The sequence below is a fragment of the Geomicrobium sp. JCM 19055 genome (genome assembly GCF_000698185.1).
GTDB lineage: Bacteria > Bacillota > Bacilli > Bacillales > Marinococcaceae > Geomicrobium_A > Geomicrobium_A sediminis.
Window position 1 is genome coordinate 54,632 of record NZ_BAXL01000003.1, and the last position, 115,343, is coordinate 169,974.

Below are 115,343 nucleotides of genomic sequence, written 5' to 3' on the forward strand. Positions count from 1 at the left end.
GACGGCACCTAGATTATACGCCGCCATTGAAGGTGTTAACGAACTTGGATGTAGAACGATTAGATTATGGCAATGTTCCTGTCTATGTGTTGCGTCCAAAGGGCGAGACCCCGAAACGTCATCTATTTTATTTGCATGGCGGAGCGTATGTTCACCATATTACGGTCACTCATTGGTATTTCTTACAACGCATCATTGAACATTTCCCTTGTACAATCACTGTTCCTTTGTATCCGTTAGCACCTGAACATACGTACGAAGAAACGATCGCTACTACTGAAGAGATTCTTCACGATCGCTTTCCAGATGTCATTATGGGGGATTCAGCAGGGGCAGGGCTTGCTTTATCGCTCGTCCAAAAGTTAAAAGAAAACGATCAAGAGCAACCTGACAAAACCATACTAATTTCACCGTGGTTAGACGTGTCCATGACGAATACTGCCATAAAAAAAATAGAAAGCAAAGATGTATTTTTAGCGACACCTGGTGTTAAAGAGGCGGGACGCTGGTACGCTGGTGATTTGGAACTGGATAACCCATTGATCAGCCCAGCATATGGTACATCTGATTTTGATTCGGAGCTTACGATTTTCATGGGAACGCATGATATTTTACAGCCAGATGTGAAGAAGTTCGTAGAGAAGGCAGAAGGCGAAGGAAAGAAAGTTACATACATCGAAGCGAAAAGCATGATGCATATGTATCCGATGTTCACGTTTAAAGAAGCTAAAAAAAGGGTTTCAGCAGTTGATCGACGTGTTAGAAGAACAGTAAAAAGGAACGCTGCATGCAGCGTTCCTTTTTACAACTTTCGAACGTGAATCCGTTCGACTTTGTGGCCCTCACCTTTTTGTAAGATTAGGTCGGCACGGTTTCTTGTCGGAAGAATATTTTCAACGAGGTTTACTCGATTGGTTTCTTTCCAAATACGGTCTGAAACAGCTCGTGCTTCGTCTTCAGTTAAGTCTTTGAATTTCTGGAAGTAGGATTCCGGCTGTTGGAACGATGTTTTTCTAAGTAAGTTGAAGCGGTTTTTGTACCATTGTTCAATCATCGGTTCCTCGGCGTCGATGTACATTGAAACGTCAAAGAAATCTGACACGAACGTTCTCGCTTGGTGTTTTTCAAGCTTTGGTGGTTGCAAAACGTTAATCCCTTCCACGATAACGACGTCTGGTCGCATTAACACTTGCTCTTCATCTTGTAGAACGTTGTATTTCATATGAGAATAAAGAGGAGCGGTGACGCGTTCTTCTCCGGACTTCAATTCAGATAAAAACCTAAAGAGACGCGATACATCGAAGCTCTCCGGGAAGCCTTTTTTCTTCATAAGACCAAGTTCTTCGAGTTGTTCATTGGAGTATAAGAAACCATCAGTTGTGACAAGTTCAACTCGTGGTTTTCCAGGCCATTGGGATACTAAATGTTCGATGATCCGAGCCGTCGTGCTTTTTCCAACTGCGACACTTCCTGCGATCCCGATTATAAAAGGAACTGTAAGCGTATCCAATTGCAAGAATCGGTTTGTATCCTGATGTAATTCTTTTGCTTTGGTATAATGTAAATGTAAAAGACGAGATAGTGGGACGTAAATGTCAGCCACTTCCGTCATCGACAATCGCTCATTTAATCCTTGTAATTCGCGTAAATCGACATCGGTTAGTGACCAGTCGCTCATTTGTCTAAAATCTGCCCACTGGGTTCTTTCGAACGTGATATACGGTGAAAATTGCTGTGAATTCACGTGCAAGACCTCACTTTACCTATGTATAAAAAGCTATAAAATAAATGCCTCCACTAAGACTTAAACATATTTTTGCGAGAATTGGAAGGAGCAAGTGTGATGAACATACAACTTAAATCCATTGATTCGTCGGATTATGACAGCATTTTTTTAAGTATGAGTGATTCAGAAAGTTTAGATTTAACGGGTACGAGACACACATTTACAAAGAAGCAGATTAAAGAGGCATATGAAAGGTTCGCTCAAGATTCTACAAGGGTTGATTTTGCAATTTATCACCAAGGTCAGAACGGAACGATCGGCGATGCGGCAATTATAGATATTGACGAACATCATTCAGTTTGTGGATTTCGAATTGCCCTTCACCAACGCAAAGATCGGAACAAAGGATACGGGAGTGAAGCGGTACGTTTGTTGCAAGCGTATGTATTTGAAACGTTGCAATTGAATCGATTTGAACTTGAGGTGTTGTCCCACAATGTGAGGGCAATCCGGGCATATGAAAAACCGGTTTGTTCGCGAAGGCGCTCGGCGGCAAGCTATTCATGTGAACGGCATTAGACGTGATGAAATACTGATGAGTATGTTAAAGGAAGAGTATGAACGTAATAAGCAGGACGAGTTGGCATGAACATGGATGTTACGTACAAAACGTTTACGTGCGGTGAGAAAAGCGAGCAAGCAACTATCGTGGCATTTGAAAATCAGGATATGCAAACGTGGTTAACGATCGTTGTGCAAACGGAGCATCCAATTGTTATCATCGATCAGCACGACCAACCGATCGGTACATTGACACTTGAATTCATTGCAAAGCGTCTAGAGGAAAGTTCGAGTGAATACATTCTTCCAAAACACGAGTTGTTGCCGGTTCAATGTGTGAAGAAAAGTGATCCATTCCCTGTTGAACAGCGAATGTTATCGGTTGTGATTGATGGTGACCGAATCGTTGGTGTCATCACCCAACGTACGCTCCAAACGGTCCGAGATCAAGACGGTGCCACATTATCGTTAATCTTTGACTCTGCGTATGAAGGGATCGTCATCATTGATCGTAATCAAACGATTACGTCGATGAATCAATCGTATCGAGATTTTCTCGGTGGACTGAAAGAACGTGATGTGATCGGGCGTGACGTGACGTCTGTTATTGATAACACAGAACTTCATCAAGTTGTAAAGACGGGCATTCCAGAGCGGGGCAAAGTCCAAACAATTCAAGGTCAGAAGATGGTCGTTCATCGATTGCCAATCTGGCAAGAAGGCGAAATCGTTGGAGCGGTTGGAATGTTAATCTTTGAAGGGATGACCGAGTTGCATCGCATTTTGCAATATGAAGCCACGTCAAAGGCGAAGGCTGTAAAGACGGAGAAACAAGGTGCAGTGCAAACGTTTGAAACGATGATCGGCAAAAGTCCGAGCATTCAACGAGTGAAAAGTCTCGCAAGAAAAGCGTCGCGCACGAAAGCTTCCGTTGTCATCCAAGGGGAAAGTGGAACAGGTAAAGAGTTGTTTGCACAAGGCATTCATCATATGAGTTCACGCTCAGAAGGACCCTTTGTAGCAATTAATTGTTCAGCATTTCCAGAGAACTTGCTCGAGTCTGAGCTGTTTGGCTATGAAGGTGGGGCGTTTACTGATGCTCGTAAAGGAGGAAGACGTGGGAAATTTGAACAAGCACACGGTGGAACCCTTTTTCTCGACGAAGTATCAGAAATGTCATCATCAATGCAAGCGAAGATTCTCCGCATACTTGAAACGAAAGAAATTGTAAGAATCGGTAGTGAACAAGTCATTCATAGCGACTTCCGAATTGTCGCTGCGACGAACAAAGATTTAAAAGCACTCGTTCAAGAAGGTCAATTCCGACAAGATTTATTTTATCGTCTCCATGTTATTCGTTTAACAGTACCGCCTTTGCGAGAGCGAAAAGAAGACATTCCTAAATTGCTCGGCTTTCATATGGAGCGACTTGCTCAAGAGTATGAAGTTGAGAAAAAAAGCAATTAGTGAAGAAGCAATGCAGTTATTATTGCAGTATCACTGGCCAGGTAACGTTCGAGAGCTCGTAAATGTGGTAGATTATGTTGTTACGATGACAGATGGACAACACGTATTTGTTGACCACCTACCCGAGCCGTTTACTAGTCAAGATCTTGAGAATGATGATGATTGTTCAGAACTTGAGCGTGTACTTCAAGAAGTAGGAGGGAATAAAACGAAGGCAGCTGAGAAATTAGGCATTCATCGTGCGACATTGTATCGGAAGTTGCAACAGTAAGTGTCGCTTTTTGCGACAGTGCAAAAACATACGTCTTAGAACAACAACGGTTTCACTCTGGCATCGCTTTTGCAATAAAGCGTAGTAAGGAGGGATTCCATTGGTAAAACGTATTGTACATCTTCCTCAAATCATTCATTACGGTAAGGACAGCTTTTTAGGCGTCGGTGAAGAAGCGAACAAGCTCGGATCCAAAGCTTTAATCGTAAGTGATCGAATAATGGAACAGCTCGGAAATGTTCAGCAACTTCATGATCATTTACATTCGGCAGACGTTTCTTATGTGGATTACTTAGCGTGGAGACTGAGCCGAAAGATACATACGTCGACGAGGCGTTACAGTTGTTGAGAGCTGAACAATGTGATCATGTTATTGCTTTAGGAGGTGGTAGCTGCATTGATACAGCTAAAGCCGTTGCGGTGCTTGCGACCAACACGGGGCGAATCCATGACTATATGAATCAAAAACAATTAGCAACAGTAAAGCCGCTGCCGCTCATTACAGTGCCAACGACTGGTGGTACAGGGTCTGAAGCGACGGATGTTACGGTCATTACAGATACGAAAGAAGACATTAAAATGATGATCAAACAACAAGCCTTTATGCCGCTTGTTGCGATCGTTGATCCGGTATTAACTGTCTCAACCCCGAAGTCGGTAACTGCCGCGACCGGTGTTGACGCACTCACACATGCCATTGAATCACTCATAAGTCGAAAAGCACAACCATTCACACGCACGTTAAGCTTACAAGCAATTGAGTTGCTTTATGCGAACATTCGCGAAGCTTATCATAACGGCGATAATTTGGAAGCTCGGGACCAAATGATTTACGGTTCAATGCTTGCAGGGATGGCATTTTCTAACGCATCGACATGTCTTGTACACGGAATGTCGCGACCATTAGGAGCTGTTTTCCACGTTCCCCACGGAGTGTCGAATGCAATGTTACTTCCGATCGTATTGGAATATACGAAAGTAGACTGCCAAAAAGATTTGGCAACGATTGCTAGAATGATCAATACAGACGTTAAAGATGAATCCGATGAAGAGCTAAGCAACTGGCTCGTTGAAGAGATTGAGCACTTATGTGAAGAACTTGAGATTCCAACGCTGTCAGAATGGGGAATTGACCGAAACGCATTTGATCTAGTGAAAGAAAAAAATGGCGGAAGATGCGCTCATTAGTGGAAGCCCTGCAACAAATCCGAAAGTGCCGACAAAAGATGAAATTATAGAACTTTACGATCAACTCATGAACTACTCATACACAAAAAGGAGCGAGACACATGCTAACTAATTATATTAACGGTGAATGGGTCAAAGCGAAAACGTCAGAATATGAATCTGTTCCAAATCCAGCAACGGGTGAAGAAATTGCTAGAACGCCATTATCAACGAAAGAAGATGTGGATGATGCTGTACAAGCTGCAAAAGTAGCCTTTAAATCATGGAAGAAAGTTCCTGTGCCAAAGCGTGCGCGCTACTTATTTAATTATCAACAACTCCTCATTGGAAAGCATGATGAGCTTGCTGAATTGATTACGAAAGAGAACGGTAAAACGTTTGATGATGCCTATGGAGAAGTACAGCGTGGAATTGAGTGCGTGGAGTTTGCAGCTGGCGCTCCAACATTAATGATGGGTGAGAGCTTGCCAGAGATTGCAACAGGGATTGAATCGGGCATGTATCGTTATCCAGTTGGGGTCGTTGGTGGAATTACACCGTTTAACTTCCCAATGATGGTGCCATGTTGGATGTTCCCACTTGCGATTGCAACAGGAAATACGTTCGTTCTTAAACCTTCAGAACGTACACCTCTTCTTGCAGAAAGACTCGTAGATTGGCAACCGAAGCAGGCATTCCAAAAGGGGTGTTGAACCTTGTACACGGTGCGCATGACGTTGTGAACGGTTTGTTGGAACACGAAGATGTACCAGCGATTAGTTTCGTTGGCTCACAACCAGTCGCTGAATACGTATATAAAACAGGTGCTAGCTATGGAAAAAGAGTACAAGCACTAGCTGGAGCAAAAAACCATTCGATCGTATTGGCAGATGCCGATCTTGATAAAACAATTGAAGGGATTACGAGCGGGGCCTTCGGTAGCGCAGGTCAACGTTGTATGGCGACAGCAGTTGTCGTTGCCGTTGAGGAAATTGCTGATGAACTCGTTGAACGTTTGAAGAAGTCAGCCGATGAATTGTTAATGGGTGATGGCAGTGATCGCTCGATTACATTAGGACCGGTTATTCGCCAAAGTCATTTAGACAAAGTAAAAGGACAAATGGAAGAAGCAATCGGTGAAGGCGCGAAGCTCGTAAGGGATGGACGAGATGTGCCAACTGAAGCTGGTAATGGTTATTTCTTAGGGGCAAGTATTTTTGATCACGTCACGCCAGAAATGAAAATCTGGCAAGAAGAAATCTTTGCACCAGTCCTTTCAATTGTTCGCGTGAAAGACCTCACAGAAGCGATTGAACTGACGAACAAATCCAAGTTCGGTAACGGTTCCGTTCTTTATACGAACAGTGGAAAAGCAGTGCGAGAATACCGTGAAGACATTGAAGTAGGGATGCTCGGTGTAAACGTAAACGTTCCCGCACCGATGGCATTCTTCCCATTCTCAGGTTGGAAAGACTCGTTCTACGGTGACCTTCATGCAAACGGAAAAGACGGCATTAACTTCTATACGAAACGCAAAATGCTTACGCAACGTTGGCACTAAACGAACGTACTCCCCACATGCTGGGGAGTTTTTTTTGTGGCGAGTTCTGGCTTACACTAGTAAAAAAGCAAGTAACCTGAACAGGAGTTGACGGTAGATGGCAGAAGCGATTAAAAACATGTTTAACCAAGAATATTTACGAACGATTGGTCTGAAAGTTCAAAGTGTGCATCAAGATTTTCACATTGATGCTTTTGCCGAAGACGTCCAGCGTGAACCGTGGGCAGACCTCGAGATGATGAATCGAATCGACAAAATTACGGAAACCCTCCGAATGCATTTACCGGCTGATTACGAAGAGGCGGTAACTATTTTAGCGGACGCAGCAGATGCAAAAGGTGCCTCGGGCTACATGTTCTTTCCTCATTTTGTTGCAAAATATGGAATTGATCATTGGGAGACGTCGATGATAATGCTCCGGCGCTTCACACCACATGCTAGTTCAGAATTTGCCGTGCGCCCTTTTATTGAAAAAGACCAAGCTGAAATGGTAAACGTTATGAAAAAATGGGCGACGAGTGAGGATGAACACGTGAGAAGACTCGCAAGTGAAGGATCTAGACCGAGATTGCCTTGGGGCAAGACGCTGTCAGGATTCATTAAAGATCCAACGAAAACGACAGCGATTTTGGAAATACTAAAGGAAGATCCGTCCAAATACGTGCGAAAAAGCGTCGCCAATCATCTTAACGATTTTTCGAAAGACCACCCAAACTACGTCCTAAAACTGGCAAAATTATGGCAAGGGCAATCTGAACGAACGGATTGGATCATTCGTCACGGATGCCGAACGTTAATTCGAAAAAGCCTCCCTGAAGCCTACGAGCTGTTCGGATACAGTGGACAAGTCCGAGACGGGGCGTTGAACATCGAACCACCCTCGATTGTGATCGGTGAAAGCATTACGATGCATTACGGTTTTACGGTAGAACAGGCAGGATTAATGCGGATCGAGTACGGCATTCAATTCGTCAAAGCGAACGGGAAGCAGTCAGAGAAGAAGTTCCTTCTTGTGGACCGAACGTATCGCACTGGTGAAATCGTTAAACGAGAACGAACGCATTCATTCGCTGATTTATCAACTAGAAAGCACTATCCTGGTACACACATCGTGACGATTTATGTGAATGGAATCGCAGTGTCTGAAGCATCAATGACCGTAATGAGAAAGTAGTGAGAATTATTTTCAATTAGTTATTGACACTCATGTGAAAACCATCTAATATAGTAAGTGACATTGATATTCATTATCAATTACTTATTTGAGAAGACGTTGTCGAGGTTCTCGCCACGTTTTGCTCTCAAACATCCCCCTTTATGTAATACCTATTGGCAATATGCCCTCCCAAGGCATATTGCGCTTTTTTTTGGGTAAATTACAGTGGGTGATATTGATGAGTCACAAAGAAAGCAATGGAGATCGAATCGAACGAATCATAAATGATACGATTGAGAACATAAATGAAGCGGAAAATTTTCAACAAGCCCATCTAGGTGAAATGAGCGAAAAAGACCAGCACGATATAGATGAGAAAAACCGTCGAAGAAGAGACAGTGTTGATGCATTGCGTCACGAAATTGAAGATGAGCGTTAGACTTGCGATCCATTTGCAAGTCTTTTTTATTGCATAGAAAAAGGGTCTAGAACAGAAGCTAGCTATGCTAGGGGGAATGAGTATGGCTCTTTATGATTGTGTCATTATTGGAGGAGGAATTGCTGGAATTCAAGCCTCTATCCAGCTAGGACGTTATAAGCGAAATGTGCTCGTCCTCGATAAAGGCAAAGGAAGATCTACACTCTGTCGAAAGTATCGAAACATCCTCGGCTGGCCAGACGGAGTAAGTGGTGAGGAACTCAGAAAGATTGGCAAACAGCAAGGGAAAATGCTCGGGGTGCTCTATCAAACAGAAGAAGTCGTAGCTATTGAACGGACAGATCATTTTCAATTATTAACACGATCCGGTCAATCGTATGAAGCGAAGCGACTTTTATTTGCTACCGGTGTGACGGACCCCAACCCGTTCCCGCAATTAGAATCGTGTCTCGGAAGTACCGTATACATTTGTCCAGATTGTGATGGATATGAAGTCCAAGGAAAAAAAAGCCCTCATTCTTGGTTCAGGGAAATCGGGCGTTCATATGGCAAAACGATTGCATCATTGGGCAAGCGAACTCATTTATATTAATCATACGAGAGAAGCAATACGTGAGAAAGATAAAGCACTACTACGTGACATGAATGTTCAATACATTGAAGAGCGCATCCAATCCCCACTCGTCACCGACCGGCAATTTAACGGAGTAACATTGCATTCGGGCGAAGTAATTGAAGCAAAACACGCATTTATCGCTTTCGGGCAAATAACGCCGCAATCAGATCTTGCACGCAAACTAGGCTGCGAACGAATGGAAAACGGTCACCTCATTACTGAAGCAAGAACGAAGAAAACGAACGTCGAGCACATCTACGCCGCCGGTGATGTCGGCGTACACGCCGAACAAGTGACGATCGCAATGGGAGAAGGAACACTCGCCGCCGTCTGGATCGAGAAGTCTTTGGCGGAGGGCATGGTATAGGAAGCGCCGGTCATGGTGTAGGAAGCGCGGGGCATGGTGTAGCGAGAGCGGGTCGTGGCGTAGCAAGCGCGGGGTATGGTGTAGCAAGGGCCGGTCGTGGTGTAGCAAGCGCGTGGTGCGGTGTAGCAAGAGCGAGTCATGGTGAAGCAAGAGCGGGGTATGGTGTAGCAAGCGTGGTGCATGGTGAAGCAAGGCAGCCTCTACTGCATCCAGCCACGACCGTGCCTTATTGTCTAAGTAACAAAAAAACCGCCCAGTAACTGGGCGGGATCCTCGAACTATGACCGGAAGCGGTTTTTGAACTCTTCAAACGTGGGAGCATTGTCTTCGTTGAATGTTTGGATGATTTCTGTGAGCTTCAAGTATAGAACTTGTCTTAAATCGTCGCGTTCTTCAGGGGTTGTTTCCAGCAAACACTTGCGGATTTTCGGTTCGAATTGTTGGATGATTTCTTCAATTTTTTTTGGATGATTCATCGTCATTTCTCTCACTTACCTTCTCTATAAAAAGTCGTTCAAGGCGCTCTAACCTTCGCTCAAATCGGAACAATAAATAAAGACTAATGGCAATCGGGAACCCGTACTTGGACATGATCTCAATAAGTGACGATATCTCAATCATTGCCAGTTCCTTCTTTCATAACGTTTTGTAAAAAAACGAATGGTTGCTAGGCGCATACGTGAGACCGCTTGTTGACTAACATTCAATTGATCCGCGATCTCTTGATTCGTTAGTTCGAACTTGTAATAACCGATGAGTATTTTCTTTTGTTGTGGTGTTAACTTTGTTAGGGCGTGACTGAGTCTTGGATTGGAAGACCATGATTGAACGTCGAGTGTTTCGCATACGATTGAGTAGTCAGGTTCAACAGCGATCGTATAATCTGTGACCAATGGGTTGTCCACGATGAGTGGATTCCTAGTTCGTTGTTTTCGGCGTTTTTGATCGTATTGAATGGCAGTCCAGTAAAGTGTCTTGGAAACATAATGGGTAAATTGTGCATTAAGATAAAACGATTTGAATGATCATCTAAGCGCTGTTGATTGGCGTCAGTTGGCTCGCGAATACTCTGAAGGAACACATTCCTAGCTTGTGGACTAGATAAAAAATGCTGCATGATGGGCTGTTCAAACAGTTTACTATGATTCTGAATAAATGATTCTAGTTCGGGGCACTCGTCCAATAGTTGCTTAACGATCCACTGCATTTTATATCACCCCTCTTTAACGGTATATGCCAAAAAGAACATTTGTGTGTGGGTTGTACAACAAAAAGGGGAACATTCGTTCTTTAATCATAAAGGTTGGGACTAGATCTGTAAATATTTTAAAGTAACACTTGACATTTCATTTGCCGTTAAGTATAGTATTAAGAATAACATTAAAAGCGCGAAAGTCTTTAGCATAATTGAGAGAATTTGCAATTTGGAGTAAAGATTGAATATTCTGACGAATATATACGTTTAGCATACTAGAAAGTAGGGTATATACAATATGTTAATAAGAGGGTGCGCGCAGATAAGTTAAATAGAGAGATAAGAGGTGAGAGATGATGAGGTTAAATGTACTATTATTTATTGTTTTCGGCATGGTACTATCCATAACAGCACTAGTATTTGGAATTATTGCACCTACCGCAATTGCAAGTACATTGGCACAAATCATTGGTTTTTCCGGACTTGTATTTACATTTCTTTACGGATTGCTAATGAATCGTTCAACAGCGAAAGTATAATGAAATCCCGCACCGTTTGCGGGATTTGTTCATGTTAAGAGTAACAATAAATGTCTACGAGTTTCCCCCATTTTTCCACTTGTTGTTCGTACGTCATCCCAATTCGTTTTGCAACCCGCACAGAAGGTTCATTTGCAGGGTCAATTATTGAGATGAGACGCGTAATTCCGAGTTGCTCATTGGCATACTCACAACAAGCGGAAGCGGCTTCAGTCGCATAACCATTTCCCCAAGCTTCTCGTTTGAATAAATAACCGACTTCCATTTCAATCTTTTTGTTCACTTTCTGAGGGACAATTCCACATTGACCTAGGAATATTCCGGTTTCTAAATCTTCAACAATCCAAAGCCCTAAATTAAATTTACGATAATTTTCAAGCGTCCATTCAATCCATTCTTTCGTTTCGGATTTTGATTTTGTCGCTGGATAGTATTTCATAGCAACAGGATCACTAAAGATTGTGAGCAGTTGCATCACATCTTCATGATTCATTTCCCGGAGGCGTAAGCGTTCGGTTTCTTGTATGATGTTCATAAGTTGATCCTCCTTGCTCCCTTAAGTATACAAGTTAATCCATTACTAGAAAATAGAGAAAAAAATCTAAGACTTATGTCATAATCAGAAGAAAGTGTGTAGCGAGGAGACAGAATATGAAGAAGCTAACGAGCGTAATGGTTGCTATGGCAGCTATGGCATTAGTCCCAAGCGTCATCCAAGCGAATGAAGATCCATCATTCTTCGATGTTGATGCAACGAATACTCATTTTGAAGCGATTGAGCGTATGACAGATCGAGGGATTATTCAAGGGTATCAAGATGGTACATATCGTCCGAGTGCTAACATTAGTCGGGGTCAAGTCGCAACATTGATTGCTCGTGCTCTTGAACTACATTTACCAGGTGAAGGAGAATTGCCAGCGTCAATTTACCGTGATGTGCGCCGTGATCATACACAAGCAGCTGCAATTTATGCAGTGCAAGAAGCGGGTGTTATGACGGGTAGTAATGAATACTTTAATCCAAGCGCACAGATTAGTCGTGAACAAATGGCAACCGTACTCGTTCGAGCATTTGATCTTGAACGAGTTGTTGAAGGTGGGAATCAAGACCCGGTGACGGATTTAACGAATGCGAGTGCAACACACCGTGCGAATATTAGCATTCTTTCTCAACATGAAATAACGAGAACGTCTGACGGTTCGTTTCGCCCACGTAATCAAGTGACCCGAGGCCAGTTTGCGTCGTTTATGGATCGTGCGTTAAGTGTCGTCTATACGAAGGAGCTTGGAATTACTCGCGTACAACAAGTTGATGATTATACATTTGACGTTCATTTTACAGAGGAGATCGAAAGGTTATCGCCAGAGAATTTCTCATTTGATGGTGATGTGGACATTCTTGACGCGTATCGTTTAGAAGGGTTAGAAACAATTCGTCTGATCACTACAGAAGCAACGTTTGGCGTACGTTCAACGTTATTATACCAAGAAGGGCGCACGAGTTATTCATTTGTAGGTACGGGTGGAAGTGACATTGAAGGCATGTTACCGATGGGAACCTTGCTAGATGAAGTCATAAAAACAAAGGGAACGCCTAAGCTTGAAGGCTTTTTCTTAGGTGGACCTTACATTTTGTATGACATGAATGGATATTTTTATGATTGGTATGATGACGCACATCCAGTGACAGGATATTGGATTAGTAACCCGACGACGAACATATTTGGAGCAAGAGTTGGAATGACGTTAGAAGAGCTAAACAGTCATTTTGGAACGAATGTAAAAGCATCTTTTTCGGAAGGCGAAGGGATGTATACGTTTGATTTTAACGTAAATGGCTACGACCTTTGGTTTTCTGCCAATCGCCCGATGGCAGATCGACAGATGTTATTATACAGAAACGCTCTTAATGATAGAGACCGCTACGACGATATGCGTTGTAGCGGTTTTTTTATTGAATGAATATCGTCACTATATAATTATTTGAATTGTTTGGGTTGTTGGTATCTTATTTTGGTATATAATGAGATCAATAGTCATAAAACATAATGACGATAGTCATTTTTATAGGAATTGTGTCTATATAACATGACAAGTATTGTGATTAAAGTTTTTATATGTAAAACAAAAACTTTACTTTCGTAATTGATGTATCTTTGCTTGTAGTTAGAAAGTAATTGCGAAATGAGGTATACGAGATGGAGCACGATCGCGTATTGATTATAGAGGATGACAAAGATGTATCGTACCTGATCCAACAATATCTACTTAGAGAATCATTTGAGGTTGAGATGACGAAAAGCGGTTATGTTGGTCTAAATAAATTAAAGACGTTTCAGCCTCATTTATTACTTTTGGATATCGGTCTTCCTGATATCGATGGTCTCTCATTATGTAAAGAAATTCGTAGGAGTTCCACGATCCCGATTTTGTTTTTGACAAGTCGTAGGGAGATGAAAGATGTGATCTTAGGGTTAGATGTAGGCGGAGATGACTACATTACGAAACCGTTCGAACCAGAGATTCTAGTTGCTCGAGTTATAGCGAACATACGGCGCTATCGTTTGGTGTCTGAATATACGAATAATTCTAGTCAGTTGTTTGAGTCTTTAACAAATCGTGAAATTGAAACGTTACTGTTGCTAAATCGAGGATACACAAATAAAGAAATTGCCAATCGTTTGTATCTCTCTGAAGGAACAATTAAAGGGTACAATCACGTGATCTTCAAGAAGTTAAACGTAAAAAAATCGAACACAAGCCATTACGAAAGCAAGAGAAGTTGGCATCCTTTAAGCAAAACGAGTGGATCATTTGAACCGATTAGAGGAGAATGTGAATGAATACTCGGAGGCGCTCAATACTTGTTGTTTTTCTATGTTCGTTGGTTAGCTTCAGCTTTTTTTCTACGATCATTCAAGCAAATGAACGTAGTCATTTCATCTATGATGGAGAAGGGGTTCTCTCATTAGATGGGGTGTGGAAAGTAGCAAATGAAGACTTCGCGAGTTGGAATGAGCACGTTGAGCACGTTGAGCACGATGATTGGGAATTTCTCGAAGTACCACATCGTCTGTTTTCGCTCGATCGTTATGATTATAATGGCTCTATTGCTTATCAGACAAGCATTGATGTTCAGCAAACTTCAGAGCAACAGTTAGCGCTTTATATTCCGAATAGAATCGGAAATTTTCGTTTATGGATTAACGGAGAACAGCATCCTGCTGAGTCGCAAGTGATTATTCCTTTTGAAAGTGACCAAGATGACGTTCAGATTGTAATAATCGTAAAAGATTACTTAGTTAAAAGTGGTGGCTTGTATAAAGAAATAAAGTTCGGTGCGCACAGTGACATTGTAAAAAGGTACAGTATAAATGAAGCGATGGCAGCTATTCCGTTAAGTGGACTAGCTTTATTTGGCATTTGCTATTTAGCTTTTTATCGTGTTTATCGTAATATGAAACAAGTCTTATATTACGGATTGTTTATGCTCACAGTCGTCTTTCTTATGATTGTTCAATCAGGTTATCTTGCAAATTTAGCCTGGATTGTTGAATACAAACTGATTGTAATGAGTTTATTTATGGTAATGCTGTTTTTATATCTTTATGCAAAAGTGGATTTTACTAGTTACTCAAATCCCTTCATTGAACGCATGATCACTTGGCTTTCAATTGTGAGTCTAATCGTAGTTCCTTTCATTCCCATTAGTTCTTTTCAGTTATGGGGCATTGTGGTCATTCATGTAGGGGTTGCGAGTTATATTATGTACTTACTTGTTCGGGCAGTGATTGAAAAGCATCCGAATGGTATTTTTAATTTTATTGGCGTTTGTTTATTAGGCTTTCTTGTAATTTTAGAATGGGTCTTTATACAAAATATCTACTACGTTGGGACGATTTTTGCATATGGAATTACTTTCCATATTCTTCTTCAATTTATTAATTATGTAATTTCTTCATTGGCTACCTACATCAAAATGGAAGAAATGAAAAGAGAACTACAAGGGTTTAATGCGTCTTTGGAATTGAAGATTAGAGAGCGGACGTTGCGTTTGCAGGAGCGCACAGAGCAGCTTCAACACGTAAACAATGAATTATCGAAACTAGAATCGATGCGAAGGCAACTGCTAGCTGATGTAACACACGAACTTGGAGGGCCATTGACGACAATTCGAGGGTATGTTCGAGGGATGCTAGATGGCGTTCTGCCTAATCCATCGAAGAATCTTCTTGTCGTTTATGAAAAATCTCAACTCATGGAGCGGTTTTTGGATGACTTACACGCATTGAGTTCTTTAGAAGTCCAACAACTTTCATTTGAGTATGAGCGAGTTGAATTCGTAGCTTTTACACGTACGTTAGTACGCCAATTTGAACAAAATGTAAATGAGTCCGAGGTAAAGATAGTTTTTCAAAGCGAAGATACATCACTGTTTGTGACGATGGATCCTTTGAGAATTGAACAAGTCTTTATAAATCTCATAGGTAATGCACAAAAGTTCTCACAACCATCTGCTTCAATTACAGTTAGTGTCCACAGTGATGAACACTTCGCCCATGTAAGCATTAAAGATGAAGGGAGAGGTATCCCGGATACCGCACTCCCGTACGTATTTGATCGATCGTTTCAAGTGAATCATGAAAAACGATTTGCTAACCGTCAAGGCGGATCAGGTCTAGGATTGGCAATTTGTAGAGAAATTATCACTCGACATCATGGAAGAATCAGTGTCGAAAGTGAACTTGAAGTCGGGAGTGTCTTTTATTTTTCATTGCCTTTAGACAGAGATATAAAATAAGCCGTAGCCGTTTTTGTTACTCTGTTCGCCGTCTATTTGTATAGAGTGAGACTTTTCGACAATTTATGAAACTACTAACTTTCGTTAGTAGTTTCTTTTATTTCGTAAGCTTATTCTAAAGTTAGTACACAGTGAATACCATGAATCAGATGAGTTATCTCGAAATCATATTAAATGAAATGAGGTGTGATTTTGGTCGGCATTAAAGGATTAGTTAGTGTCATTATGCCTGTATATAACGGGGAGTTGTCCATCGATAAAGCCATTTCTTCTGTACTTAAGCAATCCTACCGACATGTAGAATTGATAATTGTGGATGATTGCTCAACTGACGGTACACTGGGCATTATTCAGAGCTATGCATTAGATGATGATCGAATTACTTTGTTGACGAACAAAGATAATGTGGGTGTGTCGCTCTCTAGAAATCGTGCTGTTCGTGAGGCAAAAGGAGAATGGATCGCTTTTTTTAGATAGTGATGATTGTTGGCAGTTAGATAAGTTAGACAAGCAGTTGTGTGTCGCTCAAACAGAAGGTGCAGCGTTCATCTTTACAGGTGTATCGTATATGAATGAGGACGGAGTGCCTTTTGATTACAAGCATTCCGTTCCGAGTAAAGTCGGTTATCATCAACTGCTTCGTAACAATGTGATTGCTTGTTCATCCGTTTTGTTAAAACATGCGTTCTTAATTGAGGACAAGATGGCACGGGATGATATGAGTGAAGATTATGCGCTGTGGTTAACCATTTTGAAGAAAAAAAGCGATTGTAGCGTATTCGGTCAATGAGCCACTTTTAGTGTATCGAATATCGCGAAATTCTAAATCAGGACGAAAACTTAAAGCGGTCTCAATGACTTATCGAGCGTATCGATTTACTGGTTTGAGTGCGCTCATTTCATTGTATTACACGTCCAGTCATATTATTTACTCCGTTCAAAAGTATAGAAGACTAAAAATTAATATATTTTGAATGTTTGAACTTTGAAAAGGAGGTAACGAATCGTTGTGAGTATATACAGTCCTAAATCACTAAAAATGTCAAAAGAGCTCTCCTATCGAATTGCAAAACGTACGATGGATGTTGGGTTATCGCTATTGATTGGTTTCCTCTTGATCCCGCTCTTTTTACTTCTTGTTTGTCTCGTTTTCATCATTGATGGCAAGCCTGTTTTTTTTCGTCAGAAGCGAGTCGGTCAACACAACCGCACATTTACGATGATCAAGTTCAGAACCATGTCGAACGACAATCGTACAATTCGTACTGCGTATAACTGGGAAAAGCGTGTCCCTGACGATTTTGTTTTTAAAAGTGGTAGCGGTGTTTATGTAACAAAAATTGGAAAGTGGCTTCGGAAATGGAGTGTAGATGAATTCCCCCAATTGTACAATGTTCTTCGAGGTGATATGAGTTTAATTGGTCCTCGTCCTGAAGTCCCTGCGATTGCTAAGTATTACGATAAGAATCAACAAAAACGCTTAAAGGTTAAGCCGGGTATTACAGGATATGCTCAGGTTCATGGTCGCTCAGATCTAACTCATGGACAAAAGATTGCTTATGATGTGTATTACATCGAAAATTGTTCCCTCAAGCTAGATCTCATCATTCTTATTAAAACGATTGGCACGGTCTTGGCAAGGCGAGGTGCCTATTAATGGAGTGGGTTGAAAACTAATGGATTACGTAGGTGAAAAAATTAAACAGTTGCGTCTACAAAACGGCTTATCAATTACCGCTTTATCAGAACGCTCAGGAATTGCCAAATCATATATTAGTAGTATTGAGCGTAATATTCAGAGTAACCCTTCGATCAATTGTTTAACAAAAATAGCAGATGCATTGTCAGTCCCTGTTAATGAATTGATCAAAGAACTTCACGATTACGACCGAACGTAAGACGTAGCGTTCTTAATTGAGAAAGTTAAACGAGAGTGGTTCGGAACTCTAAAAGAACCGTAAAGCCTCGCTCAATTATGGTATGAACATGGTAGATATTCCTTTATACGATAAAACTTGGAATGAATGTTAGACACTCAAATAATCATAGACGGGGGATTAACATGAAGGTATTAGTAACCGGAGGAGCCGGATTTATAGGCTCAGAGATCGTACGAGAATTGGATGCTAGAGGGGCTGATGTTGTTGTATTGGATTATGCTCCTCATGCGATGGAGTATCAACAGTACGCAACGGTATATGCTGTTGATGTGAGTACGAATTTACATGATATCTTCGAACGGGAACAGCCAGAGTATGTCATCCATCACGCCGCGCAAGTGTCTGTGTCAACGTCAATGAAGCAACCAGATCTGGATGGTAAGTTAAACATTTTGGCAACCATTAATGTGTTAAAAATGTGTGTAACGTACGGTGTGAAACAATTCGTTTTCGCATCATCCGCAGCGGTCTATGGTTATCCCCATACAGCCAACATTGATGAAGATACGTTGTGCCAACCGCTTTCCTTTTATGGGTTATCGAAGTTGCAAGCAGAGGCATATATTCGATTTTTTGCAAAGCAGTATCGGCTAGATTGTACGATTTTAAGGTATTCAAACGTGTATGGCCCAGGCAATCTACAGAAGGTGAGGCAGGTGTCGTCGCCTTGTTTATTCACCAATTAGAAAGAGGACAGGCCTTGAATATCTATGGTGATGGTCATCAGACGCGAGATTTTGTCTACGTTAAAGACGTTGTTATGGCAAACCTTCTTGCAATTGAACACAATTCAGTCGGAACGTTTAATATTGGGAGCGGAAAAGAAACGTCAGTCAATGAGCTAATCAAGAAGTTAGCTGACTTAAAATATAAACACGTGACGTTGAATTATTGTCCAATGCGCTCAGGAGACATTGTTAGAAGTTCATTAAACGCCTCCCGTGCACATGAACGATTAAAGTGGCGTCCCGTCTACACAATTGATGAAGGGCTTCATAGAACCATTCAACAATATAATGCTGCCAAACCGATCGTTAATTTCGTTTAGTTAGGAGTGCGAGATGTACGAAAGAAAAATGGATATGAAACAGATCCTGAATGCTCTGAAACGAAGATGGATGTTGTTTGTGATCGCAACAACGGTGCTCTTTACCAGTATGAGTTATGTAGTATTCACGGTGCTGGATCCAACATACGAGGCGAGCGAATCAATTTTAATCGGACAATTAAGAGAAGATCGAGAAAATGTTGTGATTGAGAATACGAATATGCTACTTGCATCCACGATGGATTTTCTAAGAAGCCCGATAGTGAAGTCGCAAGTTTCTGAGGATTTAGGAATTCCATATCAAATACTTGATGAAAATACGACAGTAAGTCATCAAGAACGCTCCCAACTCATACATGTGACAGTTCATTATCCGAATCCAACAGAGGCAAGGGATATTGTTCAAGAAATGACAGCGACAACGGTGAATTTAATGGAACAATCCTTTGGTGTGACTGAACTTCAAGTTCTAGGTAATGCATCTGAGAATGTAACGGTTAAGCGGATTGATCGTCCTGTTGTAAACGTAGCGATTGCTTTTCTCGTTAGTGTCTTATTTGGCCTTGCGCTTGTGTTGATGAGTGTTCACTTTCGCGATGTCATTGAAGAGGCACGTGATGTAGAACTGGATCCAGACCTTGATCTTCTTGGCTCAATCAAACCGAATGATCGAAGGCGAAAGCTACGTCATGTAAAAGAGTCACAGAAATTTGATCTAGAAAGGGAGGGTGAACGTGTTCGAGCGTACAAGTAGAAAATTCAAAAAGTGGAATTCTCAACTGCTTGAACAACAGTTGTTGTATGTGACCAAAAATATCGAACGGCGAATGAATGAGCACCACCATGTCTTATTTTGTACGAATACGAAAGAGAATACAAAACAGGCGTTCTTTTCTGGAAAAATTGCACAGTTACTCGCTCGAAAAGGGAAGCGAGTCCTTTACTTTCAGCTTTATGAACATAAAGCACGGCGTACAGGTTTAAGCCGAATGACGACAGTTCAGGAAGGAGATCATTATAAAATTTCAAGAACGGTTGTTGGAAATGTGGATGATTTGCAAGTTTATGATCTTGAATTAGTGAGTTCAGTATTTGAAGAACGGTTAGAGGTGTGGAAAGAAAGCTATGAGTATATCGTTGTTGAGGCGCCTGAGATGATGAAGAATATGTATTCACAATGGATTCTGTCTAGTAGCGATGCGGTCGTTTTATTCGTGAAGCGGAAGAGAACGAAAAGAAACGACATGCAACAAAGTAAAGAGTATTTAGTCCGGCAGCAGAAGGTATTACTTGGGGTTGTATATGAACATTAGACTTGCGTGGGTTATGAAATGAAACGACGTAATAAACAAAAACTATCGATTTTTTCAAATGTCTTACACTTGCTATACGGAACGGCAGCATCCGCTATACTCCAAGCCATTGCACTCTTTTTGCTCGCTTCTTATTTGCAAGCACATGATTTCGGTGTGTTTAGTGTTGCACTAGCAATGGCAATGATTATGGGCTACTTCACCGATGCAGGGCTTGGAGACCTTGTTCTTCGAGAAGGGTCAAAAAAAAGCAGTCGTCATTCAAACGCTGATCGTCTCCTACGTAAAAATAAGGTTGCTGTTCCTTGTGCTCACCTTTAGCGTTGGTTTGTCGGTCGTTTGGCTACTGTACAGCGTTCAACAAGAGGTCTTCCACTTCTCTGTTGCTTTAATTCTTCCGATTGTAATCGGATTGATGTTTCAAAGTATTGCCTCTATTTATTTTCAATTAATAGAACGGATGCAATACATGAGTGTAATTAAGATCGTCTCAGCAACAGCGCTCGTCTTGATTGTCATTCTTGGTGTCCTCATGCAAGTGTCACCGATGGTCATTGCTTTTTTGTATGGGTGTGCCTATTTAATTGCAGGAATGGTCGGGATGGTTTTACTATTCCTTCACTTAGGACGTGTCGATTGGAAAGCGCCTTTCCATGTTGGTTTATTAAACCAGATGTGGACCTATACGATCGGTGGTTTGTTATTTGTTATCTTGCCACATTTAGGACCACTCGTCTTGGAACGCACGTTATCGCTAGTAGAAGTCGGTTTGTTCGCCTTAGCGTATCGAATTCCACAAGCGTTACAACAACTTCCATCGGTTGTTGCGAGTGCTTTTTATCCAAGACTGTTTTCTGCTCATCAACAAGGTCAACATATTGAGCATTTGCGATTAAATATCATTGAAATGAAGTGGATGGCGATCATCAGTAGTTTAATTGCACTTCCTTTTTTTACATCTTGCTGAACCGTTATTATACCTTGTGTTTGGAGCAGAATGGTCACTTGCTGCACCTGCTCTTATCATTTTATCAATGATGCTAGTTGTACAAGCATTAAACATCGCTGTAGGCGATGGTCTCACCACTTCCGGCAAGCAAAAAACGAGAACGATGATGCAGCTGGTCGCTGTCGTAATTGGAATTGGATTGTACGTAACACTTAGTCTTCAATTTGGTGTGATCGGTGCTGCAATTGCAGGAGTGATGATTGAAGCAATTGCATTGGTTTTGTTTTGGTTGTTCTATCCTTTCGGAAAAAAAGAAATCATCACACGCGTTCTTCTTCCTTATCCATTGGTGTTTTTTTGGTAGTGGAATTGTTTTGCAGCAACTACACGTTCAACCCGTTGTTGCCTGTATATCCCATGCGATCCTTCTTCTTTTGTTTTTCATTTGGGATGAAGATGTTCGGGGACCGATTACAAGAAAAGTTGTACGTGTTGCAGCCTGATGCCAAGAGGTGAGGGGGAATATAATGGAACATACACATCGTAGACCACACAATCAGTTAAAGCATCCTTGGTTGACGTACCTTCTCATTTTATTTGTTCCTCTTGCAGGGTTTAGTATCCAAGTTGGATTCTCGTTGAAACCATATATGATTTTTTTAATCGTAGTATTTTTCTTATATGCTTCTTCGTTTATCTTCGATCGTTTGCAGCCTTTTGAGTGGACCATGCTGATGTTTTACTTTTTGTATTGTTTTTCAGGAATTTTTTTCAATCTACTCAACGGCAAGTTTACGAATTATCATTGGCGTCATTTTGTATTTGGGATTTTACCTTTTAATGAAGGCCGTTCTAATGCGGAGCACGAATCGTGTGATTGAAGCCGGCATTTTATGGGCTGGAATTGTCTTTAATGGGATGAGTCTCTTGTTGTATGCCATGGGGTTATCGATGATGGATGCGAATGTTGGGGAGAGAGTGTCCGCATACGGTGTTTTGTTCGACAGGAGTTATCCTAGATTAATCGGTGTGCTTGATGATCCGAATTTTTATGTTTTTTTATAACACGCTCTTTTTCTCATTTTATTTGACTCAGCTACACGATCGCAAAGGAAAAGTAGGCTTGTTCCTTTGCATCCTTGCCTCAATACTGACGTTTTCAAGAGGCGGCTTACTCGTGTTGTTCGGTCTATTTATTCTCTATTTCATTTTTCGTCGTGGTTTAAATCGGTTAAAGACGATCATGGTTACCGCATTAGGAGGCGTGATCATCTATACGGTTGCGTTTTATGTCTTGCATATTAATATTTATGATTTGTTCGTCGCACGTATGGGAGACCTCACGTATGACGGTGGAAGCAATCGAATTGACTTATGGGCACGAGCGATTGGATTCATGACTGACAACCCTTGGATAGGTCTTGGTCCATACAATTATGCACAGTATAACGAGTATTACTATGGTGTAGATTTATCCGCTCATAACACGTATCTAGATATTTTAACGGATGCTGGGGTCTTATCTTTGCTTTTTTTATCTGTTGTTTCTCTTCGTCGTCGTGTATCAACTCGTTCAGTCAAAGTTGTATCGTTTAAAACCGTATATGATGTATGCACTAATTGGATTTGTTGCACAGTCATTGCTACTGTCAGTCATTATTAACGATATGTTTTTTCTCTACTGTGCCATCTTAGCAGTGTTTTTAAGTCGGGACATGACAACCTAAAAGGAGAGTTTTGATGACAGACGTTCTGTTTTTAACGGATGAATTACGATTTGGTGGGGCAGAAACGTACTATTGCTTAATTTCTAATCAATTATCTAAACAAGGAATACAATTTCACCTCATGCACCAAAAGGGCGCAATGTCAAAACAGTTACATCCTGACCATCAGATCACTCATCTGACGAAGAGTCATGTACGAAATTTACAACTAATACGTGGCGTTATTCAAGGTGAACAGATCACGATCGTGCATGCCAATAGTTTACGGATGCTACTCTATTGCCTTGTTGTACAACGAAGTATAAGAAGGAAACTTGTCGTGTTGTATACGAAGCATAACATCACGTTGCTCGAAAAATATGCTCCGAGAATTTACACGTACATATTAAATCACCATGTGTTCACAACGATCGCCCTTTCTCTTTCAGAACAAGAACGATTACTACTCCAAGGGATCTCTGCTTCAAAGTTAGCAGTCGTTTATAACGGTGTAGATCTAGAACAATTTTCTGTGAAACAAAAGCGGGTCAATGCGAGTACTTATCGAATTGGAATGCTTGCACGACTTTCAAAAGAAAAGAACCCTCTCTTTTTTTTAGAAGTGATGGAAGCGTTTAAAGAAGACGATTCATTCCACTTTTATATGGGGGGAGATGGTCCAGAGCGTGCACGAGTTGAAGATGAAATTGTGGCTCGCGGTTTGGAAGATAACGTAACGCTCATGGGACATATCGAACGACCTAAAGAATTTCTCGAAGAGATGGATGTGCTCGTTTTGCCTTCTCATCGAGAAGTGTTGCCAATGGTTCTACTGGAATCGCTTGCTGTTGGGACGAATGTTGTTGTGATTGATCGCGGTGGCATTCGGGAGGTCATTTCAGACGAGCAAGTAGGTTTTATCATCAAAGAACACGACAAAGAAGCATTTGCTCAGTGCATTCGCACACTTTGTTCTGATCGAGACTTACGACATTCTATGTCAAAACGAGGCCGACAACGTGTAGAGCAGAATTTTTCCATCGAGAAGATGCTAGAGAGTACGTATGGACAGTACGCTAAGTCAAAAACGAGCAGTGGAGGTCTGGATTGATGAAGGACGAGCTCAATTCTTGTAATCGTTTTGCAATCGTGATTGGCAAAAAGGTGGAACATTGGCAGCATCAAATCGTACAAAACATGAAAGATACAGGGGCTTCATTACAACTTGTCATTACGATCGATAATCATAAACCGGCGCGTGAATTCTGGGAAGGGCGTGACGATCATGTGGAAGTTGTTGGAGTTGAAGACATAACCAAAGATCTTTGTGAACGGTATCAACTTTCGTTTGTTTTGCAATTTGAAGCTTGTCAATTAGATCACGTCGTAAGAGCCTTGCCGTTTGGAATCTGGACATTCCGAGGTCATGACGGTTGTGTACTGAATTCACATTTAGCATTTAAAGAAACATTAGAAAGCCAACGCACGACAAGCATCTACCTCACGATGAATCAAGGAACTGGCGAAGAGGTTGTCTTAAAGGAAGGACACGTGACCACGGTGTTGCATTCATTACAAGCAACGAAAAAAAGAAGTCTACGCAACCATCACGTCATGGCCAGCATTACTCGTAAACGTGCTTCAAAAGAAACCAGAGCGAACGTTCAAAGGCTATTCAATACGACCAGTACGGGGTTCCAGTCCTAATCCTTCCGTTCAAGAGCGTGCACAAATGGTCTTAAAGCTAGGGGTGCGAAATGTAGGTCGCACCTTTCAAAGACTATTTCGCGAAGAGTATTGGAACGTCGGAATTGTGAATGTACCGATTGAGACCATGTTGAGCGAACCCGTACCTTCTTCAGTATCTTGGATTCCATCTTCAACAACAAGTTATTATGCTGACCCATTTGGCCTTTATGAAGACGAGAAGGTGACGGTTTATATGGAGGAAATGAAGCCATACCGCGTGAATGGCGTCGTTTCGAGAGCATCTTATACGAGAGAAGATCAAGGTGTTCAATACGAGGAAGAAGCTGTATTGCAACAAAGAAATCACCTATCTTATCCGTATTTATTTCGAGAGTATGGAGACGTGTACTGTGTGCCAGAAACGGCTGGGCGTAATGAAGTTTCATTGTATCGCTGGTGTGCGGAAAGTCAATGTTTTGCTCACGAAGAGACGTTAATCAACAACATGAAAGCCATCGACTCGACCTTATTTTATGACGGGGAATGCTGGTGGCTATTTTGTACAGTCCTAAAAGAGAACAGAGAAAGCCATAACTCAGAGCTGCATCTTTTTTATTCGGATCAATTGAAGTCAGGATGGAAACCACATCCGTTAAATCCGGTGAAAATCGATAGTCGCTCTAGTCGTTCAGCGGGGACCCCATTTCATGTTGATGGTACTTGGTATCGACCAGCTCAAGATTGTTCAGTCACGTATGGAGGAGCCGTAGTGTTCAACAAGATTATCACGTTAACCATCGAACAGTATGAAGAACAAGTCGTTACGACGATTACGCCTTGCAAAGAAAGTGACTTCCCTGATGGTATTCACACGTTATCATCTGTTGGGCCGTATACACTTCTTGATGGAAAATGCTTTCGTTATCATCTGTTTACACCGTTTAGAAAATGGATCCAAAAAACAATGGCGATCTATGAATAATATGGCGTGAGGAGATCATTGGAATGCGTAATGGACAAAGCTCCCTGTTGCATTATATGGAGATAAGGGAACGAGAGAACAACTTAGGTCTTGTGAGGTTTATCGTTGCCTGTCTAGTCATGTATTTTCACGCGTATTACTTAACTGGCAATGCCCATAATTATGAGCTGCTTAGAGTGATGACTTTCTTTATTATTAGTGGCTTTTTCGTTTATGGTAGTTTTTCTCGAAATCTAAACGCCTTTCGCTTCATCTTCGCCCGTGCAATACGGATCTTCCCAGGTTTGATTGGCGTTGTTTTGTTTACGACCTTCATCATAGGGCCGTGGATGACCTCTTTATCTTTGAATGACTATTTGCATTCGGGCGAGACATGGCAGTATCTTCGAACCATTATGATCTATCCGTTGCCACCGGGACTTCCAGGAGTATTTGAAAGCAATCCTTATTCACATGAGGTAAATGGTTCGTTATGGACGTTGCAGCTAGAGATGGTTTATTATGCTTCCATACTTATTCTATTTTTTTGTAGGTGGATTAAAGCGTACACGATTGCTCGTGCTTTTTCTGATTGTAAATCTCATTCACTTCTTTCCAATGTCATTTGGAACGACGTATATCGAATTGTATCGTTACTTTTTAATAGGAATGTTACTGTATGCTTGGCGCCACGTTATTCCAATACGCCACCGATACGCTCTCATTTTCATCGTGATTTTGTGGGTATTCAAAGAGAGCGCCATGTTTTATCATCTATTTTTACTAGTAGGCGCATACCTCGTTTTGTATGCCGTTTATAAATGGAAATTACCAACATCGTTTCAAGTCATACTTGGCAACCTTTCGTACGGCATGTTTTTATACGGTTATCCGCTTCAACAAGTGGTCGCGTATTATAGCCCGAGTGCGCATGCTTTTCTTAATTTCATTTACGCTTTACCATTCACTCTCCTGTGTGCATGGTTATCTTGGTGCTTAATTGAACGCCCTTCATTGCAATGGATGGAAAGGAGGATGGCTCGGACGAATCACCAACAAGCGTATAAAGAAAATCAAACACCAACCACCACGTAACCGACTCATGCTGAGGAAGGTTTGTGGTGGTTGTTTAGTTGAAATGAAGTGAGATTTATTATTCACTTTACTCGTTTCTCTCATGTGATGGAAAAAAAAGAGTTACTGCGATGAGACTATTCATGTTACCATGTGTACCATTACATCTGATGCTTAGAACTATCTAATTCATAGATGCTAACAGACGATTCGATATTGAGAGTTTTCTAGACTGACGGAAACGACATGCACGGAGATGATGAACAAAATTAAGTAACCTTTACTAGATTAAATCGAGGTGAGTCACATGATTAACCGAACACGTTTACAACGAAAAATTGAAGAATTAGGAAAAATTGGGCAAGACCCTGCTGGAGGCTTAACGCGCACGACGTTCACGCCACAAGAACTAGAAGCTCGAAACTGGTTAATCCAGGAACTAGAAGCGATCCATGTTGACGTTTCAATTGACCCAGCTGCGAATATTTGGGGGAAGAGTCAAGGCACACAATCGGATGCGCCAAGTATTGTGTGTGGTTCACATATTGATACAGTACCGAATGGTGGAAAGTATGACGGAGCACTTGGTGTGTTAATTGCGCTAGAGATCTTAACGTCACTACGTGAACGAGGCGTACAGACGGTGCACCCTCTCGAGCTCGTTTCGTTCAGTGGTGAGGAACCAAACCCGTTTCGCTTATCAACATTTGGTAGTCGGGCGCTTACAGGAAAATTAACAAAAGAGCACATAGAAACTGTTACGGATGCTTCAGGTAACGTCTTAACCGAACGCCTTGAAGCAGCGGGTGGCAGATATGAGCAGTTTAATGAAACACAAAGAGAACCTTTAGATTTTGCACATTATTTAGAAGTACATATCGAGCAAGGAAAACGATTATTGAATCACGGGATTACAGTTGGCGTCGTACGAGGAATTACAGGGATTTATCGAGAGCGAATTACTGTTCAAGGACAAGCCAACCACGCAGGAACAACGATGATGGGAAGCGATCGTCAAGATGCACTGACAGCGGCATCACAACTCGTATTAAAGCTTGAAAAACTCACAACAGAATCGCCAATTGCTGAACTAGTCGCTACAGTTGGTGAGTTACATGTCTATCCAAATGCAGCAAACATTGTACCAGGAAAAGTATACTTTACGATGGAGATTCGCGGAGAAACTGAAGAACAAATTGCAAGTATTCGGACACTAATGGAGACGGAATTTGCTCTTATTGAGAAAGCGCGCAACGTGGCGATTTCACGTGATGTCATTTTAGACCAAGCAGGCGTACCGATGGATGAGATGGTTATGAAGACGATGGAAACGGTCGCAACAAAGCTTGGTCACAAAACGCTTACACTTGGAAGTATGGCAGGTCACGATGCAGCTCACATGGCGGGTATAACGTCTGCTGGAATGTTGTTCGTACCAAGTCTTGAAGCAAAAGCCATTGCCCAGAAGAAGAAAGTCGAATGGACGACATTGAAAGTGTTGCAAACGTTCTCTATGAAACGATCCTCACGTTGGATCGAATAAACAGGTGAGATGTCAGTATAAATGGTCACGGTTTAATGGAAAGGCTTCTTTCCAGAAGTCAAGGTTGGATTACATCTATAAAATATTCTAATGACCATTCAAGAACGCATAGCCAATAACATCGGCTATGCGTTTTTATGTGCCTTCCAATAAAGCTAATTCATATCTGATTCAGTAATTCATACATGGTTGCACAACAAAATGTAAGCGCATACATAAATGCCGGTTTAACGCCGTTTATTAATTTTTCAGAATTGGCATGATAATTGCTTGTTTAGTTGAGTACAACAAGGACGAGGAGAGTGACCGTATGAGTTGGCACACAGAAATTGAAGAATTACAGCGTTTAAAAAAAGTTAGCCGAGAACATGGGGGAGAGGCGAGCGTTCAGAAACAAAAGTCGAGAGGGAAGTTAACGGTTCGAGAACGCATTCAACACATTCTTGATGACAATACTTTTCATGAATCAGGGGCTTTAGCAGGCAAAGCAACGTATGACGAAGAAGGCAACGTAAAAACATTTATGCCAGCGAACTTTCTACTCGGAACAGGGAAGATCGACGGTCGCAAAGTTGTCGTTGGTGCGGATGATTTTACCGTTCGTGGCGGTGCATCCGACGGTGGAATTAAAGCTAAGCAAGAATATGCCGAATTAATGGCATATGAGCTACAATTACCGATGGTCCGCCTCGTTGATGGAACGGGTGGAGGGGGCAGTGTGAAGAGCCTAGACTCTAGCGGTTCAACGTATGTTCCAGTTAACCCTGCATGGGACCATGTTGTCAAAAACATGGGCAGAGTTCCAGTCGTAGCAGCAGCACTAGGGGCGACTGCTGGACTTGGGGCAGCACGGGTAGCTGCGTCTCACTTTTCAGTAATGGTTGAAGAACTTTCACAAATTTTCGTTGCAGGACCGCAAGTCGTGAAGTTCGGCATGGGGCAAGATTTAACGAAAGAAGAACTCGGTGGAGCGGCGGTTCACCGTGCAAGCGGTGCTGTGGATAACATTGCTTCCTCTGAAGAAGATGCATTTATGCAAATGCGAACGTTCCTTTCTTATATGCCGAGCAACATCTTTGAATTACCTCCTGTTGAGGAGTCAGAGGATGCCCGAGACCGTCGCGAAGAATCACTCATTGAAGCAATTCCGAGAAATCGTCGTCGTCCATACAAAGTACGTGAATTACTCGAGAAAGTGCTAGATGAAAATAGCATCTTTGAGATCGGCAAACACTTTGGTTCGAGCACAGTTACCGGTCTTGCGCGATTGAATGGTCACCCAGTCGGTTACTTAGCGAATGATCCGTATGTGCTTGGTGGCGGAATGACGAGGGAAAGTAGTGAAAAAATTGAACGGTTCGTTGATTTATGCCAAACGTTCCACCTTCCAATTGTAACTTCGTTGACCAACCAGGACTTGTGATCGGTGTTGATGCGGAGAGAAAAGGAACGATTCGTAAAGGCGTTCGTGCCATTTCAGCGATTTATCAAGCGCAAGTACCGATGATTGAAATTATCTTACGTAAAGTGTTCGGAGTTGGTGGCGCAGGGATGATTAATGGTCATGGCTTACATCAGCGCTATGCTTGGCCGTCAGGAGACTGGGGATCATTGCCGGTTGAAGGAGGCGTCCAAGTCGCTTATCGACGTGAACTTGAAGAAAGTGAAAACCCTGAAGAGCTGCTACAAACATTAATGGAAAAAAATGGAGTCGATTCGCTCGCCATTTAGAACGGCTGAAGCGTTTGGGATTGAAGAGATTATTGATCCCCGTGATACGAGACCGCTTTTGTGTGATTGGGTTGAAGATGCATATAAACGTTTACCACAATTGCTCGGTCCATCAAGCTTTACGATGAGACCGTAAGAAAGGGAGATCGTGTATGCGTGCAGCACATCAGATGCTATTCGGAACTGTAATTTTGTCAGCGCTTTCATTAGCAGGTTGTTCTAACGATGAACGTGTCGGTGCCACAAGCGAAGTAAAGGAGCATGAAAAAGTAATCGTCGCATACAGCACCGATTTAAACACATTTGACCCTGTGTTTGGAAGTGCAGGAAGTGATCATTCGCTTCTTTATCCGCTCTATGACACGCTCGTTTCCTTTGATGAAGATTTATTGCCACAACCAGGGTTAGCAGAAGAGTGGGAGTATTTGAATGATACGACACTTGAGCTTCGTCTCCGAGACGGGGTAACGTTCCATGATGGGTCGGTGATGGACGGGGAAGCGGTTGCTTTTAATCTCGAACGAGCCGCTTCAGAAGAATCGTACATTAGTGACTTGAACGCTGTTGAGTCTGTTGAAGTTGTTGATGACCTGACTGTTCGTCTTCACTTGCAATACCCAGACTCATCGATTGTTCTTGCACTAGCTGACAGGGCGGGATGATGGTATCCCAAGAAGCGATTGAACAAAACCCTGATCAAATTCAACGAGCGGGAGTTGGGGCTGGACCGTATGAACTCGTGGCTTGGGAAACAGGTGAAAAACTGACGTATCGGAAGTTTGATGATTATTGGAATGAAGCGAACCGAAAGCCGAGATCCTAGAAATTCAAGTGATGCCAAATCAAATGACGAGAATGAACGCATTGCAAACCGGTGAAATCGATTTTGCAATGAGGTTACCTCCAGGAGAGATTACGAGCTTGTCTGACGAAGAAAAGTTTACGATTGTTGAAGGCTCGGCCGTTCCAGTCAATATACTCTATTTAAATCTGACGAGTGCTCCGCTTGATCAGAAGTCCGTGCGACTTGCAATGCAACATGGCATTGATCGTGCCGCTTTAAATGAAGCCATTCACTTTGGGCAAGGAGAAGTGGCATATCAGCCGTTTCCAAGTAGTTATTGGGTTCACGATGATGCATTGAACGACTTGTATGATCCTGATTATGCTCGTGAAATCTTAGAGGATGCTAATCTCGTTGGGACAGAAGTGACGATTGCTCATTATCCAGAAGCATATGATGAGCGAGTGATTGATATTCTGCGACATCAGCTATCTGAAGTTGGCATTGTCGTGAACGGTCAAGCGATGGAGGTTCAAGCGGGAATCTCCGCCTATTTTGATGAAAAGTCTGTACCTTCATTCTTGTCACAGTGGACAGGAAGACCGGATCCGCAAATGACGATGAATATGCTCTACCACTCATCTAGTTATTACAATACGGGAAGTTATTCGACTGAGGAGATTGAGAGCTTATTAGCTGAAGCTGCAGGTACAATCGATAATCCTGAACGACGCGCAGAGATTTATGGAAAAGTCAATGAAATTGGACTGAAAGAAGAAGCAATATTTATTCCGTTAACATTTCAACTTGATATCGTGGGCATGAGTACTGACGTGAAAGGATACGAACCGAACATGCTCGGTAAGCCGAAATTTCAAATGCTTTATAAAGAACCGTAAGGAGAGGGGGAAAACACGATGTTTTTGCGGTTTCTCACGAAACGTTTGCTCTATGTAATTCCAATGCTTTTCATTACAACGTTTATTGTGTTTTCGTTTATTCTTCTCATTCCAGGTGATCCAGCTCTCGCGATACTTGGAGAGAATGCTTCTGATGAGAATTTGGCGCAACTACGTGCACAGCTTGGGTTAGATCAATCGTTACTCGTTCAATATTGGAACTGGTTGACGAGCGCACTCGTTGGAGATTTAGGCGAATCGTTCTTTACTGGGGAATCTGTTCAAGAGGCTGTTTTTTTCAAGGATGGGTATCACATTCCAGCTCGTAACGACAGCGATTGTAATTGCCTTTGTGTTCGGTACAACATTGGCGATCGTTTCGATGATGAAGCCAGGTAGTTGGATTGATGAGTTCGCTCGACTTGTAAGTACGATGGGGACAGCAATTCCGAATTTTCTCCTTGCGATGCTGTTACTTGCAGTTTTTAGTTTATCTCTCGGTTGGTTGCCGGCGACAGGCTTTATCAGTTTGTTTGATGATCCAATCGGTTTCGTACGCTCTGTGTTGCTACCATCTATCGCACTCGGTGCCGTTGGGATGGCGCAGATTACAAGACACATGAGATCTGCATTAATCGAAGTTTTTGAAAGCGATTACATTCGGACGGCATTCTCCAAAGGGTTGTCCGTTCGGCAGACGATTTTCCATCATGGGATCCGTAACGCGATCTTACCTGTGGTGACGACAGTCGGTATATTATATGGCAACCTTATGGGCGCAACGGTCGTCGTGGAGACGATTTTCTCAATTCCTGGCATTGGTCAGCTTGCTGTAGATTCGATCATGCAACGAGACTTTGCGATGCTACAAGGCGTTGTACTCGTCATGGTTGTAATTATTATTGTCATTAACTTTACGACAGACATCATTTATTCGCTTCTCGATCCAAGAATTAAGTATGAATAACTAGGGGGGTCTACGTGACGGGTAAAGAAATGCTCCGCCGTTTTATGAGGCAACGAGCAGCTTTTATTAGTGGTATTTTTGTTGTTCTACTCATTGTCGTTGCATTGTTCGCGCCATGGTTGGCACCGTATCCACCCGATTTACCGAACTATGACCGCGTCATGGCCGGTCCTAGCCTCGATCATTGGCTCGGGACGGATGAACTCGGTCGCGACGTGTTAAGTCGATTGATGTACGGCGCACAAGCGGCCATTCAGGCGGCACTGATCGCGATCATTATCCTCTCGTCATCGGCGTCCCTTTAGGGATTCTATCTGGATATCTTGGCGGGGTCTTTGACGAAGTGTTTATGAGAATTGTAGACGGAATTTTAGCGATTCCAGCAATCCTTTTAGCTCTAGGTATCACGGCAGCACTTGGGGTGAACTTGTGGAATGCGATGATTGCAATCGGAATTGTTTTCACACCGCAATTTGCACGCTTGGCAAGAAGCCAAACGCTACAAATCCGCAGTGAAGCGTACGTGTACGCGGCAAAAGTGTCAGGTGCTGGGGCGTTCTGGACAATGGGGAGACATATCATACCGAACATATCACCGCCGATCATCGTGCAATCATCGTTTAACATGAGTTTTGCAATTTTAGTCGAGGCATCATTAAGTTTCTTAGGGCTTGGCGCACAGTCTCCGCAGATTAGTTGGGGTGGTATGATTCAACAAGCGTACAGCTTAATGTACATGAACCATGGCTCATCTTAGCACCGGGAGTCGCGATTATGTTGACGATGCTTGCTGGCAACATTATGGGCGATGGCCTTCGTGTTGCGCTTGATCCGAAGTTAAAGAAAGTGTAGAGAGGAGGATGGGTAATGTCAAAGCGAGAAACGTTACTTGAAATCAACAATTTAAGAGCGTTTGCTGAAAAAAACTGGAGAGCTAAGAAGTCAGCTCGTGAACGGTGTGAATTTTCGGATTGATAAAGGTGAAATTGTTGCTCTCGTAGGGGAATCAGGATGTGGAAAGAGTGTTACTGCACTTTCAATCTTAGGGTTAAATGCGGCATCAATTGAGTATGAAAGCGAGAGTGAAATACGTTTTCACGACGAGAATTTGTTGCAGTTGTCGGACCGTAAACTTCGTAAATTGCGAGGGAATGACATCTCAATGATTTTCCAAGATCCGATGTTTTCATTGAACCCTTTAAAGAAGATTGGCAAACAAATGACCGAAGCGTTGCTTCAACATAAAGCAGCAGACGTCCGAACGGCTCGGCAAGATGCAGAGAAGATGATTGAACGTGTTGGAATTACGGATCCGAAACGCCAGCTTGATAACTATCCGTATCAACTGTCTGGTGGAATGCGTCAACGAGTCATGATTGCGATGGCTCTCCTCTGTAAACCCGAACTGTTAATTGCTGACGAACCAACGACCGCTTTGGATGTAACGATTCAAGCGCAAATCTTAGAAATTATGAAAGACTTACAACAAGAGCTGGACGTGAGTATTCTCCTCATTACGCACGATTTAGGAGTTGTTGCCGAAATGGCGGACCGGGTCGTGGTCATGTATAGCGGGCAAGTCGTTGAAGAAGCCGACGTGTATGCTTTGTTTGAACAGCCCTTGCACCCGTACACGAACGGACTGTTAACGAGTGTTCCAACGCTTGAAGGTGAAAGTGATGAGCGTATTTCAGCAATTCGGGGGACAGTCCCTAGCCCACAGGAGTTGCCAAAGGGCTGTAACTTCTATGATCGTTGCACCCGTCGGACAGATCGTTGTAAAGAAGAGGAGCCACTGCTCACCAATCATGGTGGGCGAAACGTTGCGTGTTGGCATCCTGTCGTGGAAGGGGTGAAGGATGATGAACGAACCGCTATTAGAAATTAGTAGACTAAAAAAATACTATCCGAAGAAAGACGGACTCTTTCAAGGAAAGAAAAACTGGATTAAAGCGGTAGATGGTATGAATTTAACGATAGGAAAAGGGGAAACGCTCGGGCTTGTTGGTGAGTCAGGATGCGGGAAATCAACGACCGGACGAATGATTGTCGGTCTAGAAGACCCAACGGAAGGCACCGTTTCTTTTAAAGGAAACGATTTAAGCCGCGTGGATAAACGAGAGCTTGGTAAGCAAATGCAAATGATTTTCCAAGACCCGTTTTCTTCTTTGAACCCGAGAATGAAAGTGTCGGATGTTATTGCTGAACCTCTTCGTTTACACAAGGTCGGTTCAAGAGCAGAACAACAAAATCGAGTCGATGAGTTGCTTGAACGCGTCGGATTACGTTCAGAACATGGAAGGCGATATCCGTCAGAGTTCTCCGGTGGACAACGACAACGAATTGGAATAGCCCGGGCAATTGCATTATCGCCGTCGCTGATCGTCTGCGATGAACCAGTCTCAGCGCTCGACGTTTCGATTCAAGCGCAAGTGTTGAACTTACTAAAAGACTTACAAAAAGAACTCGGCGTATCGTATCTATTCATCGCCCACGGTATCCAAGCGGTGAAATACATTAGTGATCGAATCGCAGTTATGTATCTCGGTAAGGTCGTTGAAGTGGCTAGTAAGGATGAGTTATTTAGAAATCCGAAACATCCGTACACAGAGTCGCTGCTGTCAGCGGTACCGCGTCCAGATCCGAAGCTTCGTGGCAGAGATCGGATTATTTTAAAAGGCGATTTACCGAGTCCGGAAAATCCACCGAGTGGTTGTCGATTTCATACGAGGTGTCCGAAAGTGATGGACGTGTGTAAGCAAGTTGAACCTTCACTTCAAGTTACTAGAGACGGCACGTACGCTGCTTGTCACTTAGTAAGCGAAGCCGAAATGAAACAACCGCAGGAAGCATAAGGAGGAGTGGATATGAACGAGCAAGATTACGAAGAAGAAATGCAAAAGCGCGTGCTAGATTCCTGGCCAGAAGGCTTACCGAAAGCAGCGACGTATCCATTTGGAGAAGTTCCACTCACCGAGTATTTAAGAAGACGTGCTGTGGAGACGCCAACGAAAACGTGCATTAATTATTACGGCTATGAACTTTCATTTGCGGAGCTTTATGATCGTAGCCAACGTGTTGCAGCGTACCTTCGGAGTAAAGGCGTAAGCACGGAGGACCGGGTAGCTGTTTATTTGCCAAATTGTCCTCAGTTTATTATTGCTTTCTACGGTATTCTTGCTGCTGGTGCGGTTCATGTTCCTGTAAATCCGATGTTCAAAGAACATGAGCTTCGCCACGAACTAGAAGATAGCGGGACCGTTGCTGTGATTACGCTTGAAACGCTTTATGATTCCATTAGCCAAGTGTTAGCAGGAATTGAAACGATTGTGACAACATCTTTGTCCGAATACATCGTGGAACATCCGACACTTCCGCTACATCCTGATTTGAAGACCGCAAAGTTACACGCACTGCCGACGGATGATTGGGTTACGGAAGTGCAGACCGTTGCACCGCTACACGATGACTACAGTTCACTCGATACGTTAGCTGCCCTCAACTATACGGGCGGTACGACAGGAATGCCTAAAGGGTGCATGCATACACAAAGGAACATGCTTTATACGATGGCGAACAGTTACGTGTACAACTACAACTTGAGTGAAGATGACGTACGCCTTGGCTATATGCCCGTCTTTTGGATCGCAGGAGAAAATGCAGGTGTTCTTATGCCTGTTTTTAGCGGAGCAACGCTGATTTTATTGTACCGATGGGACAAAGAAGCTGTGTTTCAAGCAATTGAAACGTATAAGGTCACCTCATTTGGCGGCGTGACCGACAACATCGTGCAGTTGATGGAAGACGAAACGTTTCATGATCGTGATTTATCGTCACTTACAATGACGACGGTCAGTTCCTTCATAAAAAAAAGTAACGAAAGACTACCGAGAACGATGGTTCAAAGCAACGGGTACGATCATGCGCGAGACGTCATTTGGCATGACCGAAACCCATACGAGTGATACGTTCACGCAAGGCATGCAAACGAGCCATTTCGATTTAGAAAGTCGGCCGATTTTCGTCGGTTTACCAATGCCTGGAACGAAAGTAAAGATTGTAGATTTCGAAACGAAGAATCGTTTACCACTCGAACAAGAAGGGGAAATTGCCATCTCAACACCGTCGCTAATGAAAGGGTATTGGGGCAAAGACGAGACGTTCGGAGAGTGGTTTTACACCGGTGACATCGGTGTAATGAGTGAAGCGGGTTATCTACACTACATTGGTCGCAAGAAAGACATGTTAAAAGTAAACGGAATGAGCGTGTTCCCGGCAGAGCTGGAGCACATCATTAGTCGCCATGAACACGTCAATGCTTGCGCTGTTGTCGGCAAAGCAGACGACGATAAAGGGCAGATTCCAATTGCATTTATTCAACTACGTTCACAAGCGACACAAACAGAGATTGAGAAGTTTCTAAAAGAAAATCTTTCAGGCTATAAAGTACCAGAAGTCATTCTCGTTGATGCAATGCCATTAACGACAACAGGAAAAATAAAAAAAGAAGTCTTACGTACAAGACTTGAAAAGGAGAATAACCATGCCAGACATTAAAGCATCTATGAGCGGGAGTGCTTGGAAAGTGCTCGTAAAACCAGGAGACGTCGTTAAAGTAAAGGATGAAGTCGCCATATTGGAATCAATGAAAATGGAAATCCCGATTGAAGCAGAGGTCGAAGGAGTGGTTTCAGCAGTGTTGAAACAAGAAGGAGACTTCGTTCAAGAAGGCGACGTTATTGTCAAACTCAAAGGATGATAGGAGGAATTGGATGAATAGCTTTGGAACGCAAGAAGAGTTAGTTCATCGACAAATGGAGCATTGGGCAGCGATTCAACCGAACCATACGTTTGTCTATTACGGAGAGCAACGGAAAACGTTGACATATAGAGCCTTTAACGAACGGGTCAATCAAGTGGCGAACGGTTTGTTAGAAGAAGGGATTGCGAAAGGGGATCGCATTTCAGTTTCATGAAAAACCCACTCATGACGACAGTGGCGATGTTTGCGATTTGGAAGTGCGGTGCAGTGTTCTGCCCAATTAATTTCAATTTTAAAGGAAAGCTACTTAGCTATCCTTTAAACGATACGAATCCGATTATTTTAATGACTGAGCGTTCTATGGTCGGACGACTTAATGACATTGCGTACGATGTGCCGTGCGTCAATGCAATTGTATACAGTCCATCATTTCGCGACCATGATTATGAGGAATCTTCTGCAAAGGAGCACCTTCATTCAATTTATAATGAGAAAGATTGGAGCTTAGTCGTTTCTGAAAACCGTAATAATCCGAGTGTTGAGTTGAACTATTTTGATATGGCGAACATCATTTATACGTCAGGGACGACAGGTCCAGCGAAAGGGGTTGTCCAATCGCACCGCTGGGTGTACGGATACACACGCGGGCTTCGTAGACTCGTGACGAGAGAAGACGTTGTATACAATGACTTACCGTTGTATCACGTTGGCGGAGCGTTTGCGAACATTGCGAGAGCTGCTTTTGTAGGAGCTGGAATTGCCCTGTATGATAAATTCAGCCCGACGCAATTTTGGAAACGGATCAAAGATAGTCAAGCGACCTGTGCAATCTTACTAGATGTTATGATTCCATGGCTCATGAATGCGGAGACGAAAAACACCGACCGTGAAAACACGTTAAACAAAGTACACATGCAGCCCCTTCCGAAGTATCATCAAGAAGTCGCTCATCGCTTCGGATTTGATGTGATCACGTCTGGATTCGGGCAAACGGAAGTGGGCAATCCACTGTCTTCGGCAATCGTACATGGACTTGATGGCAAAGGCACACCTGGCTATTTACGAAGGGGCTATACCTTAGATGAGATGATAGCCTTGTTAAAAGACGACGGTGTACCAATCATGCGGGGGGATGAAGTCAACGAAAAAGGATTTATGGGAAAGCCAAATGCCCATTTTGAATTGGCGATTTTAAATGAATACGATGAGGAACAACCGCCAGGCGTTATTGGTCAAATCGCTTTCGCCCTCAATTACCGTCACTAATTCTGACGGAATATTTTAATAAACCAGAATCAACGACAAAAGCATTTAAAAACCTCTGGTTCCACTCCGGAGACGCAGGCTACCTTGGATTAGATGGTTACTACTATTTCGTCGATCGTCTAGGAAGTGTCATTCGTTGTCGAGGTGAGAAGATCTCCTCTTATCAGCTAGAAGATATCATCAATGGCCATGAGGACATTAATTTAACCGCAGCGTTCCCAATTCCCGCAAAGCAAGGGGATGAAGACGACGTTGCTATCTATTGTGAACGAAAACCAGGCGCAACGATTTCTGAAGATGAATTACAAACTTGGTGCATCCAACAAATGCCGAAATACATGGTGCCTACGTATATTCGGTTCATTGAGGAGATCCCTCGTACACCGACGAATAAGATTGAGAAATATAAGTTAAGGGAAATGCTTCTTAGTGAGGCGCCAGTTCAAAAAAATTAACCTCTCCAGAGTTGGAGAGGTTTTTAATGCTTCGTAAGAGTATAGAAATATCGAGCTAAGAAATAATCTAAACGTTTATTGTCGCAATTTAAACCGCTGAATCTTCCCACTTGTCGTTTTAGGCAATTCATTCAAGAACTCTACTTTTCTTGGGTATTGATGCTTGGATAGTTCGTTTTTACGTGCAGACTTAGTTCTTCACCGAGCTCATCGCTAGGGCTAGAGTGTTTACTTAAGACGACATAAGCTTTGACAATTTCGCCTTTTTGTTCGTCTGGTTCACCGACGACGGCTGCTTCTGAGACGGCGGGGTGTTCGAGTAAAGAGCTTTCGACTTCGAATGGTCCGATTCGGTAGCCGGAACTTGTAATAATGTCGTCGGATCGACCTTGGAACCAGTAATATCCTTCTTCATCTTTTAATGCGAGATCTCCGGTTAGGAACCACTTTCCGCTCATTTTTTCTGCGGTTTTCTCTTCATTGTTCCAATATCCTTTGAAGTAATAGCCATGGTTCGTTGTGTCAATCGCGATTTCACCGACTTCACCGTCAGGTGTTGGATTCCCTTGTGCATCAAGTAGTGAAATGGTAAATCCAGGCGTTGGGAATCCCATGGAGCCGTTTTTAATCTCCATCGTAATCGCATGGTAGTTGTTGATGACCATACCGACCTCGGTTGCACCGTAATGATCATGAATCGTTATACCAAGATGCTTCTTGAAAAAGCGAATGACCTCTGCATTCAGTGGTTCTCCAGCGCTGCTTAATTTCTTCACTGATAGCGAATGTTTAGTGATATGCTCAGGGCCATCTTGTACCATCATTCGATAGGCAGTAGGCGCATAGGCGAAGTTCGTCACATTGTATTTTTCCATTAAGCGATAATAAGTTTCGCTATTTGGACGACCTTTGTACATGACAATCGGAATTCCAAAACTTAATGGGTTGAAGATCGAATTCTGCAAGCCATATGCCCATCCAGGGTCGGCGCCACCCATAAAGATATCGCCTTCTTCATAGGCAATTCCGTATTTCGAATACGGGTAAGTGCTGAGTAAGATTTTGTGAGCGTACACGGCTCCTTTTGGCATGCCTGTTGATCCTGAAGTGAATTGAATGACACAAGGGTCGGTTAACGATGTTTCTTCAACGTCGTAGTCTTCAGGAAATTCATTAATGAGCGAGTGAAAGTCGAGTGAGGGAGTATCTGGGTTGTCGATGACGATGACTTTACTTGAGTGATCAATCGTTGATAGTTTTTGAGATTGTTCATGATTAGTAATGAGGACTTTGCTCTCAACGTTTTCCAACCGATAAGAAATTGCGGAGGAGTTGAAAGCTGTAAATAAAGGAACATAGATGGCACCGATTTTCCATGTCGCTAAAACGGTAACGACAAGTTCGATATCCTTACCTAGAAGACATGCCACTCGGTCACCTTTCTTTACGTCAAGAGACTTTAAGGCATGCGCCAGTTGGTTTGATTTGTCACGTAGCTGTTTGAATGTATATTCGACTTGTTTACCAGACTCGTCTTCCCAATAAACCGCGATTCGGCTATGATTCTCTGCCCAACGATCACAACATTCGTGACCCATGTTAAACTTCTCCTCTGGATTCCAATCAAACGCTTGATAGGCTTCGTCCCAAGAGAATGTTGAATTTAATTGATTGTAGTTCATTTGCTTTTCAGCATACATAGTAGATCACCTCGGTAGATTTAATGGATCGTGATAATTGGAATCTTAAAAGTAGAATCTAATCTAAGGTGTAAGTACGATATACATATTAAGCGCTTACAAAGTAATATTCACTTCTGGTACTATGAGACAGTTGGAATAGGAAAGGATATCTATAATTCCCATCTTTTTGTAAATTATAGATGTTAGACTTTGAATGTCAAGTGGGGAATTGAATTTGCGGTTGAATTTAAACGTGTACGTTATTGCTTTCAGGAATCAGTTTGTTGAAATCATAAAGTAGTAGGCTGCATTCTATTGCCCCTTTTCATCCCCATGACAGATCCCCTACCAAACTCTCCCCACCTTCTCATAAACTTTTCTATAATGAAACGATGAAACCAGCAGGAAATTTACAGTGCAATCCGTAATTACATATAGAAGTAGATGCGAGCTCTATACCTACCCATACAACGAGAATGGAGTGACCACATTGAACAAAGCGATGAGTTGGACTGAGTTGGAACGTTATGATGCTGTAGGTCTTGCGGAACTTATTGAAAAAGGTGACGTTACGGCTAGTGAAGTGGCGAAACAGTCGCATGAAGCGATTCGTGCATTGGATGATCACGTCAGAAGTGTTATTGAAGTGTTTGAAGATGTCGTAGAGAACCTTCGAAAGACGGGACGAACCTTGAAGGTTCATTTAAAGGGGTTCCATACTTAATGAAAGATTTAGGACCTACGCTTGCTGGTAGACTCCAAGAGATGGGCTCTAAGTTAATGCAAGGAAATCGAGCGGAAGTAGATAGTTTCTTAACGTCAAAGATTCGCAAATCTGGGCTTAATGTGATTGGGAGAACGACAACACCAGAGTATGGCTTGTGTAGCTCGGCGGAAAATCCAGAGCTTTATGTGACTCGTAATCCGTGGAACCAAGACTATACGAGTTGCGGTTCATCAGCGGGCTCATCGGTAGCCGTCGCAGCAGGAATGGTACCGTTGGCACATGCATCAGACGGTGGGGGATCGATCCGCATTCCTGCTGGCGTCAATGGCATTATCGGTATGAAGTCATCCCGAGGTGTGTTATCGGTCAGTCCGAATGGGTCAGACTTGATGGGTGTCGTCTCAACACAAGGGTGTGTGTCGAGAACGATTCGTGATTCTGCCATATTTTATGATGAATGCCGAGGAGGTGCGCCTGGAGAGTTTATGCCATATTGGGCGCCTGAACAATCGTATTCGAGCTCGATTGAACATGATCCGAAGCCACTGCGTATTGCGGTCTCTCATGAATGGGGCGATTATAAAGCCGATCCACACATCGTCTCTGAATTGACCCGTACAGCTGAATTTCTAGAAAGCCTTGGTCACCACGTTGAATGGCAAACACCGAAGGTTGATTTCTATAAAGCCTACCAAGCGCAAACGGACTGTTACATTATGAACTTCTCCCAAGTAATCGCAGGCTTAATGGAACAAAAAGGGCTAAAAGAACCTCCTTCAGACTTGATAGAACCGATGTGTATTCGTGTATGGGAAGAAGGCATTGATGCAACGTATTCAAAGCGTGCGGCGATGCAAGCGCAATTTAATGATGTGTCTCGTCAAGTTGGAACATTCTTACAAGAGTGGGATATCATTCTTACCCCGACTATGGCGAAACCGACTCCGAAAGTCGGTACGAAAGAGTACATGACAACAAGTGAGGAGCCAAACGTCTATGACTGGTTCCAGAATTTGTGGAGCATCTTTTCATTCACCCCGATCGCAAACGTGACAGGGATCCCAGGTATCTCATTGCCGATGGCAACACTAGAGAACGGGCTACCACTCGGTATGCATTTCTTAACTCGCCAAGCGAATGATGGGTTACTTTTGCAGCTTGGTGCTCAGATTGAGCGGGCATTAGACGGTACGTGGAACAGGGGAAATAAGCCGGAAGTGCATGTGTCGAAGTTGTAAAAAGATCAGCATCCTGTAAAGGGGCGTGACATAAAAAAGTTCGGCTCATTATGGATCAATGAGCGACTTTTATACCTAGATCCGAACGCCTTTTTTTCTGTTGCAACGCATACAGACGCTCATAATGTGGAGATAAGCTTCGGATTAATTCGAGATACAATGAGCTGTAATCGCGATAGAGTGATGTCGAAGTTTCGTTTGGGATCACTTTCTCATCCACGTGTTGATGCTGTTTGAAATGAGAAAGTGACTCAATGTCGCCGAGTGTATACATGCTTAGAATGACGGCGCCGAGCGCGGAGCTTTCGTAAGACTTCGCGAAATGAAGCGGCTGGTCGAAGATGTCTGCTGCCATTTGCTTCCAAGTCTCTGAGCGAGAGAAGCCTCCGGAAGCATAGATGGAACCAGGAAATCCAATTAATTCTTGTAAGGCGAGTAACACGCTGTAAATATTAAACGTAACCCCTTCAAGTGCCGCACGAATCATATCTTCTCGCGTATGTGTACGGGTCAGACCAATATATGAAGCCGTCGCTTCAGGGTTCCAAAGCGGTGCCCGTTCTCCGGTAAGAAATGGTATAAAGAACAACCCGTTTGATCCAGCAGGGACACGGTCAGCTAACGCTAATACCGTTTCTACTGCTTGATCACTAGAGACGGTTTCATCTTTTACGAGTTCTTCCACGACCCATTGCAGCGCAATGCCTCCATTATTAATGGGTCCACCGATAATCCAAAGGTCGTCAGTGAGTAAGTAACAGAACGTCCTTCCTTTCGCATCTACATGGGGTGTGGAAGAGGCGCTTCTTATGGCAGCACTCGTACCAATCGTTAACGCAACTTCTCCTTCGTTGATAGCACCGACTCCGAGGTTTGACAAAACGCCGTCACTCGCACCGATGATATAAGGAATATGATCCTTATAAAATGTAAAAGACGTTGGTACGAGTTCTGGAAGTTGTTCGATCGTAATCCCAGCATAGGTCACGATCTCTTGATCCCACGCACGTTCATGAATGTTCATCAACCTGTCGCACTAGCAATTGATTCATCCATGACGAATTCACCGAAGAGCTGATAGAAGATGTATTCTTTAATACCAATCACTTTGGCAGTACGATTGAGAAGCTCAGGTTTATGCGTTTTCAGCCATAAGAGCTTTGCAAAAGGAGACATTGGGTGAATCGGTGTACCGGTACGTTCATAGAACTGCTGACCAGAATCCGAATGTTGCAATGCTTTCGTCTCGGCTGAACTTCTTTTGTCCGCCCAGGTGATGAGGTTCGTTAATGGTCGCCCTTGACTGTCGACACACATCAGGCTGTGCATGGCAGAGCTAAAGCTGACTGCACGAAGTTCATGTACATCTTCATTAGAAAAGGCGATGGCTTGCTCAAGAACAGAGATGGTCTTCTTATAAATAAGATCAGGGTCCTGTTCGGCAGCATCGGGAGTTGGACTCTGCATCGGATACGTTTCGTATGCTTTATACCTCTCCTGACCTTTTTCGTCGAATACGACCGCTTTTACACCGGTTGTGCCGGTGTCAACACCGATATAATCAACATGCATCTAGATCACCTGCTTTTCGTTACTCGTTTTTCTCTACGGCATGCCCGCCGAATTGATGTCTTAGTGCAGCAACAACTTTTCCATGAAATGGATTTTCATCTAGGGAACGATAACGCATTAATTGTGACATGGCGATCACTGGCGCACTGGCTTGATAGTCAAGAGCGGCTTCCACTGTCCATTTTCCTTCTCCAGAAGAATGCATTACCCCTTTAATGCTATCAAGCTTCGGCTCTTCTTTGAAAGCTTCTGCGGTTAATTCCATGAGCCATCCACGAATGACAGAACCGTGGTTCCACATATCCGCGACGCTATGATAATCATATTCAAACGGGCCTTTTTCCAGTAACTCAAACCCTTCTCCAATGCTTTGCATCATGCCGTATTCAATGCCGTTGTGAATCATTTTCAAATAATGACCGCTTCCTACTTTTCCGGTAAGTAAAAAACCATTTTCGATTGTGATCACTTCGAAATTTCCTTTACGCGATCAGCGGCTTGTTCGTCTGCCCCAACCATCGCACATAAACCATTTCTAGCACCAGATACTCCGCCAGAAGTTCCGCTGTCCGCGAACAGAATTCCAGTCTCTTTTAATTGTTCATGGCGACGTAATGTATCTCGGTAATGAGCATTCCCTGCATCAATGATTAGATCATTTGGTGACAGCTTTTCACGGAGTTCTTGAAATACACTCTCGGTAATTTCACCGGCAGGAACGAGCAAAATGATCGTTCGTGGCGTTTCGAGCTTATTTAGCAATTCGTCAATTGTAGTTGCGGCTTGACCGCCAGCTTCTCTTAAAGCGTTCATCGTTTCTTCTTGTTGGTCCATTCCAACGACATCGATGCTACGGTCGATAAGTTGTAGGGAAAGGGGCAATCCCATCTTCCCTAATCCGATAATTCCTACGTTCATAAAAAAAACGCCTCCAAGTAGTGGTGTTACTTGTATGTTATTAAAATTATTTTCATTTGTAAATTAAAATAAGAAAATATATTTCATTTTATGTCGCTTAATGATACGATTCATACAATTACAGAAAAAAATGGTTACGATTCCATAAAGAAGATGAGCGATTCTCTCAATCATATACAGAATGTTAGATGATATATGTGATTTAAAGGAGGCTTTCATATCTAGTAGATATCTGCACAGCGTTCACAGGCATTGGCAGCTTAGTCGTCAGTGCAGAAGACGAAGTGAAGATGATTATTTTTCAATATTGTCTCTGAAAGCGCAATCATTAAAGGAAAGCAATCTTACAATAAGGGAAAGGGAGAGAATTTATGAAAATCGTAAGTTATGAATTGTTTCAAGTGCCACCACGCTGGTTGTTTCTTAAAGTCGAAACAGATGAAGGGTTGATTGGCTGGGGAGAACCGGTCATTGAAGGCCGTGCTGCAACGGTGAAAGCGGCAGTTCACGAGCTGATGGAATATCTTGTTGGGAAAAACCCACTTCATATTGAGGATCATTGGAATGTGATGTATCGTTCAGGGTTCTATCGTGGCGGTCCGATTTTGATGAGCGCCATTTCCGGGATTGACCAAGCGCTTTGGGACATCAAAGGAAAATATTATTCAGCACCTGTCCATGAATTGTTAGGCGGGAAAGCTCGAGAATCGATTAAAGTCTATTCATGGATTGGCGGCGATCGTCCTTCAGAAGTGGGTAAGGAAGCGAAGAAGGTTGTCGACCAAGGATTTACAGCAGTGAAGATGAATGGAACGGATGAACTTCAGTATGTCGATTCTTATGAAAAAATTGACCGTGTGTTGGAGAATGTAGCAGCGATTCGCGAAGCAGTTGGCCCCTATATCGGCATTGGCATCGACTTCCACGGCAGAGTTCACAAGCCGATGGCGAAGATTCTTGCGAAAGAATTAGAAGAGTTCCGCCCGATGTTCATTGAAGAGCCGGTACTACCAGAGAACAATGAAGCGTTGCGCGAGATTGCGAATCATACGGTCATTCCAATTGCTACAGGCGAGCGCATGTACTCAAAGTGGGATTTTAAGACGATTCTTAAAGATGGTTATGTGGATATCATTCAACCAGACTTGTCACATGCCGGTGGGATTACGGAGAATAAGAAAATTATTTCCATGGCTGAAGCATTTGATGTTGCGGCTGCACCTCATTGTCCACTCGGTCCGATTGCACTGGCTTCTTGCCTGCAAGTGGACGCAACGTGCCACAATGCCTTTATTCAAGAACAGAGCCTTGGCATTCACTATAACCAAGGGTCGGACTTACTTGATTATCTCACCGATGCAACGGTGTTCAATTATAAAGATGGACATGTGAAAATTCCTGATAGACCAGGGCTTGGCATCGATATTAATGAGGACCACGTCCGCAAAATGAGCGAAGAAGGTTACAACTGGCGTAACCCTGTGTGGAGACATGAAGACCGTAGCATTGCAGAGTGGTAGACAAAGAATAACTGGATAAAAGAAGGGATAAAACATGTCAGGTGTAAGTTTAATTCTTATTACGATCTTAGGGATCGGCTTACTTTTATACTTAATTATACGCTCCAAAATGCAAGCGTTTTTGGCTCTTTTGTTAGCGAGTATCTTTATTGGGTTGATGGCTGGTATGGATCCGATGTCGCTACTTGAGACAATCGAGGAAGGCATGGGCGGGGCACTAGGCTTTATCGCGATTGTAGTTGGGCTTGGTGCGATGTTTGGTGAAGTGCTCCGAACGTCTGGCGGTGCTGAAAGACTCGCGTTCACCCTCATTGATACGTTTGGTGAGAAACGTGCGCAGTGGGCACTCGGTTTTACCGGATTAATCGTCGCGATCCCAGTATTCCTTGATGTCGCGCTCGTAATTCTTATTCCAATCGTTTACAGCTTAGCGATGCGAACTGGAAAATCATTGCTGTTTTATGCGATTCCCCTTTTGGCAGGGTTAGCTGTCGCTCACAGCTTCGTCCCTCCGACACCGGGACCGATTGCAGTTGCGCAAATTCTAGGTGTAGATTTAGCGTGGATGCTGATCTTTGGTTTTGTCGCAGGAATCCCTGCGATGATTATCGGTGGACCGTTGTTTGGACGTTACATCGGAAATCGGATTCACGTTCCTGTACCTGACCACGTCATTGAACGTGCGGAAGCGGAAGGGCAAGAGAATAAGAATATGCCTTCGTTCAAACTGATTCTGTTCATTATCTTATTGCCACTTCTATTAATTTTGGCAAACACGATCGGTGAACAATTCTTAGAAGAGGGACTTCTTCAGGAAATTCTTATGTTTCTTGGTCACCCGTTCTTAGCATTAATTATTGCAACGCTGTTTGCGCTCCACTTCCTAGGGAGAAAACGTGGTGTATCGAAAGAAGAATTACAGAATATGTCTACAAAAGCACTCGAGCCAGCTGGTATTGTGATCTTAATTACAGGAGCCGGCGGGGTATTCAGCGAAGTTCTGATCCAAAGCGGTGTTGGTGATGTGATGGGTGAGCTCATGGCAAATTCTGGGTTCCCACTCGTCCTACTTGCCTTTCTAATTGCAACGGGTGTGCGAGTGGCGCAAGGTTCAGCAACGGTAGCAATGCTAACAGCAGCAGGCTCATCGCGCCAATTGTGAACCTTGTTGATTTGACGCAACCCTCACTTGCGCTCATTGCAGTCGCGATTGCGTGTGGTGCAACCGTATTGTCTCACGTGAACGACTCAGGATTCTGGCTCGTTAACCGATTCTTAGGAATGTCAGAAAAGGACACGTTAAAGTCTTGGACGGTCATGGAAACAATTATCGGCGGAGTAGGTTTTCTCGTCGTATTTATCCTCAGTTTCTTCTTCAATTAACAGACGCAAAAAGAGAGCAAAGATGCTCTCTTTTTTTGCGTCTTAGTATCTTTTCGTAGCGATGGACTCTCGAATTTTATCTAAATTATGAAGTGTCGTGTCTTTTAGTTGCAAGGCAGACAATACATAAAGTACGTCGATTAATGCGAGCTGAACCATCCTCGATGCCATGGCTTCAGAACGAAATAGGGATTCTCTGGCACTCGTCGTTAATGTGTAATCCGCAACCTTTGTTAATGGCGAAGAGGTATGCCCAGATATCGCTATTGTAACAGCACCGCCTGCTTTTGCCGTTTTTAGTGCGTCTACGACATCGCGATTACTGCCGCTATTCGAAATCCCAATGGCTGTGCTGCCTTCAGTTAATAAGGAGGCACTCATCATTTGCTGATGACTGTCGCTGAACGCTTGAATCGGAATGCCAAATCGCATGAATTTGTGATAAGCATCTTCGGCTACAACCCCAGAACCACCGGACCCATAGAGGTCAATGCGCTTGCTTTGGGTAATGATTGTCGCCACTGTCTGCAACGTTTCTTCATTAATAAGCGCCAATGTATCATCCATGGCACGCTTATGTTCAGTGAAGATTTTGGAAGCAAGTGTTGACACGTCGTCTTCGAAAGAAACCGACTCATGAATGTTGGCTTCTTCTTTTACAATTTGTCTGGCGAGTGAGATTTTTAAATCTTGAAAGCCTTGATAACCGAGACGCTTGCTGAAACGGTACACCGTAGCATCTGCAACACCACTGGCTTCCGCAAGTTCTGAAATTGAAAAGTAGACCGCTTTATCCGGAGAAGACAAAATGAAATCGGCCACCTTCTTCTCTTTGTCCGATAACGATGAATAATAAGAGCGAATCGTCTGTAAACAGGCGTTTGTCGTCAAAATATCCCTGCTTTCATGCTTAATCTATCTCGCAGTATAGCACAAGTGATATGGACATAGGAATGTAGCTTACGCTTTGTGTGAGCATGTATGTTACGGGTTTGAAGATGAACGGGAAATTCAGTACTTCTTAGATATTATATTTTTTTGAATTGTCTATATGTTGCTGGTGGGCTTTTGCTATACAATGTAATTATAGGATTAACGGAAGATTTAAACTCATAGAGATATGATAGAAACTCATGTAACACAACTTCTTTACAAACAAGAAGCGGGGATCTGATATATGAGAGCTTTTAAGCTTTTCTTATTAAATCTACAAAATGAGTTACCTAAACATCGCCAGATGATTAGGATCGGAAGCTATATGTTTTTTATCGTGTTGTCTTTTTTCGCTTTTATAATCACAACAATAAATTATTTCAATAACCCCTTAATCGAGGATCTATCTGCAAATCAGTACTATATTGCTCCCTTCATAGTTGGGTTTTTAGGCGCGGCAATCGTTCTAGTATTTGGTTTTTTTTCTTTACGAATGCTCTTCTTCTTGTATCATCAAAGAAAATTCGTTTTTTTAATGTTGAGATTGAATTTGATACGAATGAAATTGCCGAGAAAAAGGCAGGTCAGACGATCAATTACTTATCTAAAGTCATCGAATCTCATAGATATGCCTTAGCTAAAATGAGAGCCGAGGATCGAAGGTCTCATTTGGCGATCTTGACGGAAGTTATGAGGTCGTACCAAACGCAATTAAGAGCGGCATATGACGATCATGAAATTGAAGTGAAAGTATATACTGAAAGTCATGATTTTACTAAAGGGCAAAACTTATTAATCGCAGACCTTCAGCATTTAGAAGGTACACAAAAGATCGCCTATAAAAATCGAATCAAAAGAAAATCAACGAACTTAATGATTGCTGAAACAAAAGTAGAAGAAGTGGTAGAGGATGATGAATTGATTATCCCTTTCGAACAAACGGTGTATATCGTAGTTTCAAGAAACATCGAAGATCTGTTTGATGATTTGGATACGAATACACTTAAAGGCCTTATTCATTATGCAGAAGTGGTGAAGAACGAAATTGAAATGTTAGATATAGTGGAGTATGATTATGAGTAAGAATGATAGGGTAATGGGTTATAAATCGTTGATTTCTAACTAGTAGAAAGGGGAGCTGTTTTATGCAAAGCGAAGTAGCGACAAAAGCACGCCGGTTATCCCCAACTCAAAGGAAACGTCGAAGAGAAGCCATACTTGCAAAATACAGAGACCCACAATCAATGGACTCTTCAGAAACAGTAGAACAACGAATTAGCCGTCTCCATTTGGGGAAAGAAATCGCGGACAAGTATATTAAATAAAAAAAGAGAGAAAGGGATGTTAAGATCCCTTTCTCTTTTCGTTTTTCTCTGGTTCGTAAACATAATGAGAATAGGGCTTGCCATTCTTCAAGTTATTTCCACGAACCAGTTTATTCGTTGAATTTTCTATTTTAAATTTGTCTAGTAGTCGTTTCTTCTTAGAACTCAAAACAATCTCCCCTCTCTTATCCGATAGCTTGGTCAAAATCAAAGGGAAGTAAACATGAGGCCTTTAGCTTTGAAATTGACAAAGGTTGAACGGTTAGAGGGTGCAAGAGAGTATAAAAATGGATGGCATATTTACATTTTTTAGGACAGGAGAACGACATTCGAAATCATACACATGAAAAGCGAGTCTGCTAGTATAGTCACCACAGACTCGCTTGCTCGTCATTCATTCAAAACTTTTTCTAACAATGTAAATTTGGTATAATCGATAAATTTTGGCACGTCATGTTCGGTAATCACAACTGCTCCTTAGAAGAGAGAGCGTCTAGCAGTAAGAATAATTGTTCTGGCGGTTAGTACCAATGAGGCTCGAATAAGTGAGCGCATCCATGGTAAGGATGAGGTCATCCACTGTATAAAATCTCAAATAGAATATCTATATACAATAAGTTATTTAATACCCTAACGTCACATAGCTACGGCTAGAAGAAATCCACAAACACCTGAACCGCAAGGATGGTTACGAGTCCGATGATTAGGACATTGATGATGTTGCTTGTTGCTGTGTTTTTGAATTGTCCCATGCGATCTTTCTTGTTCGTTAAGATAAACAACACGACGGTGAGGATCGGTAATAATAAACCGTTTATCGCTTGGCAGATATAATGAGTTCAATTGGTGAACCGCCGAACAGCCAAACGAGGGCAATCGGATCATGCCGGTCACGATGAGGATAATGCGATTTACTTTTGCACTTGGATCTTCGGATCGCTTGAAGGCATGCCCAAACAACATCGGTTGCACCGTTAAGTTAAAGAGTCCAGATGAGAATCCTGCGGTCCATAAACCGACCGCAAAGAAGATGGTTGCAAAAGAGCCGAGAATTGGCGTAAGTTGAACGGCCATATCGCCTGCACTTGCGATTGTTTGACCAGACCCATAAAATGCTGTTGCTGAAGAAAGTAAAATCGCAATTGAAATAAGTGCGAGTAACGTAAAGTTGATCTTTAAATCGTTAAAGGAAAGCTTACGAACCTGTTCTTTAGAATACGCTGAATCTCGATACTTATTCTTCGTAAAGCCAGATAGTGCCACTAGCGTATTCGGCACGAGAATTGTTGCCACTAAGGCAAGAATGATCAAGATGTTGCCTTGTGGAATGGAGAACGTGAACCCTTGGCTAACTGTACTACCGGCACCGGGTAAAGCAACAAGCGCAGTAAGACAAAATGTAAGTACAAGCATGACCATGACGATTCGGTTTATGTTCTCAAGCACTTTGTACACGCCAAACCAAGCGATACTCATGGCCATTACAGATAACAGCGAAACCCAGGCGAGCATCGGAATAGAAGGAAACAGCAGGTTCATAGCCATAGAAGCTCCGATAAAATTACCAGCTTGGAATGCCAGTGCCCCGAGCCATAATCCGAAGAAGATTGCTTTTGACCAGAAAACACTCACTTCGTCACGTATGCCTTCAAGTACACTAGTCCCAGTGGCGACCGTCCAATTGATGACAGGACGTTGAATGAAATACCCGACAAGACAAGCAAGAACAAGAATCCAAGCGACTTGAAAGCCAAGCTCTGCCCCAGCAACAGATACGGTTGTCACGGTTCCTGGGCCGATAATGCATGCAGCGACAATTGCGCCAGGTCCCCAAGACTTCCACCATGGTAGTGTTGCAGTTTGTACAGGCTTTGCAGTAACCGTTTCTCTCATCACATTAGACATAGCGACACACTCCCTTTTTGTATTGGGTGATTGTATCAGGGAATTGGCAATCGGTTGGGATTTTTGTAAGGTTTTCTACAGGAATGTTTTTATCTTGAATTCATGCAAAATAAGTAAAGGTTTGCTAAAATGATGGAAAATAAAAAAATATTTAGATCAAAACTACTGAAAGGCTAAAACGTAAGTAAAGAACAAGCAGTAAAAAGCTGAGTGATCAATTATTTTGAGGAGGGACGGATGCAACCTTATACGTTAACGGCGAGTAAAATAACCGATGAGATGAAGGGAAAACCTTACCAAGTCAAAATCTCAATTACCTTTCATGATGATCAATTTTATGAGAAGATGTTTGAATTCTCACAGAAGAAACCACGATTATTTGTCGTACCTCGTGAGCGTTTTCAACAGGCAATTGGAACGAATAAAGAACGTAAATATGCATTTGATGCGGTCTATCAAAAAGCGAAGTTTAAGTACACGGATCAGACGTTATTGGATTTCTTTACAGAAGGGGAATGGCTCTATTCATTTGATGAACTCCAAATGCAAGAGGAGTTTTTGGAAGAGGGGATTAACGAGTTAGACAGATTCTTGCTAAAGGCTAATTCTTTAGTAGAAGGGAAACGATCCATCGATAACGAGAAACAGAGTCGTACGCCTGCGGATCGCCGGTGGCGACGGCTGAGATGGTTCGTGTATATCGGTGGTTTTGGAGGAATGTTAGCAGTAGCTTATATCCTAGACTCTCGCCCAGATCTTGCGAGCTATATTCATCAGAATCATTTATGGTTTCCGATACTCTTACTCATCTTGCTTTCAACAATGCTGGTCTTAATTCCATTAATGGAAATTCGAATTAGCCGGGGATCACTGGATAAGAAAACGGTTGTCACAACGACCGGGGTTATTCTGGGGCTTCTTACGTTTTTCAGCCTTGCTAATTTTTTATAAGTCAAAGCTCTACTCATAGTTACAAATCAAACCCATCGACCACCTGATTCAGTGGTCGATGTTTTTCATCGGTTGTTCATCCTAGATTCCACCTTCACGAAGGCAGCGCTTCTTGGCGTCCCATCATAACGTTTAATCCGAGTTTTTTTACAAATCGTTACATAGTGAAGCAGTGTGAGCAGTACGGCACCCATGTTCATTCCGAGGATAATTCCGTCCATTTGCAAGCTTTGCATGGACCCGAGGACGATCATTAAGACAAAGGAAATGCTCGTTGAATATAAGGAGTGAATGAACGCGTCTTTCACTAAGCCAATACCGATCAGATAAGCTTGGAGCGGTGTGGCAAAGTATTGGAAGATAAAGTAAGGAACGAGTATTTGCAAATAAATGTGAGCCGACGATGCTTCAAAAAAACAAGTTCGTAATCGGTTCTGCGAATGCATAAAACATGAGAACGACAGGTGCACCGTAAAAGACGGTTACGATCATCGATAGTTTCAAATAGTGGTGCAGTGTCGCAAAGTCTTTTCGTTCATATGCGTCAGCAACGATCGGAATCAGCACGATTAGTAACGCATGGGCAATAAAAGCTGGAAAGAAGCCGACGGTGAATGCAATCCCTGCTAACTTGCCGTACTCGACAACGGCGATGCTTTCAATCATGCCTGCATTTCCGAGTGCCCAAGTAATCAGGAACGGCTTAATGGCAAATGAAGCGGAATGAAAGATTCTAAGACCGGTCGTTGGAATGGAAACGGCAAGCAACTTTTGTCGCACTTCTTTTCCAGTGAGAGTCGTCTGCTTCACGGATTTGATCTTTTTAATATTAAAAATGAATACGACCATTAAGTAACCTAAAACGAGTAATTCACTTAGTTTTAAAGCAAGTAATGCCATAAAAATCGCAACGTCGCTGTCAAAAGAAAACAATTGGAAGACGATTAGGAGACCAACGAGTTGCAGTGAGCGCTTCATCAGATTGGCGATTGCAATCTTTGTTGTCTTCTGGGCACCGATTAAATAGCCCTTTACAACCGCAGAGAACGTAATGATTGGAATAAGAAGAAGAAGCATCCATTGAATCCCTACGTGGTACGTATGAAAGACAGGGAGTAAAGGTAAAATCCATGATGCGATGAACATCATGACAACAGCCCAAAGCGATGCCAACTTCAGTGCGTGTTTAAGGACGCTCCAGTGATACGTTGGTTCTTTCTCAGCAATGAGCTTTGAGATCGATACGGGCAATTCAATATTTGAAAGTACGACAACGAAAAGAATTGTCGGCAGAATGGCCATATACATTCCAAATGCCTCATCACCAAGTTCACGAGCCAGTACAACATTGATAAACAGTTCTAGGCACTCACCAACAAATGCAGCGAGTGAAAGTACGAGTAAGCCACGAAAAAAAACGTATTCACCGAAACACCTTCCTTCTCCTACTTATACGTATGAGACAAGGTGTGGAAATATGGGTGAAAATGATCGACAGATTTACTAATGAAATCACTTCATACGAAAGAGTCCCTTTGAAATGCAAAGGGACTCTTTTGTCATTTTAGTACGTTTTGAAGTCGTGCAATTGCCCGCTTCCGCCAGTCTTTCACTGCGGAAACAGACACCCTGTATTTTTTTTGCAATCATGCGAGGAGGCAGATCGTTGACGCAATGTTCATACGCCCATATGCGTTCTTTGTCGCTGAGAAGCGAGAGGTAATGCCCAAAATCATCCTCTGTGTATCTGTCTGTTGCGTGGCCACGCTCTTCATATGTTTCTTGGAAGTCGGTAGGCATGTTATGGCCTGATAGGTGTACTCACTTTTGAAGTACGTCAACAGTTCATAACTTACGCAAAGCTTAGCGTACGCCGGGAATGGTCCTTTCTCTGGATTGTGTGTTTCATATGCTTTCCACAACGCCATGTAACCTGCCTGCATTAGATCTTCATGGAAACCTCGGATCTGTGTGCGTTTAACAGAAGCTTTAATTAATGGGTTGTACTGATGATAGATTTCCTCGAAGTTGAATTGTTGACGGATCGACTTTGTCACTGAAAATTCCTTCCAGTGGCGGATCCGCCGCAATTGTATTCCCTCGGGTTAAGACTATAATACTATAGTTTAATGACTAAAGTATATATTATACTGAATTTTAAGATAAATAATTTTGGAATAACTTCGAGACTAATGAAATAAATCAAGTCATTTTTCCGTTCAATAAAAACCCTCATGTACAAATAAAAGCAAAATCGGTATGTAATGTACAACCGTCCATCGAAATGATGGACGGTTTAAGTGTGTGTATTCTCAATCTTAAGTAACGGGGATGCAGCATGTGATTGGATTGTTCGTTTATATTGTTTAGGAGAGGTTCCGACTACTTTCTTGAACACTTTAGAGAAATAGCTCTGGTCGTAAAATCCTAACCGATAATAAATTTCAGTGATTGTTAAATCTGTTTGCGTCATGAGAGCACAAGCTTCGAAAATCTTTTGGTTTTGTACATAAGAACTTAATGTGATTCCAACTTCTTTCTTAAACAACGTTGATAGGTATGTGGCGTTCATGCTTAAACTCATCGCAATATCTGCCAGTGTGATTTTAGTATAAATGTTCTGAGATACGAAATGTATGGCTAATCGCACAGGCTTTGAGTAGATGTCAGCTTTCTCTTGTTCTTCATATTGATCTGAAAATAGCTTCCGTAACGTTGGAATAATTTCCTCTGCAATACCACCTACCTTGGTCGTACGAACGGCTAATACGATATAAGCCCCAATAATCCCACTATGTTCATCTAATGAATCTTGATTGATTTCAAAAAAAATAGATCACGTTTGCCTGTAATTGAAACCTGTTCGGCCTCATCAATTGTATACAACTCAAAATGGATAAGCTCTTTTACTTTAAGTAATTGCATACTCGTATTAATCCTTGTCATAAAGCTCGCATGGTCAAACATCTCAAAGGTCGGCGTTTTTTCTTCATCGGAGAGCCTTCCCATAAAGATTGAGTAGTAAAGTAAGATTCCGATGTTTTTAAGCTCTTGTGGGGTCAAGGTACTCCATTGATTTTGAGAAGCAATCGAAGGAGAGCTAGGATACAAAAACGGTCCGATTAGGATGGAACGTGTTTTCCCACCATTTGTGAAATGTACGACAATGTAACTTTGTTGAGTTGAATCAGTAACAAGGAGTAAAGTATTTTGGCCCTCTAGTTGATTCATCCATTTTACGTTTTGACGTAGTTTTGTCGTCCATTCATTAGAGTAATCACCTTCTGTTTGTTTAGGTAAAGAGAAGACCTTGGCATCGGTATAGATTGAAACATTAACTTGAAAAATTTGCTGAACAATTTTACCGATTTCCTTCAAGTTATGAAGATGAAAGGAAGAGATCATGGGCCACCTCCAGGTAAATTATTCTGATTATTTATACAAAAAATAATACCTAAACTAAAAATCTAATACAAGAACTAATTGTCATCGTTGCCTATACTGTGATTAATCGTTTGTACTGAAAATTAATTTGGAGGGATTTCAATGAGTGAACGCTATCAAGACAGGTTGGAATCGTTACGCATATGGATGAGTGAAAAGGATGTGACAACGTCTGTTGTTTTTTTTACCTGACCATCAATTTTACTTAACTAATTTTAAAGCGCTTACGTATTCTCGTCCAATTGTTTTATTAATTGATAAAGAGAAAACAGCGCTAGTTGTACCTGGTTTGGAAGAAGTACACGCCAATCACGTATCCACAATCGATCAAGTGGCTGTCTATTATGAGACCGATCAACATCAAAAAGAAGCAACATCGCTTTATACAAGACTACAAGAAGTACTGAAAGATTTTGATTGTAAAAAAATAGCCATTGATGAACAGAATGCTCCTATTATGTTTTTGCGCCATTTTGTGTCAGAAGAATCAGAAACAGTTGACTTAAGTGCAAAGCTGGTTGAAATGCGATACATCAAATCAACGGAAGAGATTGAAGAGATTAATAAAACAGGGGTTTGGATTAACGAAGCTGTTAATAAGTCGTATGAAGCTTGTGCAATTGGTGTCACCGAGCTTGAAGTCGATGGTGCTGGAAATACGTATTTATTTGAGAACTTACCAACGTATTTTCCAGATGCAACGATTGCAGCCCATGGTATGTCGCCGGCAGGTCCCGTTCGGAGTGTGATGCCTCATGTCTTCTCATCATCAAAAAGAATAGAGAAAGGCGATGTACTCATTCATACGAGACAATTAGCAATTAATGGGTATCGAAGTGAGCTAGAACGAACATTTATCATTGGAGAACCAACAAGTGAACAAGCAGACGCATTTAACGCCATGCTAGATGCACAAACGGCAGCTATTCAACTATTAAAACCAGGTATCAAAGCATCAGAAGTCGATCAAGTGGCTACGACACTCTTAAAAGAGCGGGGGTACGGTGAGGCAATCGTTCATCGTACAGGTCATGGTATTGGAATTAGTCCTCATGAAGAACCGTACTTACGATTTGATAATGATCTCGTATTACAAGAAGGGATGGTATTTACAATTGAACCTGGTATTTATATTAAAGGGTTAGGTGGATTTAGACATTCAGATACGGTCGTTATTACAGAACAAGGGTTTGATTGGATCACAGATTATCCAAGAGACTTAGAATCTATGACAGTAAAATTATAAACTGGAGGAGATCTTGGTGAAGTTGTCGAGTAAAGCACTTGTGCCAGTATTGGTGATTGCAATGATGATAGGATGTTCTGATGATCCAAGTTCTTCTACAGAAGGAGATACAAATGCGACTGCATCTTCAACAGGTGGTGATTTGAGATTTGCGATTGCAACAGATGCTGTCATTCTCGATCCACATCGTTTCAATGATGTTGCAACTTCTCTCGTACTTTCAAACACATATGAGTCACTTGTTATGCACGATGATGATATGGAAATTGTGCCAAGATTAGCAGAGTCTTTTGAGCAGATCGATGAGCTGACATTAGAAATGGTTCTTCGCAATGATGTGACATTCCATGATGGTAGTTCATTTGATGCTTATACAGTTGAAGCGAATATTGAGCGTATTCAAGACCCAGACATTGCGTCACCGAGGGCATTTATGTATGATGCAATTTCGGAAGTAAACGTTATTGAAGACGATACAATTCATATTAAAACGAACGAGCCTTACGCACCACTTTTAGCAAACCTTACTAGTTTAAGTATGATTAGTTCTGATGCTATTGAGAAGCATGAAAATGGCGAACTAGATTTATCAGTAGAAATTGCCGGAACAGGTCCATTTTCCTTATTAAATTGGGAACAAGGAAATGAAGTTCGCTATGAAGCGTACGAAGAGTATTGGGGAAGTGTGGCGAACATCGATACGCTAACATTTCAAGTTGTTCCAGAAGAGGGGACTCGACTTGCAATGCTTGAGAACGAAGAAGCTCATGTTGTCGATAATATCGAACCAACGAATATGAGTCGGGTAGAGGCGATGCCAAATGCTGAAGTAAGTGTTAGTAACGGCCTTCGAACAGAATATATCGGGTTTAATGTCCAAAAGGAACCATTTAATGATCCGTTAGTCAGAAAAGCACTTGCTCATGCAATTGATGCGAACACAATTACTGAAGGAATCTATGAGGGGTACGGGGTGCGAGCGACTGCACCGATTAGTGAGCATGTGTTTGGTTACTCAAATCAATTAACGAATTATCCTTATGACGTTGATCTTGCAAAACAATTATTAGAAGAAGCTGGTTTTCCAGATGGTTTTGAGACGACCATATTGACGAATGATGCTCATCCAATGAGAATTCAAATCGCAGAAGTTATTCAGAGTCAACTTGAAGACGTAGGTGTTCGTGCGCAAATTCATTCAATGGAGTGGGGCGCGTATTTAGATGCAACAGCGAATGGTGAACAAGAGATTTACATGTTAGGCTGGACTACATCAAATGCAGACGCTGATTTCGGGTTATTCCCCATGTATCATTCGGATAGCTTTGGTTATACAGGAAATCGCTCTTTTTATAGTAATGATGAAGTTGATGCTTTGCTCGAAGAAGCGAAAGTTGAAATGGATGAAGAAAAACGACTTGAACTTTATGAAGAAGCTATGGAGATTATCATGATTGAAGCTCCGAAAGTGTTTACTGTGCAAGAACAATTACGTATCGGTGTATCTGACAAAGTAAATCATTTTTCTCTGCAACATCCAAGCGGTCGCTTACTTTTTAATGAAGTAACTATTTCGTCAGAAGCAACCTATTAATATCAAAACAAGAGTAGCCACTAGTAGGGCTACTCTTGTTTGACGTTCTCTTTGCCTTCTTGAAAAAGCACAGGGTTACTTTTCGCTCGCAGTGCAACATAAAGCAAGATGCAATCTTCAAATTGATCGAGATCTAGTCCTGTGATGTCTTTGATTTTCTGCAAACGATAGACGAGGGAGTTACGGTGAAGATAGAGCGCTCTTGCGGTTTTGCTTAAATTCATGTTGTGATGACAATACGAAAGAAATGTCGCTGATAGCGTGTTGAACTTCGGGTCATCAAAAAGGTTCGATAAGTTATCGTGCAGGCGTTTCTCTAAGTAAGGATGTAGTTGTTCGATTAGTAAAGGAAGTGCGATCGCCCAGTCTGCATAATGATAGATGTTATGCAATTCATTCGCATATTTTCCTGCGGTCAAGGTTCTTTCTGCACTTTCAAAGGATTCTTGAATGCCCGAGATGCTTTGCCCAAGGGGACCGATCGAAATCTGACAAGTGATTTGGTATTGCTCAAGCAGATGTTCTTGGAACCGATGAATCTGATAGTGAAACGATTTGTTTTTATACACATCATCAAGGTGTGTTGTTTTTAATAAAAGCCAACGATCGAGCGTTAGCAGTGTAAGTAAGTCTTGGTCATCATCAAGAACGTGTGCATACAGGTATTCTTGCATCACGTGGTGGTCATGCGTCCACATTGTAGGGTTCGCTTGAGATGACGGCTGAAACTCAATGAGAATGCAACATCTTCTCCGGCTAAGATCGAAGCCAATCATAGTTGCATAATGTTCAATTCGATCTGCATTTGTTGAAGGGGTATGGAGTAAGTGGTGGATCAGTGTGTCGTGCTTTTTTTGCTTCAAGGATCGCGCTTTCTTGATAAAATGACTCGTAACAAAGCATTTCTACATGGCTTTTTACGAGTTTCGTATAGTTGTTCACGTCTTCAGGATTGCCGACAATACCGAGAACACCGATTGCTCGTTCGTTAAAGTAAATCGGTGCGGCAACGCCAGGCAACACATTGACGAGTGACTTTGCGTACGCTTCATCGTAATGAACGATTTGGTCTTTCTTTAACACATCAATCGATGCACAGTGAATGGTGCCGAGCCGTTTAGAGTCTGTGCATCCGACAATGATTCCGTGTTCATCGGTTATGCTCATCGGATAATCGAGAATATCGGTCGTTTGATCAACAATTCGTTGTGCAATTCTCTCTAGCAAACCGAACACCTGCCTTTAAAGTAATAGTATTCGTCAAATGTTGACAGGTTCCTTCGTGAAAGTGACGAATAATCCAGGTGTTTCAATTGAGATTTTTGTGGAGAGTAGCTATAGAAGTGTCGTGATCGGTTTTGTACAGTTAGAAGAAACGAAAGAAAGTAGGCGGGGCGATGAATTCGAAACATGCGGATCTATTAATCGTTGGTGGCGGTGTGATCGGATCAAGCATTGCTTATCATTTACTTAACGCGGGCTACGAAGGAAAAGTAATCGTATTTGAAAAAGACCGAAAGTATGAATATTCATCGACGCCACGAAGTGCTGGTGCATTCGCCAATTGTTTACGACGAAAGTAAATATTGAACTGAGTCAATATAGCTTACATGTTTATAAAAATTTTCACGAAACGATGAAATTTGATGGCTTTGATCCGGAGATTGACTTGAAACAACGAGGGTATTTATTTTTAGGAACCGATGAGATGATGAGCAAGTTCGAAGAGCATCTCAAATTGCAACACCAACTCGGTGTGAACTCTGAAATTCTTGATAAAGCGGGATTGTTAAACCGAATTCCTGAGCTGAATGTCGAGGACATTGCAGGAGGAATCTATTGTAGTGAGAGCGGTTATTTGGATCCATATTCCGTCATGCAAGGTTACATTAAAAATGCAAAACGTCTCGGGGCCGAATACGTATATGATGAAGTTGCAGATCTCGTGCTCGATGAAGTTTTCCAAAATGGCGTAAAGATGACGAATGGGGATACGTACTATGCACCGATCGTAATCAATAGTGCAGGTGCTTGGGCGTCACAGTTGAGTCAACAAGCGGGGTATCCGTTACCTGTTGTTTCACTACCGCGTCGCGTCTTCCAGTTTGATACCGAAGTGCCACTACAAAACCCATTACCGCTCACAATGGATCCTACAGGCGTTTATTTCAGACACGAAGCGAGCACTTTATTAGTGGATACGCCGAAGATTATGTACCAAGTATGGATTTTAGTTGGAAGCGACAAGATTTCATCGAAAACATCTGGCCAATTATCGGACACCGTGTCGGCCCGTTTGAACAGCTGAAGCTTCAGAGTGGATGGACGGGATTGTATGACCACAACACAGAAGATCATAATGCCATTATCGGTGAACACCCCGAGGCAAAAGTACTACGTTGCCTTTGGGTTTAGTGGACACGGCATGCAACAAGCTCCAGCAGTCGGAAGAGGCTTGTCGGAATTGATTATGAAAGGGAAGTACGACACCCTCGACTTGAGTCCGTTACGAGTTGAGCGATTTAAAGAGAATGCATTAGTGATTGAAGACGCGATTTACTAACGTTTGATTGTATTACGAATGACGTCGGGCCGCCTAGCGTTGAGCCGCTCGACGTCATTTTTTGTTGGAAGAGATTTAACTGAGGTTAACCTGATTTAACTAAGCTAGCTATATTAAGCAAAAATGTACAAAGACAGTATCTATGGTATACTCAATTACTGTTTTTAGAAATAACATAAGGAAGGAAACAATCATGCCAACGATAACAATATTCGCATTTTTCATATTCATCATTCTTAGTCTAATTCCGTTGCGCAAAGAGAAAAATCGGAACACGTGGGGGTATATTAGCGCGTTTGGATCAACGATTGTAGCCATCGTTATATTTTTAGCAGTTTTATTATTAAATGTTAATTTACTATTAGGTATAGGAATCATGGTTGTCATGTCTATCCTTTTGGATCGGAATACGTATACGAAAGCAGGCATCATTACGTTAGGTGTTCTTGCCATGATCATTGGTGGTTTAGCTTATTACGTACTTAGAGAAGACGTAGACTTTGTCGTGAATTACTTAAAAACAGATCCTACTACTTCTTTTTATTATGCAGTGAATGATGAAGTTGTTGTGAGTCGAAATGAAGACATGAATATTCCTTTAGCGAGTACAGCCAAAATGACCATTGCTGGTGTTTTCGCTGAAGAAGTGGTTTCGGGGAACATCGATCCAGATGAACAAATCGAGATTGTCGATCTTGAGAAATTCTACTTTCCTGATACGGATGGTGGTGCACACCCTGCATGGTTGGAAGATGTAGGTGAAGACACCGTTTCGTTAGAAGAAGTTGTTCGAGGGATGATTTCATTTAGTTCAAATGCAAATACGGATTACCTTCTAGAGCGATTAGGCATAGATCATGTGAATGAACGGATTGCCGAATGGGGCTTGGGAAATCATGACAATCTAATTCCTTTTGTCAGTGGATTAATCGTTATTCAAGAATATGACGGGGAACTGGAAGACTTGTCATTTGAAGACTATGAACAACAGGTAGTAGAAACACATCAGTTGATTGTGAATGAGCAATTGGATGCAAGTGAAATGAGTCTTACTGCAGGACTAGGAGACCAACGGTTTTGGTCAGACTGGTTGCCTTCTTCTACGACAGCTGAATACAGTCGATGGCTAAATCAGGTGCAAACTGGGGAGTGGGCGGATGAGGAAACCTCCAACTATTTCATGTCGATTTTATCTGATATGTACGACGCACCAGAAGGTTATACGAAGATGGGTGGGAAAGGTGGTTCAACGGCATTTGTGCTAAATGAACCAAGGTTCTTGACTACAGTCGACGGTGATTTCGTGCAGTGGGCAATGTTCACCGATAACTTAAACGCGTGGGAAAGGTTTAAATTAAACCGGAATTACTTTACATTCGTACAGCAATTTCTAGAAAACCGAGAGTACAGAGAAGAAGTGATTGAGGAATTACAGTCGGCTGAATAAAAACTAAGGTCCTCCAAAAGTTTTGGAGGACCTTGTTCTATACATCAAGCTTTTGAGCTGGAAGGTCGGTTGCTTCTTTCTAGAAATCGCCTTAATCGTAATGGCGCCCATCAGAATAAAACCGATTAACCCTGTGATTGGATAGAGAATGTTCACGAGATCTGTGAAGCCGACAAAGCTTGCTCCGAAGGCAAGAAAGCCGAACAATGTTCCGTACAATTTGAACTTCATTGTGCCAGGACGCATCATTCGACTCGTAAATGAATAGAGCATCCCTACGGCAGTATTAAAGATCATCCCGAAGATTAAGACGACAAAGATTAAAGCGGTCAGCGGCATAAAGTCAGATGCGATGATTAACGTCGGCATCGCCACATTTGCGGCTAAGTGGAAGTTCGAGAAGATCGAAATGTGAATCATTAATGTTAGTAAGCCGAGTGTTAAACCCCCGACCATCCCTCCGATGAACAGTGCTTTTTTTGTTTTTCGTAGAACCTCCCATAACTGAAAGCATCGGAAAGCTAGCCGCAACACAGTTTGAGACGAACAAGCAAGCGCCAAGCAACCAATGAAACGTCGCTGCAGATTCTGGTTGTTGAAGTTGCATAAATTGTTCAAATGAATACTCCGTCGTAACCGCAGAGTATCCGGACATGGCAACGAGCAAAATGAACATAATTGGTGTAAAGACTCCGAGTACGTATAGAATGCCTTTGAAATTTAGAAACAGCGTTGCGATTGTAAGTACCGTAATGACTAAACTACCTAAATAAACAGGCAATCCAAATTGTTGATCAAATAGGGAACCGCCACCTGCAATCATGATGACCAAGATTCCAAATAAGAAAAAAAGTCAGAAATAAATCAACAAACACAGCTAAGTACTTTCCACATAAATATTGCAGCACGCGGTAGTGAGATTTCGCGTTAATCTCGCTTCCAATTCGAATCACACTCGTTAGTAGGAACATAAAAAGTCCTGTGGCAATCAGAGCACCAATTCCTCCAACCCATCCGAAAAACGTAAAAAACTGCATGATTTCTTGTCCTGATGCAATTCCAGCTCCAACAACAACCCCAACGACCGCGAATGCAAACGTTAGTCCATCTTTCATGTAAGCCCCTCCTTTGTTGAAATGTCTTACATAAATCCGTAATAAGGTTTTTGCGTGGTCGCATAGTGCATCCAATGAATAAGCGTAATAAAGTCATACACAGGTCGAGATGTTGCTTGTTGAATTGCGTGAGCATACGGTGGCAAATCGCTACACTCAAGTAGAATGACAGCAACGTCATCGTCAACGAGAGACTGGGCTGCTGTTACAGCTTCTTGTTCAAGAGCGGCGTGGTCAAATGTTCCACGATCCTCGATAATGCATGAAAATTCTGTTAAATTACTTAAGTCTTGGATGCGGACTGAGGACGGATCATGGATGCCGCAATTCTCTAGAAGCTCTGGTGAAATTCCTTTTTCGTAAGCGGTGAGTATGCCGACCTTTTTATTAGGTTTTAACCCTGCAAGAAGCCAAGGAACTTGCATGAGGCTAGATAAGTAAACCGGAATGTCGACCGCTGCCGCAACCTCCTTTTGGAACCGTCCAAAAAAACCACAAGCGGATGTGATGGCCCTCGCTCCTTCTTTTTCCAATTCCTTTGCGGTGTTCACAACGGTTTCGAGTAAACCGTCATCACCGTTTAGTAGTTTCATCGTCGTGCAATTCGGGACTTTTTTTTAGCATGACTGGAAATGGGTACGTGCTTAAGTTCGAAACATTTCCTGGAACGGTTGGGTACCAGCAATCATCCAAATATAAAATACCGACTGAAAAACCCGTCACATATTGTCCGCGTAGCTGCGTCACTGATGTTGACTGTGGTTGTACATAGCCGTATGTACGGTTTTGCATTGGTGTCCCTCCTTTTTTTAACAAAATCTAGATACTACTACGCTACCGGACTATTTGTTTGCACTCTACAGCAGACATGACCAATTTTTTTTCGTGAGATGTTGCTGAGCTTTTGTGCAAAAGTTCTAAAGGATTGGTTAAACGACTATCAAATCACTGTTGAAATTCATACCTTGCTATGTCTATACTTTGTAATACGAGGTATGAAGAAAAGAGGTTATTCAATGGATAAAGAAATGATGAAAGGCAATATTGATTTGATTTTACTCTCACTCATCGCGAAAGAAGACTTATATGGTTACGAAATGACAAAAAAAGTTGCGCTCAATTAGTGATGAGTCATACCAAATGAGTGAAGGCACACTTTACCCATCGTTGAAACGAATGGAGAAGAAGGTTGGATTGAATCGTATTGGGACGATCGTAGCGGGAAGCGCCGAAAATATTACCATGTGACAGATGATGGTGTACGAGAGCTTAAGAAAAAGCGTGCCGATTGGGGCGTATTAAATGATCTCGTCCAACGGACGAGTGAGTCTCATGAGTAGTTTTCCGAGTTTTGTCGCGCGGATCGTCCAGCAAACGGACGGGAGTCGCGCTGAACATGAGGATTTGTATGAAGAGTTGCTCACTCATCTTGAAGATCTGAAAGAAGATAAAATGAGCAATGGCAAATCTGAAAAGGAAGCAGAGGAGGAAGCTATGACTGAGTTTGGCAAAGAGTCGGTTTTAGGAGATCAAATTCAACAAGCGAAATTCCCTTTTCGAAGAGAGATGTTTCTTGGATTTGTGTTTGGATCGTTTTTATGGATGTGTGCACTGTTTGTCCATATCGTTGTATCTGAACAAATGGCAGTCTATTCATTATTTACGATCTTTATCGGTCAAATCGCAGTGCTCGTTTTATCATTAAACCAGCGATTTGTGCTTAGACGTAAACTGTGGATGAACATGGCATTGTTGGTGCATTTAGTGCTGTTTATTTTGTTTGGTCTAACAGGCCTTTATACGCAAGCAACGTCATTTCATGTGTTGTTTTATGTCTTGATTTTATTGAATATTGTACTCATTTATCTGACGACGCTATCGTACAACGAGTCATCGAAAGAAGTTAAGACTAGGCGTTATTTTCATAGTGTGCAATTAACGACAGGTTTTATCATTGCTGCGATTAATGTAACGATGAGTTCGGTGCGATGATTTTTGTTGGCCTGAACATTATTGTGCTCAATTATGCTTTACCGATCGTCGTATGGGCACTAAGTTACGTGTTGCAAGCAAAACTTCTACAACGAACGAAGCGAGCGATGATTATCAGTACCGTTATTACGCTGTTCGTCTTTTTGTTTGGGACATTGCCGATTGCCAGTCTTTGGTTTGAGATTGTGCCAATGGAAATTGTACGGTTTTTCTGGCCGTTTAGACCATAGAGGAAGGAGAGTCCAAGGATGAAGTTCAACAATATACTCCTGTTACTCGGCGTGATGACCGGTATTGTCTTATCATTAGCGATCGTTGGTTACATTCAAACGAACGAAGATGATGGTCCGCGGTTTACAGGGGAGTTTGACGTACAAGGTGATCAATTGTTATATGCGTTGGAGCATGAGGGGCAGGAAACAGTGTTTGTCGATGAGGAAAAAATCTATGAAGCTGATTCTGGCTATCAATTCTTTGATCTTGTCTTTGCACGGGACGAAGTATTGTTTATTCATACAACAGGCTATGATGATCAACCAGCAGGAGAAGGAGAAAATCAACTTCGAACGAGCGAAATTATCAATGATGCAGGAGACATCATTGTTGAGGCAAGGGGAGTACTCAATCAGCTTGTCTATGATGAAACGAATGATGAGCTGTATGCGGGTGGAATCCATATTTCACAAGGTGTTGAACCTAAACAAGGCTTTGAACCGTTAGATGAGGGTTTTTTTAAAGTTGAAGAAGACGGTTCATTGACTCGAATCTTTGATCGAGCGATGACGGTTCATCAAGTGCTAGATGAAGGACAATTTGTTGTAACGATGTATGATGATTATGAACTAGAAGAACGAACTGCAGATTCAATTTTCGAGTCTGTTTCACGTTCGTACCTGTTTGATCCGAATACAAAAGAGGTTGAATTATTGTCAGATGAAGAAACAGAAGTCGACGTTAGTCAATCAGTGATTTATGAAGATGAACTGCTCTACCAGACCATTATGAACCCGAATAGCAATGAGAACTATGATTATGATCTCGTTTATAAAGATGAACGGTTGAACGTCGGTTCAGCTGTTGGGAACATTCTCTTGCAAGATGATCAGTTATATTATACAAAACGTGATCAAAGTGGTTATCAAAAAAAAGCCAACAGTTACACTTCATACGTACGACCTTTTACAAGGAATGGAAGAAGAGGTGACATTAGTCACGGATTAGCGAGTGATCACTTTAGTTTGTCAGGAAATTTAACAGAATAAAGTGTGATTTTGACAAAAAAAGCGAAGGAATCTACACAATCTGCATGGAATATAGCAATAGTGAATGATCAAAACAAAACGCTCCAAAGAGTGAAAGGATGACTTCCATGTTTAACGATCAAGAAATGATGATCATTACGATTGCTGTAATTGTGTACTTTTTCTTTTTGTTCGGCTTTAGTATATGGGTAAGTCGAGGTGTCAAAACCTACGATGATTATAATGTTGCTGGTCGTGGTGTACGAATGTTTTCACTTATTCTTACGTTTGTTGCGACCGCGATTGGTGGTTCGATTTTACTCGGGTATATGACGAGTGGGTATGAAATCGGGATGGGCCAACAATGGGCGAACATCGGGATCTTTATTTTCTCCGTCGTGCTCGTGTTATTCTTTGCGAAGCGTATTCGCAGGCTTGGTGAGAAGCATAACATGGTCACTCTTGGTGACTTTACAGCGCTTCGTTACGGGGAAAAAGCACGCCTTCCAACCGTCATCGCTGTATTGATGGCGTATTGTTCCATTACCGGTATGCAGTTTGTATCGATTGCTACGATTCTAAGTTTTACGATGGACATTAATTTTACCGTCGGAATTATTATCGGTTGGATCTTACTTACAATTAAAACGTATTTTGGTGGACTAAAAGCTGTCGTCTTGCAAGATGCGATTCACGGTACCGTTCAAACCGTCGGAATCTTCCTGCTTTTCTTTGTGGTGATGTATTATTCAGGTGGCTGGCAAAATGTTGAACAAAATGCAAGGGAAGCTGGAGACGGTTGGATGTTGTCGTTATCTAGTTTGCCAACGCAAGAGATCTTCGTTTTTCTTTTAACAATTGGTGCGTATCAATGTGTTCGCCAAGACTTGTGGCAACGTTTCTGGGCAGCAAGTTCTGAAAAGACGATGAATATCGGGTATTGGATTTCCATTATTCTGTCCGCATTAACAGGTGTTGTTGTCGTCTTAATTGGAATTATGAGTTTACACGGGTTGAATATGACGATTGATCCTACGCTCGTTTATTATGAAGTCGTTGGAGAAGTATTCCCGTTCTCGCTCGTTTTAATCATGATTTTAGCGTTATTAGCGACGGTTATATCAACGGCAGATTCTTTCTTCATCTCAGGTGCTTCCTCGATTGTGAATGACATTATCGGTCCGAGAGTGAAGAACCCGAGCAATCAAAAGATGTTGTTCTACAGTCGCGTTAGTGTTGGTATTGTCTCGGTGATTGCACTCTTATTAGCGTTGTATATTCCGCAACTGGTCAGTCTTTGGGTAACAGGAACTGCGATGCTCGTATCAGGAATGTTAGCTCCGATTATGGTCGGTCTCGTCTGGGGCGGCGTAACGAAGATTGCGGGTCTCGCCTCCATGTGGAGTGGATTAGTGACCTCAATTGTTTGGCAATTGCTCGATCATCCATTTGGTTTACACCCTGTTTTTGTCGGGTTGCCATTGTCCATTATTGTGTTGTTTACCGTCACGTTTATCACGACTAACCGAAATCAAGATGCGAACAGGAGCGAAGCACTATGATGTTATATGCAGATCTAATCGTTACAAATGCTAGAGTCTATTCAATGGAAGTTGAAGGGGAACACGCTGAGAGTTTTGCGATAAAAGACGGTCGCATTCTTGCCATCGGCGCCTATGATAAGATCAATGAATTGAAGGGACCAGATACAGCGATTTACGATGCAGATTCAAAAGCTGTATTACCAGCATTCATCGAAAGTCATGCGCACCCTCTAGATTTTGCAAAAAAACAACTCGAGTTGGATTTAAGACCGAGAATGACACCGAATCGTGAAGCTGTTATTCAAGCGATAAAAGAAGAAGTCACTAAAAAGCAAAAGGGCGAGTGGATCATCGGGGCAGGTTGGGATGAGAACTTAATGGAAGGAAAGCAGTTTGTCACGATGGCCGATCTTGACGCCATTGCGCCTGAACATCCAGTGTTCTTACTTCGAACGTGTGTACACAACGCCATGGTGAACACGAAAGCCTTTGAAGCGAGTATGATCGCACTCGATGCGAGTGATCCTGAAGGGGGTTCGTTTGAGCGAGACGAATCTGGTTCGTTAACTGGTTACGTGATGGAAGACGCGATGAGTGTCTTTAAGACACCAACGTATTCAATTGAAAAAAACGAAACAGGCCTGGAAGATTGCCGAGGAGATTTTCCTAAGTTGGGGAATTGCGACGATTAATGACATGGCAACAGGCAAAGAAGAGTTCAAGGTGTACCAGCAACTACAAAAAGAAAACCGATTACGCTTGAACGTCGGGATGTGGTTATGGGGACGCACGCAAATGAGTCGGACAGGGTTACAAAATGAAATCACGACTCTAGGCATTGAATCAGGCTTTGGAAATGAACAATTAAACGTGCAAGGCATTAAATTCATGATCGATGGAAGTGTTGGTGGGAAGACAGCAGCCGTAGCAGAGCCTTTTGAAGGTACAGCCGACAATTACGGAATACTCTACTTGAAGCAGAGTGAATTAAATGAACGCTTCAAGAAGTCGGTCCAAAATAACTTGCGAATTTCTGTCCATGCTATTGGGGAACGCGCAATAGAAATGGCATTACAAGCGTTTGAGTATGCAGAGGTCGAGAAGTACCCACATATAGCAAGGCACCGAATTGAGCACGCAATTTTGCCGACAGAAGATCATTTAAAACGAATGCAAAAGCTTGGCATTATTGCTGGCTCGTCGATCGGTTTCCTCTATAGTATTGGTGATGGCTACGTGAACAATTTAGGACAAGAACGAGTGAAACGCGCATTTCCCCACCAAACGTTCAAGGCTTACGGAATTGTAGCGCCAGGGAATTCGGATCTGCCAGTAACGGAAGGCAACCCTTTCCTAGGAGTCTATACAGCCGTTACCCGTACGACGAGCAGTGGAACGAAAACTGATCGTACAGAAAGCTTATCGGTATACGACGCATTACGTGCTTATATGATTGATGCTGCATACGGCAATTTCGATGAACACAAGCGTGGTACATTAACGGTTGGAAAGAAAGCTGACTTTATGGTCGTCTCACATGACCCGTTTGTTGTCCAAGAAGAGCAACTTAAAGACATTCAAGTGATGGCAACGTACGTGGAAGGAGTAGTGCAGTATCGAGTGGGTGAGGAAGTGAAGGTTTAAAACAATGTCGTGCAAAGATAAAAATTGCAATAAAAACAGGGTCTAGTTCAATAAATACTAGACCCTGTTTTTGTTAGTTAAACGGTAACGATTGCTTTCTCTTTTTTTGTGATAAGTTTGCCTTGACCTGGTTTTCCAAAGAGCTTCCCATCATTCATAACCATCTGACCACGAACGATCGTTTGAACTGGCCAGCCTTTTATTTTTTTTGCCATGATACGCGGTCACTTTACTTTTACTGTGCAGTTGTTCCCGGTCGATCGTTCTTTCTTTGTTCATATCAACAATTGTAATGTCCGCATCGCTTCCAGGTGTGAGGCACCCTTTTTGAGGATGCACACCAAAAAGTTTGGCAGGTGTAACAGATAATAAACGGGCAACGTCTTGTAATGAGAGTTTACCTTCAGTAACGCCGTCTAACATAAGGGGCACTAGTGTCTCGACTCCGCACATGCCAGCAGGAATTGACCAAAGTCCCCCATTTTTTTCTTCTTCGGTATGAGGAGCGTGATCTGAACAAACGTGAGAAATCGTTCCATCCGTAATCCCTTGCCAAATGCGCTCTTGATCGCTTTTGTATTTAACGGGTGGGTATACTTTCATATGTGGTCCAACACGAGCGAAGTCTTCATTGCTTAAAAACAAATAGTGTGGGCATGTCTCTACAGTGATAGGTAACCCTTCCGCTTGGGCATCTCGAATGAGGTCAAGTGCATCACCCGAACTAATATGTAACACATGGAAACGCACACCGGTTTCACGTGCGAGCTCAATGCCAGTTTTAACAGTAAGCACTTCTGCAAGAGCTGGTCGTGTTGCGATGAGGTCTTCATAACTTTTACCTCCGCGAGCTTCTACTTGTTCGGTTAATGTTTGAATTAGATCATTATTCTCAGCATGTACTGCGAATACTTCGCCCGTCTTCTGTACTTCTTGCATCATCGTATATACGTCACCATCGTGAAATGGAGGAATAACGTCTTCCATTCCAGGTTTGTAGTTGTACATGAGCTGGTATGTTTTTGCGTGTACTGCGTACCCCCAAAAAAAATTTGAACCCAATAACGCCTTTTTGTTGAAGTGAAGGTAAGTGTTGATTGTTTAAATCTCCAACACATATTCCCCAAAGTGCGAAATCTACAAATGCTTTTTTGCTTAAATTTTCGACTTGACGATCAAAGTTCTCAGCGTGATTCACAGGTGGGGAAGTGTTCGGCATTTCAAATACCGTTGTAATTCCCCCGGCTGCTGCAGCGCGAGTGCTATGAATAAAATCCTCTTTATACGTTGGACCTGGATCCCTTGAATGAATATGGGTGTCAATAAAACCTGGAAAAACGTAATGACCAGTAGCGTCAATCGTTTCGAGACTATCCCCTGTAAGTTGTTCATGAGTCACTGCGCTAATTTTTCCTTCACGAATGTAGATGTTTGCTTTGTATTGCTCAGTATCTGTCACAATCGTACCATTTTCTATTTTCATATCCCATGTTGTCATGGTGAACGCCTCCTGAATGGTTAGTTGATCATGTTAGCGTGATGCTTCTCGCCTAATGGCAGTAATTAAGACGTTTGTGCCTGCTACAATTTGTTCAACCGTTGAGTATTCGGTTGGGTCATGACTGACACCATTTTTGCATGGGACAAAAATCATTCCAGTAGGCCAGAGTTTAGCCATGTTCATCGCATCATGACCAGCACCACTTGGCATGTTCTCATAATTAATATTGATTTCTTCACAAGCACTCTGTAATCGTTCTTGGATATGACGTTCAATGACAATGGGAATTTCTTTACTTAGAACGTCAATCTCGCAGGTCACACCTCGGTACTGCTCAATCACATAAGCTTTTTTGCGGATTTGTTGGTGTACGCGTTGCTTGGAAACCATACTTGTACTTCGAATATCAACGTAAAGCGTGACTTCACCAGGAATCACATTCATAGAGGCAGGAGTTACTTCGCAAATCCCAACGGTGGCTACCGTTTTATTAATGGCCTCAAGCTTGGCAGCGTCTTCTACGAATAAAATCATTTCAGAAGCAGCGACGAGTGCGTCTTTTCTTCGCATCATCGAAGTTGTACCGGTATGGTTTGCCTGACCTTGAAACGTCAGTTTTAATCGTGTAGGTGCGGCAATCCCGTTTACTATTCCAACGGGAACGTCTAAGCTTTCGAGCTCAGGGCCTTGTTCAATATGTAATTCAAAAAAACGATTTAATGTCTGTCTTTGAACGACAGGCTTTTTCAACAACTTCAGGATTTAACTTACATCGGCGTAGTGCCTCTGCTAGGCTGACGCCATCTTGGTCAGTTAGTGTAGACATCTTATCAATTGGGAATTCCCCGATCATCGCTTTGCTACCGAGCGTAGCGACGCCAAAACGTGAAGATTCCTCGCTTGCAAAAGCAATCAGTTCAATAGGATGGTGAGGTTGGATACGATGTTCATTGAAGAGAGCTACGACTTCCAAGCCCGCGACGATTCCTGCGGTTCCGTCAAATTGCCCGCCATTTCTTACAGTATCGAGATGCGAACCGATGGCAACGACAGGTTGAGTATCATCACTTCCTTTTAATCGAGCGATCGTATTGCCAACAGCATCTGTTCGAACAGTCATCCCTAAAGAAACGGCTAGTTCAGAAAAGGTGTGATGAGCCCTGCGCTCATCTTCGGTATAGGCGAGACGGTTCATGCTCTGATTTGTTGAGATTGGAGTTCCATTTAACTTGCAAAAATACGATTCAATGCGTGACGTCGATGCATGCATTACAGTCACCTCAATTCTAAATTTCTTCTATCGGATGAATAGAAAAAACCCCCTACGGGGTTCTTCCTATTCATCTTTTGTAACGTTCCATAATATCGGTCCAATTAAATCACGATAGTTTTCAATAGATTCACGATGTGCGACGAAGTTTTGTTTGTTACCGATTTTACTGATTGGTAAGTAGTCCCATACCGCCAGTTGTAATTCGTCGACATACGGTTGTGCATCTTCAATTGTACTTGCTTGTGTAATGTTCTTTAGCGCCTCATCAATCTCATCGCTTTCTGTCCAACCAGGATAACTCGACTCAGAACTTAAGAAAGGGTATTGATGGAGGGTTGGGCGAACAGCAAAGTCAACAACGAACAGGTCAAAGTTTTCTGGGTTATCACGTGCTTCTTCAAAGGAAGCCCAGTCATAGACGCTCAGTGATGCATTAAGCCCAATTTCTTCTAGCGCTTGTTGTGTATAGATGGCAATATTGTATAAGTTATCCACTTCACTTGTTGCTAAAATAACAACCTCTTCTCCCGCATACTCGGATTGTTCCACGAGTGTCTTCGCAGCTTCAATGTCATTTTGATTGTAGTTTTCTGAGCCAGCCTCACTATACCAGTGTGATTGATTAGGATTTGCAAGTGCGGGGTCAAGACTATAAAAACGATCATCACTATATGCGGACATGAGTGCATCGTTCATATTAACCGCAGTATTAACTGCATGGCGAAGTGTGGGATCGCTCAGTGGTCCTTGATCGTTGTTGAACACGTAAGCCATTATGCCCCCATCACTTAAAAACGGTTCAACACCGTCAGACGCATCAATTTGGTCAGAGCTATCTAACGGAAGGTTAAATGCAATATCATACTCCCCAGTTGTAATTCCATTGACCCTCGTGGAGGCATCGGTAATAAAGTTAAAAAACACTTCGTCGACAAGCGCCTCTTTTTCTCCAGCTAGACCACTAGCCTCTCCCTCAGGCGATTGGTAGTCTTCAAATTTTGTTAAATGAACATGTTGATCTATTGACCACTCTTCTAACTGGAAGGGACCCGTGCCGATATACTCGCTAATGCTTGCTGTTCCTGCTTCTTCAGCAATCTCTTTTGGCATAATTGCAGGTAGTGGCGCAACATCAGCAAGAATGTTTGGTCCAATAAGAGTTGCCTCTTGTAAATGTAACTCAACAGTGTTCTCATCCACCTCTACCATCGTTGCATCTGGAAAGTTTGCGAGGCCTTGGCTAGATTGGGTTAACCAACGCTCCATTGAAGCGACAACATCTTCAGCAAGCATCGGTTCTCCATTATGGAAAGTAACATTATCACGCAGAATAAATGTATACACGAGTCCATCATCGCTAACCTCAAAACGCTCCGCTAATGACGGTTGGACTTCATAGTCTTCGTCAATGGCAAGTAATTGTTCAAATACATGGCGACTCACATCTCGTGTAGCTGTATGTGGTGTAATATGAGGATCAAGCGTAGCTGGGTTTGTTCCATAGCCTAAGTTCAATGTTCCTCCTGATTCCACGTCGTCAACTGTCGCTTCTTGGTCATTTGCAGACTCGCTTTCTGTATTTGACGATTCACTCTCACTGTTACCACAAGCGGTCGTTAATGCTAGCGCACTTAACCACAAGGCCATCGTCGTTTTTCTCGTCTTAATCATCGTTTTACCCCCAAGTTAATTATAGTTGGCATAGGCTCATATAAGATGCGTTTTTTTGAAATTGCAAAATCTTCAGGGCTGATTTTGCTCGTAATGCGATTGGCTTCCTGCTGACACTCATACATTATTTTTTTCCTCATCAACGGTGGTATAACTTCCTTTGCAATAAAGTGTCTTACCACTCACCATCACCCGTTCAATTTCATTGCCTCGCGCAGAGTAAATTAGGTTTGGGATATGGTTACGCATTGGTTCTTTAATGACGGGTTGCATCGTTTTATGACTCAAATCAATGAACTGTAAGTCGGCTTTTTTTTCCAGGTTCAAGTGATCCTACGTCTTGACCAATCCCAAGGGCGTGTGCACCTTCAATTGTTGCCATTCGTAATACTTGATAGGCGGGAAACACTTCGGGGTCTTGGTGAATGATTTTATTAAAGAGAGCAGTTAATTTCATTTCATTAATCATTTGATTGCAATTGTTTCCTGAGCATTGGTCACTCCCAAGTCCTACATATCCACCAGCTTTTATAAATTGTGCAGCGGGAGGGACTCGACCAGCGATGACTCCAATGGAACCGGAACATAAAATCATGGAGACTTTTGCTTTGGCGAGACGGTCAATTTCTTCATCACTGGCTTCTGTAAGGTGAGCAGCAATGAGTCGCTCATTCAGAAAACCTCGCTCTTCTAGAAAATCAATCGACCCTTGACCATAGCGATTCATTATTTGTTCAGTCTCACGCGTACTCTGTGCCACGTGCATATGGATACCGATGTTTTTATCAACGGAAAGCTGACGTACCGTTTCAAGTAATCGTTCACTGAGGAAGTCTGGACCTTGCGGACCGAGCAATGCTGTAATTCGGTTGTCGTCATATCCATGCCACTCTTCAATAAGACGAACATTTTCTTCTAGTGATTCTCGTCCTTTTTGTTCGTCAAAAGGATACAAATCGCCATCTTTAAGCAAGTGTTGAACATCATCTGGGACCTCTCGAATATGACTTGTAAGTCTAGCTCGAGCCCCCAATTGGCTAAAAAATTGGGCAATCTCATGAATCGGAGTTGAGTAATCAGCAAAAGTTGTTGTACCAGCCGCTAGACCCTCAAGCAAATTCATCTTACTTCCTGCCAATTTCGCTTGATCGCCAAGGTACTTTCGGAAAGGGCCAACCCCTTTGTGCATCCAATTTTTTTGTGTCTTGTCCAACCCCACGAAGCGTTCCCCAATATGAATGCATGTGACCATCAATAAAACCTGGCAAGACCATTTTTCCCGAGGCATTGATTGTTTCAGAAGGTGAATATTGTTGAATTAAGTCTTTTGTAACCCCAACTTCAATAATTTTTCCATTGGCAATTGCGATTGCACCGTCATTAACAAATCCAACACCTTCACCCGCCATCGTAAACAAGTCTGCATGAGTAATTAATGTGTCAATCTTAGTCATTTCACAATCATCCCTTCTATACTTTATGTGATCGATAGAACGGTATTTTTAAAGTCAAATTACTAAACGTTATTTGTGGTTTATGTAGACAACAAACTATAAATTTGGATTCAAAGCCTTTTGACGATAGGTATCTGCGTGGTTTCGCCATACTTCCCACAGCTTTTTCATAGAATTGAGAGGATCGTCACTCCAATCGACACGTAAATCAATATATGGGAATGTGGTATCGGTGTAAATGACAAGAGCGATTGATTTCTCATCTTTCACTTCTCCACCTAGATTAAAACCGACCTCTATTGCGTCTAGTAGACGATCTGGAAAAGATAAGTGATGGTTTTTTTAGGTATTGTTCTGCCATTGATTTTGGTATTTCAGGGTTGCTAAGGTAATTGCCAACCGTTGCAACATTTTTTTCACAATAGTGACCAGCGTGAGGGCCAAAAGCATTTTCTCCGGTAAATGCATCAGAATGACCATCTTTGTCGACCACCGCTAACTGCCTGTATTCTGGATAAGGGGTTGCTGCTTTCATAGCTCGAAGAGCTGATGAAGCGTCAAAACGATCTTGTAAAATAGTCATTCCAATTCGTGCAAGTCTTGGGTCTGTCATGTTTTGTGAGAGAACAATTCCTGTGTCACTTTGACATTGTATGACTCTTGCTCCAACAGCAGGGCTACTCGTTGTAACAATGGCTCCGAATGCATTGGTTTTGTCACAGCGAGCAGCGACAGAAAAAGTCGTTGAAACAAAAATTTCAGAGTCAGTCATTTGGTACCTCCTTCTCATCGTTCCATTCAAAGGAACGACATTCCCTTAATGTGAATTTAACTTAACTTAAATTTCTGAAAATGTCTAGATGATTGTAAGATTTTATATCAACTTAGATTTTATTACGTATAAAACGAGGCAATTAACGATAATTTCCAGAGGTAGATTTTTCTAAATGATTAATTTATAGTGTAGGTTAATTGTAGAGTGTTCCTGTAAGTAGAACGGTGGTCTTGAATTTGTGTGGAGGTGAAACTGTGGAGTGGTTAGATCGTTTTACGATTGTAATGGATTGCGTGAGCGAAGCGACAGTGGATGGAATTGGAATTAGTCAATTGTCACGAGATAGTGAGATTAGTAAGAGTACATTGCATCGCATGCTGAAAAACATGGTTGAAAAGGAACTTGTCGCACAAAACGAGGTTACTAAAAATTATTATTTAGGACCTCGAGCAATGCAGTGGGGGAGTCGTTTTATTCAAAGTCAAGACCCTAGTGAATGGTTAAGAACTTATTGCAAAGATGTTGCAAAAGTCACTGGGCTATACACCTACTTAAGTAAATACCAAGCAAACCAAGTGTATTGCATTTATTCATATCAACCTTCAAACATTCGAAACAACTATTTTGTACGAGTAGGTCAACAAATGCCCGCTCATTGTTCTTCATCTGCTAAGGCAATTCTCGCCTATAAATCAGAATCAGAATTTATAAAGATGGCAGGTGAGGAGCCTTATGAAGTATTCACAAGTCATACAATTCGTGATGCAAACGCATTGAGTGATGAATTACAAAAGGTAACAAAAGAACAAATTGCTTATTGTTTAGAAGAAATGGAAACAGGAATTTCAGCAATGTCAGTACCTTTTTTTTCATAGTCAACAAGAGACAGATGTGTGTTTGAGTGTCGTTGGTGATAGCAATACCATTCTAAAGAATATGGAAGAGATTAAAGTTGAACTTAAAAGCACTGCAAAAAAAGCGAGTCAATATTTACAAAATGCACGAATCTTAGGTGTTTAAAATTATTAAACACACCGAAGTGTTTATGGTGTGTTTGTTTTTGTGCGTTCGTTATTTATTTGCTTTGAAGAGACGTAGTGAAGTTAAAAAAAGCGTGTAAGAAAAGCTACAATTCATTTTCCTTGTTTTCCTTAGTTAGAGCGTAATGATGCTATATTCAAATAGTTAATAGATAGTTCATAATATTACTAATTCACCTGATTTGTTTCACTAAACAAATCTTTGTGATAGGATAATTCTAATTTAACGCTTACTATTCACAAATAAAATAACAACAGCAATTTTCTGTTAATAAAAAGGGAGTTTTGTGTATGTCAGTACAGCAATTCATAACAAAACATATGGACGATAATCGGTCTGAATACGAAAGCATCGCCAAACAGATTTGGGATACTCCAGAACTTCGCTTTGAAGAGGAGCAATCTTCGAAAACATTAGCGGATTATATTGAATCACAAGGGTTCAATGTTGATCGTGGCATTGCTAACATTGATACAGCGTTTCGTGCGAGTTATGGAAGTGGTGCACCGGTTATTGCGTTTCTTGGGGAATTCGATGCGCTTTCAGATTTAAGCCAAGTTGAAAACGAGACAAGCTATTCTCCGAAGATTCAAGGTGGAAATGGACACGGCTGTGGTCACCATATGCTAGGAACGGCTGCATTAGCGGCAGCCATTGCTGCACGAGATTATATGGTTGAAAACAACTTGCCAGGCACCATTGAGTTCTATGGTTGCCCTGGAGAAGAAGGTGGCTCAGGCAAAACCTTTATGGCTCGAGAAGGTGTTTTCGATAATATTGACACAGCAATTACTTGGCACCCAGGAACATTTAATACCGTTTGGGCGTTTGAGACATTGGCAAACTATCAAGTGTCGTTTAAGTTCAAAGGCAAAGCTTCGCATGCAGCTGCTAGCCCACACCTCGGTAGAAGTGCTTTAGATGCCGTTGAATTAATGAATATTGGCTCGAATTATTTACGTGAACATATTGAAGAAACATCCCGACTGCATTATGCCATTACGAACACAGGTGGTATTTCACCAAATGTTGTGCAGCCGGAGGCGGAAGTTCTTTACTTAATGCGTGGAACAACGGTTCAAAAGGCAAAGAATGTTTTCGATCGCGTTCAAAAGATTGCCGAAGGTGCGGCACTTATGACGGAAACAGAATTGGATGTTCGCTTCGACAAAGCTTGTACGAACTATGTTCGTAACCACACGCTTGAAGAAGTGATGAACAACGAAATGGCAGCGTTCGATGAACCGAAATTTACAGATGAAGAAAAAGCACTTGCGAAGAAATTCTACGACACGTTGAGTGAGAGTGAGCAACAAAGCGCTGTGGAAGAAGTGCGAAAGGTATCTTCAGAATCACTACCAACAGATCTACCAGAACTAGCGATTCCATCAACTCCTGGTGAGAAGCGTCTAGCAGGTTCTACGGATGTTGGCGATGTGAGTGCGATTGCCCCAACGGTACAGTGCTATACAACGTGTTACGCCTTTGGGACGCCGATGCACACGTGCAAATGGTCGCACAAGGGAAGACGTCGTATGCAATGACGGGGATGCTTTATGCGGCGAAGTTAATGTCAGGAACAGCGGCTCAATTGCTTCACCACCCAGAGAAGATTGCAACGGCAAAAGAAGAGTTAAACGAACACTTAGGCGGGAAGCCGTATGAATGTCCAATCCCAGAAGGGATTACACCAACGAAAATTTCACACTAAAATCATCGAGGTGAATTGCTATGCAACCAAATTCTTCTTCGGTGATGAATCGAATTCTTAACCGAGTTGAATGGCTTGGGAATAAGTTACCCCACCCATTTATCTTATTTGTTTATCTAGCAGTCGCAATTATTATCATTTCATGGATTGTTAGTCTATTTAGCGTCTCTGTTGAGCATCCAATGAGCGGAGAAACCATTGAAGCGAAGAGCTTGTTCTCTGGTGAAGGTGTATTGTTCATGATTGAATCGATGATCACGAACTTCACCGGTTTTGCTCCATTAGGGTTAATTTTAACGATGATGCTCGGAATTGGGCTTGCGCAACAAGTCGGTCTTTTTGATACGCTTATGAAAGCGACGATTATGCGTGCACCAACTGCACTTGTTACGTACGCAATTATTTTTGCTGCTGTTCTCGGTAACATCGCTTCAGATGCAGCGATGATTATTATACCTCCGCTTGCAGCGATGGTATTCTATTCCTTAGGGCGAAATCCGATTGCAGGAATGTGCGCCGGGTTTGCGGGGTAACAGCAGGGTTTACAGCGAACATCTTAATTGCAGGTACAGATGCACTTTTGGCAGGGATTACAACGGAGGCGGCTCGCTCCCTGGATCCCGATATTCTTGTTACACCTGTTGATAACTGGTTCTTTATGAGCGTTTCAACATTCATGGTCGTACTCGTTGTAGGTTTGGTTACAACGAGAATTATTGAGCCAAGACTCGGGAAGTTTGATGAAAGTTATGCAGAACCGGCAGTATTAAACGAATCTGCAGAAAAACCAAAGCGAAAAGAAATGTTAGGTTTGCTTTATGCTGGGATCGGTACAATTGTATATGTTGGGATCGTACTCGCATTGATTCTACCAGAGGGATCGGTATTCCGCGGTGAAGGCGGTTCATTTATTCCGTCACCATTCTTATCGAATATCGTTCCGTTTATTTTGATATGGTTTATCGTTGTTTCTGTTGCATATGGTGTCACGGTTGGTTCAGTTAAGAAGCCAGGTGATGTTCCAATGCACATGACAGAAGCGATGAAAAGTATGGTGCCATACATTGTTCTTGTGTTTGCAATCTCGCAATTTATTGCTTACTTCAACTGGACGAATTTGAGTACCATCTTAGCTGTTAACACGTCCGAGTTCCTCGAAGGAATCGGATTCACAGGCTTAGGGTTAATGGTCGCATTTATCATTCTTGCAACCTTACTGAATCAGGTCATTACGAGTGGTTCTGCGCAATGGGCATTAATGGCTCCTGTTTTTGTTCCGATGCTTATGCTTCTCGGATATGATCCAGCCTACGCACAACTCGCCTATCGAATCGGTGATTCAGCGTCTTCCGTATTAACTCCGTTGAATCCCTACTTAATTATGGTTCTCGGTTTTATGAAGCGATACGATAGCAGACTAGGTTTAGGAAGTATTATTTCATTAATGATTCCATACGCACTCTTTGTACTTGCTGTTTGGATCGTTCTATTCGTCATTTGGACATTACTTGGCTTGCCGATTGGTCCAGGTGTAGACATCTATTTGGATTAAAGAATTCATAGGCCGCCCCTCTGTCAGTAAAAACAGGGGGGTGTCTTTATTTTTGGGGATTTATAAGCGCTCTGATTAAGGTTGTAGATGAAATCACCGTTCACATGCCGCTGTTAAAGGGAAAAAAACTAAAAAAAACGGCTAGGCATTACGAATGGTTTTACTTTTAAGAAAAAAAAGGCTACCAAGGCAGAAAGTCTCGTTATCTTAGAAAAACATTTCAATGGTTTATATATCAGGGGTTAGGAGCTCATATTTCCATATTTATACCATTAGGAATGTAAGTGATTAGTCCTGAGAAAATCTAGTCGGAAGGGATTAGAAATGCTAGATTCGTTGATAGATCAATAGGTCAGTCTATTTTTTATATTTTAACAATTTAAAAAACATGCTATTCTTTTCGTGAGGGTACTAATCCATTAGAGGAGTGAGAATCTATGAAGAAGCCTTGGAAAATGCTATCTACTACAGCAGTTTTTGCGACCGCATTCGGTGTAAGTGTCTCAGCGGTTAATGCCGCAGAGGATGAGAAAGCGCAGTACTTAATTGGGTTTGATGACATCACAATGGCAACAGAATTCGTAGATGAACACGAAGTGTCCGAAGACCAACTTGTTGCAACATCATCTGGGGAAGACATCGATATTGACGTGTTGCATGAATTTGAACACATTCCGGTATTATCTGCTGAACTTGAGAAAGAAGACGTCACTGAATTGAAAGAGAACGACGCAATTGCGTATATTGAAGAAGATATTGAAGTAACGATCTCGCAAACAGTTCCATGGGGAATTGATCGTGTTAATGCACCAGCAGCTAATGCGAGTGGTGTGACAGGTGGCGGTGTGAGTGTCGCGGTCTTGGATACAGGGATCTCTACACATGAAGATTTAAACATCCAAGGTGGCGAAAGCTTCGTTCCTGGTGAACCAGGAATTGATGATGGGAATGGACACGGTACACATGTGGCAGGTACAATCGCTGCACTCGATAATGATACAGGAGTTGTCGGAGTATCACCTGACGCTGACCTTTACGCGGTCAAAGTGCTCGGTTCCGATGGATCAGGGAATATTAGCTCCATTGCCCAAGGGCTTCAGTGGGCAGGGGAAAATGGTATGGATGTTGCCAATATGAGCTTAGGAAGTCCACTGCCGAGTCCGACACTCGAACAAGCCGTTGACGAAGCGACGGATCGTGGCGTGCTCGTTGTTGCGGCATCTGGGAATTCAGGCGCATCATCACTTTCTTATCCTGCAGCCTATGACAACGCAATGGCTGTCGGCGCAACAACTCAAAGCGACGCACGTGCTAGCTTCTCACAATATGGAGCAGGCTTAGATCTTGTCGCTCCTGGAGTTGGCGTTGAAAGTACGTATCCAGGTGGAGGCTACCGTAGCCTTGATGGTACATCGATGGCAACTCCTCACGTAGCAGGCGTTGCAGCACTTGTACTTGAACAAAACCCTTCATGGTCACCACAACAAGTACGTAGTCATGTTAATGATACAGCGACAGATCTTGGTGATACGAATCAGTTTGGAAGTGGTTTAGTAGATGCCGAATCTGCAACAGATTAACCGTTAGAAAAAAAGCTCCCAATTGGGGGCTTTTTTGTGATGATCAATAATGGAGGCTCTGCTCACAAAACATCATTTATGTGAGTAGAAGCGAGTCAAAATTGTAGAAATGGTTAAGTTCTACTCACAAAGATAAGAATTCTGCTCACAAAACAACAGTTATGTGAGCAGAATAGTGATAAAACAGATGATTTATCGTGTTCTATTCACATTGTGGAAAGTAAAGAGTTCGGAAGACGTTTGAACGTCTTCTGAGCTCACTTCACCGATACACAGAGTCGACAATTCAAGAAAAAGAGCGCTCTTAATACTTCAATTTCTTTGTGGGATTTTAATGATTTTTTTCTTATACTAGGGTGAGAAATCCTCACAAAAAAAGCATTTATGTTGGAATTTTGAAGATTCATCTCCATTTTACAAGCAAAATCCCCACACACAGGTTCACATACCTTAACGAGTGCTCCACATTAAAAAAAAGCTACCAATCACCGATTGGTAGCTTCATACTCTTAATCTTCAATAGACGTGTTCCAAATTACGGGTCCGACTAAATCTTCGAAGTTGTGGACGTTGCTACGGATGGCACTTAATCCTGAAGATTTGCCGATATTAAGCATTGGCATGTCTTCATAGAATTGAACTTGTAATTCTTCGAATACTTCAAACGCTTCTTCTTGGGTTGGCTGGGCTTTAATTTCATCTAATAAAATATCTAATTCTTCGCTTTGTGTCCAGCCTGTAAATTCTCCTCGCTTGCTTAGTGTTGGGTATTGATGTGGAATTAATCTCGTTGAAAAACTAGTTACACCGATATCAAATGTAGCTGGATCGTTTGTACGTTCCAAATACGTTGGCCAGTCGGTAACTTCTAACACGACATTCATTCCGATTTCCTCGAGTTGTTGATGAAGGACGACGGCTGTATTATATAGCGTATCGTAATCCCTTGCTACTAAAATAACAATTTCCTCACCGTCATAACCCGCTTCTTCGAGCATTTCTTCCGCAAGTTCTTTATCGTTTTGGAAATAATATTCTTCACCGGCAAGAGAGTGCCAATCAAGTTGACTTTCATACATCAAACCGGCGTTTAATTCAAAGTAGTCTTCTGAAACATAAGCGGCTAGCATGATTGCTCGATTATCAATAGCGGTGTTTACGGCTTGTCTAATGAGAGGGTCGGTGAATACACCACGAGCTTCATTGAAGATTGCCGTTTGTAATGATCCTAAAGCCGTTACGAGTTCAACGCCTTGGGCAGATTCTAGTTGTGCTGCACTGTCCAGTGGCACAGTGGTAATGACATCATATTCCCCCGTTTGAATTCCAGCTAATCGAGTTGAAGAGTCTGGGACAAATTCAAAATACAAGTTCTCTACTAGGGCTTCCTTATGTCCTGCCAGTCCACTAGATTCTTCTTCAGAAGGAGCATAGTCTTCGTAACGTTGCAGATGAACATGTTGATCAGTTTGCCATTCTACGAATTTAAATGGACCTGTTCCGATAAATTCTTTTACACCCGTGCCATCTGCTTCTTCTACGATCTCTTTTGGCATGATGGCTGCAATTTGGACGAGTTCTGCTAACACTGACAATATAATTGAAGAAGGCTCCTCTAGGTGTAGTTCGACAGTGTAGTCGTCAATTTCTTCAAAAGAAGCATTTTCTAAATTAGAGCGACCGGGACTCGTCGTTTCTCGCCAACGTTCCATTGAAGCAACGACGTCTTCGGCAATCATTTCCTTTCCATTATGAAAAAAACACACCTTGTCTTAAATTGAAAGTAATGACCGTACCATCTTCACTTTCATCAATTGATTCAGCAAGCATTGGTACAATTTCGAAATTTCATTAACCGTCACAAGCGTTTCGAAAAAATGACGAGTAATGTCCCTCGTGGCAACCGCAGTGGATATGTATGGGTCTAGTGACTCTGGCTGCGCAGGGTAACCGACGGTTAACTCTTCTGTAATTGCTGCAGAAGCACTACTCGTTGTTTCTGTGTCCTCCATTTGTTCATCGCTATTACATCCAGTAAGTAAAAGAAAACCCGCAAAACCAAGTAGACCCAATTTCTTCACAACAACCCCTCCTTATTAGTTTGAATTTACTGAAAATAAAACTTAGACTTAGTATATGAAAATAGAAACGTCATGTATAGAGCTTTGAAAGATAAAATAACAGTAATGTTAAAAAAAACTATTTATAAGTGCAAATAGCCTATATGGTTGTACATTGAAAGCAAGTCGTTAGTATTATGATGTTTTTGAGTGTAAGTGTATGTAAGTGTATATGATAAATTTCAGTCCGTTAGGAGCGAAAAACATGTCTAGTAACTATGATCAAAAAAAATCAGCATACATCCGTTGGAGAAAAAAAGTTTACCATTCTTCAAACTATACGAAAGTAATCATAAAGAGCGAGATGAAATTAAGAAACATTCGCATACTACCTACCAAATTCTCTATGTTCTTAAGGGGTGTGGGATGTGTTATTTAGATGGCAAACATTATGAACTTGAGCCAGATATCCTTTTGGTTATTGCCCCTTTAACAATTCATTCAATTTTAGCAAAGACAAAAATGACCGTTCTAGTATTGGAGTTTGATGCTGGGGTTGTAAGCGAAGATATACAAAATCATATGTTGGCAGAGGCATTTGAACAATCTAAGCTAAGAAAATTAAATACATTTGATGGAAGTGAATTTCGGCAATTGTTGAGAAAGATGTTATATGAACAATCAAACGCAGATCATATCAGTCATTTTGTTATTAGAATACACATCGCAGAAATGATAGCAATCTTAATACGTTCAAAGAGAGAAAGTTATGTTGTAGATCAAAATGTGCTCAGAGTGGAGAGGTTAAAAGATTTTATAGAGCGGCGTTACTTTGAAATTGAAAGTGCAGATGATTTGTCAAAGAAGATGAACATGAGCAAACGTTACATTCAACAGATTTTTAATGAACACTTTCATTGTACTCCGATGCAATATCTCACTGAAGTTAGAATTGGATTAGTAAAACAATTACTTTTGGAGACAGATAACGATATTGTATCGATTTGTTTTGAAGCAGGTTTTGAATCACTGTCAACATTTTACAGAATTTTTAAAAACTATGTTGGTGTTTCCCCTAATGTTTATCGTAGGACACGTAAGTAAAGGTGTACTAATCGTAATGACTACTAGATGCTTTATGTACTGTCATGAGCGAAATATTAGTTCCGAAATTGAGAAATTCCTTCCGAATATAATAAGACATGAGACGAGTGCTCTATAAACTAAGTTAAAAGGTGAGGAGGCTATATCGATGACTGTACATGAATATGGAATTATTATGAACGGTGTAACAGGGAGAATGGGAACGAGACAACATTTAGTTAGGTCTGTTTTACAAATTATTGATGAAGGTGGCGTACCACTAGATAATGGAGACGTTATTATGCCGGTTCCATTATTAGTTGGTCGAAATGAAGAGAAGTTAAGAGATTTAGGTGAAAAGTATAAGATTAACAATTGGACGACAAGTTTGGAGGAAGCACTTTCTAATGAAAAATATCAAATTTATTTTGATTCTCAAACCACTTCACGAAGAGCGTCCGGTATAAAAAAAAGCAATAAATGCAGGTAAGCATATTTATTGTGAAAAACCTACAGATACAAGTTTGGCAGGTTCATTGGAGCTAGCAAAACTAGCCGAAGAAGCTGGTGTCAAGAATGGTGTTGTTCAAGATAAATTATTTTTACCAGGTGTGATGAAGCTGAAGCATCTCATTGACTCAGGGTACTTTGGAGAGATTTTATCTGTGCGGATGGAATTTGGTTATTGGGTATTTGAGGGTGACTGGCAAGAAGGACAACGTCCGTCATGGAATTATAAACATGAAGAAGGGGGAGGGATTGTTGTCGATATGTTTCCCCATTGGCGCTACGTACTTGATCATCTATTCGGAGATGTGAAAGCGCTATCTTGTTTAGTTAAAACTCATATTCCATCAAGAGTTGATGAATTAGGTAACGTTTATGAAGCTACAGCAGACGATGCAGCTTACGCAACGCTAGAATTAGAGGGAGGTGTTTTGGTGCAAATCAATTCATCGTGGGCAGTGCGAGTTAATCGTGATGACCTCTTAACGATTCAAGTAGACGGTACGTTAGGAAGTGCGGTGGCAGGCTTACGAGATTGTAAAACTCAACATCGCGTGAATACACCAAAACCTGTTTGGAACCCAGATCTAGAGAACCCTTTTGATTTTACTAACCAATGGGAAACTGTCCCTGAAAATCAATTATTCGACAATGCATTTAAAGTCCAGTGGGAACAATTCTTGAAACATGTGCACGAGGACAGTCCGTTTCCGTGGGATCTGTTAGAAGGCGCTAAAGGGACACAACTAGCAGAAATTGCTTTGCAATCTGCAAAAGAACGTAGTTGGTTAGAAGTCCCATCATTAAAGCAATAGGAGGTTTGAGGTTATGACCTTATCACTTACATTACCACAAGCAGATCGAACCTTGGCGAACTATACAGTAAAGAATAAAGAATCAATTGTGTTACCAAAACAAGATAGTTTCAAGTCAAGAGTGGCCTTTTCAGCAGTTCATGTTGTTGCGGACCCTCTACGTAACAAAGACCCCATTCTTTCACCTTCAATCGATTGGGATGCTACGTTAAAATATCGTCATTATTTATGGGATATGGGGTTGGCAGTAGCGGAAGCAATGGACACGTCACAAAGAGGCATGGGTTTACATTGGCCACAAGCAAAAGAGTTAATTAGTCGATCTGTAAGTGAAGCAAAAGCGTGCAATGGATTAATTGCTTGTGGGGCAGGAACTGATCATTTAGAACCTTCCGAGACGGTTAAGATTGACGATGTGATCGAAGCCTATGAAATGCAATGTTCTCATATTGAGAAAGTAGGAGGAAAGATCATTGTAATGGCAAGCCGGGCATTGGCAAAGTGTGCTACCTCACCTGATGATTACGTGAAGGTTTATAATCGGATATTGGCACAAGTGTCAGAACCTGTCATTTTACATTGGCTAGGGGATATGTTTGATCCTAATCTACAAGGATATTGGGGAAGTAATGATATCGATCAAGCGATGGATCACTGCCTTACTATTATTCGGGAAAATGAAAGCAAAATTGATGGTATCAAAATTTCACTTCTCGATGCGGATAAAGAAATTCGAATGAGAAGATTATTGCCAGAGAGTGTACGGATGTATACCGGAGATGACTTTAACTATCCGTCATTAATTGAAGGTGATGAATTTGGTTATAGTGATGCACTGTTAGGGATTTTTGACGCAATAGCTCCTGCAGCAGCATCGGCTTTACAAGACCTTGACCTTGGGGATCACGCTGCTTTTCGAAATACATTAGATAAGACCGTACCCTTGGCGAGACATATTTTTCAAAAGCCGACATTTTCCTATAAAACAGGAATTGTGTTTCTCGCTTATTTAAATGGTCATCAAAATCACTTTCGTATGATCGCAGGCTCGGAGAGTGCTCGTTCGACCATTCACTTTACTGAATTATTCAAATTAGCTGACGAAGGGAATGTTTTGCACGATCCACAGCTTGCGGTACAACGGATGAAAAACTGGCTAACTTTATCAGGGATAGCTCAAGCGGAGGTGACGATATGAATGAGAAGGTTGCTGATCATCGATTGAGCCTTAATCAAATTACAACAGAGAACTGGAATTTAAAAGAAGCCGCTGCTGGTTGTGCTGAACAAGGAATTGAATGGATAGGCATATGGCGCCATAAAGTTCATGAAATTGGATTAAAAGAAGCGAAGCAAACGATTAAAAACTATAATTTAAAAGTATCTAGTTTATGTAGGGGAGGAATGTTTCCTGCTGCGACAGATTTAATTCGTCAAGAGCGAATTGATGATAATAAACGTGCGATTGAAGAAGCGGCTGAGTTAGGAGCTGAAGTTCTAGTCCTGGTCTGTGGTCCTTCGCCAGATAAAGATTTACAGACTAGTAGACGTTGGGTACAAGAAGGCATAGAAGCGATTGTCCCTTTTGCAGAGGATCAAGGTGTGAAGTTAGGAATTGAGCCATTACATCCAATGTATGCAGCCGATCGTTCGGTAATTGTAACTCTAGGAGAAGCTAATGAAATGCAACGAGCAATTGCTTCAAAACAAGTAGGGGTCATTGTGGATGTTTTTCATGTTTGGTGGGATCCATTATTATACAAACATATTGAGGACGCTCGAGGTAGTATTTTAGGGTTCCATGTTTCTGATTGGAAGGTACCCATTCATGATCTGTTTAAAGCTCGTTCGTTTATGGGTGAGGGTATCATCGACATTCCTAGAATACGAAAAGCTGTGGACCATCAAGGCTATGACGGACCTATCGAAGTTGAAATTATGAACCAATCGATTTGGGATTTACCAGGAGAAGAAACGCTTCAGAAGATGAAGGCCAGTTATCGCTCTCATGTGTAGAAAAAGCGAAGCGATGGCTTCGCTTTTTCACTATTGTAAACGCTTTATAACAAATTTTAGGAGGAGTACTAGTGAAAATATCTTTTCTTAATCGGAGTTGGGTTATAGCGTTACTGTTTATAAGTGGATGTGGGATTGCAAGTGAAGAAGTAGTTGTTCCTGAGGAGACTGACAACAACGAAGAAAACGTAGAAACATCTGAAGTGGATACTAGCAATAGCGAATATACAATTCAATTTGCCCACGTTGTTAATCCCTCAACTGCAAAAGGTCAAGCAGCTGAGTATTTCGCAGATCGATTAGAAGAGGAAACTGAGGGACGTATTGAGGTAAACGTTTATCCTGATTCTCAGTTAGGAAGTGACCGAGAGATTACAGAACAGATGCAAACTGGAACGATTGAAATGAATGCACCGTTCACTGGTGTGTTACCTTCGTTTGTCCCTCAATTCCAGGTGTATGACTTACCTTATTTATTTGAAGATAGGGACCATGCTTTTGAGCTCTCTAATGGTGAATTAGGTGAAGTTTTGAATGAATATTTATTAGAGCAAGGATTACGCACGCTCGGTTTTTGGGATGGGGGCTTTAAACAGCTAACGAACTCTGTTCGTCCAATAGAGAGTCTTGAAGATATGCAAGGTCTGACAATGCGAGCATCTCAAAGCCCACTTTTAATTTCACAATTCAGAGCCTGGGGTGCAAATGGGGAGTCTGTTGATTTCTCAGAGTTGTACACTTCCTTGGAACAAGGAACAGTAGATGGACAAGAAAATCCACTATCGAATATTGTTTCACAAAATCTATATGAGGCACAGAGTTATATCACATATAGTATCATGGTTATATGGGATATCCACTATTAATTAGTGAAACATTCTTTCAAGAGCTACCAACTGATTTGCAGGAAATTGTTGTATCAGTAGCTGATGAGACGAGTGAATGGCAATGGGATATATCTGAAGAATCTGAACAAGAGTATATGCAAACTCTTGAAGAATCCTCAATCGAAATTCATACCCTATCTGATGAAGAACGAGAAGCATTTCGGGATGCGGGTTTAAGTATTTATGATCAGTATCGAGATAGTATTGAAGGTGGGGATGAAATTATAGATTTAATAGAAAACTAGAGGACTTAGTGGATTCCATGGAAAGTGTTCCTCAAGTCTTTAACATTAGGGGGTGTGAATGGTTGAAACGATTTAATCAATCTCTTAATCATATTGAAGAGTATTTTAGCGTACTTTCGCTACTGTTTGCATCAGTTTTAATATTTATAAATGTGATCATGAGGTATTTTTTTGGCACATCAATTCCGTGGTCTGGTGAACTCGCACGCTATTTAATTATTTGGTTTATATTCATTGGAAGTAGTATCGCTGTAAGAGAACGTGCACATGCAAAGGTGGATGTGCTCATTGCACATGTTCCACCTTATTATAAGAAAGCTTTATCAATATTAGCTTCAGCATTAGGTATAGTGTTTTGTGGCTTTATCATTGTTTCGGGAATACAAACCATTCAAACAGTCGTCTCATTTACCAATATCACACCTGCATTAGGGATTCCGATGTACATTCCTTATCTTGCTTTGCCAATTGGAGCAGCGTTAATGATGTACAGGTTTATACAAGTGATCTTTGAAGACATAAAGGGTGATTTTACTCAAGAAGAGGAGGGCACCCAATGATAGCAATACTGCTCTTTATCGTACTCATGTTAACGAGTACCCCTTTAGCAGCAGCTCTAGGTCTGAGTAGTATTTATGCTCTTTTGGACTCAGGTCATTCACTTGATAATGCAACCCGTTCTATGTTTGCTGGAATTGACTCTTTCACATTAATGGCGATTCCGTTTTTTTATCTTTGCTGGTGATTTAATGCTAGCCGGCGGTACATCAAGAAGGTTGGTTGAAATGGCAAAGAAAATTATTGGGTGGACAACTGGAGGCTTGCCAATCGCGGGTGTCTTATCGTCAATGTTTTTTTGCATCTCTATCAGGTTCTAGCCCAGCGACTGTTGCCGCTGTTGGTGGTGTGATGATCCCGTCCTTAAGAGAGGCAAATTATAGTGCAAAATTTGCAGTTGGCTTAATGTGTGCAGCTGGTTCACTGGGGATTATCATCCACCTAGTATTACTCTGCTTGTTTATGGAGTAACAGCGGGTGTATCAATTAGTGAATTATTTATTGCAGGTATCATACCAGGAATATTTATTGGCGTTGTCTTAATCATCGTTAGTTATATTATAGCCCGTGTACAGGGGCATCAACCTGGAGAAAGAAGCTCACTGAAAGAAATACTACACGCTACGATTGATGCAGTATGGGGTATTATTATGCCAGTGATTGTTTTAGGTGGGATATATTTTGGAGTTTTTACCCCGACAGAAGCTGCTGCGGTAGCTATTATATACAGCTTGATTATCGGAATGTTCGTTTATAAGGAGATAAATATAACTAAGCTTTTTGAAGTGGCAAAGCGTTCAGTAGTAATTTCTTCGATGGTCATGTTAGTGATTGCTGCTGCTCAAATATTTAGTTGGTATCTAACTATAGAGCAAATCCCAAGCAATGTAGCTAGTCAAATCCTTTCGTATTCGACAAATCCGATTATTATTATGTTACTCATAACGCTTATCTTGTTAATTGTTGGTATGTTTATGGATACAAGCGCAGCGGTCCTCATACTAACACCGATCTTCTTGCCAGTTGTTATGGCTTTTGGGATGAGTCCGATCCACCTCGGGATTGTAATGATTGTTAATCTAGCAATTGGAATGTTGACGCCGCCATTTGGCTTGAATCTATTCGTGGCATCAGGAATTAGTAAGCTCCCGTTAACAACCGTTGTGCGAGCGGCTCTTCCGTTTGTTTTTGTGCTTATCTTTGCGCTTCTTGTTATTACGTTCACACCAGGCATGTCTACGTTTTTACCTTCATTTATCAATAATTAAGAATGAGAGAAGAGTTTTAGAGAGGGAAATGAACCAATTCATTATAGCTAAACAGCAAAATACCCAAGGTGAGAGTCATTCCTCATGTAGAGTTTATGACTTACGCCTTGGGCTTAGCTTCAAACTACTTATTCTATCGTCGTATTCCAAAGAATTGGGCCGATCAAGTCTTCGTAGTTATGGACATTGCTACGAACGCCTGTTAAGCCGGAAGACTTACCGATGTTTAACATTGGCATGTCTTCGTAGAACTGGACTTGTAGTTCTTCGAAGACTTCAAATGCTTCTTCTTGTGTAGGCTGCTCTTTGATCTCATCAAGGAGGCGGTCTAACTCTTCGCTCTTTGTCCAACCGACGTAGGCTGCGCGTTTACTTAATGTCGGGTATTGGTGTGGAATGAGTCTCGTTGAGAAACTAGTAATCGCAATATCAAAGTTACTAGGGTCATCTGAGAGTTCCAAATACGTCGGCCAATCGGTAACTTCTAAGACAGCATTCATTCCGAGTTCTTCTAATTGCTGATGCAACACGACAGCTGTGTTGTAGAGTGCGTCATAATCTCTTGCAACTAGGATCACAACTTCTTCTCCGTCATAACCAGCTTCATCTAACATTTCTAGTGCTTGGTCTGGATCGTTCTGGAAGTAGTATTCTTCACCAGCTAGTGAATGCCAATCCACTTGGTCTTCGAACATGATTCCTGCGCCTAATGTAAAGAATTCCTCTGATACGTAAGCACCGAGCATGATGGCTCGATTGTCGATCGCGGTATTGACGGCTTGCCTCATGAGAGGGTCGGTAAACACACCTTCTTCTTCATTAAAAATCCCAGTTTGTAAGGAACCGAGTGCTGTGACAAGTTCGACGTCTGGTTGTGCTTCAAGTTGCTCGGCATTGTCGAGAGGCACATTAACAATAACGTCATATTCACCAGTTTGTAAGCCAGCGATGCGTGTCGATGAGTCAGTGACAAACTCAAAGTATAAGTTCTCAATTAACGCTTCTTTATGTCCAGAGAGTCCGCTTGCTTCTTCGTCAGATGGCACGTAATCTTCAAAGCGCTGCATGTGAATGTGCTGGTCTGTTTGCCAATCAACGAATTCAAATGGGCCAGTCCCGACATACTCCTTAACGCCTGTTCCATCAGCCTCATCAACGATTTCCTTTGGCATTATGGCTGCAATTTGAACAACTTCAGCTAATACGTTTAGGATAATGGAAGACGGCTCATCTAATTGAAGTTCAACGGTATAATCATCCACCTCGACAAACGATGCATGTTCAAGATTAGAACGACCTTGGGTTGTTGTCTCTTTCCAACGTTCCATGGAAGCGACGACATCTTCTGCGATCATTTCCTTACCATTATGAAAAAGCACACCTTGTCGCAAGTTAAACGTAATCGTCTTGCCGTCGTCACTTTCTTCAATTGATTCTGCTAGCATCGGCACGACTTCAAAATCTTCATTAATCGTTACGAGTGCTTCATAAAAGTGACGGGTAATGTCGCGAGTCGCAACGGCTGTTGTTATGTAAGGATCGAGTGATTCTGGTTGAGCGGGGTAGCCAACTCGTAACTCCTCAGCAATGGCATCCGTTGTGGGTGATGCATCTGTGCTTTCTGTTGTGTCACTACCGCTATCATTATTACAGGCAACTAAAAGACCTACTGATATTAGACTTAAAGGCAACCATTTCTTCACATGTATTCCTCCCAAAGGTGTATTTGCAGAACGGTTGTTCTATGTATTATCGTTTAGTGTACCGTAATTGATAGAAAATTCAATAGTTTTGTTAGAAAAATTAACAAAGTAGTGAAAAAAATTGTGTAAGATGGGATATAGTTAAAGTGAACGTTTTTTAGTTTGATTAATGAGGAGGGGAATGGGATGGCACTTACATATCCATTAACAAATGAGGCAATTTTCACACAAATGGTAGAGTGGAGACGACATTTTCATCGCTACCCAGAGTTATCATTTCAAGAAGTAGAAACACCGAAATACATTGCGGCACTTTTAAAAGACTTAGGATTAGACGTACGAGAACAAGTCGGGGGACGTGGCGTCGTTGCAACACTTCAAGGTGCTGGGGAAGGACCGACGATTGCCTTTCGGGCAGATTTTGATGCGTTGCCAATCCAAGAGGAGAACAATGTGGCGTATGCTTCAGAGAATCCAGGTGTGATGCATGCGTGTGGTCACGATGGTCATGCAGCTGCTCTATTAGGTACCGCACATTTGCTGACAGAAATGAAAGAAGAGCTAAACGGCAAGGTTGTTTTTATTTTTCAACATGCAGAAGAGTTGACGCCGGGTGGCGCGATTGCAATGGTTGAAGATGGATGTCTTGATGGGGTCGATGTTATCTTCGGTGCACACGTGTCTTCAGATCTAGAGCTTGGACTGTACAACGTACGTAGTGGTGCAATCATGGCTGCGGCGGATGCATTTTCAGTAGAGATTCAAGGCAAAGGTGGTCACGGGGCGAAACCACATACGACAATTGATCCAATTACTGCAGGAACATCACTCGTCAATGATTTACAACGAATCGTTTCTCGTCGGGTTGATCCAATTGACCAAGCCGTTGTTTCCGTATGTAAGTTCCAATCAGGTAATGCATTCAACGTTATTCCTGACACTGCGAGTGTTGCAGGAACCGTACGGACGTTTAATAAAGAGACGAGAACTCAAATTGAATTAGACATTGAGCGGATCGTGTCGGGGATAGAACTTACCGGCGATGTTACTTGTTCACTCACCTATACGAAAGGGTATCCGACCGTTGTGAATCATGAGAAAGAAACAACAATCGTGAAAGAAGTCATGAAAGACAAAGTAGGCGAGGCGGCGGTCATTGAACGTCCTCCGATGATGGGAGCAGAAGACTTTGCTTATTATTTGGAAAATGTTCCAGGAACGTTTATCCATGTCGGTGCGATGACCGATGATCCGGATACACAATACCCGCATCATCATCCGCGGTTTAACTTTGATGAACGAGCGCTCGGCAACATCGGAACGCTTTTTGTAAGTCTTGCAGAAAACTATTTGAAATGAAAGATAAGCCTATAGATCGAACAGGTCTATAGGCTTATTCTTTAAATAAAATGGCAGATAATCTGACAAAAGTCGTGATTATATTTTAGAATTTTGTAAATATTATAGAGCGATAGCTTTTAAAGGAGGATCACCTGATGAGAATACACAAGAAATTGATTGCAGGAACGTTGCTTAGCGCTTTGGTCGTAACCGCATGTGATTCAAGTGAAGAACCGACAGCTCAGGGAACGGACACAGGGGAAAGAACTGAACTTCGTGTCGCGTACTCGGCTCAACCTCCAATTCTTGATCCCCATGAACAATTGGCCATTGCCGTCTCAGATGTGATGCGCCATGTGATGGAGCCACTCGTTACTATTGATTCGGAGTACAACGTACAACCGATGTTGGCAGAATCTTTTGAACAAAGTGAGGATGGTACGGAGATTCAGTTTGTTTTACGTGAAGATGTTGTCTTCCATAATGGAAAACCGATGACAGCAGAAGACGTAGAGGCATCAATGAACAAATGGCTCGGCGCTGCAGGGAGTCGTAATCAATTTCATGAAGATGCTCACGTGGAAATTGATGGTGACTATGAAGTAACCCTTCATTTGCAAGAACCGTTGGCAACGGCGTTGCCATTGATGGCATTTACGAGTACTGGGTTTCCAGGAATTATGCCAAAGGAAATCGTTGAAGAAGCGAGTGAACAAGGGGTTAATGACTACATTGGCACTGGTCCTTATCAATTCGAGGAATGGGTAACAGACCAACACATTCATCTGAGTAAATATGAAGACTATGTAAATAGTGACGTTCCAACCGACGGATTAGCAGGCGAGAAGTCATCAAACGTAGATGACATCTATTTTGAGTTCGTATTGGATCCGACGACGAGAATTTCTGGCGTTCAGACGGGTCAATACGACATTGCACATTCTGTTCCATTTGATAGTGCTGAACAAATGGAAGCAGATCCAAATCTTGAAAACTTGTACTACCCTGGTGGGTTTTTGAATGTTCACTTCAACAAACGAGAAGGATTTTTTGTTGATCAAGAAGCGAGGCAATCCCTCGTAAAATCGATGAACAATGAAGCCATTTTGACGGGTGCGTACTCAAACGATAATTTTTATGATTTAAATCACAACATTATGATGTACCACCAATTGAGCAATTGGGATAGCGATGAAGGTCTTGATGTGTATGAACAACAAGATCCGAGTGTGATGGAAGGTTATTTAGATGCAATTGATTATGCCGGTGAACCGATTACGATTATTACGACGAGAGACTATGAAGATCAATACAATGGTGCAGTCGTATTACAAGAACAAATGCAACAACTAGGAATGAACGTTGAGCTTGAAGTGTACGATTGGCCAACGTTACTAGAAGTGAACCAAGATGAATCAGCGTATGATATTTATGTGATGGGGAACGTCTCTGTACCAGAACCGTCGTCCAATTATTATTTTGATCCGAATTATCCTGGATGGACAACCCTTCCCGATGAGCTATTTGAACTTCGAAATGCCGCTTCCGTAGAAGATGGTATCGATGCGTATGATGATTTGTTGGCGTGGTATTGGGAAGAGGTACCTGTTTACAAAGTTGGCGACTATACACGTTTTCTTAGTTATTCTACCGATGTTGAAGGGCTTGATTATCTCGAAGGATTCGTGCTCTGGAACATTCAAAAAGAAAATTAAAACAAAAGGTTAGGAGGATCATAAATGAGTGTACGTAAAACCAAAATGACAGTTGGAGCAATCGCGTTTTCATTATTATTAGCTGGGTGTGGAGATTCAAATACGGAAGAATCGAGTGCGGTGGAAGGTGCAAATGGAAGTGGTGGCGGGACGTTGAATTTTGGTTATAGTACACAGCCGGAAGTTCTTGATCCTCATTTTACGACGGCTTCTGCAACGAGAGATTTAGTGCGACCAATCTATGAATCATTGGTTACGTTAAATAGTAATTATGAAGTCATTCCAATGTTGGCAGAAAGCTATGAAACGAGTGAAGACGGTAAAACAATCACGTTTTCTCTTCGAGAGGGTGTCTTGTTTCATAACGGTGAAGAGTTAACTGCAGAGGATGTGGTTGCTTCGATGGAACGTTGGTAAGAGATCGCAAATGTTTTACCCGATGCAAGTTATGAAGCGATGGACCCGTATACGGTTCTGTTGCATTTAGATGAGCCGAATAATACGGCACTTCATTTGCTAGCTGATATTAGCCAAATGGCAGCGGTTATGCCAGAAGAAATCGCTGTAGATGCTCCTGCAACGGGGGTTACGGAGTATGTAGGTACAGGACCTTATGAATTCTCTAATTGGAATCAAGATCAACATGTTCACCTTACTCGCTTTGAAGAGTACACCGGTGTAGATGAAGAAACGGATGGCATGGGTGGCGCGAAACACGCGTACTTAGATGAGATTTACTTCCAATTCGTACCGGACTCACAAACGAGGGTTGCGGGCTTACAAACTGGGGAGTATGACTTGATTAACGGATTGCCATATGACAACTATGATATGTTTGAGAATGATGATTCGGTAGATTTACGTACGATGCCAAGTGGGATGGAAGTTCTCGTATTTAACAAGAAAGAAGGCTTATTCTCAGATCCACTTGCACGTCAAGCAATTAACGTAGCTTTGAACAAAGAACCGATTATGCAAGCGGCGTTTAACCATGAGGATTTTTACAGTATGGAGCCTGCATTGATGATTGAAGATCAAGCGGATTGGCATACTCGAGCAGGCGAAGAGAATTTTGAAATTAATGATCCAGACCTTGCCCTTTCAATGCTAGAGGAGGCAGGATACGACGGTGAAGAGATTCGAATTTTGACTTCAAGAGACTACGATCATCACTACAATGTGTCGGTCGTAACGCATCAGCAATTGCAAGAGATGGGCTTGAATGCAACGTTGAATGTTGTCGATTGGGCGACGTTACTTAGTTTAAGGGAAGACCCGTCTCAGTATGAGATTTTCGTAACGTCATTGTTTATCTATGCAGTTCCTCATCAATATCCGTTTTTGAACTCGAGCTGGCCAGGCTGGACGGACAACCCAGGTTACGAGGAGTACTTTGATCAGATCGATCAAGCGAATGACCAAGATGAAGCCCTTGCAATTACAGAGCAGTTACAAGAGTTGTTCTATGAAGACGTTCCTGTTGTCAATGTTGGGCATTACGATACGATCGATGGTGTGAAAACTCACGTCATAGATTACGATCAACTCATGGGCCCAATCCTTTGGAATGTCCAGCTTGATGAGTAATGGCTCACCTTTTCATTGATTAATGATGGTTTATAAGCTACTTCGAAGACGACAAGCTTTGAAGTAGCTTACTTTTTTCAAATGACTTTATTAAGAAAATAAAGTCCTTCATCCTTATTTTCATGATCATAATATAAAGGAATATGACTGGAGTTGTCTAAATAATAAGAGAAGTTTTAGGCGTTCATTATATAAATCAGGGAGGTAAGGGGTTTTGTTAAAGTCTAAATGGGTATGGTCACTCGCTCTTATGTCAGTACCAATGGTGTTAGCAAGTTGTTCGAACGAAACAGAAAGTGAAGATGCAAGTTCTGCTGAAGGAGCAGAAGAAGTTGTCGGAGGAACGTTTAATTACGGATACGGGACACAGCCGGAGGTGCTCGATCCTCACTTTACAACGGCTGGTGCAACGCGAGACTTAGTACGACCGATGTATGAATCACTTGTGACCTTAAACAGCAATTATGAAGTTGTCCCGATGTTAGCGGAAAGCTACGATGTAAGTGAAGATGGCAAAACGATTACATTTAACTTACGAGAAGGTGTTCTGTTCCACGATGGTGAGGAAATGAAAGCAGAAGATGTGGTGGCTTCGATGGAACGTTGGCATGAAATTGCAAACGTGTTACCAGAATCAGCATATGAAGTCGTTGATCCTTATACGGTGGAGTTGCATTTGGAAGAGCGTAACAACTCTGCGCTTCATTTAATCGCAGATATTAGTCAGTTAGCGGGGATTATGCCTGAAGAAATTGCGAGTAACGCTCCGATTACAGGGATTACAGAGTATGTAGGGACGGGCCCTTATCAATTCGAAGTCTGGCATCAAGACCAACATGTACAACTCGTTCGATTTGAGGAGTATACAGGTGTTGAAGACGAAGCAGATGGTATGGCTGGGCAGAAAAATGCCTATGTAGACGAGATTTTCTTCCATTTTGTTCCTGACTCACAAACGAAAGTCGCCGGGCTTCAAACGGGCGAGTACGATTTAATCAGTTATGTTCCGTATGACACGTACGAAATGCTTGAAAATGACGATTCGCTTATTGTTCATACGATGCCGAGTGGCATGGAATTTCTCGTGTTTAATAAGAAAGAGGGCATTTTCTCAGATACGAAAGCTAGACAAGCGTTTAATATGGCAATCGATAAAGAACCGGTGATGAAAGCTGCGTTTAATTATGAAGAGTTTTATAGTATGGAACCAGCGCTTATGATTCCTGATCAAGCAGATTGGCATACGCGAGCAGGAGAAGAGCATTTTAATGAGTATGATCCTGATCGCGCACTAGAATTGTTAGACGAAGCAGGCTATAACGGTGAAGAGATTGTTATTCTAACGACAAGAGACTACGACCATCATTACAGTGTGTCGGTCGTCGTACATCAGCAACTGCAAGAACTTGGCTGAATGCCACATTAAATGTCGTAGACTGGGCAACGTTACTTAGTCTAAGAGAAGACCCGAGTGAGTTTGATATTTTTGTAACGGCGTCATTCATTTATGCCGTTCCGCACCAATATCCGTTCTTTAATAGTGATTGGCCAGGTTGGACGGATCATGAGAATTATGACATGTACTTCAATCAAATTGATCAAGCCGAGAGTCAAGAAGAGGCGCTTGAGACTTTGGCTGAGCTTCAACAATTCATGTATGAGGATATGCCGGTAATGAACGTCGGTCATTACAGCACTATTGATGCGACAAATGACCGTGTAGAAGGGTACGAGATGTTAAGTGGACCGATTCTTTGGAACGTGCAATTGGCAGACTAAAAGTTGTCCAAATAAATGATTGAAAATTAAATCTAATTCTGTATAATAAAAGTCATACTTTAACCTAGTAGAGTGTTACAACTTTAACGTGGGAAGATGGGGGATTATCATGAAGCTACGCAACAAGTATCTAGCGCTTGGGATCGTACCGTTCATGCTTGCTGCTTGCGGTGGGGATGACAGTTCAGAGACGACAACAGATGCTAGTGAAGACAACAATGATGCAACTGAGATTTCAGGGGAATTGCAAATTGGCTATAGTGCACAACCTGACACGATGGACCCGCACATGAGTCCTACTACAGCAACAAGAGATGTCAGTCGTAACGTCTTTGAAACGCTCGTCGCAGTGAATGCCGATTATGAAGTATCACCAATGTTGGCAGAGTCTTTTGAAGAAAGTGAAGATGGGAAAACAATTACGTTTCAATTGCGTGAAGGGGTACTCTTCCATAACGGGGAAGAAATGACTGCCGAAGATGTGAAAGCATCGATGGAGAAGTGGACTGAGTACTCTTCAATCGGACGTTCGAACTTGGCGGATGCGGAGTTTATCATAGAAGACGACTATACGTTTGTGATTGAATTACCAGAGCGCAATTCAGTGATCCTCCATGTTCTTGCAGAGATTGGGCAATTTGCAGCGATTATGCCGAAAGAAGTCGTTGATGAAGCAGGTCCGACCGGAGCGAATGATATTATCGGTACAGGGCCGTTTGAATTTGTTGAATGGGCAACAGACCAACACATCCATCTCACGCGTTTTGACGATTATGTTGCAAGTGACGAACCTTCGAGTGGATTAGTAGGTGAGAAGAATCCACAATACGAAGACCTCTACTTTAACTTTGTTTCGGATGCATCTACTCGAGTATCTGGACTTCAAACGGGTGAGTATGACGTCATTATGGCTGTACCTTATGACAATATTGATCTCATGGATTCCAATCCAAATATCGAAACGATGATCACACCGAGTGCAGTAGAAGTTGCTGTCTTTAATGAGCTAGAGGGCGTGTTTGAGGACCACTCACGCGAGAGGCGGTTAACGTTGGGATTAACAACGAAGCCATCATGACTGGCTCTGTAACGAGTGATCAGTTTTATAAGTTGGATCCAGGTTTGATGCTTGAGGAACAAGTCGATTGGTATACAGATGCAGGAAAAGAAAACTATTTCCAAAACAATGTTGATCGAGCGAAAGAATTGTTAGATGAGGCTGGATACGACAATGAGCTCGTAACGATTATGGCGACAAGAGATTATGATCATCATTATAATGCGGCCATTGTCCTTCAACAAGAACTCGAAAAACTAGGGATGAATGTCGAGTTAAGTATTATTGATTGGGCAGCAATGCAAGAAGAAATCTATGATCCTAGCGCTCATGACATGTTCGTATCATCTTTTGCGACACGTTCCATTCCTCATCAATTCCCAGTGCTTAGTAAACGCGCAGAGTTTGCGGGCTGGACACAAAGTGAAGAATTGGATCGCTTGTTAGATGAGATTAAGTTACAAGAAACGCAAGAAGATGCACGAGCAGTCTTTGCGGAGTTACAAGAACAGTTTTATGAAGATTTACCGATGATTAATATCGGTAAATTCCACACGATTACTTCAATGGATGAGAATGTGGAAGGATTTGACGAGCTTGTCGGTCCGATCTTCTGGAACGTATCGGTGAATGACTAAATGAAAAGTGCCCACTCCAAGGTGGGCACTTTTGCATTTAAGCAAGTGTCGTTCTTTTTTGAAGCAGTTCGTCTTTTGTCATCTGACTGGCTGCTTTCATAACTTCACATGTGCAAAGAATGCCTTTGTAGAAGTTGTCCACAACGAGGTTTTCATTTGGAGAATGGTTGGCTTCATCGGCATTTGCATACGGGACGATTACAGAAGGGACACCGAGAATGTTTGTCCAAACGTGATTAGGCAAACTGCCTCCTAAACTCGGTTGAATAAACGTTTTTCGTTCGAATGAACGTTCTGTTGCCTCCCGAACGGTTTCGACGATTTGGTAATTCGCAGACGTTCGTGACGGTGACATCGCTCCGATTTTTGTGACAGTAATGTCTGGTGCGAATTTAGAAACATGCGCTTTGAACCGTTCAAAAATCTCATCAGGGTCTTGATTGTTCACGAGGCGCATGTCCATTTTGACAGTAGCTTCACTTGGAATGATCGTTTTGGCCCCTTCACCGCTATAGCCACTGGAAAAGCCGGCAATATTAAATGTTGGTTCAAAGCATAATTTTTTTGTAGTATTCAGCCTTTGATAGATCGATTCTTTGATCCCCAACTTGTTCTCTTAATTCTTCAATATTGAATGGGAGTTGTTCTAATAGTTGACGCTCAAGATCAGTTGGTGCTTCTACGTCATCATAAAACCCTTCTATTAAAATGTTGCCTTCGTCGTCTCGCATCGATTGAAGCAACTCGATGATTTTCCAAGCGGGGTTTTGAGCAATGTTGCCTTTGTTGCCAGAATGATTATCAAAATCGGATCCCTTTGCTTTTAATTCAACGTAGAGCATGCCCCTCGTACCGAGTAATACATACGGGTTGCCACTTGATAGCATAGGACCATCAGATGTGTACACAAAATCAGCAGCGAGCTTTTCTTTATGGGTTTCAACGAAGGTTGGTAAATTCTTACTGCCGATTTCCTCTTCACCTTCAAAAACGAATTTAACGTTCAAAGGGAGTTCCCCAGCTGTAGCGATGTACGTCTGTGCAGCGAGAATTTGTGCGAGCATTTGACCTTTGTTATCGCCAACGCCACGTGCGTAAATTTTGCCATCGCGAATGGTCGGTTCAAACGGCGGGCTTTTCCATTCGTCTAATGGATCTGGAGGTTGTACATCGTAGTGACCATAAATGAGCATCGTTGGTGCGTTATCGGAGACGTGTTGTTCAGCATAAACGACAGGGTGGTCCTCGGTTTCTATGATCTCAACGTGAGTAATGCCTGCTTCTTTTAGTTTGCCAACGATAAGTGCCGCACAATCACGGACACCATCATTTTGTGCGCTAATACTTTTTTTGACGAAGCAATGTAAATAAATCATTCAAGTAGTGATCTTTGTTCTCTGCAATATGTTGTTTGAAGTTCAATTCACTTCACTCCTTTTATAAGTCATTGTATCGTAAAATGAAGATTCGAAATATAAAAGATCAAAAATTTCTAACAAATATAAAGGGGCATTTACTGATGACTTATGTAGCTGCTTTTGACATTGGAACTTCAACGATAAAAGCTGTACTCGTCGACGAGCACGGTCACATGCATCACAGAAAAGAACAGGCCATTCCTACCATTCAATATGAAGAGTACCGTGAACAAGATCCAGAAAGTTGGTGGACCATCGTTCAAGAATTAAGCCATGAATGGTGGAAAGAAGGAATTAGCCCTTCGACCGTACATACCATATCATTGACTGGCCAGATGCAAGATTGCATACCTGTAAATAAAGAAGGAAAAGCAATCCGTAACGCTATTCTTTACTCTGACTCACGTGCACAAGAAGAAGCAGAAATCATTCACAAAGCCATTCCCAACGTAGTGGAAGTGACCGAGAATTATTGTGATGGATCGATGGTTTTTCCGAAATTGTTATGGTTACAAAGAAATCAATCGAGCATATATGAACAGATGCATGCTTGTTTAGTGAATGCGAAAGACTATATCATTTTGCAATTAACAGGCCAGTTTGTGGCGGATGTTGTTACAGGTGCCACGACAGGATGATGAACTTTGAACAGCAGCAATGGGAGAAGAGTTGGCTAGTAGATGTAGGTCTAGATCCGATGATGTTACCAGAATTACATTCAGCAGGGAAAGTTGTTGGTGTTGTTCAAAAGCATAATCGTGCAGGGTTTAATGAGAAAACAGCGGTATTGTGTGGGACTGGTGACGCAGCCGCATCGTCACTCGGGGCAGGGGTGTTAATTCGGGGAACGAGTTATCTTTATATCGGCTCTACTGGGTGGACGGCATTTTCAACAGATCGCAAAAATGAGTTGTATGAGGGCGCATTCAAGCTTCCACATCTTGATGATGTTCATTTTCTCTCGATTGCACCGATGCTGAATGCAGGTAACGTCCATCGTTTTGCAGTTGAGCTTTTGTGCGATGGTGATTATGGAGTTTTTGAGAGCAGCGTGCATTCGCTTGAGCCATCACTTGATCATCCCTATTTTTTACCCTATGTCCATGGCGAGCGATTTCCAGTTCACGATGCAAATGCAACAGGCTCTTGGTCTAATCTGAAGGCAACCACGTCAAAAGCTGCGCTTTGTTTTAGCGTATTAGAAGGGTTATCGTTGAGTATACGACAGCTCATGACCAATTCAGGTGAAGAGAAACCAACAGAGATTATAGTGATTGGCGGAGGTACGAAAAGTCATGCTTGGTGTCAAATGCTTGCTGATAGTACAGGCATAACGATTTGCGTTCCAGATAATGCAGAGTGGTTACCGGTCGTTGGTGCTGCGTCACTCGGTGGGCGTTATTTGAACTGGACCAATTCGTACGATGAATGGAGTAAAGCGGTTATTGCCCGTCTCGGACAAAAACGGTATGAACCAAATCAAACATTTGCTCATTTATATAACGTACGTTATCGGGAATTTGTCAAAATATATCCTAAAATAATGCAACAATAAACCAAATAAATAGTTTAATAGAACTAGTTATATGTTACAATATGATCAAAAGAGCGAACGGGAGTGAGTCTTTTGATCGATATACATAGCCATATCCTTCCACATATTGATGATGGAACACGATATATTCAACGTAGCATAACTTCGCTTGCACGTGCGGCTCAAAATGGGGTTACGCACGTGATTGTCACTCCCCATCATGGGTACAAGAATTATCATAACCCTCGAGAGAAAATTCTCGATGCAACCCTTCGATTGCGGTTACGAGCAAAGAAAGAGCGGATTCCAATTCTTATTTTTCCTGGTCAGGAAGTCTTGATTCATGAAGACATGATGAATGGATTAAATACGGGGGCACTTTGTACATTAGCGGATGCTGGACAGTACTTACTCGTTAGTTTGCCACAAAACACCATTCCCTCCTTTGCGATGAAAGAATTAAGTGAATTGCAACGTCACGGAGTTGTGCCAGTACTTGCGCACCCTGAACGTCATCCGCTCATACGCAAAGATCCATCTTGGCTCTATACGCTTGTTCAACAAGGCATTGTGACACAAATTACTGCCCCAAGTCTGCTTGGATATTCTGGAAGAAGAGTGAAGCGTTTTGCAATCGATTTAATTAAACATGACCTCGCTCATTTTATTGCGAGTGACACGCACGGGGTAGGGCAAGACCGTTATCGAATGAAAGAAGCCTATGCGATTGTTGAGCGCCATTGCGGAACAAACAAAGCCGTTTTATTGAAAGATAATTCTGATTTATTGATGCATTGTCAACATATATTACGTAGCGAGCCACGAGTATTGCATACAAGACGAGGACTACTAAACGGATTTGCATAAGAAAGCCCATCACATAATGAGTCGCACCAATGAAATAGAGTTTTGGTGCAACGTAAGTGATGGGTTTTTATATTAGATAATCCCTTGAAAACGAAGAACGACTTCAGCAATGATTGCAGAACCAATTAATGTTCCAAATAGAACAAGAAGACAAACGACCATGGCTTTCCAGCCCATTTTCACAAAATCAGTCCATGAACGACCGATGGCAATCCCTGCATAAGCTAGGATCGGGGTGGCAATCGCAAGTAACTGGATGTTGCTCGTCCACTCAACAACATAAGGTCCCCACGGAAGATTAGGTAAGGAGAGGATAATCCCGATAACGATCACATAGACGACACTCGGAATTTTCACTGGGATCAATTGACTCAATAACTGACCAAGCGACGCGATCAGGATCAAGACGAGCATTCCAAGAACGGCTTGAATGGAGAAGATATCGTATCCAATCCAGTTACCGATTAGTGCTACCGTACCTACGATGAGCATCAATAGGAAATATTCTTGAATATTTTTCATTGGTTTTCCTCACCTCGCCACTTCCAGAACAGTTTATAAAGCTTTTCTGTAATCGGTAATGCGATGAATATACTAACAAACAATCCAGTCGCATACGTTAATAGATTACTTGCACCAGCAAATGCAATAATTTGCGTTTCTAATTCAGGATAAGCCGCAATTAAAGAACCAGAGGCAGCAGCCATCATACTCCCACTACCGACCTGCGGCCATTGCTAACGAGAGTGGGTGAAGGGGCGTGAATGTGGCAAGGAAACCAGAAATAAGTCCATAGAACATTGCTCCAAACACTGTACCGAATACATAAATGGCTGTGACTCCACGACCCTCGCAGATTCAAATCCAAATTTATCATAAATAATTCCAAGATTGGATTCCCGCCCAATACTATGGGTCATACCAATACTTTCACGCTTCATACCAAGCAGTAAGACGGCAACTGGGAGTGCGAGAAAAATCGTTCCGAAGTTTCCGATTTCTTGAAGTAATAGCGCGGGTCCTGCTGCAATGACATTCCCTAGATCGGGACCGATCGTAACACCGATTTTTGCAATTAATAACGTAACAGCAATCGTAATAATTGGTTCGGCATTTTTTGATTGTTTCTCTTTAATAATGGGTGTGAAATAAAGAATAAGTCCAAATACAATGGCAAAGAGCATCGGTAGAAGTACGATCATTCCCGGTCCAATCGTAAGTTCAATAATACCGATTGCTTCAGTAATGAGAACAATTCCAAGCACGATAACATGTAGCCGCCAATCTTTTAATAATTGTGTGATCTCAACCATCCTCTGTCCCCCTTAAGTGCTTTAATCTTTAGTTCCCCTCGTTCCATTGACTTGAATGTACCCGATAAATTTGAGACGTTGATTTAATTTCTATGAATAATAAGTATTCTTAAACCATTCGACCGAAAGAGATTTGTAATTAATATCAGAATTGCTGTTTCATAGTGTTATAAAAGTCTGAAATTAATCTAGGTAATTAATCATCGTCAATGGATGTTAATAGTTTACTTTTGAATAGTATCCAAATCAAGTATTTATTTTACTAATTCTGAATAATGGCTAGGATGGATGTAGCGTTCTTCCTTTTTTTTCATGGAAAGTAGCTAACAAATTGGAAAATTTGTGATAGTATAAATGAATGAAGATTCATTAAACATTGAAATGTAAGCGTTTTATCACTTTGTTATTCTAGTAAATCAATTTGTAAGAGGAGCGGTATTATGAATGAGGTTTATTTGGTTGAGGCAAAACGAACAGCAATTGGGACATTCATCGGTAGCTTAAAAGGACTCTCAACCGTTGATCTTGCCGTTCCACTCGTCTCTGAAATGATGGAGAAAACGAAGCTTCCAAAAGACGTCATCGACGAAGTGATCGTTGGGAATGTATTTAAAGCAGGGGTGAAAGGCAATCCAGCACGGCAAATCGGAATCCATGCGGGTCTTTCTGAAGAGACACCTGCAATGACGATCGACAAACAATGTGCGTCAGGTTTACGAGCAATCACACTCGGAGCGATGCAAATCGGAGCAGGTGAGAGCAACCTAATTCTTGCTGGTGGTGCTGAAAGCATGACAAATGTTCCTCGCCTTTTGATGGGAAGTCGTGAAGGACAGAAGGTGGGGGATACAAAGCTCGTTGATAGTCTTACTCATGACGGGTTGCACTGTGCCATTCAGAACTATCATATGGGTGTGACGGCAGAGAATTTAGTACGTCAATACAACATTTCACGTGAAGAACAAGATGAGTTTGCATATCAAAGTCAGGTCAAAGCCTTAAAAGCAATTGAAAATGAACGCTTCAAAGAGGAAATCGTACCATTATCGGTCAAGTCACGCCGTGAAACGATCACATTTGATACTGATGAAGGTCCTCGTCAAACAAGTGTTGAGAAGCTTGGGAAACTATCGTCAGTCTTTGAAAAAGATGGTACCGTAACAGCAGGGAATGCCTCAGGCTTAAATGACGGGGCAGCGTTTACGTTCCTTGCATCTAAAGCTGCGGTTGATCAATACAACTTAAAACCTGTAGCCAAAATTAAAAGCTATGCAAGTGCTGCAGTTGATCCTTCAATTATGGGCATTGGTCCTGTTCCTGCGACTAAGAAGGCGCTAGAGCGAGCAGGCATGTCATTAGACGATATTGATCTGTTTGAATTTAATGAGGCGTTTGCTTCACAAGTGATCGCTGTTAATCGAGAGTTGAACGTTGATGAGAGTAAGATCAACGTAAATGGGGGCGCGATTGCACTAGGGCACCCTGTCGGATGTTCAGGAGCTAGAATTGTTGTCACACTATTACATGAACTACAAAAACAACAAAAGCAACACGGTTTAGCGAGCCTTTGTGTCGGTGGCGGACAAGGTGTCACGATCATTGTAGAAGCACTATAATCCATTTGGAAGGGTGATTGGAATGGAAAGAAGATGGTTTTCGTCGTACCCAGAAGGAGTAGAGCGTAACGTAGACGTTGAGATTCAAGAAACAACGGTCGTTGATTTTCTTGAAGATACAATTAAAGCCTCACCAGATCATCGTGCAATCGTATTTGAAAATGAATCATACACATACAAAGAGTTTGGACAAATTGTTCGTCGAGTAGCGAGTTCACTACAAGACCAAGGTGTCAAAAAGGGCACTCGGGTTGCGTTAATGATGAACAACTCACCGGACTACGTGTTCTCTTACTTTGCGATTCTTTATGCGGGTGGTGTTGTCGTTCAAAACAATCCAATGTATAAAGAGCGTGAGCTCGGCTATCAACTTACCGATTCAGGTTCTGAACTATTAATCATTGAGAAGTCGCTACTTGACGGATTAGAAGGCATCTCAGACATTGTTTCGAAGATTATCGTTGCAAGAGCAGATGACCATCCGAAGTACGATACGTTAAAGAAACTAATTAATTTAGGTAGTGAAGACTTTGAGCCAGTAGCCATTAAGCCGAAAGAAGACTTAGCGGTGTTGCAATACACGGGTGGAACGACAGGTGTATCAAAAGGTGCAAAGCTTACACACTATAACTTAGCAGCAAACGTCATTCAGACTGATGAGTTCGTTGGTTTGCAAACAGAGAAGCAAAAGGAAAAGCTATTAAATGTATTGCCGTTGTTCCACGTTTACGGCATGACTGTGTCAATGAACTATTGCATCTACTTACAGTCGACGTTGTACCTCGTTGAGCGGTTTGAACCGAATAGTATTTTGGAATTGTTACACAATGAAAAGATTACGATGCTACCTGGAACGCCAACAATCTATGTAGCGGTTAATTTTGCTAAAAATATCGAACAATATGACCTTTCTGCTATTCATACGTGTCTTAGTGGGTCAGCGCCACTTCCAACGGCAGTTCGCGATCGCTTTTGCGAGTTAACAGGAGCGAATCTACTGGATGCTTATGGGTTAACTGAAGCATCTCCAGTTACCCACTGTAACCCGATCACAGGTGAATCGAAGCCTGGTAGTATCGGCATTCCGATCTATGGTACCGATTGTAAAATTGTAGATTTAGAAGAAGGGTTAACGGAGTGCAAGCCGAATGAACCGGGTGAACTGATCGTTAAAGGTGCTCAAGTAATGGAAGGGTATTATAAACGAGATGATGAAACCGAAGAAGCTCTCCGTGATGGTTGGCTGTACACTGGTGATGTTGCGTACATGGATGAAGATGGGTATTGCTTTATCGTTAGTCGTAAGAAAGATGTCATCATTGCGAGCGGCTACAACATTTACCCAAGAGAGATTGAAGAAGTGCTCTATGAGCATCCAAACGTTACGGAAGTTGTCGTCTGTGGTATTCCAGATGCGTACCGAGGCGAAACGGTTAAAGCATTTATCGTGAAGAAAGACGCTTCCAAAGATACCGAAGAAGACTTTATTGCGTACAGTAAAGAGCGACTAGCGAAATTCAAAATTCCTTCTCAAATCGAATTTAGAGAAGAATTGCCAAAATCAAAAGTAGGGAAAATCCTACGTCGAGTATTGATTGAAGAGGAAACATCCGTATAAGGCAGGCGCACCCGAAACGTTCCAGTTTCGGGTGTTTTTTATATGTTTTATACGATGGGTAGGTTGAAGTTGATGCAAGACTAAACACTGTTCTCAACAAAAGACCTTGGCAAGTTGAAAGGTCATATCGGTTGGTTCTAGTCCTCGAGTATGAATTAACCAACAATCATAAAGACGACTACAATTGCTAAGAGAACCAAATAGGCTTTTGAAAAGATCTTGTCCGGTAACACTTGAGCAATACGCCTACCAATCGGGACGCCTGCAAACCCACCAATTGTAAAACCAATCAATGCGGGTATGTAAATGAATCCAAGTGTGGATGCTGGCATACCTGATACGTTTGCACCGAGAATCATATAAGTAGTCGTTCCAACAATGGCAATCGGCAAGCCAAGTGGTGTTGCTAACGCAACCGCATGGAGCATGTTAAGACCTCGTTTTCGTAAATAGGGAATGGTCATCACACTACCTCCAATGCCGAGCATTGAAGAGATCCAACCGATACAGACGCCATTTGCCCCCGCATATTGGCGTTTTGGGAAGCGGAAGTGACTGTCGGTAATCGCTGTGGTGAACGTTTTTTTGATGATGTTCGAGACGATTACATAAAGCAAGAAACCGATAAAGGCATAGCGAAGCCACTCACTTTCAATGAAACTAGCAGCGACTGCTCCGAATAGTGAACCGATTGCAATAAAGATTGCCAAATAATGAAATACCGGCCAATGCACATTGCCTTGTTTGGCGTGATTTAGCGTGGAGTTAAACGAATTCACAATCATCACGGCGAGTGACGTACCGATCGCTGTGTGCATGAGGTACGCATGGGGAATGGATTCTGGTAAGAACGCATAAAGAATCGGAACAACGATAAAGCCTCCGCCAAAGCCAAAGAGACTAGACATGATTCCAATGAAAATACCAATTAACGTGAAGAGAAGTATCGCAAGCATCTGTTCCGCCTCCAACTAATCTAGCTCGTGGTGTCTACCTTCTTATCGTACAACGAAATGTCGAACGATGCGGCAGAAATTTCAGTCAAACTAAAAAAGGATGAACGTATCATCCTTTTTTTGCGAGTCTATGATCTTCAGAGCGTTGCAGAAGTGTCGCGTTTGCTGCATTTCCTAGCACGTTAAGCATCGTTCTAAACCCTTCAGTAATACGGTCAATCCCTGCAACGATCGCAATTCCTTCTAACGGAAGACCAGCTGCAGTTAAGACGGTGGTCATCATAATAATTCCTGCCCCTGGAACACCAGCAGTACTAAACGATACGAGCAAAGCACTCACGAAAATCGTTAGAACGAGCGTGAAGGTTAAGTCGACACCGAACAATTGGGCAACAAAAATGGCGTTGAATCCTTGAAGAATCCCTGCTCCATCACGCTTAAGTGCCGTTCCAAATGGAATCGCAAATCTAGAAATCTGCTCATCCAAGCCTGCTTTTTTAGCACCGTCCATTGCAACCGGTAATGCTGCATTCGAGCTTGCGGTACCAAATGCTAATGTAAAGGCAGGCATAAAGCCTTTAAAAAATGCTTTCGGATTTGCACGTGTTACAGATAAAAGGAGAGCATACAATGCAATCATGATAAAGATTGCTGCGATTAACCCGAGAATGTACACCGCTAAGTTAGCAAGGATTCCAAACCCTTGCGTCGCAACCATCGAAGCAATTAAGCTGAATACACCAATTGGAGCGATGATTAAGACGAGCCCAAGAATCTTCTGGACAATTTCATACGTACTCTCGATGAAATTCATAAACGGTTTCGTTTGTTCATCTTGCAATAAATTAATCGCTGTACCGACGAGCGCTGCGATAATGATTACTTGTAATAGATTTCCGGACGCGAGAGACTCGAATGGATTACTCGGAACAATGCTCACGAGCCAGTCCATAAGCGGTTGCCCTTCATTCGCATCAGCATCACCTGAACTGATAGGTTCTGCACTATCACCAGGACGGATCGTAATCGCGACGAGAATTCCGATCACAATGGCAAATGCAGACGTAACGACATAAAAACTCATCAGCTTTGTTGTGTATCTTGCAATGTGTCCCGATCCTTTTAACTGCGTAACACCGATGACGAGCGCGACAAACACGAGCGGCACAACAATGAGTTGAATCGCTCGTAAAAAGATCTCCCCAACTGGCGAGAGTACATACTCATCAAGCGGTGCAATCCAGCCTGGTGCGAGCAAATTCAACAACCCACCAAACACAATTCCAGCAAACAGTGCAATAAAAATTCGAGTAGATAACGACAAGCCCTTCACCTCAGTCTCTACAATTCAATGAGTTTAATTGTATAGGACGGAGATAGGCTTGTAAATAGATTAATCCTATATAATTACTGGGATTTTGATTTTGCATTCTCATCACAAAAAAAAGACTGGTTTTCCACCAGTCTAAGTTAAGTTCAACTTTGATTAAGATTTATGCTTTTTATTATAGGCAAGCAACGCAAGGAATTTAGCAGCAATGTGTGCCGCATTAAGTGCAGTGGTTCCTGCTGGATCGCGATCAGGTAGGACTTCAACGAGGTCAAAACCAATGAAGTTCCCACCCGCAACACCACGAAGCAGTTCAAACGCTTCAGTGTTCGTAAACCCACCAACTTCAGGTGTCCCTGTGCCTGGTGCGTATGTAGGATCGAGAAAATCAATATCAAATGTTAAAAAAAGTTGGCGTGTTACTAATTCGTTGATTGGCACGTTTAATAACTTCTTTAATGCCCATTTCACGGAAGTCTAAAGCTGTGATCACTTCATATCCAAGTTCACGATTTTCAATTAAATGTTGCTTTGAATATTGGCGCATTCCAATTTGAATGGACGTTTCGGTATTCACAATTCCTTCTTCAACGGCACGACGGAACATCGTTGCATGTGTATATTTCTTTCCTTGAAAGGAGCTATCCCACGTATCACTGTGAGCGTCAAAATGTAATAAGCTTACAGGTCCGTATGCCTTTGCCGCTGCGCGAAGGTGAGGCAGTGACACAGAGTGGTCACCACCAAAAATGATCGGTACGATGTTGTTAGAGAAAAATGGAACGAGTTGTTCTTCAACACGCTCGTAGTTTTCTTCAATAAATCCTGGAGTGATCGATAAGTCGCCATAATCTACGCCGGACAAGTCTTCAAAGAGTTCAATGTCAAATGCAGCGTCATAAGAGCTAATTCTCATCGAACGACTTCGAATCGCTTCTGGACCGAATCTTGCACCAGGTGCGCTTGTTACACCAGTATCAAAGGCATGTCCCATAATCGCATAATCAATGTGTTCGCGGGTTTTCACATGGGGCAAATGCATAAAGGTTCGTATGCCTGTAAATCCTGCTTCTTCATAATCGGTTGCTGGTTTATAATGCATAGTGACCACCTTTTTGTTGTAATTTTCTTACATTTTATCATAAAATAAAACCTTCATATACTGTAATACGAATCAAGCACAACGTATAAAAATTAACAGACTACATGAAATAGACGTACACTAGTATAGTAATTGTAAGTTCCAACAAAAGGTGTGAGACGATGACGAACATCATTACGTTTGATTTAGACGGTACGCTTATGCAAAATCCATTCGTGAAGTTTGTGTTTCCAGCGATTGAGAAAGATTTGCAGGACGTTTTAAACGATCAGCGACCGATTATTTCCGAAATTGTTGCGATGCACAACGACTATATGAAACAAGGTGAAACATCCAAAGCCTATGATTGGGACCTGATCGTAACGGAGTTTTTGATTAAATCGAATTGTGTGCACACGCTCTCTGTGGAGCAACTTGTAAAAAAAGCACGCTGCTCCGCCTGACTCGTACCTTCTTGAGGCAGGAAGCATTTCGGCCTTAATGACGCTTAGGAAGAAAGGTTACCGTCTCGTGGCGTTAACGAATGGTTTTTATAAATATCAATTTCCAGTTATGGAACGACTAGGTCTTGCGCCACTGTTTGATCAGATTGTGACGCCAGAAGAAGCAGGGTGCGCAAAGCCAGATCCACAGATTTTGCAGGCGGTGTATGCTCTTGGCACGGTTGTCGGTCATGTAGGGGATCGCATTGATCATGATGTAGTGATGGCTAACCAAGAAGAAATCCCATCCATTTGGATCCGCCATACGTTCCCGGAATGGATAAAACGAGCAATCATGAGTGAACGGATCCAGCTTGCGCAACCATTGATTAAAGAGAAGTATGAAAAAGAAA

121 protein-coding genes and 18 pseudogenes (2 of these 139 running past the window's edge) are annotated in these 115,343 nt (G+C 42.1%); 96 read left to right on the plus strand and 43 right to left on the minus strand.

The genetic code is table 11. The features are described from left to right. Positions 1–821, plus strand: the 3' portion of a protein-coding gene (locus tag JCM19055_RS03910) for an alpha/beta hydrolase fold domain-containing protein (protein ID WP_042358637.1). 106 nt of this gene lie to the left of the window's left edge; only the last 821 of its 927 coding nucleotides appear in the window; the start codon falls outside the window, past its left edge; the stop codon is at positions 819–821. Here the strand turns inward: JCM19055_RS03910 and coaA are convergent. Further along, positions 803–1,678 carry a type I pantothenate kinase gene (gene coaA / locus JCM19055_RS03915; RefSeq protein WP_239575423.1) on the minus strand — a complete coding sequence of 292 codons (876 nt, stop codon included), beginning with the start codon at positions 1,676–1,678 and terminating at the stop codon, positions 803–805. The two genes, JCM19055_RS03910 and coaA, sit on opposite strands and share 19 nt — an antisense overlap. A gap of 165 nt (positions 1,679–1,843) precedes the next feature. On the opposite strand from coaA, the gene JCM19055_RS03920 reads away from it, so the two are divergent. From JCM19055_RS03920 to JCM19055_RS03950, 8 genes and pseudogenes are all read left to right on the plus strand, one after another. Beyond that, the gene (locus tag JCM19055_RS03920; RefSeq protein WP_152549738.1) at positions 1,844–2,305 is read left to right on the plus strand and encodes a GNAT family N-acetyltransferase; all 462 of its coding nucleotides are present in this window, start codon (positions 1,844–1,846) and stop codon (positions 2,303–2,305) included. Positions 2,306–2,371: 66 nt separating this feature from the next. After that, on the plus strand, positions 2,372–3,754 hold the full coding sequence (locus JCM19055_RS03925; protein ID WP_052365877.1) for a sigma-54-dependent Fis family transcriptional regulator: 1,383 nt from the start codon (positions 2,372–2,374) through the stop codon (positions 3,752–3,754). Further along, positions 3,735–4,025 carry a helix-turn-helix domain-containing protein gene (locus JCM19055_RS22580; protein ID WP_193745300.1) on the plus strand — a complete coding sequence of 97 codons (291 nt, stop codon included), beginning with the start codon at positions 3,735–3,737 and terminating at the stop codon, positions 4,023–4,025. The genes JCM19055_RS03925 and JCM19055_RS22580 overlap by 20 nt, the downstream gene beginning before the upstream one ends. Before the next feature lie 100 nt (positions 4,026–4,125). Beyond that, positions 4,126–5,325, plus strand: a pseudogene (locus JCM19055_RS03930) (iron-containing alcohol dehydrogenase). Beyond that, a pseudogene (locus JCM19055_RS03935) lies at positions 5,315–6,753 on the plus strand (CoA-acylating methylmalonate-semialdehyde dehydrogenase). Before JCM19055_RS03930 ends, JCM19055_RS03935 begins: the two co-directional pseudogenes overlap by 11 nt. A gap of 97 nt (positions 6,754–6,850) precedes the next feature. After that, positions 6,851–7,927: a DNA alkylation repair protein gene (locus JCM19055_RS03940; protein WP_042358639.1), complete on the plus strand. Its 1,077-nt coding sequence runs from the start codon at positions 6,851–6,853 to the stop codon at positions 7,925–7,927. 220 nt (positions 7,928–8,147) lie between these two features. Then, positions 8,148–8,348: a hypothetical protein gene (locus JCM19055_RS03945; protein ID WP_042358641.1), complete on the plus strand. Its 201-nt coding sequence runs from the start codon at positions 8,148–8,150 to the stop codon at positions 8,346–8,348. A gap of 82 nt (positions 8,349–8,430) precedes the next feature. Continuing rightward, positions 8,431–9,331: pseudogene (locus JCM19055_RS03950) on the plus strand (NAD(P)/FAD-dependent oxidoreductase). A gap of 278 nt (positions 9,332–9,609) precedes the next feature. On the opposite strand, the gene JCM19055_RS27040 reads toward JCM19055_RS03950, so the two are convergent. From JCM19055_RS27040 to JCM19055_RS03960, 3 genes and pseudogenes are all read right to left on the minus strand, one after another. Next, positions 9,610–9,807, minus strand: coding sequence for a hypothetical protein (locus JCM19055_RS27040; RefSeq protein ID WP_152549401.1), 198 nt, complete (start codon positions 9,805–9,807; stop codon positions 9,610–9,612). Then, on the minus strand, positions 9,785–9,952 hold the full coding sequence (locus tag JCM19055_RS25125) for a YvrJ family protein (RefSeq protein ID WP_081833418.1): 168 nt from the start codon (positions 9,950–9,952) through the stop codon (positions 9,785–9,787). Before JCM19055_RS25125 ends, JCM19055_RS27040 begins: the two co-directional genes overlap by 23 nt. Then, positions 9,949–10,341: pseudogene (locus JCM19055_RS03960) on the minus strand (RNA polymerase sigma factor); the annotation flags it as partial. The pseudogene JCM19055_RS03960 and the gene JCM19055_RS25125, both read right to left, overlap by 4 nt. Positions 10,342–10,879: 538 nt before the next feature. On the opposite strand from JCM19055_RS03960, the gene JCM19055_RS03965 reads away from it, so the two are divergent. After that, a complete protein-coding gene (locus JCM19055_RS03965; RefSeq protein WP_152549739.1) occupies positions 10,880–11,065 on the plus strand; it encodes a hypothetical protein in 186 nt (61 codons plus the stop codon). Between the two features lie 34 nt (positions 11,066–11,099). Here the strand turns inward: JCM19055_RS03965 and JCM19055_RS03970 are convergent, their stop codons facing one another. Beyond that, positions 11,100–11,600, minus strand: coding sequence for a GNAT family N-acetyltransferase (locus JCM19055_RS03970; protein ID WP_042358647.1), 501 nt, complete (start codon positions 11,598–11,600; stop codon positions 11,100–11,102). A 116-nt stretch (positions 11,601–11,716) separates the two neighbouring features. On the opposite strand from JCM19055_RS03970, the gene JCM19055_RS03975 reads away from it, so the two are divergent. The 38 genes and pseudogenes from JCM19055_RS03975 (at position 11,717) to JCM19055_RS31215 (ending at position 38,953) form a co-directional block, all read left to right on the plus strand. Beyond that, on the plus strand, positions 11,717–13,027 hold the full coding sequence (locus JCM19055_RS03975) for an S-layer homology domain-containing protein (RefSeq protein ID WP_042358649.1): 1,311 nt from the start codon (positions 11,717–11,719) through the stop codon (positions 13,025–13,027). A gap of 236 nt (positions 13,028–13,263) precedes the next feature. After that, on the plus strand, positions 13,264–13,908 hold the full coding sequence (locus JCM19055_RS22585; RefSeq protein ID WP_052365879.1) for a response regulator: 645 nt from the start codon (positions 13,264–13,266) through the stop codon (positions 13,906–13,908). Positions 13,909–13,949: 41 nt separating this feature from the next. Then, positions 13,950–15,866, plus strand: coding sequence for a cell wall metabolism sensor histidine kinase WalK (locus JCM19055_RS03985; RefSeq protein ID WP_265181769.1), 1,917 nt, complete (start codon positions 13,950–13,952; stop codon positions 15,864–15,866). Positions 15,867–16,058: 192 nt separating this feature from the next. Beyond that, positions 16,059–16,343, plus strand: a complete 285-nt coding sequence (locus JCM19055_RS26170; protein ID WP_052365880.1) for a glycosyltransferase family A protein — start codon at positions 16,059–16,061, stop codon at positions 16,341–16,343. After that, the gene (locus JCM19055_RS26175; RefSeq protein WP_152549742.1) at positions 16,306–16,656 is read left to right on the plus strand and encodes a hypothetical protein; all 351 of its coding nucleotides are present in this window, start codon (positions 16,306–16,308) and stop codon (positions 16,654–16,656) included. Before JCM19055_RS26170 ends, JCM19055_RS26175 begins: the two co-directional genes overlap by 38 nt. A 219-nt stretch (positions 16,657–16,875) precedes the next feature. Further along, positions 16,876–17,523 (plus strand): sugar transferase, encoded by a 648-nt coding sequence (locus JCM19055_RS03995; protein ID WP_265181770.1) that lies wholly within the window; start codon positions 16,876–16,878, stop codon positions 17,521–17,523. Between the two features lie 19 nt (positions 17,524–17,542). Beyond that, positions 17,543–17,749: pseudogene (locus JCM19055_RS04000) on the plus strand (helix-turn-helix domain-containing protein); the annotation flags it as partial. A gap of 179 nt (positions 17,750–17,928) precedes the next feature. Further along, entirely contained in the window at positions 17,929–18,492 is a 564-nt protein-coding gene (locus JCM19055_RS27045) for an NAD(P)-dependent oxidoreductase (RefSeq protein WP_052365883.1), read from the plus strand. A 14-nt stretch (positions 18,493–18,506) separates the two neighbouring features. After that, positions 18,507–18,854, plus strand: coding sequence for a GDP-mannose 4,6-dehydratase (locus JCM19055_RS27050; protein ID WP_265181771.1), 348 nt, complete (start codon positions 18,507–18,509; stop codon positions 18,852–18,854). Between the two features lie 13 nt (positions 18,855–18,867). Then, positions 18,868–19,608, plus strand: a complete 741-nt coding sequence (locus JCM19055_RS04010) for a YveK family protein (RefSeq protein ID WP_042358652.1) — start codon at positions 18,868–18,870, stop codon at positions 19,606–19,608. Beyond that, positions 19,589–20,167: a hypothetical protein gene (locus JCM19055_RS04015; protein WP_042358654.1), complete on the plus strand. Its 579-nt coding sequence runs from the start codon at positions 19,589–19,591 to the stop codon at positions 20,165–20,167. Before JCM19055_RS04010 ends, JCM19055_RS04015 begins: the two co-directional genes overlap by 20 nt. 18 nt (positions 20,168–20,185) lie before the next feature. Next, the gene (locus JCM19055_RS31205; protein WP_152549743.1) at positions 20,186–20,488 is read left to right on the plus strand and encodes an oligosaccharide flippase family protein; all 303 of its coding nucleotides are present in this window, start codon (positions 20,186–20,188) and stop codon (positions 20,486–20,488) included. Next, on the plus strand, positions 20,475–21,134 hold the full coding sequence (locus JCM19055_RS22615; RefSeq protein ID WP_052365886.1) for an oligosaccharide flippase family protein: 660 nt from the start codon (positions 20,475–20,477) through the stop codon (positions 21,132–21,134). Before JCM19055_RS31205 ends, JCM19055_RS22615 begins: the two co-directional genes overlap by 14 nt. Before the next feature lie 16 nt (positions 21,135–21,150). Further along, positions 21,151–21,480, plus strand: a complete 330-nt coding sequence (locus JCM19055_RS22620; protein WP_265181772.1) for a polysaccharide biosynthesis C-terminal domain-containing protein — start codon at positions 21,151–21,153, stop codon at positions 21,478–21,480. 10 nt (positions 21,481–21,490) lie between these two features. After that, a complete protein-coding gene (locus JCM19055_RS28385; protein ID WP_265181773.1) occupies positions 21,491–21,619 on the plus strand; it encodes a hypothetical protein in 129 nt (42 codons plus the stop codon). Between the two features lie 352 nt (positions 21,620–21,971). Then, positions 21,972–22,181, plus strand: a complete 210-nt coding sequence (locus JCM19055_RS22630) for a hypothetical protein (protein WP_152549745.1) — start codon at positions 21,972–21,974, stop codon at positions 22,179–22,181. Between the two features lie 22 nt (positions 22,182–22,203). Beyond that, positions 22,204–22,779 (plus strand): O-antigen ligase, encoded by a 576-nt coding sequence (locus tag JCM19055_RS22635; protein ID WP_265181774.1) that lies wholly within the window; start codon positions 22,204–22,206, stop codon positions 22,777–22,779. Positions 22,780–22,856: 77 nt separating this feature from the next. Then, positions 22,857–23,933: a glycosyltransferase family 4 protein gene (locus tag JCM19055_RS04030; RefSeq protein WP_042358655.1), complete on the plus strand. Its 1,077-nt coding sequence runs from the start codon at positions 22,857–22,859 to the stop codon at positions 23,931–23,933. Then, positions 23,933–24,529 carry a hypothetical protein gene (locus JCM19055_RS04035; RefSeq protein WP_042358656.1) on the plus strand — a complete coding sequence of 199 codons (597 nt, stop codon included), beginning with the start codon at positions 23,933–23,935 and terminating at the stop codon, positions 24,527–24,529. Before JCM19055_RS04030 ends, JCM19055_RS04035 begins: the two co-directional genes overlap by 1 nt. 25 nt (positions 24,530–24,554) lie before the next feature. Further along, a complete protein-coding gene (locus JCM19055_RS04040; protein ID WP_042358657.1) occupies positions 24,555–25,493 on the plus strand; it encodes a hypothetical protein in 939 nt (312 codons plus the stop codon). 119 nt (positions 25,494–25,612) lie between these two features. Next, positions 25,613–25,969 (plus strand): annotated as a pseudogene (locus JCM19055_RS31210) (hypothetical protein); the annotation flags it as partial. 25 nt (positions 25,970–25,994) lie between these two features. Next, positions 25,995–26,567, plus strand: a complete 573-nt coding sequence (locus JCM19055_RS28390; RefSeq protein WP_052365891.1) for an acyltransferase — start codon at positions 25,995–25,997, stop codon at positions 26,565–26,567. A 286-nt stretch (positions 26,568–26,853) separates the two neighbouring features. Then, entirely contained in the window at positions 26,854–28,089 is a 1,236-nt protein-coding gene (locus JCM19055_RS04050) for a M20 family metallo-hydrolase (RefSeq protein ID WP_265181775.1), read from the plus strand. A 310-nt stretch (positions 28,090–28,399) separates the two neighbouring features. After that, positions 28,400–29,820: pseudogene (locus tag JCM19055_RS04055) on the plus strand (acyl-CoA carboxylase subunit beta). Next, positions 29,795–29,956, plus strand: coding sequence for a hypothetical protein (locus JCM19055_RS28395; RefSeq protein WP_265181776.1), 162 nt, complete (start codon positions 29,795–29,797; stop codon positions 29,954–29,956). The pseudogene JCM19055_RS04055 and the gene JCM19055_RS28395 overlap by 26 nt, the downstream one beginning before the upstream one ends. 16 nt (positions 29,957–29,972) lie before the next feature. Continuing rightward, positions 29,973–30,482 (plus strand): ABC transporter substrate-binding protein, encoded by a 510-nt coding sequence (locus JCM19055_RS22640; protein WP_052365892.1) that lies wholly within the window; start codon positions 29,973–29,975, stop codon positions 30,480–30,482. Continuing rightward, positions 30,482–31,503: pseudogene (locus JCM19055_RS22645) on the plus strand (ABC transporter substrate-binding protein). Before JCM19055_RS22640 ends, JCM19055_RS22645 begins: the two are co-directional and overlap by 1 nt. 18 nt (positions 31,504–31,521) lie before the next feature. Beyond that, the gene (locus JCM19055_RS28400) at positions 31,522–31,902 is read left to right on the plus strand and encodes an ABC transporter permease (RefSeq protein ID WP_265181777.1); all 381 of its coding nucleotides are present in this window, start codon (positions 31,522–31,524) and stop codon (positions 31,900–31,902) included. Beyond that, positions 31,856–32,470: an ABC transporter permease gene (locus tag JCM19055_RS28405; protein ID WP_265181778.1), complete on the plus strand. Its 615-nt coding sequence runs from the start codon at positions 31,856–31,858 to the stop codon at positions 32,468–32,470. Before JCM19055_RS28400 ends, JCM19055_RS28405 begins: the two co-directional genes overlap by 47 nt. Positions 32,471–32,484: 14 nt before the next feature. After that, positions 32,485–32,775 carry a hypothetical protein gene (locus tag JCM19055_RS28410; RefSeq protein ID WP_265181779.1) on the plus strand — a complete coding sequence of 97 codons (291 nt, stop codon included), beginning with the start codon at positions 32,485–32,487 and terminating at the stop codon, positions 32,773–32,775. A gap of 44 nt (positions 32,776–32,819) precedes the next feature. Then, complete coding sequence (locus JCM19055_RS28415; RefSeq protein ID WP_265181780.1) at positions 32,820–33,227, plus strand: ABC transporter permease; 408 nt, start codon at positions 32,820–32,822, stop codon at positions 33,225–33,227. Positions 33,228–33,419: 192 nt separating this feature from the next. Continuing rightward, positions 33,420–34,358 carry an ABC transporter ATP-binding protein gene (locus JCM19055_RS04075; protein ID WP_305047330.1) on the plus strand — a complete coding sequence of 313 codons (939 nt, stop codon included), beginning with the start codon at positions 33,420–33,422 and terminating at the stop codon, positions 34,356–34,358. Beyond that, on the plus strand, positions 34,333–35,325 hold the full coding sequence (locus JCM19055_RS04080; protein WP_042358660.1) for an ABC transporter ATP-binding protein: 993 nt from the start codon (positions 34,333–34,335) through the stop codon (positions 35,323–35,325). Before JCM19055_RS04075 ends, JCM19055_RS04080 begins: the two co-directional genes overlap by 26 nt. Before the next feature lie 12 nt (positions 35,326–35,337). Beyond that, positions 35,338–36,435: an AMP-binding protein gene (locus JCM19055_RS28420; RefSeq protein ID WP_265181781.1), complete on the plus strand. Its 1,098-nt coding sequence runs from the start codon at positions 35,338–35,340 to the stop codon at positions 36,433–36,435. Next, positions 36,392–37,027: an AMP-binding protein gene (locus JCM19055_RS28425; protein WP_265181782.1), complete on the plus strand. Its 636-nt coding sequence runs from the start codon at positions 36,392–36,394 to the stop codon at positions 37,025–37,027. The genes JCM19055_RS28420 and JCM19055_RS28425 overlap by 44 nt, the downstream gene beginning before the upstream one ends. Continuing rightward, positions 37,014–37,229: an acetyl-CoA carboxylase biotin carboxyl carrier protein subunit gene (locus tag JCM19055_RS04090; RefSeq protein ID WP_042358662.1), complete on the plus strand. Its 216-nt coding sequence runs from the start codon at positions 37,014–37,016 to the stop codon at positions 37,227–37,229. The genes JCM19055_RS28425 and JCM19055_RS04090 overlap by 14 nt, the downstream gene beginning before the upstream one ends. A 55-nt stretch (positions 37,230–37,284) precedes the next feature. Then, positions 37,285–38,498, plus strand: a pseudogene (locus tag JCM19055_RS22655) (class I adenylate-forming enzyme family protein). Positions 38,499–38,719: 221 nt separating this feature from the next. Then, the gene (locus JCM19055_RS31215) at positions 38,720–38,953 is read left to right on the plus strand and encodes a hypothetical protein (protein ID WP_370542996.1); all 234 of its coding nucleotides are present in this window, start codon (positions 38,720–38,722) and stop codon (positions 38,951–38,953) included. A 140-nt stretch (positions 38,954–39,093) separates the two neighbouring features. Here the strand turns inward: JCM19055_RS31215 and JCM19055_RS04100 are convergent, their stop codons facing one another. Next, entirely contained in the window at positions 39,094–40,653 is a 1,560-nt protein-coding gene (locus JCM19055_RS04100) for an acyl-CoA synthetase (RefSeq protein WP_265181783.1), read from the minus strand. A 472-nt stretch (positions 40,654–41,125) separates the two neighbouring features. Between JCM19055_RS04100 and JCM19055_RS28430 the strand changes: the two genes are divergently transcribed. Together JCM19055_RS28430 and JCM19055_RS04105 are read left to right on the plus strand one after the other, a co-directional pair. Continuing rightward, positions 41,126–41,359 carry a hypothetical protein gene (locus JCM19055_RS28430; RefSeq protein ID WP_265181784.1) on the plus strand — a complete coding sequence of 78 codons (234 nt, stop codon included), beginning with the start codon at positions 41,126–41,128 and terminating at the stop codon, positions 41,357–41,359. Then, positions 41,359–42,600 (plus strand): amidase, encoded by a 1,242-nt coding sequence (locus JCM19055_RS04105; protein WP_265181785.1) that lies wholly within the window; start codon positions 41,359–41,361, stop codon positions 42,598–42,600. Before JCM19055_RS28430 ends, JCM19055_RS04105 begins: the two co-directional genes overlap by 1 nt. A 55-nt stretch (positions 42,601–42,655) precedes the next feature. On the opposite strand, the gene JCM19055_RS26185 is transcribed toward JCM19055_RS04105, so the two are convergent. From JCM19055_RS26185 to gnd, 3 genes and pseudogenes are all read right to left on the minus strand, one after another. After that, on the minus strand, positions 42,656–43,624 hold the full coding sequence (locus JCM19055_RS26185) for an FGGY-family carbohydrate kinase (protein WP_052365896.1): 969 nt from the start codon (positions 43,622–43,624) through the stop codon (positions 42,656–42,658). Continuing rightward, the gene (locus tag JCM19055_RS26190; RefSeq protein WP_052365897.1) at positions 43,624–44,172 is read right to left on the minus strand and encodes an FGGY family carbohydrate kinase; all 549 of its coding nucleotides are present in this window, start codon (positions 44,170–44,172) and stop codon (positions 43,624–43,626) included. Before JCM19055_RS26190 ends, JCM19055_RS26185 begins: the two co-directional genes overlap by 1 nt. A 19-nt stretch (positions 44,173–44,191) precedes the next feature. Further along, a pseudogene (gene gnd / locus JCM19055_RS04115) lies at positions 44,192–45,090 on the minus strand (phosphogluconate dehydrogenase (NAD(+)-dependent, decarboxylating)). A 371-nt stretch (positions 45,091–45,461) separates the two neighbouring features. Between gnd and dgoD the strand changes: the two are divergent. Both dgoD and JCM19055_RS04125 read left to right on the plus strand, forming a co-directional pair. Continuing rightward, entirely contained in the window at positions 45,462–46,610 is a 1,149-nt protein-coding gene (gene dgoD / locus JCM19055_RS04120) for a galactonate dehydratase (protein ID WP_042358663.1), read from the plus strand. A 34-nt stretch (positions 46,611–46,644) separates the two neighbouring features. Next, a pseudogene (locus tag JCM19055_RS04125) lies at positions 46,645–47,993 on the plus strand (GntP family permease). A gap of 42 nt (positions 47,994–48,035) precedes the next feature. Here the strand turns inward: JCM19055_RS04125 and JCM19055_RS04130 are convergent. Further along, positions 48,036–48,884, minus strand: a complete 849-nt coding sequence (locus JCM19055_RS04130; RefSeq protein WP_052365898.1) for a MurR/RpiR family transcriptional regulator — start codon at positions 48,882–48,884, stop codon at positions 48,036–48,038. 711 nt (positions 48,885–49,595) lie between these two features. On the opposite strand from JCM19055_RS04130, the gene JCM19055_RS04140 reads away from it, so the two are divergent. Both JCM19055_RS04140 and JCM19055_RS04145 read left to right on the plus strand, forming a co-directional pair. Beyond that, positions 49,596–50,009, plus strand: coding sequence for a hypothetical protein (locus JCM19055_RS04140; RefSeq protein ID WP_042358668.1), 414 nt, complete (start codon positions 49,596–49,598; stop codon positions 50,007–50,009). A 62-nt stretch (positions 50,010–50,071) separates the two neighbouring features. Beyond that, complete coding sequence (locus JCM19055_RS04145) at positions 50,072–50,251, plus strand: hypothetical protein (RefSeq protein WP_042358669.1); 180 nt, start codon at positions 50,072–50,074, stop codon at positions 50,249–50,251. A 636-nt stretch (positions 50,252–50,887) separates the two neighbouring features. Here JCM19055_RS04145 and JCM19055_RS04150 read toward each other — a convergent pair. Next, positions 50,888–52,156 carry an Nramp family divalent metal transporter gene (locus JCM19055_RS04150; RefSeq protein WP_042358670.1) on the minus strand — a complete coding sequence of 423 codons (1,269 nt, stop codon included), beginning with the start codon at positions 52,154–52,156 and terminating at the stop codon, positions 50,888–50,890. Between the two features lie 237 nt (positions 52,157–52,393). On the opposite strand from JCM19055_RS04150, the gene JCM19055_RS04155 reads away from it, so the two are divergent. After that, positions 52,394–53,107, plus strand: coding sequence for a hypothetical protein (locus JCM19055_RS04155; protein ID WP_042358671.1), 714 nt, complete (start codon positions 52,394–52,396; stop codon positions 53,105–53,107). A gap of 65 nt (positions 53,108–53,172) precedes the next feature. Here the strand turns inward: JCM19055_RS04155 and JCM19055_RS31220 are convergent, their stop codons facing one another. From JCM19055_RS31220 to JCM19055_RS04175, 5 genes are all read right to left on the minus strand, one after another. Next, the gene (locus tag JCM19055_RS31220; protein ID WP_370542981.1) at positions 53,173–53,553 is read right to left on the minus strand and encodes a polysaccharide biosynthesis C-terminal domain-containing protein; all 381 of its coding nucleotides are present in this window, start codon (positions 53,551–53,553) and stop codon (positions 53,173–53,175) included. Then, entirely contained in the window at positions 53,516–54,466 is a 951-nt protein-coding gene (locus JCM19055_RS04160; protein ID WP_370542997.1) for an oligosaccharide flippase family protein, read from the minus strand. The genes JCM19055_RS31220 and JCM19055_RS04160 overlap by 38 nt, the downstream gene beginning before the upstream one ends. A 287-nt stretch (positions 54,467–54,753) precedes the next feature. Then, the gene (locus JCM19055_RS22670; protein WP_052365899.1) at positions 54,754–55,164 is read right to left on the minus strand and encodes a sigma factor; all 411 of its coding nucleotides are present in this window, start codon (positions 55,162–55,164) and stop codon (positions 54,754–54,756) included. Positions 55,165–55,403: 239 nt separating this feature from the next. Then, positions 55,404–55,757 carry an AraC family transcriptional regulator gene (locus JCM19055_RS04170; protein ID WP_265181786.1) on the minus strand — a complete coding sequence of 118 codons (354 nt, stop codon included), beginning with the start codon at positions 55,755–55,757 and terminating at the stop codon, positions 55,404–55,406. A 152-nt stretch (positions 55,758–55,909) separates the two neighbouring features. Beyond that, a complete protein-coding gene (locus JCM19055_RS04175) occupies positions 55,910–56,512 on the minus strand; it encodes a protein kinase (RefSeq protein WP_042358674.1) in 603 nt (200 codons plus the stop codon). 214 nt (positions 56,513–56,726) lie between these two features. On the opposite strand from JCM19055_RS04175, the gene JCM19055_RS04180 reads away from it, so the two are divergent. Together JCM19055_RS04180 and JCM19055_RS04185 are read left to right on the plus strand one after the other, a co-directional pair. Further along, positions 56,727–57,797 carry a Xaa-Pro peptidase family protein gene (locus JCM19055_RS04180; protein ID WP_052365900.1) on the plus strand — a complete coding sequence of 357 codons (1,071 nt, stop codon included), beginning with the start codon at positions 56,727–56,729 and terminating at the stop codon, positions 57,795–57,797. A gap of 16 nt (positions 57,798–57,813) precedes the next feature. Then, a complete protein-coding gene (locus JCM19055_RS04185; protein WP_042358675.1) occupies positions 57,814–59,391 on the plus strand; it encodes a glutathione ABC transporter substrate-binding protein in 1,578 nt (525 codons plus the stop codon). A 29-nt stretch (positions 59,392–59,420) separates the two neighbouring features. On the opposite strand, the gene JCM19055_RS04190 is transcribed toward JCM19055_RS04185, so the two are convergent. Together JCM19055_RS04190 and JCM19055_RS04195 are read right to left on the minus strand one after the other, a co-directional pair. Then, positions 59,421–60,167: a CdaR family transcriptional regulator gene (locus tag JCM19055_RS04190; protein ID WP_081833424.1), complete on the minus strand. Its 747-nt coding sequence runs from the start codon at positions 60,165–60,167 to the stop codon at positions 59,421–59,423. A 13-nt stretch (positions 60,168–60,180) separates the two neighbouring features. Continuing rightward, positions 60,181–60,618, minus strand: coding sequence for a sugar diacid recognition domain-containing protein (locus JCM19055_RS04195; protein ID WP_042358677.1), 438 nt, complete (start codon positions 60,616–60,618; stop codon positions 60,181–60,183). A gap of 170 nt (positions 60,619–60,788) precedes the next feature. Between JCM19055_RS04195 and JCM19055_RS04200 the strand changes: the two are divergent. Both JCM19055_RS04200 and JCM19055_RS04205 read left to right on the plus strand, forming a co-directional pair. Beyond that, positions 60,789–61,954, plus strand: a pseudogene (locus tag JCM19055_RS04200) (NAD(P)/FAD-dependent oxidoreductase). Between the two features lie 193 nt (positions 61,955–62,147). After that, a complete protein-coding gene (locus tag JCM19055_RS04205; RefSeq protein ID WP_042358679.1) occupies positions 62,148–63,401 on the plus strand; it encodes a serine hydrolase in 1,254 nt (417 codons plus the stop codon). Positions 63,402–63,404: 3 nt separating this feature from the next. Here the strand turns inward: JCM19055_RS04205 and JCM19055_RS22675 are convergent, their stop codons facing one another. Genes JCM19055_RS22675 through JCM19055_RS28435 form a run of 5 tightly spaced genes read right to left on the minus strand, consistent with a single transcriptional unit; the run spans position 63,405 to position 65,308 of the window. After that, the gene (locus JCM19055_RS22675; RefSeq protein ID WP_052365901.1) at positions 63,405–63,770 is read right to left on the minus strand and encodes a hypothetical protein; all 366 of its coding nucleotides are present in this window, start codon (positions 63,768–63,770) and stop codon (positions 63,405–63,407) included. Next, positions 63,745–64,233 carry a hypothetical protein gene (locus tag JCM19055_RS22680; protein ID WP_152549748.1) on the minus strand — a complete coding sequence of 163 codons (489 nt, stop codon included), beginning with the start codon at positions 64,231–64,233 and terminating at the stop codon, positions 63,745–63,747. The genes JCM19055_RS22675 and JCM19055_RS22680 overlap by 26 nt, the downstream gene beginning before the upstream one ends. Next, a complete protein-coding gene (locus JCM19055_RS22685; protein WP_052365903.1) occupies positions 64,196–64,516 on the minus strand; it encodes a hypothetical protein in 321 nt (106 codons plus the stop codon). Before JCM19055_RS22685 ends, JCM19055_RS22680 begins: the two co-directional genes overlap by 38 nt. A gap of 26 nt (positions 64,517–64,542) precedes the next feature. Beyond that, positions 64,543–65,109 (minus strand): aspartate/glutamate racemase family protein, encoded by a 567-nt coding sequence (locus JCM19055_RS04215; RefSeq protein ID WP_265181787.1) that lies wholly within the window; start codon positions 65,107–65,109, stop codon positions 64,543–64,545. After that, on the minus strand, positions 65,090–65,308 hold the full coding sequence (locus tag JCM19055_RS28435; protein WP_265181788.1) for a hypothetical protein: 219 nt from the start codon (positions 65,306–65,308) through the stop codon (positions 65,090–65,092). Before JCM19055_RS28435 ends, JCM19055_RS04215 begins: the two co-directional genes overlap by 20 nt. Positions 65,309–65,532: 224 nt before the next feature. On the opposite strand from JCM19055_RS28435, the pseudogene JCM19055_RS04220 reads away from it, so the two are divergent. The 7 genes and pseudogenes from JCM19055_RS04220 (at position 65,533) to JCM19055_RS04250 (ending at position 70,937) form a co-directional block, all read left to right on the plus strand. Further along, positions 65,533–65,856 (plus strand): annotated as a pseudogene (locus tag JCM19055_RS04220) (PadR family transcriptional regulator). Further along, positions 65,849–66,508, plus strand: coding sequence for a permease prefix domain 1-containing protein (locus tag JCM19055_RS04225; RefSeq protein WP_042358680.1), 660 nt, complete (start codon positions 65,849–65,851; stop codon positions 66,506–66,508). The pseudogene JCM19055_RS04220 and the gene JCM19055_RS04225 overlap by 8 nt, the downstream one beginning before the upstream one ends. Next, entirely contained in the window at positions 66,505–66,738 is a 234-nt protein-coding gene (locus JCM19055_RS04230) for a hypothetical protein (protein WP_042358682.1), read from the plus strand. Before JCM19055_RS04225 ends, JCM19055_RS04230 begins: the two co-directional genes overlap by 4 nt. Before the next feature lie 18 nt (positions 66,739–66,756). Beyond that, positions 66,757–67,770 (plus strand): hypothetical protein, encoded by a 1,014-nt coding sequence (locus tag JCM19055_RS04235; RefSeq protein ID WP_042358683.1) that lies wholly within the window; start codon positions 66,757–66,759, stop codon positions 67,768–67,770. 107 nt (positions 67,771–67,877) lie between these two features. Then, positions 67,878–69,311 (plus strand): sodium:solute symporter, encoded by a 1,434-nt coding sequence (locus tag JCM19055_RS04240; RefSeq protein WP_042358754.1) that lies wholly within the window; start codon positions 67,878–67,880, stop codon positions 69,309–69,311. Then, positions 69,308–69,985, plus strand: coding sequence for an amidohydrolase family protein (locus tag JCM19055_RS04245; protein ID WP_042358684.1), 678 nt, complete (start codon positions 69,308–69,310; stop codon positions 69,983–69,985). The genes JCM19055_RS04240 and JCM19055_RS04245 overlap by 4 nt, the downstream gene beginning before the upstream one ends. Continuing rightward, the gene (locus JCM19055_RS04250; RefSeq protein WP_152549749.1) at positions 69,888–70,937 is read left to right on the plus strand and encodes an amidohydrolase; all 1,050 of its coding nucleotides are present in this window, start codon (positions 69,888–69,890) and stop codon (positions 70,935–70,937) included. The genes JCM19055_RS04245 and JCM19055_RS04250 overlap by 98 nt, the downstream gene beginning before the upstream one ends. Before the next feature lie 150 nt (positions 70,938–71,087). Here the strand turns inward: JCM19055_RS04250 and JCM19055_RS28440 are convergent, their stop codons facing one another. The 9 genes from JCM19055_RS28440 to JCM19055_RS04275 form a co-directional block, all read right to left on the minus strand. Then, complete coding sequence (locus JCM19055_RS28440; protein WP_265181789.1) at positions 71,088–71,945, minus strand: dihydroorotase family protein; 858 nt, start codon at positions 71,943–71,945, stop codon at positions 71,088–71,090. Beyond that, on the minus strand, positions 71,890–72,435 hold the full coding sequence (locus tag JCM19055_RS28445; RefSeq protein WP_265181790.1) for an amidohydrolase family protein: 546 nt from the start codon (positions 72,433–72,435) through the stop codon (positions 71,890–71,892). The genes JCM19055_RS28440 and JCM19055_RS28445 overlap by 56 nt, the downstream gene beginning before the upstream one ends. 33 nt (positions 72,436–72,468) lie before the next feature. Next, the gene (locus JCM19055_RS22690; RefSeq protein WP_193745305.1) at positions 72,469–73,188 is read right to left on the minus strand and encodes a hydantoinase/carbamoylase family amidase; all 720 of its coding nucleotides are present in this window, start codon (positions 73,186–73,188) and stop codon (positions 72,469–72,471) included. Next, positions 73,142–73,708 (minus strand): M20/M25/M40 family metallo-hydrolase, encoded by a 567-nt coding sequence (locus JCM19055_RS22695; protein ID WP_052365905.1) that lies wholly within the window; start codon positions 73,706–73,708, stop codon positions 73,142–73,144. The genes JCM19055_RS22690 and JCM19055_RS22695 overlap by 47 nt, the downstream gene beginning before the upstream one ends. A 66-nt stretch (positions 73,709–73,774) precedes the next feature. Beyond that, the gene (locus JCM19055_RS04265; RefSeq protein ID WP_042358687.1) at positions 73,775–75,382 is read right to left on the minus strand and encodes an ABC transporter substrate-binding protein; all 1,608 of its coding nucleotides are present in this window, start codon (positions 75,380–75,382) and stop codon (positions 73,775–73,777) included. A gap of 289 nt (positions 75,383–75,671) precedes the next feature. Further along, entirely contained in the window at positions 75,672–76,505 is an 834-nt protein-coding gene (locus tag JCM19055_RS22705) for an amidohydrolase family protein (RefSeq protein WP_052365907.1), read from the minus strand. Position 76,506: 1 nt separating this feature from the next. Next, positions 76,507–76,836, minus strand: a complete 330-nt coding sequence (locus JCM19055_RS26200) for an amidohydrolase family protein (RefSeq protein ID WP_052365908.1) — start codon at positions 76,834–76,836, stop codon at positions 76,507–76,509. 96 nt (positions 76,837–76,932) lie between these two features. Continuing rightward, positions 76,933–77,106 carry a DUF1028 domain-containing protein gene (locus JCM19055_RS28450; RefSeq protein WP_265181791.1) on the minus strand — a complete coding sequence of 58 codons (174 nt, stop codon included), beginning with the start codon at positions 77,104–77,106 and terminating at the stop codon, positions 76,933–76,935. A 13-nt stretch (positions 77,107–77,119) separates the two neighbouring features. Beyond that, a complete protein-coding gene (locus JCM19055_RS04275; RefSeq protein ID WP_265181792.1) occupies positions 77,120–77,608 on the minus strand; it encodes a DUF1028 domain-containing protein in 489 nt (162 codons plus the stop codon). Positions 77,609–77,865: 257 nt separating this feature from the next. On the opposite strand from JCM19055_RS04275, the gene JCM19055_RS04280 reads away from it, so the two are divergent. The 6 genes and pseudogenes from JCM19055_RS04280 (at position 77,866) to JCM19055_RS04295 (ending at position 83,495) form a co-directional block, all read left to right on the plus strand. Continuing rightward, positions 77,866–78,486: an IclR family transcriptional regulator gene (locus tag JCM19055_RS04280; protein WP_042358688.1), complete on the plus strand. Its 621-nt coding sequence runs from the start codon at positions 77,866–77,868 to the stop codon at positions 78,484–78,486. Positions 78,487–78,508: 22 nt separating this feature from the next. After that, on the plus strand, positions 78,509–78,631 hold the full coding sequence (locus JCM19055_RS28455) for a hypothetical protein (RefSeq protein ID WP_265181793.1): 123 nt from the start codon (positions 78,509–78,511) through the stop codon (positions 78,629–78,631). 311 nt (positions 78,632–78,942) lie between these two features. Further along, positions 78,943–80,196 carry an amidohydrolase gene (locus JCM19055_RS04285; protein ID WP_370542982.1) on the plus strand — a complete coding sequence of 418 codons (1,254 nt, stop codon included), beginning with the start codon at positions 78,943–78,945 and terminating at the stop codon, positions 80,194–80,196. Further along, entirely contained in the window at positions 80,157–80,363 is a 207-nt protein-coding gene (locus JCM19055_RS31225; protein WP_370542983.1) for a hypothetical protein, read from the plus strand. The genes JCM19055_RS04285 and JCM19055_RS31225 overlap by 40 nt, the downstream gene beginning before the upstream one ends. A gap of 44 nt (positions 80,364–80,407) precedes the next feature. Then, positions 80,408–81,915 (plus strand): annotated as a pseudogene (locus JCM19055_RS04290) (AbgT family transporter). Positions 81,916–82,352: 437 nt separating this feature from the next. Continuing rightward, the gene (locus tag JCM19055_RS04295) at positions 82,353–83,495 is read left to right on the plus strand and encodes a S8 family peptidase (RefSeq protein WP_042358689.1); all 1,143 of its coding nucleotides are present in this window, start codon (positions 82,353–82,355) and stop codon (positions 83,493–83,495) included. Positions 83,496–84,004: 509 nt separating this feature from the next. On the opposite strand, the gene JCM19055_RS04300 is transcribed toward JCM19055_RS04295, so the two are convergent. Both JCM19055_RS04300 and JCM19055_RS31230 read right to left on the minus strand, forming a co-directional pair. Then, positions 84,005–85,234 (minus strand): ABC transporter substrate-binding protein, encoded by a 1,230-nt coding sequence (locus JCM19055_RS04300; RefSeq protein ID WP_052365909.1) that lies wholly within the window; start codon positions 85,232–85,234, stop codon positions 84,005–84,007. A gap of 10 nt (positions 85,235–85,244) precedes the next feature. Further along, positions 85,245–85,325 (minus strand): hypothetical protein, encoded by an 81-nt coding sequence (locus JCM19055_RS31230; RefSeq protein ID WP_152549755.1) that lies wholly within the window; start codon positions 85,323–85,325, stop codon positions 85,245–85,247. A 536-nt stretch (positions 85,326–85,861) separates the two neighbouring features. Between JCM19055_RS31230 and JCM19055_RS04305 the strand changes: the two genes are divergently transcribed. From JCM19055_RS04305 to JCM19055_RS04335, 10 genes and pseudogenes are all read left to right on the plus strand, one after another. Further along, positions 85,862–86,659, plus strand: a complete 798-nt coding sequence (locus tag JCM19055_RS04305; protein ID WP_265181795.1) for an AraC family transcriptional regulator — start codon at positions 85,862–85,864, stop codon at positions 86,657–86,659. Between the two features lie 148 nt (positions 86,660–86,807). Next, positions 86,808–87,960 (plus strand): annotated as a pseudogene (locus JCM19055_RS04310) (Gfo/Idh/MocA family protein). A 13-nt stretch (positions 87,961–87,973) separates the two neighbouring features. Continuing rightward, entirely contained in the window at positions 87,974–89,158 is a 1,185-nt protein-coding gene (locus JCM19055_RS04315) for a dihydrodipicolinate synthase family protein (protein WP_042358692.1), read from the plus strand. Beyond that, on the plus strand, positions 89,155–89,976 hold the full coding sequence (locus JCM19055_RS04320; protein ID WP_042358693.1) for a sugar phosphate isomerase/epimerase: 822 nt from the start codon (positions 89,155–89,157) through the stop codon (positions 89,974–89,976). The genes JCM19055_RS04315 and JCM19055_RS04320 overlap by 4 nt, the downstream gene beginning before the upstream one ends. A 71-nt stretch (positions 89,977–90,047) precedes the next feature. Then, entirely contained in the window at positions 90,048–90,842 is a 795-nt protein-coding gene (locus tag JCM19055_RS04325) for a TRAP transporter substrate-binding protein (RefSeq protein ID WP_265181796.1), read from the plus strand. Then, positions 90,824–91,108: a TRAP transporter substrate-binding protein gene (locus tag JCM19055_RS28465; RefSeq protein WP_265181797.1), complete on the plus strand. Its 285-nt coding sequence runs from the start codon at positions 90,824–90,826 to the stop codon at positions 91,106–91,108. The genes JCM19055_RS04325 and JCM19055_RS28465 overlap by 19 nt, the downstream gene beginning before the upstream one ends. A 62-nt stretch (positions 91,109–91,170) precedes the next feature. Next, positions 91,171–91,668: a TRAP transporter small permease gene (locus JCM19055_RS04330; RefSeq protein ID WP_042358694.1), complete on the plus strand. Its 498-nt coding sequence runs from the start codon at positions 91,171–91,173 to the stop codon at positions 91,666–91,668. Further along, positions 91,665–91,853 (plus strand): TRAP transporter large permease subunit, encoded by a 189-nt coding sequence (locus JCM19055_RS31235; protein ID WP_370542984.1) that lies wholly within the window; start codon positions 91,665–91,667, stop codon positions 91,851–91,853. Before JCM19055_RS04330 ends, JCM19055_RS31235 begins: the two co-directional genes overlap by 4 nt. A 4-nt stretch (positions 91,854–91,857) precedes the next feature. Then, positions 91,858–91,986: a TRAP transporter large permease subunit gene (locus JCM19055_RS31240; RefSeq protein WP_370542985.1), complete on the plus strand. Its 129-nt coding sequence runs from the start codon at positions 91,858–91,860 to the stop codon at positions 91,984–91,986. 31 nt (positions 91,987–92,017) lie between these two features. Next, positions 92,018–92,934, plus strand: a pseudogene (locus JCM19055_RS04335) (TRAP transporter large permease). 128 nt (positions 92,935–93,062) lie between these two features. Here the strand turns inward: JCM19055_RS04335 and JCM19055_RS04340 are convergent. After that, entirely contained in the window at positions 93,063–94,637 is a 1,575-nt protein-coding gene (locus JCM19055_RS04340) for an ABC transporter substrate-binding protein (RefSeq protein WP_052365911.1), read from the minus strand. A gap of 186 nt (positions 94,638–94,823) precedes the next feature. On the opposite strand from JCM19055_RS04340, the gene JCM19055_RS04345 reads away from it, so the two are divergent. From JCM19055_RS04345 to JCM19055_RS22735, 7 genes and pseudogenes are all read left to right on the plus strand, one after another. Further along, entirely contained in the window at positions 94,824–95,996 is a 1,173-nt protein-coding gene (locus JCM19055_RS04345) for a M20 family metallopeptidase (RefSeq protein WP_042358696.1), read from the plus strand. 137 nt (positions 95,997–96,133) lie between these two features. Beyond that, positions 96,134–97,693, plus strand: coding sequence for an ABC transporter substrate-binding protein (locus JCM19055_RS04350; RefSeq protein WP_042358698.1), 1,560 nt, complete (start codon positions 96,134–96,136; stop codon positions 97,691–97,693). Between the two features lie 285 nt (positions 97,694–97,978). After that, a pseudogene (locus JCM19055_RS04355) lies at positions 97,979–99,280 on the plus strand (ABC transporter substrate-binding protein). A 214-nt stretch (positions 99,281–99,494) separates the two neighbouring features. Next, complete coding sequence (locus tag JCM19055_RS04360) at positions 99,495–100,694, plus strand: ABC transporter substrate-binding protein (protein WP_052365914.1); 1,200 nt, start codon at positions 99,495–99,497, stop codon at positions 100,692–100,694. A 164-nt stretch (positions 100,695–100,858) separates the two neighbouring features. Then, positions 100,859–101,059 carry a hypothetical protein gene (locus JCM19055_RS22725; RefSeq protein ID WP_052361455.1) on the plus strand — a complete coding sequence of 67 codons (201 nt, stop codon included), beginning with the start codon at positions 100,859–100,861 and terminating at the stop codon, positions 101,057–101,059. Positions 101,060–101,168: 109 nt separating this feature from the next. Further along, complete coding sequence (locus JCM19055_RS22730) at positions 101,169–102,137, plus strand: ABC transporter substrate-binding protein (protein ID WP_052365915.1); 969 nt, start codon at positions 101,169–101,171, stop codon at positions 102,135–102,137. After that, on the plus strand, positions 102,134–102,754 hold the full coding sequence (locus JCM19055_RS22735) for an ABC transporter substrate-binding protein (protein ID WP_052365916.1): 621 nt from the start codon (positions 102,134–102,136) through the stop codon (positions 102,752–102,754). Before JCM19055_RS22730 ends, JCM19055_RS22735 begins: the two co-directional genes overlap by 4 nt. A 37-nt stretch (positions 102,755–102,791) precedes the next feature. Here the strand turns inward: JCM19055_RS22735 and JCM19055_RS28470 are convergent, their stop codons facing one another. Both JCM19055_RS28470 and JCM19055_RS28475 read right to left on the minus strand, forming a co-directional pair. Continuing rightward, positions 102,792–103,361, minus strand: a complete 570-nt coding sequence (locus JCM19055_RS28470; RefSeq protein ID WP_265181798.1) for a M20/M25/M40 family metallo-hydrolase — start codon at positions 103,359–103,361, stop codon at positions 102,792–102,794. Then, positions 103,303–104,130, minus strand: a complete 828-nt coding sequence (locus tag JCM19055_RS28475) for a M20/M25/M40 family metallo-hydrolase (RefSeq protein WP_265181799.1) — start codon at positions 104,128–104,130, stop codon at positions 103,303–103,305. Before JCM19055_RS28475 ends, JCM19055_RS28470 begins: the two co-directional genes overlap by 59 nt. Positions 104,131–104,273: 143 nt before the next feature. On the opposite strand from JCM19055_RS28475, the gene JCM19055_RS04375 reads away from it, so the two are divergent. From JCM19055_RS04375 to JCM19055_RS04385, 3 genes are all read left to right on the plus strand, one after another. Beyond that, positions 104,274–104,810: an FGGY family carbohydrate kinase gene (locus JCM19055_RS04375; protein WP_042358699.1), complete on the plus strand. Its 537-nt coding sequence runs from the start codon at positions 104,274–104,276 to the stop codon at positions 104,808–104,810. Continuing rightward, positions 104,807–105,727, plus strand: coding sequence for an FGGY-family carbohydrate kinase (locus tag JCM19055_RS04380; RefSeq protein WP_042358701.1), 921 nt, complete (start codon positions 104,807–104,809; stop codon positions 105,725–105,727). The genes JCM19055_RS04375 and JCM19055_RS04380 overlap by 4 nt, the downstream gene beginning before the upstream one ends. 72 nt (positions 105,728–105,799) lie before the next feature. Beyond that, positions 105,800–106,573, plus strand: a complete 774-nt coding sequence (locus JCM19055_RS04385) for a tyrosine-protein phosphatase (protein ID WP_152549752.1) — start codon at positions 105,800–105,802, stop codon at positions 106,571–106,573. A gap of 72 nt (positions 106,574–106,645) precedes the next feature. On the opposite strand, the gene JCM19055_RS04390 is transcribed toward JCM19055_RS04385, so the two are convergent. Both JCM19055_RS04390 and JCM19055_RS04395 read right to left on the minus strand, forming a co-directional pair. Beyond that, the gene (locus JCM19055_RS04390; protein WP_042358703.1) at positions 106,646–107,095 is read right to left on the minus strand and encodes a hypothetical protein; all 450 of its coding nucleotides are present in this window, start codon (positions 107,093–107,095) and stop codon (positions 106,646–106,648) included. Further along, positions 107,092–107,886 (minus strand): annotated as a pseudogene (locus tag JCM19055_RS04395) (DUF3100 domain-containing protein). Before JCM19055_RS04395 ends, JCM19055_RS04390 begins: the two are co-directional and overlap by 4 nt. A gap of 440 nt (positions 107,887–108,326) precedes the next feature. On the opposite strand from JCM19055_RS04395, the gene JCM19055_RS04400 reads away from it, so the two are divergent. Together JCM19055_RS04400 and JCM19055_RS04405 are read left to right on the plus strand one after the other, a co-directional pair. Then, positions 108,327–109,502: an acetyl-CoA C-acetyltransferase gene (locus JCM19055_RS04400; protein ID WP_042358704.1), complete on the plus strand. Its 1,176-nt coding sequence runs from the start codon at positions 108,327–108,329 to the stop codon at positions 109,500–109,502. 22 nt (positions 109,503–109,524) lie between these two features. Next, complete coding sequence (locus JCM19055_RS04405) at positions 109,525–111,120, plus strand: long-chain fatty acid--CoA ligase (RefSeq protein WP_042358705.1); 1,596 nt, start codon at positions 109,525–109,527, stop codon at positions 111,118–111,120. A 155-nt stretch (positions 111,121–111,275) separates the two neighbouring features. Here JCM19055_RS04405 and JCM19055_RS04410 read toward each other — a convergent pair whose 3' ends face one another. From JCM19055_RS04410 to JCM19055_RS04420, 4 genes are all read right to left on the minus strand, one after another. Then, entirely contained in the window at positions 111,276–112,076 is an 801-nt protein-coding gene (locus tag JCM19055_RS04410) for a sulfite exporter TauE/SafE family protein (RefSeq protein WP_042358707.1), read from the minus strand. 109 nt (positions 112,077–112,185) lie between these two features. Further along, on the minus strand, positions 112,186–113,400 hold the full coding sequence (locus JCM19055_RS04415; protein ID WP_042358709.1) for a dicarboxylate/amino acid:cation symporter: 1,215 nt from the start codon (positions 113,398–113,400) through the stop codon (positions 112,186–112,188). A 162-nt stretch (positions 113,401–113,562) separates the two neighbouring features. Beyond that, positions 113,563–113,847 carry an arginase family protein gene (locus tag JCM19055_RS31245; protein WP_370542986.1) on the minus strand — a complete coding sequence of 95 codons (285 nt, stop codon included), beginning with the start codon at positions 113,845–113,847 and terminating at the stop codon, positions 113,563–113,565. After that, entirely contained in the window at positions 113,801–114,508 is a 708-nt protein-coding gene (locus JCM19055_RS04420) for an arginase family protein (protein WP_370542987.1), read from the minus strand. Before JCM19055_RS04420 ends, JCM19055_RS31245 begins: the two co-directional genes overlap by 47 nt. A 161-nt stretch (positions 114,509–114,669) precedes the next feature. Between JCM19055_RS04420 and JCM19055_RS22740 the strand changes: the two genes are divergently transcribed. Continuing rightward, complete coding sequence (locus JCM19055_RS22740; protein ID WP_052365917.1) at positions 114,670–114,951, plus strand: hypothetical protein; 282 nt, start codon at positions 114,670–114,672, stop codon at positions 114,949–114,951. A 25-nt stretch (positions 114,952–114,976) separates the two neighbouring features. Continuing rightward, positions 114,977–115,343 carry the 5' portion of an HAD family hydrolase gene (locus JCM19055_RS22745; RefSeq protein ID WP_265181806.1) on the plus strand. Its footprint extends 83 nt past the window's final position, so the window shows 367 of its 450 coding nt (coding positions 1–367); the start codon lies at positions 114,977–114,979; the stop codon falls past the right edge of the window.

Bases quoted from the DNA above. Each gene is read 5' to 3' on its own strand.
- coaA (WP_239575423.1), bottom strand. From the start codon at position 1,678: ATGAGCGACTGGTCACTAACCGATGTCGATTTACGCGAATTACAAGGA.
- JCM19055_RS03920 (WP_152549738.1), top strand. From the start codon at position 1,844: ATGAACATACAACTTAAATCCATTGATTCGTCGGATTATGACAGCATT.
- JCM19055_RS03925 (WP_052365877.1), top strand. From the start codon at position 2,372: ATGAACATGGATGTTACGTACAAAACGTTTACGTGCGGTGAGAAAAGC.
- JCM19055_RS03940 (WP_042358639.1), top strand. From the start codon at position 6,851: ATGGCAGAAGCGATTAAAAACATGTTTAACCAAGAATATTTACGAACG.
- JCM19055_RS03945 (WP_042358641.1), top strand. From the start codon at position 8,148: ATGAGTCACAAAGAAAGCAATGGAGATCGAATCGAACGAATCATAAAT.
- JCM19055_RS27040 (WP_152549401.1), bottom strand. From the start codon at position 9,807: ATGAATCATCCAAAAAAAATTGAAGAAATCATCCAACAATTCGAACCG.
- JCM19055_RS25125 (WP_081833418.1), bottom strand. From the start codon at position 9,952: ATGATTGAGATATCGTCACTTATTGAGATCATGTCCAAGTACGGGTTC.
- JCM19055_RS03965 (WP_152549739.1), top strand. From the start codon at position 10,880: ATGATGAGGTTAAATGTACTATTATTTATTGTTTTCGGCATGGTACTA.
- JCM19055_RS03970 (WP_042358647.1), bottom strand. From the start codon at position 11,600: ATGAACATCATACAAGAAACCGAACGCTTACGCCTCCGGGAAATGAAT.
- JCM19055_RS03975 (WP_042358649.1), top strand. From the start codon at position 11,717: ATGAAGAAGCTAACGAGCGTAATGGTTGCTATGGCAGCTATGGCATTA.
- JCM19055_RS22585 (WP_052365879.1), top strand. From the start codon at position 13,264: ATGGAGCACGATCGCGTATTGATTATAGAGGATGACAAAGATGTATCG.
- JCM19055_RS27045 (WP_052365883.1), top strand. From the start codon at position 17,929: ATGAAGGTATTAGTAACCGGAGGAGCCGGATTTATAGGCTCAGAGATC.
- JCM19055_RS04010 (WP_042358652.1), top strand. From the start codon at position 18,868: ATGTACGAAAGAAAAATGGATATGAAACAGATCCTGAATGCTCTGAAA.
- JCM19055_RS31205 (WP_152549743.1), top strand. From the start codon at position 20,186: ATGAAACGACGTAATAAACAAAAACTATCGATTTTTTCAAATGTCTTA.
- JCM19055_RS22630 (WP_152549745.1), top strand. From the start codon at position 21,972: ATGCGGAGCACGAATCGTGTGATTGAAGCCGGCATTTTATGGGCTGGA.
- JCM19055_RS04030 (WP_042358655.1), top strand. From the start codon at position 22,857: ATGACAGACGTTCTGTTTTTAACGGATGAATTACGATTTGGTGGGGCA.
- JCM19055_RS04035 (WP_042358656.1), top strand. From the start codon at position 23,933: ATGAAGGACGAGCTCAATTCTTGTAATCGTTTTGCAATCGTGATTGGC.
- JCM19055_RS04040 (WP_042358657.1), top strand. From the start codon at position 24,555: ATGGTCTTAAAGCTAGGGGTGCGAAATGTAGGTCGCACCTTTCAAAGA.
- JCM19055_RS28390 (WP_052365891.1), top strand. From the start codon at position 25,995: ATGCTTCCATACTTATTCTATTTTTTTGTAGGTGGATTAAAGCGTACA.
- JCM19055_RS04050 (WP_265181775.1), top strand. From the start codon at position 26,854: ATGATTAACCGAACACGTTTACAACGAAAAATTGAAGAATTAGGAAAA.
- JCM19055_RS28395 (WP_265181776.1), top strand. From the start codon at position 29,795: ATGGAGTCGATTCGCTCGCCATTTAGAACGGCTGAAGCGTTTGGGATT.
- JCM19055_RS22640 (WP_052365892.1), top strand. From the start codon at position 29,973: ATGCGTGCAGCACATCAGATGCTATTCGGAACTGTAATTTTGTCAGCG.
- JCM19055_RS28400 (WP_265181777.1), top strand. From the start codon at position 31,522: ATGTTTTTGCGGTTTCTCACGAAACGTTTGCTCTATGTAATTCCAATG.
- JCM19055_RS28415 (WP_265181780.1), top strand. From the start codon at position 32,820: ATGAGAATTGTAGACGGAATTTTAGCGATTCCAGCAATCCTTTTAGCT.
- JCM19055_RS04080 (WP_042358660.1), top strand. From the start codon at position 34,333: ATGAACGAACCGCTATTAGAAATTAGTAGACTAAAAAAATACTATCCG.
- JCM19055_RS28420 (WP_265181781.1), top strand. From the start codon at position 35,338: ATGAACGAGCAAGATTACGAAGAAGAAATGCAAAAGCGCGTGCTAGAT.
- JCM19055_RS28425 (WP_265181782.1), top strand. From the start codon at position 36,392: ATGCGCGAGACGTCATTTGGCATGACCGAAACCCATACGAGTGATACG.
- JCM19055_RS04090 (WP_042358662.1), top strand. From the start codon at position 37,014: ATGCCAGACATTAAAGCATCTATGAGCGGGAGTGCTTGGAAAGTGCTC.
- JCM19055_RS04100 (WP_265181783.1), bottom strand. From the start codon at position 40,653: ATGTATGCTGAAAAGCAAATGAACTACAATCAATTAAATTCAACATTC.
- JCM19055_RS04105 (WP_265181785.1), top strand. From the start codon at position 41,359: ATGAAAGATTTAGGACCTACGCTTGCTGGTAGACTCCAAGAGATGGGC.
- JCM19055_RS26185 (WP_052365896.1), bottom strand. From the start codon at position 43,624: ATGAACATTCATGAACGTGCGTGGGATCAAGAGATCGTGACCTATGCT.
- JCM19055_RS26190 (WP_052365897.1), bottom strand. From the start codon at position 44,172: ATGCATGTTGATTATATCGGTGTTGACACCGGCACAACCGGTGTAAAA.
- dgoD (WP_042358663.1), top strand. From the start codon at position 45,462: ATGAAAATCGTAAGTTATGAATTGTTTCAAGTGCCACCACGCTGGTTG.
- JCM19055_RS04145 (WP_042358669.1), top strand. From the start codon at position 50,072: ATGCAAAGCGAAGTAGCGACAAAAGCACGCCGGTTATCCCCAACTCAA.
- JCM19055_RS04150 (WP_042358670.1), bottom strand. From the start codon at position 52,156: ATGTCTAATGTGATGAGAGAAACGGTTACTGCAAAGCCTGTACAAACT.
- JCM19055_RS04155 (WP_042358671.1), top strand. From the start codon at position 52,394: ATGCAACCTTATACGTTAACGGCGAGTAAAATAACCGATGAGATGAAG.
- JCM19055_RS31220 (WP_370542981.1), bottom strand. From the start codon at position 53,553: ATGCATTCGCAGAACCGATTACGAACTTGTTTTTTTGAAGCATCGTCG.
- JCM19055_RS04175 (WP_042358674.1), bottom strand. From the start codon at position 56,512: ATGATCTCTTCCTTTCATCTTCATAACTTGAAGGAAATCGGTAAAATT.
- JCM19055_RS04190 (WP_081833424.1), bottom strand. From the start codon at position 60,167: ATGATTGGCTTCGATCTTAGCCGGAGAAGATGTTGCATTCTCATTGAG.
- JCM19055_RS04205 (WP_042358679.1), top strand. From the start codon at position 62,148: ATGCCAACGATAACAATATTCGCATTTTTCATATTCATCATTCTTAGT.
- JCM19055_RS22675 (WP_052365901.1), bottom strand. From the start codon at position 63,770: ATGCCGACGTTAATCATCGCATCTGACTTTATGCCGCTGACCGCTTTA.
- JCM19055_RS22685 (WP_052365903.1), bottom strand. From the start codon at position 64,516: ATGAAAGATGGACTAACGTTTGCATTCGCGGTCGTTGGGGTTGTTGTT.
- JCM19055_RS04215 (WP_265181787.1), bottom strand. From the start codon at position 65,109: ATGAAACTACTAAACGGTGATGACGGTTTACTCGAAACCGTTGTGAAC.
- JCM19055_RS28435 (WP_265181788.1), bottom strand. From the start codon at position 65,308: ATGCAAAACCGTACATACGGCTATGTACAACCACAGTCAACATCAGTG.
- JCM19055_RS04225 (WP_042358680.1), top strand. From the start codon at position 65,849: ATGAGTAGTTTTCCGAGTTTTGTCGCGCGGATCGTCCAGCAAACGGAC.
- JCM19055_RS04230 (WP_042358682.1), top strand. From the start codon at position 66,505: ATGATTTTTGTTGGCCTGAACATTATTGTGCTCAATTATGCTTTACCG.
- JCM19055_RS04235 (WP_042358683.1), top strand. From the start codon at position 66,757: ATGAAGTTCAACAATATACTCCTGTTACTCGGCGTGATGACCGGTATT.
- JCM19055_RS04240 (WP_042358754.1), top strand. From the start codon at position 67,878: ATGTTTAACGATCAAGAAATGATGATCATTACGATTGCTGTAATTGTG.
- JCM19055_RS04245 (WP_042358684.1), top strand. From the start codon at position 69,308: ATGATGTTATATGCAGATCTAATCGTTACAAATGCTAGAGTCTATTCA.
- JCM19055_RS28440 (WP_265181789.1), bottom strand. From the start codon at position 71,945: ATGTACAACTACAAACCTGGAATGGAAGACGTTATTCCTCCATTTCAC.
- JCM19055_RS28445 (WP_265181790.1), bottom strand. From the start codon at position 72,435: ATGACAACATGGGATATGAAAATAGAAAATGGTACGATTGTGACAGAT.
- JCM19055_RS22695 (WP_052365905.1), bottom strand. From the start codon at position 73,708: ATGCATGCATCGACGTCACGCATTGAATCGTATTTTTGCAAGTTAAAT.
- JCM19055_RS04265 (WP_042358687.1), bottom strand. From the start codon at position 75,382: ATGATTAAGACGAGAAAAACGACGATGGCCTTGTGGTTAAGTGCGCTA.
- JCM19055_RS22705 (WP_052365907.1), bottom strand. From the start codon at position 76,505: ATGAATTTGCTTGAGGGTCTAGCGGCTGGTACAACAACTTTTGCTGAT.
- JCM19055_RS26200 (WP_052365908.1), bottom strand. From the start codon at position 76,836: ATGACTAAGATTGACACATTAATTACTCATGCAGACTTGTTTACGATG.
- JCM19055_RS04275 (WP_265181792.1), bottom strand. From the start codon at position 77,608: ATGACTGACTCTGAAATTTTTGTTTCAACGACTTTTTCTGTCGCTGCT.
- JCM19055_RS04285 (WP_370542982.1), top strand. From the start codon at position 78,943: ATGTCAGTACAGCAATTCATAACAAAACATATGGACGATAATCGGTCT.
- JCM19055_RS04295 (WP_042358689.1), top strand. From the start codon at position 82,353: ATGAAGAAGCCTTGGAAAATGCTATCTACTACAGCAGTTTTTGCGACC.
- JCM19055_RS04300 (WP_052365909.1), bottom strand. From the start codon at position 85,234: ATGATTGCCGAAGACGTCGTTGCTTCAATGGAACGTTGGCGAGAAACG.
- JCM19055_RS31230 (WP_152549755.1), bottom strand. From the start codon at position 85,325: ATGCTTGCTGAATCAATTGATGAAAGTGAAGATGGTACGGTCATTACT.
- JCM19055_RS04315 (WP_042358692.1), top strand. From the start codon at position 87,974: ATGACCTTATCACTTACATTACCACAAGCAGATCGAACCTTGGCGAAC.
- JCM19055_RS04320 (WP_042358693.1), top strand. From the start codon at position 89,155: ATGAATGAGAAGGTTGCTGATCATCGATTGAGCCTTAATCAAATTACA.
- JCM19055_RS28465 (WP_265181797.1), top strand. From the start codon at position 90,824: ATGGGATATCCACTATTAATTAGTGAAACATTCTTTCAAGAGCTACCA.
- JCM19055_RS31235 (WP_370542984.1), top strand. From the start codon at position 91,665: ATGATAGCAATACTGCTCTTTATCGTACTCATGTTAACGAGTACCCCT.
- JCM19055_RS31240 (WP_370542985.1), top strand. From the start codon at position 91,858: ATGCTAGCCGGCGGTACATCAAGAAGGTTGGTTGAAATGGCAAAGAAA.
- JCM19055_RS04345 (WP_042358696.1), top strand. From the start codon at position 94,824: ATGGCACTTACATATCCATTAACAAATGAGGCAATTTTCACACAAATG.
- JCM19055_RS04350 (WP_042358698.1), top strand. From the start codon at position 96,134: ATGAGAATACACAAGAAATTGATTGCAGGAACGTTGCTTAGCGCTTTG.
- JCM19055_RS22725 (WP_052361455.1), top strand. From the start codon at position 100,859: ATGTACTTCAATCAAATTGATCAAGCCGAGAGTCAAGAAGAGGCGCTT.
- JCM19055_RS22730 (WP_052365915.1), top strand. From the start codon at position 101,169: ATGAAGCTACGCAACAAGTATCTAGCGCTTGGGATCGTACCGTTCATG.
- JCM19055_RS22735 (WP_052365916.1), top strand. From the start codon at position 102,134: ATGACTGGCTCTGTAACGAGTGATCAGTTTTATAAGTTGGATCCAGGT.
- JCM19055_RS28475 (WP_265181799.1), bottom strand. From the start codon at position 104,130: ATGATTTATTTACATTGCTTCGTCAAAAAAAGTATTAGCGCACAAAAT.
- JCM19055_RS04375 (WP_042358699.1), top strand. From the start codon at position 104,274: ATGACTTATGTAGCTGCTTTTGACATTGGAACTTCAACGATAAAAGCT.
- JCM19055_RS04380 (WP_042358701.1), top strand. From the start codon at position 104,807: ATGATGAACTTTGAACAGCAGCAATGGGAGAAGAGTTGGCTAGTAGAT.
- JCM19055_RS04390 (WP_042358703.1), bottom strand. From the start codon at position 107,095: ATGAAAAATATTCAAGAATATTTCCTATTGATGCTCATCGTAGGTACG.
- JCM19055_RS04400 (WP_042358704.1), top strand. From the start codon at position 108,327: ATGAATGAGGTTTATTTGGTTGAGGCAAAACGAACAGCAATTGGGACA.
- JCM19055_RS04405 (WP_042358705.1), top strand. From the start codon at position 109,525: ATGGAAAGAAGATGGTTTTCGTCGTACCCAGAAGGAGTAGAGCGTAAC.
- JCM19055_RS04410 (WP_042358707.1), bottom strand. From the start codon at position 112,076: ATGCTTGCGATACTTCTCTTCACGTTAATTGGTATTTTCATTGGAATC.
- JCM19055_RS04420 (WP_370542987.1), bottom strand. From the start codon at position 114,508: ATGCATTATAAACCAGCAACCGATTATGAAGAAGCAGGATTTACAGGC.
- JCM19055_RS22740 (WP_052365917.1), top strand. From the start codon at position 114,670: ATGACGAACATCATTACGTTTGATTTAGACGGTACGCTTATGCAAAAT.